This is a genomic window from Streptomyces sp. AM6-12 (genome assembly GCF_044327085.1).
GTDB lineage: Bacteria > Actinomycetota > Actinomycetes > Streptomycetales > Streptomycetaceae > Streptomyces.
In genome coordinates, this window is the sequence record NZ_JBIQWN010000001.1 from 4407446 (window position 1) to 4522788 (window position 115343).

A 115343-nucleotide genomic window follows, 5' to 3' on the forward strand; every position below is an offset into this window, starting at 1 on the left:
CGGCCGGCCGTACCTGATCGAGGGCGTCGGTGAGGACTTCTGGCCGACCGCCTACGACCGCACCGTCGCCGACGAGATCGTGGCCGTGTCCGACAAGGACGCCTTCCAGATGACCCGCCGCCTCGCCAAGGAGGAGGGCCTCCTGGTGGGCGGCTCCTGCGGCATGGCCGTGGTCGCCGCGCTGCGCGTCGCCGAGCGGCTCGGCCCGGACGACGTGGTCGTGGTCCTGCTCCCGGACAGCGGCCGCGGTTACCTCTCGAAGATCTTCAACGACGAGTGGATGGCGGACTACGGCTTCCTGGAGGACGAGGGCCCGAGCGCCCGCGTCGCCGACGTCCTGAACGACAAGTCCGGCGCCACGATCCCGTCCCTCGTGCACATGCACCCGGAGGAGACCGTCGGCCAGGCCATCGAGGTGCTGCGCGAGTACGGCGTCTCGCAGATGCCCGTCGTCAAGCCGGGCGCCGGTCACCCGGACGTGATGGCCGCGGAGGTCGTCGGCTCGGTCGTGGAGCGCGAGCTGCTGGACGCCCTGTTCTCCCAGCGCGCCTCCCTGGAGGACCCGCTGGAGAAGCACATGTCCGCCCCGCTGCCCCAGGTCGGCTCCGGCGAGCCGGTCGGCGACCTGATGCAGGTGCTGGGCGCGGCGGACGCGGCGATCGTCCTCGTCGAGGGCAAGCCGAAGGGCGTCGTCAGCCGCCAGGACCTGCTGGCGTTCCTGGCCAAGGGCGGCAACAAGTAGTACGACCGACACGGGCCCCTTCCCGAACGGGAGGGGGCCCGCTTTTTCGTGCCCGGTGCGTTCAGACGCTCTGGTGAGAGGCGAACCGGACGAACGCGGACCAGGAGTCGGCGCGGAAGGTGAGAGTACCGGCCTCGCGGTCCTTGGTGTCGCGAACGGGAACCGTGCCGGGGATGTTGGTGGCGACTTCCACGCAGTTGCCGCCGTTGTCGCTGTAGGAGGACGTGAACCAGCGGGGGGAGTCGGTCGTCACAAGGCGGCCTTTCGAGAGGCGAACTGGACGAACGCGGACCAGGCGTCGGCGCGGAAGGTGAGAGTACCGGCCTCACGGTCCTTGGTGTCGCGGACGGGAACGGTGCCGGGGATGTTGGTGGCGACCTCGACGCAGTTGCCGCCGTTGCTGCTGTGGGAGGAGGTGAACCAGCGGGGGGAGTCGGTCGTCACGGGGTGCCCTTTCGTACCTCATGGATCATGGCCACCGATGCCGCCTGAGGCAGAGCTTCGGCCTGCAACTGATGGTAGGCCGTCAACAGGGGCAGTACCGCTGCCGTTTCGCGTTCCACGTGTCCCCGCAACTGGGATTCCGCGTACGCGACCACGGACATGTCCGGCAGGGTCAGCAGGTTCATCGGCAGGTTGAATGAGCGCCGCGCTCCTATCCCGAAAGGAGACACGTGGATGACCCAGTTCGGGAGGGAGGCGACTTCGGCAAGCCGCTGAAGCTGCCGATCCATGACATCGGTGCCGCCGACCGCATGGCGAAGGCAGCTCTCGTCCATCACCACGAGGACCATGGGCGACCGGGGGCGCACCAGTGCTGCTTGCCGGTTCGCCAGGAACGCGACGCGTTCATCGGCCTGTTCAGGTGTGATGGCCCCCCGCCGCACATCGCCCTCAGCCACCGCCCTTGCGTACTCCGGGGTCTGCAGCAGTCCAGGGATGATCCCGACCTCAAATAGCCGGATCTCTGCCGCCTGGCCCTCGTACTTGACGTACTCGGGGAACCCCTCCAGTAGCACACTGTGCCGTAACTCGCGCCACTCCCGCTCCAACGTGTCGGTCGAGCTGGCGAGGCCGAACACCTGGTCAAGCTTGCGCGAGAAACGCAGAGTTGGCGGTTTGCGTGCAGTTTCAACGGCCGAAACATGCTGGCTGGAATACCCCAGCTTCTCCGCCAGCTCCTCCTGAGTCCACCCCTGATCCTCGCGCAACCTGCGCATGCGCGCGCCGAACGCGGCTGCCGGGCTGGCATCCGGGTCCAACTCCTTGCGATTGACCATGGCGTTGCAACCCCTCCTTCCGATCTGGCCCATTGAAGGGTTTCCGACTCTAGGTCACGCTGAAGGCGCTCGGTAGCGATTCCGCTACACAGCGCAGTGGTTGAGAAAGGCTGGGCGATGCATCCCCACAGCAGCATGGCCATCGAGGTCGCGGAGATCACCAACTCACTCGCGGCGGCCCTGGACGAGGCCGCCATCAAACTCCCCCAGTTCCACACCAGATTGGCGCCGAACGAGTGCCGTGACTTCGTCATCCGGCTGGGTGACTGCAACGTGAGGCAGGGGCGTGCCCTGCTCGGCCTGCTGCTGGACGGGCTGACGCTGCGGCAGCAGCACGCCGACGCGTCCCCGGCGGACGCTCCGGTGCGACCCGCGCCCAGCGAGCTGGAGCCGCACGACATGCTGGTAAGGCTGAAGGGCGCGTTCAGCGCGGCCGGTTGGCTGGCCGACGTGGACGTCATCCAGACGGCCTCGGGGCCGCGCCTCGCCTTCCGCAACGGCCTGGGGCTGGACCACGTGGACGAACTGATCCTGACGGTCGAGGCCGGTGTCAGGGCGAGGGTGATCAAGCTTTGAGCATGACGCTCGCGGTGTACCGGGTGGACCGCCAGGGGAACCGGCAGGTGGTGCGGAAAGAGCACGAGGTGACTCCCCTGAAGGTGCCGGAATGGTCCAGCGCCTGGCCGCCGTGCCGGTGCCCGAGGCATCGCCGGCACGACCGCCCATGAGGTCCCGGCCCCTGACGCGAGGTTTCTGCCTCCTCTGCCGCCATACCAAGGACGTCTTCTGGATCGGTCCGGTCGAACACGACGGACAGCGCGCGCCGGCCTATGCCTGCGAGGACTGCTGCGCGTTCGTACGGGCCTACATCAACCAGTCCAACCGGCGCTGGGACCAGCGCCCCGCCATGCCGTGAGACGCCGCCGCGGCCTCCTCGGTCGGCCGGGGCCCCTGCCGACGGAAAGTTACGGCTGACGAGTGACGGCAGCTCGGTACCGCTGCTGACCGGTCGCGCGCCCGGAGCCTCGACCACGGGCCCGTGACCTCGGCGAACGCGGAGTGACCGCGGCCGTTCGCGGCATCGCGGAAGTGGTACGAAGGCGTCACGTGTACGCAGCACTCGCTTAACACGCGTCCGGCAGATTGGGGGGTGTCGGCGTCACGGACCTCCGGAGCGGCTCCCGGACCTCCATGGACGCCAAGGGCGCGCGGCCCGGCCCTGACCCGGCCCGCGTCCCCCGCGGGGACCGCCGTCGTCCCGCCCCCCGGCAACGGGGGTGCGGCGGTCCCCGCGCAAGTCCTTCCGCGTGTGGGGAGCCGGGGCTACTCGGCTCCGCCGGACCTGCGGGACCGTCCCGACAGCAGCTCGGGGTGCTGGCGTATCGCCTGGGTCGCGTTGACACCGACGATGCCGATCCAGGTGGCCACTATTCCGGCGAAGCCCGCGAGGGCGCCGGCGATCGCGGACAGCGGGACGGCGAGGATCAGGGTGAGCAGCGCGAAGCCGTACCGCTCGCCCCAGGAGTCCACCGGGTTCCGCTGGCGGGCGGTGCCGCGAACGGCCGCCATCTGCTGCTCGGCGAGCTGCCGCCGCACCCGCCGGTCCACCGCCCCGTCGAGCCGCTGCTCGACCTTCTCCAGGAAGGATTCGACCAGGGCGGAGTCGTATTCGTCCCCCAGGTCCCGGCGGGCCCGGACGGTCGCGTCGAGGTCCTTCCGCAGCTCGGCGTCGCCCTTGAGTCCGACGTCCTGCGGGTCACGTGCGCTCATGCCCTCACCGTAGAGAACGCCGGGCCCCCGCCGCACTGGGGAAAGCCCCCCTCTTCCGGTGGTGCGAACCCCTCGTCGGCTCCGTCAGGGCAGCAGCGACATCAGTCCCGACCCGGCGTCCAGCCGTGCGGCCACCACCTGTGCGGCGGCGAAGGCCGGATCGGCGCGGATCGCGTCCCGCACCCAGGTGGTCTGGGCCCGCAGGGTGTGCTCGGCCCAGTCGCCCGGCCGGTTCCGGGCGCGGCGGGCGGCGGGGGCGATCTCCTCCACCAGCAGCTCCAGATGGCCGGGCACCGGCGCCCCGGTGCGCAGCCGCTCCAGGGTGGCGGCCACTGCGGCGCACCGCTCGTGTCCGAGGACCAGCACGAGCGGTGCGCCGAGTTCCTGGACGCCGTACTGGACGGACCCGAGCACGGCCTCGTCCAGCACCTGCCCGGCGGTGCGGACGCACAGCAGGTCCCCGAGGGCCTGGTCGAGGACCAGCTCCGGCGGGACGGGGGCGTCCACGCAGCCGACGACCACCGCACACGGCCGCCGCCCGGTGGGACGGACGTACGGCTGCCGTAGACGGCCGGAGACGTAGCGGGCGTTGCCGGCGAGGAGTTCACCGAGGACGGCGGCGGCGGTGGGCCGGGGCGCGTCCGCGTCGGGCGGGGGGACGAGCGAGGGACAGGGCGGACGGGGAGCGGGCGCGGTCGGCGTCCGTAAGGCCCGGTGGGGGGTGGCCATGACGCTTCCTCGGTGGTCGTGCCAGTAGGAATCACTCTAGGCACGCACAGCGTCACTCTGGGTGGCTGTTTAACGACACTTGGCCGTATCCGCGCCGGATCATCGCCGCCCGGATACCGCCCCTTGAACGGCGCGACAAGGTCCGGGCGGAGGTCGAGCCCTCCTGGATCGCAGAGAGTCGGCGGAGCCCCTTCCTGTATAACGGCATACAGGAAAGCATTGTCTGAATATCGGTCCGTGTCGGTGCGGCCCCGGGGCTGTACTCTCCCGAGGCGGCGAGGACCTCCGAGGGGGAGTACGTGATGAGCGTGACCGACAGCCCGGCCAACCGGTTGCAGGCGCTTTTCGAGGGTCACCGGCTCACGCCGACCCAGCGCCGCATCGCGCACAGCATGGTGCGGCGCGCCGCCGACGTGCCCTTCCTGTCCAGCGTGGAGCTGGCCGAGCTGGCCGGGGTCAGCCAGCCGTCGGTGACCCGGTTCGCGGTCGCCCTCGGCTTCGACGGGTATCCCGCGCTGCGCCGGCACCTGCGGGAGGTCGTCCCCGCCGAGCCCGCGCCGGAGAACGGCGCGCACAACGAGTACCAGCTCGCCGTCGAGGCCGAGATCGAGAACCTGCGCCACCTCGCGGAGCTGCTCGCCGACCCGCGCCCGGTGCAGCAGGCCGGACGGATCCTCGCCGCCTCCCGCCCGCTGCCGGTGCTCGGCCTGCGCGCGGCCGCCTCCCAGGCGTACGGCTTCGCCTACTTCGCCGCCAAGGTCCACCCGGACGTCCGGCTGCTCGACGAGGGCGGCACGATGATCCAGGACCGCGTCGACGCGGCCGTCCGCGCGGGCGCGAGCGCCTTGCTCTGCTTCGCGCTGCCCCGGCATCCGCGCGAGGTGGTCGACACCCTCGCCTACGCCCAGGAGGCCGGCCTGACCGTCGTCACCGTCGCCGACTCCGCGTTCGCGCCCGTCGCCAAGCACTCCGACCTGCTGCTGCCCGCCGCCGTCGGCACCGGCCTCGCCTTCGACACCGCGTGCGCGCCGATGCTGCTGGGCCGGGTGCTGCTGGAGGCGGTCTGCGACGATCTGCCGGACGCCCAGGCCCGCCTGGAGGAGTTCGACGCGAAGGCCGCCGCGCGGGGCCTGTTCGTGGAGTGAGTCCCGGTCCTCTCAGGTTTGTCTCACGTTCGCCCGCTAAGGTCCCCGCCGGACACAGGCACTGTGCGGACTCGTGACACGGGAGGCCGACGTGGCGCGCGGAGAGCGTGGAGAAGGCAGAGAGCGCGGCGGCCGGGGACTGGCCCGGCTGGCCGTCGTCGTACGGGCGGGAGCCGCCCCGCTGTGGTGGTTCGGGGTGGTCGCCGCAGGCGTCGGCGCCGTGCCCGAGGGGTGGACGGGGCGCCGGACCGGGGCGCTCGCCGGGGCCGCGCTGTTCCTGCTGGCCACGGCCGTGGTGGCGCTGGCGCGGCGCCGCCGGTACGCCGCGCTCGTCCGGGGCGCGAGCCGCGCGGGCAAGTACGACGTGCTCCAGGACCGCGCGGTGACCGCGCGCAACTGGCGCCGCGGTCACCGCTGGTGGCTGCTGCTGGCCTGGGTGCTCGCGATCGGCTCCGCCTTCGCCGTGCCGGTGGCCGGCGGGCTGCTGCTGGCCGGGTGCGGCACCGGGCTGTGGCTGAAAGCCGCCTGGCTTGGGCGTCGCGAACGGGCCCTGGAGAGCCTGCTCTGGGTGCGCGTCGACTGGCTCGACAAACGCGCCGGCCGCCCGTCCGGCAAGGCGGTCAGGGGCCTGCGCGCCACGGGCATCGCGGCCGGCGACGCGGCCCCGGGTGGGGCCCGCCGCCGTACCGCGGCCCTGGTCTGACCGGCCTGAGCCGAGCGAGAGGTCCTCAGACCTCCAGGCTCTCCTCGATCCGCTTCAGCTGGTGGCGGGCCATCGCCAGGTTGGCGCGGGTGGAGTCCAGGACCAGGTAGAGGAACAGGCCGTTGCCGCCGCGCCCCTGGAGCAGGCGGATCAGGTGGTACTGGTCGGAGAGCGTGATGAGGATGTCCTCGATCTCGCTCTTGAGGCCCAGCATCTCCATCGTGCGCATCTTGGCGCGGATCACGTCGGTGTTGCCGGCGGCGGCCACGTTCAGGTCGAAGGTGTTGCCGCCGCCCATCGTGCCCAGCGCCATCCCGCTGGTGTAGTCGACGAGCGCGACGCCGGTGGCGCCCTCGATCGAGGTCAGCGCCTCTTTGAGGGCGGTCTCGGTGTTGGCCATGTCGGGTCCTCTCAACTGTCGGTTGTGGTGCGTGCGGTGGTCGTGCGCGGGGGCCGCGGGGCGCGGGCGCGCGTGGCGGCGGTGGCCTGGCGTGCGGGCGCGTTCCGGGCGGCCGCGGCCTCGGCGGCGTCCAGGAGTTCGCCGATCCGGGCACCGGAGCGGCGGCCCTCCAGATGGAGCCGGCCGACGTTCACCCGGTCCTGCGCGAGCAGGGTCAGTACGGCGCTGCGCCCGGCCGCGTAGGTGGCGACGTAGCCGCGCTCGCCGCGCACCAGCAGTTCCCGCAGGCCGCCGTTGCCGGTGGCGTCGGCGACCCGTACGGAGACGCCGAGCGCGGCCGCGGTGAGCGCCGCGAGCCCGTCGGGATCGACGCCGGGCGTGTCATGGGCGACGACGAGTCCGTCGACGCCGGCCGCGAGCGCGCCGGTGAGCTGCGGCACGCGGGTGCGCAGCCGGTGCAGCTCCTCCAGGACGGTCCGAAGGTCGTCCTCGTACACCATCAGCTCTCTCCTCTCGGCGGGGCGTGGCCGTTCAAAGGGCCTCCAGCGCATCCCTGAGCCTCTTCAGCAGCGCGATGTCGGGGTCGGTGACCGGGAGCAGGGGCGGGGGCAGGTTCCGGGCCTGCTCCGGTGCGGTCGGGGCCGGCGGCGCGGGGGCGGGCGCGGCCGGCGCCAGGGGTCTGAGGTGCCCGGCCGCCGCCAGCCTGCGGACGTCGACCAGCGTGTGGAACGCCTGCCGCCCCAGGTCCAGCGCGATGTCGGCGGCCGTGCGGGTGCCGTCCACGCGGTCCAGGACGGCGCGCTGGCGGGGGGCGACGGGGGTGGGGCGGCCGGGACGCTTCGACGGAGGTCCCGTGCGCCCCTGCCGGGTGGGGGCGGGGTCCGCGCGGATCAGCGGCGCGGTGTCCGCGGCCGGGTCGGGCCACAGGCGGTGCAGTTGCAGCCGGCGGCGCAGGGTCTCGCGTTCCAGGGCGACCACCGGGACCGAGGGCAGCGGGCCGGTGCGGGGCTCGCCCTCGTAGTGGAAGCGGCCCGGCGTGCTGCTCGGTGCCAGGGCGAAGTATCCGGCGTCGTACAGCGCGTCCAGATGACACAGCTCCAGCGCGCCGGCGGGTAACAGGCCGGACTCCAGGAGGAGTTCGGCCGCCCGTAACGGGCCCTCGGCCGCGCCGGCGGCCCGCTGCCAGGCGGCGCCGGCCAGGGTGCCGTGGGCCGTGAGGAGCACGTCGAGCCCCGGCGCGAGCGGGCTCTCGGCGTGCACCACCCGGCCCTCGGCCAGGTACAGGGTGCCGTGCTCGCGGACCAGGACGCCGGTGGCCCGCTCCTCGGCCAGCCGGTTGAGCATCGGGGACAGCGCGCGGGCGGCGGCCTTGTCCCGCACCGGCAGCGGCGGCGGCGTACGGACCATGGTCATCCCAGCACCAGGCGGGCGGCCATCTCGCCGAGCCGGATCCGGGCGAGCGCGAGATTGCCCTCCTCGCGCCCCAGCCACAGGTGCAGGAACACGCTGCTGTCGAAGGAGGTGTCGACGAACCGCAGCAGGTGGTAGCTGTCCGCGTTGCTGACGATCACGTCCTCCACCGGCGGCCGATCCGTCCCCTGCGCCGTGAACGTGCCGTGCTCCGCGGCCAGCCGGGCCAGCTCGGCGGCCTCGGCGGCGGCCGTCTCGTGATCGCCGCCGGGCGCCTCCCCGACCGCCCCGAGCGCGAGGCCGCTCGTCCAGTCCACCAGCACGGCACCGCGGGCACCGGGCAATCGCATCGCTTCCAGCAGGCACTCGTCGATTCCGGGCACCGCGTGGCTCCCCTCCCGCCTGGGACTCCGGCTGAGTGACCCCGACACTACGCAACGTGTGGGGGAGGGGTGAGCTGTTTGGCATTTTCCGATGGAACATGCTTCCGGCGTACTAGTGTTGGGCAACTGACCCCTGTGTCACCGGAGTTGCTTCATTTGTTCGAGTGAAGCGGGGGCGCGTCAACGGCTTCCGGATGCACGCAGGGTGGTGAGCGCCGAAGCGTGCGCGCCCCCGGACTCCGCCACCACCTGAGCGATCGTCTGCGGCTCCCGCACGGTGGCGAAGGCGACACCCCCCGCACCGTCCGGCGCGAAGCCGTAGATGCCGGGCCGGGCGAGGGAGTTGTAGGCGTAGTGGTGCGCGAAGTAGTACGCGCCCGTGTCCAGCGCCGCCGCGTAGTCCCCCTGCGCCAGCTCGGGCAGCGCGCGCCCCTCGGCCAGCAGGTCGCCCGAGAAGCACGCCGGGCCCGCCACGTCCTGCACCACCTCGGGCCCCGACTTCGGCCGGCCCTTGGCGTCGTACGCCGCGATCCGCAGCGGCCACGCCCCCGGCGCGTACACCGTCCGCGTCGCCACCTGCACGCCCGCGTGCGTCACCGCGATCCGCCGGCCGCCCGCGCGCTTGGCGTACTCCACCCGCGCCACCACCGTGCCGTGCTTGGCCAGCAGCGACCGCCCGAACTCGGTCACCAGTCCGTACCGCCCCGCGCACAGCCCCGGCACCCGCTCGGCCAGCAGCCGGGCGTACCGCGCGTACGACGGCTCCGTCGCCTCCCCCGCGAAGTTCACCGGCAGCCCGCCGCCGAGGTCGAGCGTGTCGATCTGCCGCCGCCCCACCCGCGCGTTGATCTCCTCCGCCAGCGCGTACGTCTCCGCCACGCCCCGCGCCAGCAGCTCCAGCGGAATGCCCTGCGAGCCGGTGTGCGCGTGCAGCCGGGTCAGCCACGGCCGCTCCGCGTACGCCCGTACGACCCACTCGCGCGCCCCCTCGTCCCGCAGCGCCACCCCGAACTTCGAGGTCCCGGTCGCCGTCGAGGTCGCCCCGATGCTGCCCCCGCCGATCTGGGGGTTGACCCGGAGGCCGAGCGGGGAGCGGGTCGGCGCGGAGCGCACCCGGGCGTCCAGGCGGTCCAGCTCCTGCGGGTTGTCCGCGTTCACCGCGATGCCCAGCGCCAGCGCCTCGCGCAGCTCCGCCGGGGTCTTGGCGGGCGAGTCCAGCACGGTCCGCCCCGCCGGCACGCCGGCCGCGCGCGCCAGCGCCAGCTCGCCGGGGCTCGCCACCTCGGCGCCGATGCCCTCCTCGTGCAGCAGCCGCAGCACCGGCACGAGCGGGGACGCCTTCACCGCGAACGCGTGCAGCACCGGGGTGCCGGGCGCCAGCACCGCCTCGAACGCCGCCCGCAGCGCCGCCGCCGACTCCCGGATGCCGGTCGCGTCGAGCAGCCCCACCACCGCCGCGTCCGGCCCCAGCAGGCCCTGCTCCACGGCGGCGCGCACCGCCTCGTCCCGCCGCCCGGCCCGCTCCCGTGCCCCGGTCTCGGCCTCGTGGTCCACCGCGCTTCCCTCCTGTCGGCCGTCAGCTGCTTCCAGCCAAACACCCGGAACGCGCGGACGGGGCCGCCCCGATGTATTGACTAGTTCTATTCATGCAGACAGGATGTGAATAGACGTAGCAACAGCAGGAGGCAGACGATGTCGGGACCCCGCCCCGTACGAGCACCGCGCGGCACGGAACTCAGCGCCCTGGGCTGGCAGCAGGAGGCCGCCCTGCGCATGCTCCAGAACAACCTCGACCCCGAGGTGGCCGAGCACCCCGACAAGCTCGTGGTCTACGGCGGCACCGGCAAGGCCGCCCGCGACTGGCGCTCCTTCGACGCCATGGTGCGCACCCTGCGCACCCTCAAGCAGGACGAGACCATGCTGGTCCAGTCCGGCCGCCCGGTCGGCGTCATGCAGACCCACGAGTGGGCGCCGCGCGTCCTCATCGCCAACTCCAACCTGGTCGGCGACTGGGCCAACTGGGAGGAGTTCCGCCGCCTGGAGGCCCTCGGCCTGACCATGTACGGCCAGATGACCGCCGGCTCCTGGATCTACATCGGCACCCAGGGCATCCTCCAGGGCACCTACGAGACCTTCGCCGCCGTCGCCGCGAAGAAGTTCAACGGCACCCTCGCCGGGACCATCACCCTCACCGCGGGCCTCGGCGGCATGGGCGGCGCCCAGCCGCTCGCCGTCACCATGAACGACGGCGTCGCCCTCTGCATCGACTGCGACCCGCGCGCCATCGAGCGCCGCATCGAGCACCGCTACCTGGACGTGAAGGCCGACAGCATCGACCACGCGCTCCAGCTCGCGACCGAGGCCCGCGACGCCCGCCGCCCGCTGTCCATCGGCGTCCTCGGCAACGCGGCCGAGCTGGTCCCGCAGCTGCTCGCGATGAACGCCCCCATCGACATCGTCACCGACCAGACCTCCGCGCACGACCCGCTGGCCTACCTGCCGGTCGGCGTCGCCTTCGAGGACATGGCCGACGCCGCCGCGAAGGACCCGGCCGGGTTCACCACGCGCGCCCGCGAGTCGATGGCGAAGCACGTCGAGGCCATGGTCGGCTTCATGGACGCCGGCGCCGAGGTCTTCGACTACGGCAACTCCATCCGCGGCGAGGCCCAACTGGCCGGTTACGACCGCGCGTTCGCCTTCCCCGGCTTCGTCCCCGCCTACATCCGGCCGCTGTTCTGCGAGGGCAAGGGCCCCTTCCGCTGGGCCGCGCTGTCCGGTGAGGCGGCGGACATCGCCAAGACCGACAAGGCGCTCCTCGAACTCTTCCCCGAGAACGAGTCCCTCGCCCGCTGGATCAAGATGGCCGGCGAGCGGGTCCACTTCCAGGGCCTGCCCGCGCGCATCTGCTGGCTCGGCTACGGCGAGCGGGACAAGGCCGGCGAGCGCTTCAACGACATGGTCGCCTCCGGTGAGCTGGCCGCGCCGCTCGCCATCGGCCGCGACCACCTCGACTGCGGTTCCGTCGCCTCCCCGTACCGCGAGACGGAGGCCATGCTCGACGGCTCCGACGCGATCGCCGACTGGCCGCTGCTGAACGCCATGGTCAACGTGGCCTCCGGAGCGTCCTGGGTGTCCATCCACCACGGCGGCGGCGTCGGCATGGGCCGGTCCATCCACGCCGGGCAGGTCACCGTCGCCGACGGCACCAAGCTCGGCGGCGAGAAGATCCGCCGCGTGCTCACCAACGACCCGGGCATGGGCGTCATCCGGCACGTGGACGCCGGGTACGACATCGCGGAGTCCGTCGCCGGCGAGCGGGGGGTCCGGGTGCCGATGCGTGAGGGTGACGGCGCGTGACGCAGCAGTCGGGCGGGCACGGCAGCGCCCTGACGGCGGCCGGGGGCCCGCAGCCGACCGCGGGTCGGCCCGGCTCGTCGTTCCACGAGATGTGGCGCGAGCTGCTGCCCATCGGGCGGGACGCCGGCTCCGGCGGATACCGGCGGTACGCCTGGACCGGGCCCGACGCCGAGTGCCGGGCCTGGTTCAAGGAGCAGGCCGAGGGCCGGGGGCTCGCGTACGAGGTCGACCGGAACGGGAACCAGTGGGCCTGGCTCGGCGATCCGGCCGCCGGGGACGCCGTGGTCACCGGGTCGCACCTGGACTCGGTGCCGGACGGAGGGGCCTTCGACGGGCCCCTCGGGGTGGTGTCCTCCTTCGCCGCACTCGACGAACTCCTGGGCCGGGGCGCCCGGTTCACCAAGCCCCTCGCCATCGTCAACTTCGGCGACGAGGAGGGCGCCCGGTTCGGCCTCGCCTGCGTCGGCTCGCGGCTGACCTCGGGCGCGCTGACCGCCGGGGACGCGCACCGGCTCACCGACGGGGACGGGATCACCCTGCCCCGCGCCATGGCCGCCGCCGGGTACGACCCCGAGGCCATCGGGCCCGACCCCGAGCGGCTGGCCCGGATCGGTGCCTTCGTGGAGCTGCACGTCGAACAGGGCCGCGCGCTGGACCTGTCCGGCGACCCGGTGGGCATCGCCAGCGCCATCTGGCCGCACGGCCGCTGGCGGTTCGACTTCCGGGGCGAGGCCAACCACGCCGGCACCACCCGGCTGGCCGACCGCCGCGACCCGATGCTGTCGTACGCCGAGACCGTGCTCGCCGCCCGCCGCGAGGCCGAACTCGCCGGCGCCGTAGCCACCTTCGGGAAGATCGCGGTGGACCCCAACGGCGTCAACGCGATCCCCTCGCGGGTGCGCGGCTGGCTCGACTCCCGCGCCGCCGACCAGGAGACGCTGGACACGGTGGTCGGCGCCGTCGAGCAGGCGGCCCGGCAGTACGCCGACGCGCACGGCGTGGACCTCGACGTCGTACGGGAGTCCTTCACGCCCGTCGTGGAGTTCGACCACGCGCTGCGCGACGAACTCGGCCGCATCCTGGGCCGGGACACGGACCTCACGGTGCCCGTCCTCGGCACCGGCGCCGGACACGACGCCGGAATCCTCTCCGGGAGCATTCCCACTGCCATGCTGTTCGTGCGCAACCCCACCGGCGTCTCGCACTCCCCGGCCGAGTCCGCGACCGAGGACGACTGCGTGGCCGGAGTGGGCGCGCTCGCCGACGTACTGGAAGGGCTGGCCTGTTGACCAGGGCGACGTACTGGCTGGAGCACGCCTGGCTCGGCGACCGTGTCGAGCCGGGGGTGCTGGTCGAGACCGAAGGCGGGCGGATCGGTGCCGTGCGCACCGAGGCGCCCGCCCCGCCGCCCGGCGCCGAGGCGCTGCGCGGACTCACCCTGCCGGGGCTGGCGAACGCCCACAGCCACGCCTTCCACCGGGCGCTGCGCGGCACCGTCCAGGTCGGCAGCGGGACTTTCTGGACCTGGCGCGAGGTGATGTACTCCGTCGCCGACCGGCTGACCCCGGACACCTACCACGCCCTCGCCCGCGCGGTGTACGCCGAGATGGCGCTGGCCGGCATCACCTGTGTCGGCGAGTTCCACTACGTGCACCACGCCCGCGGCGGCGCCCCCTACGCCGACCCCAACGCCATGGGCGAGGCGCTGATCGCGGCCGCCGCCGAGGCCGGCATCCGGATCACCCTTCTCGACACCTGCTACCTCGCGGCAGGATTCGGCGAGGAGCCCAACGCCCACCAGCTCCGCTTCTCCGACGGCAGCGCGGAGGCCTGGGCCGAACGCTGTGCAGTTCTCAAGGAACGGGATCACGCACGGATCGGGGCGGCGATCCACTCCGTACGGGCCGTACCCGCCGACCAGTTGGCGACCGTGGCCCGCTGGGCCGGGGAGCGGCGGGCCCCGCTGCACGTCCACCTCTCGGAGCAGACCGCCGAGAACGACGCCTGTCTGGCCGCGCACGGCCGCACACCCACCCGGCTGCTCGCCGACCACGGCGTCCTCGGGCCGCGCACCACCGGCGTGCACAACACCCACCTCACCGAGGAGGACATCGCCCTGCTCGGCGGCTCGCGCACCGGCACCTGCATGTGCCCGACCACCGAACGGGACCTCGCCGACGGCATCGGCCCGGCCGTCGCCCTCCAGCGGGCGGGCTCCCCGCTCTCCCTCGGCTCCGACAGCCACGCCGTCATCGACCTGTTCGAAGAGGCGCGCGCGATGGAGCTGAACGAGCGGCTGCGCACCCGCACACGGGGCCACTGGACGGCCGCCGCCCTGCTGCGGGCCGCCACCGCCGACGGGCACGCCGCCCTCGGCTGGGAGGAGGCCGGCCGCATTGAGCCGGGCGCGCTCGCCGACCTGACGACGATCGCGCTGGACTCGGTCAGGACAGCGGGCCCGACCCCCCGGCTGGGCGCCGAGACGGCCGTATTCGCGGCGGGCGCGGCCGATGTACGGCATACGGTCGTGGGCGGCCGGCAGGTCGTACGCGACGGCGCGCACACGCGCGTACCGGATGTGCCCCGCGCGCTGGCAGCGGCCGTCGAAGCCCTGCGCTGACCGCGCCGGACCCCGCGCCGACCCCCACCGCCCCCCACGAGGACGACACCATGAGCAGCAGCACCGCCATCACCAACATCGCCACGCTGGTCACCAACGACCCCTCCCTCGGTGACGGATCCCCGCTCGGTCTGATCCAGGACGCGGCCGTCGTCATCGAGGGCGACCGCGTCACGTGGACCGGTGAATCAAGCAAAGCACCCGCCACTGACAACCGGGTCGACGCGGGCGGCCGGGCGGTGCTGCCGGGGTTCGTGGACTCCCACTCCCACCTGGTCTTCGCCGGGGACCGCACCCAGGAGTTCAACGCCCGGATGTCCGGCCGCGCCTACTCGGCGGGCGGCATCCGCACCACCGTCGCCGCCACCCGCGCCGCGAGCGACGCGGAGCTGGCGGCGAACCTCACCCGCTACCTGGCCGAGGCGCTGCGCCAGGGCACCACCACCTTCGAGACCAAGTCGGGCTACGGCCTGACCGTCGAGGACGAGGCCCGCGCCCTGCGCATCGCGGCCGAGCACACCGACGAGGTGACGTACCTCGGCGCGCACATCGTCTCCCCCGACTACGCCGACGACCCGGCGGCCTACGTCGCCCTGGTCACCGGCGAGATGCTGGACGCCTGCGCGCCGCACGCCCGCTGGATCGACGTGTTCTGCGAGAAGGGCGCCTTCGACGGCGACCAGGCCCGCGCGATCCTCACCGCGGGCAAGGCGAAGGGCCTGCACCCGCGCATCCACGCCAACCAGCTCACCCACGGCCCCGGCGTGCAGCTGGCCGTGGAGCTGGACGCCGCCAGCGCCGACCACTGCACCCACCTCACGGACGCCGACGTGGACGCGCTGGCGAGCGGGAACACCGTCGCCACGCTGCTGCCCGGCGCCGAGTTCTCCACCCGCGCCCAGTGGCCCGACGCCCGCCGGCTGCTGGACGCGGGGGTCACCGTCGCCCTGTCCACGGACTGCAATCCGGGCTCGTCGTTCACCTCTTCCGTGCCCTTCTGCGTCGCCCTGGCCGTGCGCGACATGGGCATGACCCCCGACGAGGCGGTCTGGTCCGCCACCGCGGGCGGCGCCGCGGCCCTGCGCCGCACCGACATCGGCCGCCTCACCCCCGGCGCCCGCGCCGACCTGACCCTCCTCGACGCCCCCAGCCACGTCCACCTCGCCTACCGGCCGGGCGTGCCCCTGGTCAGCGGGGTGTGGCGCGGCGGCGTACGGGTGGTCTGAGGCCCCCGGCCACGCCGAAGCGGCCCGGACGGGGAGTCCGGGCCGCTTCGGCGTGACCGTGCGGGAGAGGGGACGGCCGCCCCTTGGGGGTTCACTCCTCCACCGTCAGCCCCTTGCGCAGCCGTACCAGCGTGCGGGCCAGCAGACGGGACACGTGCATCTGGGAGATGCCGAGCTCCTCGCCGATCTCCGACTGGGTCATGTTGGCCACGAAGCGCAGCGAGAGGATCTTCCGGTCGCGCTGGGGCAGTCCGGCGATCAGGGGCTTGAGCGACTCGATGTACTCGATGCCCTCGATCCCGTGGTCCTCGTACCCGATGCGGTCCGCGAGCGCGCCCTCGGTCTCGTCCTCCTCGGGCTGGGCGTCCAGCGACGAGGCGGTGTACGCGTTCGAGGCGGCCATGCCCTCGATCACCTCGTCGTTCGAGATGCCCAGGCGCTCGGCCAGCTCGGCGACCGTCGGCGCGCGGTCCAGCTGCTGGGCCAGCTCGTCCCCGGCCTTCGCCAGGTCCAGACGCAGCTCCTGGAGCCTTCGCGGTACGCGCACGGACCACGAGGTGTCGCGGAAGAAGCGCTTGATCTCGCCGATGATGGTCGGCATCGCGAAAGTGGGGAACTCGACACCGCGGGACAGCTCGAAGCGGTCGATCGCCTTGATCAGGCCGATGGTGCCGACCTGGATGATGTCCTCCATCGGCTCGCTGCGGGAGCGGAAGCGGGAGGCGGCGAACTTGACGAGCGCGAGGTTCAGCTCGACGAGGGTGTTGCGGACGTACGCGTGTTCGTGCGTCCCTTCCTCCAGCCCCTCAAGGCGCTCGAAGAGGGTCTTGGACAGGGCCCGTGCGTCGACGGGGCCGACCTCGTCGTACGGGGGGATCTCCGGAAGTCCCTCGAAGGGGGTGTGGAGATCGATGGGATGATCCAGTTGTACCGGTGGGGGTGTCGACGTCGCGGTCGGGGTAGGCGAGGCGTCGAGCCGGGGTGACATGGGTGTCCTCCATCGTTCTCGGCATACGGCTGCCGAAGCCATCAGGTGCACTACGGAGTGCGGCGCCTCCAAAGCCGGCGTGTAGAAGTACGTGTCCTTACTAGCCCTATCGGCTTTGTCCGAGCGATCGCAAGTTCGTTCTGTTCGTCTATGTCCGTTTATGTGAGGTTGTTCGGGTGCCGGACTGCGCCAGGAAGGCGTAATGTTCGAGGGCATCAGCAAGCCACGACCTCGGGAGAGAGACGGCATGGACCACGGGATGGTCGGCAGCGCACAGTCGGGCCGGCTTCTGGTGGAGGTGCGTGAAGAGGGCGCCAGCGCGGTCGTCACACCGGCGGGTGAGCTTGACCACCACACCGCCGATCTGCTGCGCGAACCCCTCGACGACCTCCTTGGCAAGGGATTCTCGCGGCTCGTGGTGGACTGCTCGCGCCTGGAGTTCTGTGACTCCACGGGGCTGAACGTTCTGCTCGGAGCCCGTCTGAAGGCGGAGGCCGCCGGTGGTGGCGTCCATCTGGCGGGCATGCAGCCCGTAGTCGCTCGCGTGTTCGAGATCACCGGAGCCGAGGCGGTCTTCACCGTCCACGACTCCGTGGCGGACGCCCTGAGCGGGGAGGATGACGGCACCGACTGAGCCCGCGACCACGTGCGGCCCGGTGCGCTGTGCCCCCCTCGCCCGCCCCTTCGGGGGTCCCGGAGACTCCAGGGATCCCAGGGGGCCCGTGTATCCCACGGAAGACGGGGGTGTTCCGGCGGCCGGGTCGGGCAGGAGAGATGCTGACGACCATCCTCACCAGGCGGTGTCGCCGCGCTCCGGGTGTGACGCATCCGAGGGTGTGCGACAGACTCGAACGGGCAGGGGCCTGCCCGGACGGGACGACCGAGTCAGGGGTGCGGGTGTTCTTGCGCGACGGGCGGACGGGACTGATGTGCGGATGACGGGACATGCGGCGGACGGTGGCGCCGATGACGGACGGACCAACCGGTACGGGGAAGTACCGGACTTTTCAATCGTGAACTGGTGATTCGGTGAGGTGAAGCGCTGATGAGCACCACCCGGCCCTACCCGCCGGGCGACCGCGGCCATGAGCCCAGCGGCGCTTCCGGGGTGTCCGAGGCCTCCGGGGAGGAGGTGCCGGCCGGCGCCTCCACGGCGTCCGTCACGGGCACGGCCGCCTCGTCCACACTGCCGCCCCCCGTCGACGCCGGTGGCGCCGAGGCGGCGCCGCGTGGCCGGCAGCTCCGCAGACTCGAACTCCAGGGGGCCAGCGGAGTCGTTCCGCTCGCCCGTGATTTCACCCGGCAGGCGCTGTACGACTGGGGGTGGCTGCCCGCCGCGACCGCGGACCAGCGGGCCGCCGCGGAGGATGTGCTGCTCGTCGTCTCCGAGCTCGTCACCAACGCCTGCCTGCACGCCGAGGGGCCCGACGAGCTGGCTCTCGCCTGCGACAACAAGGTGATCCGGCTGGAGGTCACCGACCGCGGCACCGGCCAGCCGGCCCCACGCACCCCCCACCGCGCCGGCCGCCCCGGCGGTCACGGCATGTTCATCGTCCAGCGCCTGTGCCTGGACTGGGGCGTGGTGCGCGCCGAGGGCCGCCCCGGCAAGACGGTCTGGGCGGAACTGGGCGCCCCGGCCTGACGACGCGTGGCGGCCCCGCCTTCTGGGGCCGCGCCGAGGGCAGGTGTGAGACGCCGATCGGCGCCAAGAGCGCGACCCCGCCGAAACCAGGCCCTCCTTGACGCCGACGACACACCGGGCGCCCTCCGGCCGACCCGGCGCGCCCCGCCGTACGCCTTCATGCCACGGCCACGCACCGGGCGCGCCCGCCATCGCACACCCCCACGACTCCTCAGGCGAAAAACCGGGAGGGCCGTCACACCCACCCAGGGTGCGACGGCCCTCCCGGCCGCGTTCCAGCGACTGAGCGACTAGCGCACGTCGCCCATCAGCTTCTTCACCTTGCCGCGGTACATCCACACCGCCACACCGGCGATCACCGCGAGGACGGCCTCCAGCATCACGAAGCCCATCTTGTCGAGGTTCACTCCGCCGACCGCCGGGTTCGACAGCAGCGCGGTGATCGAGTCGCCCGCGGTGACCGCGAGGAACCAGACGCCCATCATCTGCGAGGCGTACTTCTTCGGCGCCATCTTCGTCGTCACCGACAGACCCACCGGCGACAGCGTCAGCTCACCGACGGTCTGCAGGAAGTAGATGCCGACCAGCCACATCGCCGCGGCCTTGTGACCGCCCTGCGCGATGGACAGCGGGGCGAGGAACACGAAGAAGGAAGCGCCGACCAGCACCAGACCGGAGGAGAACTTCACGATCGTGCTCGGCTCCTTGCCGCTCCGGTTCAGCCACAGCCACAGCCAGGCGAAGACCGGCGCGAGGGCCATGATCATGACCGGGTTGACCGACTGGTACCAGGAGACCGGGAAGTTCCAGCCGAAGATCGTGTTCTTCGCCGAGGCGCTCGCGAACAGCGACAGGGTCGAACCACCCTGGTCGTAGATCATCCAGAAGACCGCGGCGGCCACGAAGAACCAGATGTACGCGCGGACCTTCGAGCGCTCCTCGCCGTCGAGGTCCTTGTCGCGCAGGATCCGGCCGATGACCAGGATCGGCACGATGAGCCCGATGACGGTCAGCGGGATCAGCGCCCAGTTGAGGGTGAAGTGACCGGTGCCGCCGACGATGCCGTAGAAGACCGCCGCGACGACCAGCCAGATCAGGCCCTTGCGCAGGGTGGTCGCCTTCTCCTGGGCCGTCATCGGCGTCGGGACGACCTTGCTCTCCTCGCTCAGGTGGCGGCTGCCCAGCAGGTACTGGGCCAGACCGAGGGCCATGCCGAGCGCGGCCAGCGCGAAGCCGAAGTGCCAGTTGACGTTCTCACCGATGGTGCCGATGACCAGCGGAGCGACGAAGGCGCCCAGGTTGATGCCGATGTAGAAGAGGGTGAAGCCACCGTCGCGGCGCGGGTCCTTCGGGCCGTCGTACAGGTGACCGACCATCGTGGAGATGTTGGCCTTCAGCAGGCCGGAACCGATGGCGACCAGCACCAGGCCGACGAAGAAGCTTGCGGCGGCCGGCAGCGCCAGGCACAGATGGCCCAGCATGATGATCAGACCCGCAAACATGACCGTCTTACGGGGACCGAGGAGCCGGTCGGCGACCCAGCCGCCGGGCAGCGCGAGCAGGTACACGAGCGACAGGTACACGGAGTAGATCGCCGTCGCCGTGCCCGCGCTGAGGTGCAGGCCACCCGGAGCCACCAGGTACAGGGGGAGCAGGGCCCGCATGCCGTAGTAGGAGAACCGCTCCCACATCTCGGTCATGAACAGAGTGGCCAGGCCGCGGGGGTGGCCGAAGAAGGTCTTCTCGGTGCCGGGGGTGCCCGGGTGGACCGAGTCCTTCGTCAGGCTGGACGCCATGGTCGTTCCTTGCTGGTCGGGACGCGCGGTGGAGCGTTGCGCGCCCGGTGGGGGTGGCGGCCGGCACCGGCAGGGTCGGTCGTCCGCCCCCAACGCCCGGGGGGTGTCCGCCCCGGATCACGAAGCGGTGGACGGCGACCACCGGGATCCACGCTCCGTGACGCCACAATGCGTCCGGAGCCCGGCCAGAGGTCATTCCTTTCAAGGCCGGTCAGACGTGACCGGCCCGCACACAACAAGGACCTTCAGCGTCGATGCCCGCCAAAGGTCCCCTGGTGTACTACAGGCGTTCACGTCACTGTACGTCAGGACACCGCCCGGTATGGAAGGACTTGAGACGCGGATCACAGGGGTCCGGGGAACCACGCGACGGATTCCGAAGGTCCCTTCTACGATCGCATCCCGCAGGTGATGGTTCGTACCGGGGGAGGCCCCGGGTAAGAATCCCGCGAACCGATCACACCCCAGCAGCGCACGCGGGCGGTCTACCATCACCTCATGACCCGTGTACTGCTCGCCGAGGACGACGCGTCCATCTCGGAGCCGCTGGCCCGCGCCCTGCGCCGGGAAGGTTACGAGGTCGAGGTGCGGGAGGACGGACCCACCGCGCTCGACGCCGGAATGCAGGGGGGCGTCGACCTGGTCGTACTGGACCTGGGCCTGCCCGGCATGGACGGCCTGGAGGTCGCCCGCCGGCTGCGCGCCGACGGCCACACCGTGCCGATCCTCATCCTGACCGCGCGCGCCGACGAGGTGGACACCGTCGTCGGCCTGGACGCGGGCGCCGACGACTACGTCACCAAGCCGTTCCGTCTCGCCGAACTGCTCGCCCGCGTACGGGCCCTGCTGCGCCGCGGCGCGGCCGAGCCGCAGCAGCCCCCGGCCACGCACGGCGTGCGCATCGACGTGGAGTCGCACCGCGCGTGGATGGGCGACGAGGAACTCCAGCTCACCGCCAAGGAGTTCGACCTGCTGCGGGTGCTGGTGCGGGACGCCGGCCGCGTGGTGACCCGCGACCAGTTGATGCGCGAGGTCTGGGACACCACCTGGTGGTCCTCCACCAAGACCCTCGACATGCACATCTCCTGGCTGCGCAAGAAGCTCGGCGACGACGCGGCCAACCCCCGCTACATCGCCACCGTCCGGGGCGTGGGCTTCCGCTTCGAGAAGAGCTGAGCCCCGCACCGGGGGCCGGCGATCACCTCAGGTAACGGAACATGCGTCGACGTCTCATTCAATCCACTCTCGCCGTCGTCCTCGTGGTGATCGCCGTCTTCGGCGTCTCCCTGGTGATCGTCGAGACCCGGACGATCACCAACAGTGCCCAGGAGCGGGTGGAGTCCGAGGCGGTGCGGCTGGCCAGCATCGTGGACAGCCGGATCCTGGCCGCGGAGAACGTCAACACCGACGCGCTGCGCAATCCGGTCAGCAAAGAGCAGTACGCGGTGATCGAGATGCCCGGCCGGACGCCGATCGAGATCGGCACCCGGCCCGTCGGCGACGTCATCCACGCCACCCAGCACGGCGAGGAGGGCGAGACCGTCACCGTTCAGGAGCCGCGCTCCGCGGTCACCCGCGAGGTCGGCCGCACCCTGCTGATCATCGGCCTGGTGGCGCTGCTCGCGGTGGTCGCCGCCGTGCTGCTCGCGGTGCGCCAGGCCAACCGGCTCGCCTCCCCGCTGACCGACCTCGCCTCGACCGCCGAGCGCCTCGGCTCCGGCGACCCGCGCCCGCGGCACAAGCGGTACGGCGTCCCCGAGCTGGACCGGGTCGCCGATGTGCTGGACTCCTCCGCCGAGAAGATCGCGCGGATGCTGACCGCCGAGCGGCGACTGGCCGCCGACGCCTCGCACCAGCTGCGCACCCCGCTCACCGCGCTGTCCATGCGCCTGGAGGAGATCACCCTCACGGATGACCCGGACATCGTGAAGGAGGAGGCGAACGTCGCGCTGACACAGGTCGAGCGGCTCACCGACGTGGTCGAGCGGCTACTGACGAACTCCCGCGACCCGCGCACCGGTTCCGCCGTCACCTTCGACCTGGACGAGGTCATCCAGCAGCAGCTCGCCGAGTGGCGGCCCGCCTACCGCAGCATGGGCCGGGCCATCGTCAGCTCCGGCAAGCGGCACCTCCAGGCGGTGGGCACGCCCGGCGCGGTCGCCCAGGTGCTGGCCGCGCTGATCGAGAACTCGCTGATGCACGGTGGCGGCACCGTCGCCCTGCGCACCCGCGTCACCGGCAACCAGGCCGTGGTCGAGGTCACGGACGAGGGGCCCGGAGTGCCGGCCGACCTCGGGGCGCGGATCTTCGAGCGGACCATCAGCGGCCGCAACTCCACGGGCATCGGCCTCGCCGTGGCACGGGACCTCGCCGAGGCCGACGGCGGCCGTCTGGAACTGCTCCAGGCCCAGCCCCCGGTCTTCGGTCTCTTCCTGTCCCGCACGCCCCCGGCCCGCAAGACGGACGAGGAACAGCCGACCGTCCGCTGAGCGGTACGGCCGGCCGTCGTCTGTCGCTGTCTGCGGTCCGCTGAGCCGGGCAGCGGTCAGGGAACCCGGGTGGTGCTCGGCTCGGGCTCGCTAGGGGAGCGGCGCGACTCCGCCGCCAGGATCGACTCGGCCTCCTGCGCGGGCAGCGCGCGGAACACCCAGGTGCGGTACGACCAGAACCGGAACAGGGTCGCGATGCCGATGCCGAGGAACTTGAAGACGTTGCTCTCCAGCGGGCTGTCCCAGCCGAGGCCGTAGGTGGCCAGGAACAGGACGCCGTTCTCGATCACCAGGCCGATCGCGCTGAAGAACAGGAACAGCGTGAGTTCCTTGGTGCGCCCGCTGCGGTCGCGGTCCCGGTACGTCCAGTAGCGGAAGCCGACGTAGTTGAAGACGATGGCGACCACGGTCGCGATGATGCTGGCGCGCACCACCGGCAGGTCGGAGACGTGCCGGACCAGGTTGAACACGGCCAGATTGACCAGGACTCCGGCCCCGCCGACGGCGCCGAACTTCGCCATCTCGCCCACGAGCCGTTGCAGCCCCGAGGAACGCTGTTCCATGGCGTTGCAGCTCCCGTCGGTAGATTTCCGTCAACCCGGCCATGCTAGCGGCGCGCGGGACCCGCTGCCTGAGGAGCAGGCCAGTGCGGGGAAACAGGTCGGAAAGAGGCCGGAAAGCGGTGGGTAAGAGCCGGGGACGGGCGGGGCACACCCGTCCGAGGGGCCCCCGGCGGAGGGAGGCGATCCGGCGGGCCGCGGCGGCCGATACGCTGTAGGTGTGACGTTCCCGGTAGTCGGCATGGTCGGCGGTGGTCAGCTCGCGCGTATGACGCACGAGGCGGGCATCCCGCTGGGCATCAGGTTCAAGCTCCTCAGTGACACCCCACAGGATTCCGCGGCGCAGGTCGTGAGCGATGTCGTCATCGGCGACTACCGCGATCTGGACACGCTGCGCGAGTTCGCGCGCGGCTGTGACGTGATCACCTTCGATCACGAGCACGTGCCCACCGAGCATCTCAGGGCCCTGGAGGCGGACGGCATCCCCGTGCGTCCGGGGCCCGACGCGCTCGTGCACGCCCAGGACAAGGGCGTGATGCGGGCCCGGCTCGACGCGATCGGCATCCCGTGCCCGCGGCACCGGATCGTCGCGGACCCGGAGGACGTCGTCCGGTTCGCGGGAGAAGGGGAGGGCTTCCCGGTCGTCCTCAAGACCGTCCGCGGCGGCTACGACGGCAAGGGCGTGTGGGTCGTGGAGAGCGCCGAGGAGGCCGCCGAGCCGTTCCGGGCGGGCGTGCCGGTCCTCGCCGAGGAGAAGGTCGACTACGTCCGCGAGCTGGCCGCCAACGTCGTACGCTCCCCGCACGGCCAGGCCGTCGCCTACCCGGTGGTGGAGTCCCGGCAGGTGAACGGCGTGTGCGACACGGTCATCGCGCCGGCCCCCGACCTGTCCGAGGACCTCGCCCTGCACGCCGAGCGGCTGGCCCTGACCATCGCCAAGGAGCTGGACGTCGTCGGGCACCTTGCCGTCGAGCTGTTCCAGACCCGCGACGGCCGCGTCCTCGTCAACGAGCTGGCGATGCGCCCGCACAACTCCGGCCACTGGACCCAGGACGGCGCGATCACCTCGCAGTTCGCCAACCACCTCCGCGCCGTCCTCGACCTGCCCCTCGGCGACCCGCGCCCGCGCGCCAAGTGGACCGTGATGGTCAACGTGCTGGGCGGCGACTACCCGGACATGTACTCCGCGTACCTGCACTGCATGGCCCGCGACCCCAAGCTGAAGATCCACATGTACGGCAAGGACGTGAAGCCCGGCCGCAAGGTGGGACACGTCAACACCTACGGCGACGACCTGGACGACGTGCTGGAGCGCGCCCGTCACGCAGCCGGCTACCTGAGAGGCACGATCACCGAATGAGCCCCGCCCCGCCGTCACCCGACCACCGCCCCTCGACGAGCGCCGAGGCGCGCCCCGTTCCGCTGGTCGGCATCGTCATGGGGTCGGACTCCGACTGGCCCGTCATGGAAGCCGCCGCCAAGGCCCTGGACGAGTTCGAGATCGGCTACGAGGTCGACGTCGTCTCCGCGCACCGGATGCCCCGCGAGATGATCACGTACGGTGAGCAGGCCGCCGACCGCGGGCTCAAGGTGATCATCGCCGGGGCCGGCGGCGCCGCCCATCTGCCGGGCATGCTCGCCTCCGTCACCCCGCTGCCGGTCATCGGCGTGCCGGTGCCGCTGAAGTACCTCGACGGCATGGACTCCCTGCTGTCGATCGTGCAGATGCCGGCCGGGGTCCCGGTCGCCACGGTCTCCGTCGCCGGTGCCCGCAACGCCGGGCTGCTCGCGGCCCGCATCCTCGCCACGCACGACGAGGACCTGCTGCACCGCATGCGCGACTTCCAGCACGACCTGAACGAGCAGGCCACCGAGAAGGGCAGGCGGCTGCGGTCCAAGGTCGGGGGCGCCGGCGGCTTCGGCTTCGGGAAGTGAGCGCCGTGACGCATCTGGACGAGGCCCGCGCCCTGCTGCGGGAGTCCCCCGTGGTCGACGGGCACAACGACCTGCCGTGGGCGCTGCGCGAGAAGGCGGGTTACGACCTGGACCGCCTGGACATCGCCGGCCACCAGCACGGACATCTGCACACCGACATCCCCCGGCTGCGCGCGGGCGGTGTCGGCGCCCAGTACTGGTCGGTGTACGTGCCGGCCGAGCAGCCCGACCCGGTGGCCGCGACGCTGGAGCAGATCGACTGCGTACGGCAGCTCCTCGACCGCTACCAGGCGGACCTGGCACCCGCGCTGACCGCCGCCGACATGGAGGCGGCGCGCGGTGAGGGCCGTATCGCCTCGCTGATGGGCGCCGAGGGCGGCCACTCCATCGCCAACTCGCTGGGCACCCTGCGCGGTCTGTACGCGCTCGGTGTGCGCTACATGACGCTCACCCACAACTCGAACGTGGACTGGGCGGACTCGGCGACCGACACACCGAGGGCGAACGGCCTGACCGCGTTCGGCCGCGAGGTGGTCCGCGAGATGAACCGGCTCGGCATGCTGGTCGACCTCTCGCACGTGGCGCCGTCGACCATGCGCGACGCGCTGGACGCGACCGACGCGCCGGTGATCTTCTCGCACTCCTCGGCCCGCGCGGTCTGCGACCACCCCCGCAACATCCCGGACGACGTGCTGGAGCGGCTGCCCGCCAACGGCGGCGTGGCGATGGTGACGTTCGTGCCGAAGTTCGTGCTCCAGGCGGCCGTGGACTGGACGGCCGCGGCCGACGACAACCTGCGCGCCCACGGCCTGCACCACCTGGACACCACCGCCGAGGCGATGAAGGTGCACCGCGCCTTCGAGGAGCGCACCCCGCGCCCGGTCGCCACGGTGCCGGTGATCGCCGACCACCTGGACCACATGCGCGAGGTCGCCGGCATCGACCACCTCGGCATCGGCGGCGACTACGACGGTACGGCCTTCACCCCGGACGGTCTCAGCGACGTCTCCGGCTACCCGAACCTCCTGGCGGAACTGCTGGACCGCGGCTGGTCCAAGTCCGACCTCGCCAAGCTCACCTGGCAGAACGCGGTACGGGTGCTGGGCGCGGCGGAGGACGTGGCCCGCGACCTCCAGGCGACGCGGGCGCCGTCCCACGCGACGATCGGGTCGCTGGACGGCTGACGCGCGGTGACATGAAGGGGCGGGGCGGCCGATCGGCCACCCCGCCCCTGCGTCGTACCGGCGCGCGCTCCTCACCGGTGCTCGATCCGGCACAGGCAGAACGGATGCCCCGCCGGGTCGGCGTACACCACGAAGTCCTTCTTCTCGCGGTCCTCCTGGTCCAGTGGGCGGGCGCCGAGCGCCAGGACCCGCTCATGTGCGGTGTCCAGCTCCGCCCAGGTGCTGCCCGCGTCGAAGTCCAGGTGGAGCTGCTGGCCGTTGTGATCGGCGCGGGGCCACTCGGGCGGGGTGTGGCCCTCGGCCCGCTGGAAGGCCAGCCGGGGGCCGCCGGGGAGCTGGAGCACGACCCAGCTGTCGTCCTCGGCCACGGGTGTGCCCCCGCCCACCGCGGCGTAGAAGGCGGCCAGGGCGTGCGGGTCGGGGCAGTCGAGCACGACGTTGCGGAAGTGGGCGACGGACGCCATGGTTTTCCTCCTCGGTGTTCGGGCTCAGCAGGCGCACAGGCAGAACGGGTGCCCGGCGGGGTCGGTGTACACGCGCCAGGACCGGCCGGGCTCCCCGGCGTCCAGGAGCGTCGCGCCCAGCTTCAGCACGTCCTCCTGCGCCGCGTCCAGGTCCGGCACGTCCAGGTCCAGGTGGAACTGCTGGCCGTCGCTGCCGGAGCGCGGCCACCGCGGCGGGGTGTATCCCTCGGCCCGCTGGAAGGCCAGCGCCTGCCCGCCGGGCACCTTCAGGTCCACCCAGCGGCCGTCCTGCTCGCGCTCCACCGTGCCGCCCAGCACCTCGGCGTAGAAACCGGCCAGCGCGTCGGGATCCGGGCAGTCCAGGACCACCACACCGAGCTTGGCGAGAGCCATGTCGACCTCCTTCTGTTACCCGTAGAGCCGGGTAACCGGTAACGGTGACCCCATGCTCCCGGACAAGGGGTAACGTCGCAACCATGTATGACAGATCGGCCGCTCCCGGAGGTCTGGCGCTGATCGAGTCCCTGGTCAACACCGTGGACCTGGCGGACGGCACCGACGCGCTGGACACCGGGGAGGGGCGCCGGGTTTTCGGGATCACCGAGGACGGGCTCGCGCGGGCGCGGGAGCTGCGGGAGTCGCTGCGGGCCGCCCTGCTCGCCCACGCCGGGCATCCACCGCACCGGCCGGTCACCCCGCTCGGCGAACTGCTGGCCCGCGCGCCGCTGTACGTCGCCGTGGACGAGGGGGACGGCTCGGCGGCGCTCGCCCCGGCGTCCGCCCCTGCCGCGGACGCGGACCTGCTCTGCCGGGTCGCCGCCGCCGTCGCCGAGGCGCTGCTGGCGGGCACCTGGATGCGGCTGAAGGCATGCGAGGCCGCGACGTGCCACTGGGCGTACTACGACCGCAGCCCCGCCGGACGCGGCCGCTGGTGCTCGATGCGGGTCTGCGGGGCGCGCGAGAAGATGCGGCGGTACCGGGCCAAGGGGGCGTAAAACGCGGGAAGCCGGGGTCCTGGGGCACAGGGGGCTGGGGCAAAATGCGACACGGCGCCGGTTCGGCCGACTGAGCCTCGGCCGAACCCGCGCCGCCTCCCCGGTCCGTCAGACAACCCGACCGTCAGGCAACGGCCCGTCAGGTAACCGTCCTCGGTCAGGCCGTCGGCCGCCCCATCGCCCGGTACGTCCAGCCCGCCCGGCGCCACAGCTCCGGGTCGAGGGTGTTGCGCCCGTCGAGCAGCACCCGTGCCGCCGCGACCGCGCCCAGCCGGGCCGGGTCCAGCTCGCGGAACTCGCGCCACTCGGTCAGGTGCAGCACGACGTCCGCGCCGCGCACCGCGTCGAGCGCCGACTCGGCGTAGCCCAGGGTGGGGAAGACCTTGCGGGCGTTGTCCATGCCCTTCGGGTCGTACACCGTCACCTGGCCGCCCTGGAGGTGTATCTGGCCGGCCACGTTCAGCGCGGGCGAGTCGCGGACGTCGTCCGAGTCGGGCTTGAAGGTGGCGCCGAGCACCGCGACCCGCTTGCCGAGGAAGGAGCCGCCGCCCAGCGCCTCGCGGGCCATCTCCACCATCTGGCCGCGCCGGCGCATGTTGATGGAGTCGATCTCCCGCAGGAAGGTCAGCGCCTGGTCCGCGCCCAGCTCGCCGGCGCGGGCCATGAACGCCCGGATGTCCTTGGGCAGGCAACCGCCGCCGAAACCGATCCCGGCGCGCAGGAACTTGCTCCCGATCCGGTCGTCGTGCCCGATCGCCTCCGCCAGCTTGGCCACGTCGCCGCCGCCGGCCTCGCAGACCTCCGCCATCGCGTTGATGAACGAGATCTTCGTGGCGAGGAAGGAATTGGCGGCGGTTTTCACCAGTTCGGCGGTGGGGAAGTCGGTGACGACGAAGGGAGTGCCCTCGCCGACCGGCGTCGCGTACACCTCGCGCAGCAGTTTCTCGGCCCGCTCGCTGCGCACCCCGACCACGATCCGGTCCGGGTGCAGGGTGTCCTCGACGGCGAAGCCCTCGCGCAGGAACTCCGGGTTCCAGGCCAGCTCGGCGTCGCCGCCCGCGGGCGCGTGCGCGGCGAGATAGGCGGCCAGCCGGTCGGCCGAGCCCACCGGCACCGTGGACTTGCCGACCACCAGGGCGGGGCCGCGCAGATGGGGGGCGAGGGAGGCGATCGCGGAGTCGACGTACGACATGTCGCAGGCGTACTCGCCGTGCTTCTGCGGGGTGTTGACACAAACGAAGTGCACATCGCCGAAGGCGCCGACCTCGGCCCAGTCGGTGGTGAAGCGGAGCCGTCCGGTGGACCCCTCGATGCCGGTCACGTGCCGGCGCAGCAGCTCGTCGAGGCCCGGCTCGTACATCGGGGTCTCGCCGCGCTCCAGCAGGGCGATCTTCTCGGGTACGACATCCAGGCCCAGCACCTCGAACCCCAGCTCGGCCATGGCCGCGGCGTGGGTGGCGCCGAGATACCCGGTGCCGATCACGGTGATCTTCAGGCTCATGGACGCGCTCCAGCTCGGGGATTCTCTCGTGCGGGCCCGAGCATAGCCGGGCCGGTCGGGGGGCAACTTTCCCGCTGTCGCCAACCTCACGTAGGCGAGTCGCGGCCAGGGCCCTAAAATTTGAGTTACTTAACGGTAATTAGCGTTTGTAATGTCCGTGATGCGTCACAATCACTGCGTCTTTGGAGCGTGAGAGACCTTGGCCGGATCGGCTGACTTCGACCTGTACCGCCCGTCCGAGGAGCACGACATGCTCCGCGACGCCGTCCGCTCCCTGGTCGAGGCGAAGATCGCGCCGTACGCCGCCGCGGTGGACGAGGAGGCCCGCTTCCCGCAGGAGGCACTCGACGCGCTGGTGGCCAACGACATGCACGCCGTGCACGTCCCCGAGGAGTACGGCGGCGCCGGCGCCGACGCGCTCGCCACGGTCATCGTGATCGAGGAGGTGGCCCGCGCCTGCGTCTCCTCCTCCCTGATCCCCGCGGTGAACAAGCTGGGCTCGCTCCCGGTGATCCTCTCCGGCTCCGAGGAGCTGAAGAAGAAGTACCTGGGCCCGCTGGCCAAGGGCGACGCGATGTTCTCGTACTGCCTCTCCGAGCCGGACGCGGGTTCGGACGCGGCCGGCATGAAGACCAAGGCGGTCCGCGACGGCGACCACTGGATCCTCAACGGCGTCAAGCGCTGGATCACCAACGCGGGCGTCTCCGAGTACTACACGGTCATGGCCGTCACCGACCCGGCCAAGCGCTCCAAGGGCATCTCGGCCTTCGTGGTGGAGAAGTCGGACGAGGGCGTCTCCTTCGGCGCCCCCGAGAAGAAGCTCGGCATCAAGGGCTCCCCGACCCGCGAGGTCTACTTCGACAACGTCCGCATCCCCGCCGACCGCATGATCGGCGAGGAGGGCACGGGCTTCATGACGGCGATGAAGACCCTGGACCACACCCGCATCACCATCGCCGCCCAGGCGCTCGGGGTCGCGCAGGGCGCCCTGGACTACGCCAAGGGCTACGTCCAGGAGCGCAAGCAGTTCGGCAAGGCGATCGCCGACTTCCAGGGCATCCAGTTCATGCTCGCGGACATGTCCATGAAGATCTCCGCCGCCCGCGCCCTGACCTACCAGGCCGCCGCCGCCTCCGAGCGCGGCGACGCCGACCTGACCTACCTGGGCGCCGCCGCCAAGTGCTTCGCCTCGGACGTCGCCATGGAGGTCACCACCGACGCCGTCCAGCTCCTCGGCGGCTACGGCTACACCCGCGACTACCCGGTCGAGCGCATGATGCGCGACGCCAAGATCACCCAGATTTATGAGGGCACGAACCAAGTTCAGCGGATCGTCATGGCGCGCAATCTGCCGTAACCGCGCGCGGTACCGGAAGGCGTCCCGCGGGGCGCCTTCCGTGTTCTGGGGTGGCCTTACGACCGGTCGGTCACATGCGGGGGCGGTCCTGGCGGCGTAGGACGGAAGCACACGGGACCCGCTCACAGGGTCCCCCTGCTCCGAGGAGGAGCCATGGCCCAGCCCGGAACGACGATGCCCGCCATGACCCAGCAGATGCAGGACTGCATCGAGGCCTGCATGAACTGCCACAGCGTCTGCGAGGAGACCATGAGCTCCTGCATGCAGCAGGGCGGGCAGGCGCAGATGCAGATCATGCGCGCGCTCATGGACTGCTCCGAGACGACCCCGGATGTGCGCCGACATGATGATGCGCCGCTCGCCCATGTCGGGCGAGATGTGCGCGATGTGTGCCAAGGCGTGCGACATGGCTGCCGAGGCGTGTATGTCCATGCCGGACGACCCACAGCTGGTGCGCTGCGTGGAGGCGTGTCGCAAGTGCGCCGAGATGTGCCGCGCGATGGCCATGTGATCAAGGCGAAGGGCGGCCGGTGCCGCCGCACGCGGGTCTTGCCCATCCGCGCGGCGGCCCGGCCGCCCCTGTCGCGCCGGCCCTAGCTGCCGGAGACCGTGACCTTCTGGTCGTTGTTCAGCTCGTCCACCAGCGTCTTCACCTTCACCTTGTCCCAGACGAGGTTGCCGCCGGTGGAGCCGGAGATGGGCATGTTCATGGAGGTGCCGTCTCCGCCGTTGACGCCCTTCATGGCCCAGAACATCGAGGCCAGGTCCCACAGGGACATGTCCTTGTCCACGATCAGCGAGTCCAGGCCCGCGCCCATGGTCGGGTAGAACTTGAACGGGTTCAGCACGGTCGAAGGCGTCGCCACCTCGTGGGCCAGCGCCGACAGGAACTTCTGCTGGTTCTTGGTCCGCTGGAGGTCGGAGGCGGCGAAGGCGTGCCGGGTGCGCACGAAGGCGAGCGCCTGCCGGCCGTTCAGGGTCTGCTTGCCGGCCTTGAAGTCGGCGCCGGACCACTTGTCCTTGAAGCCCTTGTCGATGTCGATCTGGACCCCGCCGACCGCGTCCACGATGTTCGCGAAGCCCTCGAAGCCGATCTCCACGTAGTGGTCGATGTGCAGCCCGGTGTTGTACTCGATCGTGCGCACCAGCAGCGTCGGCCCGTCCTCGGCGTAGGCCGCGTTCAGCTTCTCCTGCCGGCCCGTGGCGGGGTAGACCTTCCCGGACGTCGAGCCCTTGTACGACGGGATCACCACGTTCGAGTCGCGCGGCAGCGAGATCAGCGTGTCGCCGTTGTCGCCGACGTGCAGGATCATCATCGAGTCGGTGCGCTTGCCCTCGGCGGCACCGGTGTGCAGCTCCTTCTCGTCCGCCTTGGACATGCCTTCACGGCTGTCCGAGCCGACGATCAGATAGTTGGTGCCGGACCCCGACTGCGGCCGGTCGATCACCTTGGACAGGTCGACCTCGCGGCGCAGCTTGGAGTCGGCCCAGAAGTAGGTCGCGACCGATGTGACGATCAGCACGGTCGCCAGTGTGATCGCGGTCCACTTGATCCGCCGCCGCCAGTTCGGGGCGGGTCTCTGCCCGGCGCCCGGCGCGCCACCGGGCCCGCGGCCGCCGGGGGTGCCGTAGACCTGGCCGGTGTTGTAACCGCTGTCGTACTCGCTGTCATAGCCGCCGTCCGCGTACGACGGCTGCTGCGGAACGCCGGCCCCGTACTGCGGTGCCGCCGGGCCGCGCCGCACCTGGCGCATCGCGCGGGCGCCTTCGGGCTGCGCGCCGCCACTGCCGCGTCCATAGCGGGGGCCGCGGTTGTCGTCGGACCATGCCTCGGGCCAGTCATTCATGCCGACCAGTGTGCAGGGCCCCGCCGTATGGCTTACAAGGGCTGTCGGAAAATAAGGGCGGCGCTGTTGCGAAGCTGACACAAATTCCGCGAAAGCGGCTTCGGCATAAGGTGGAGGGCATGACAGACCAGGCCACGGAGTCGGAAGCAGTGGAACCGGACATTCCGGGCAAGCCCACGTCCGCCTCGCGCACCACGCTCAGCCACATCATGACCCACAACGACACCAACCTGCTGGGTACGGTGCACGGCGGGGTGATCATGAAGCTGGTGGACGACGCGGCGGGCGCCGTGGCCGGCCGGCACTCCGGCGGTCCCGCCGTCACCGCCTCCATGGACGAGATGGCCTTCCTCGAACCGGTCCGCGTCGGCGACCTGGTCCATGTGAAGGCACAGGTCAACTGGACCGGCCGGACCTCCATGGAGGTCGGCGTACGGGTCCTCGCCGAGCGCTGGAACGAGTCCAACCCGCCCACCCAGGTCGGCTCGGCCTATCTGGTCTTCGCCGCCGTGGACGCCGACGGCAAGCCCCGCCAGGTGCCCCCGGTGATACCCGAGACCGACCGGGACCGCCGCCGCTACCAGGAGGCGCAGATCCGCCGCACCCACCGGCTGGCCCGCCGCCGCGCCATCCTGGAGCTGCGCGAACAGCGGGCGGCGGACGGGTTCCGGGACTAGGCGGTGTCTTCAAATGATCTTGAGTGGTGGATCATGGTCAGGTGATACGTCGCCATGAACTGTCCGATGCAGAATGGGAGTTCGTCCGGCCGTTGCTGCCCGTGACATTGCGTGGGCGCAAGCGGCTGGATGACCGCAGAGTCCTCAACGGGATCGTGTGGAAGTTCCGTACTGGCACGGCCTGGCGGGATGTGCCCGAGCGGTACGGGCCGTGGGCCACGCTGCACACCCGTTTTCGCCGGTGGGCGGCGGACGGCACGTTCGAGCGGATGCTCCGCGCCGCCCAGGCGAAGGCGGACGCCGCCGGCGACATCGACTGGCTGGTGTCGGTCGACTCCACGATCGTCCGCGCTCACCAGCATGCCGCCGGGGCCCGAAAAAGGGGCTCCGCAGCCCGGCCCTCGGACGCTCCCGAGGCGGCCTGACCAGCAAGATTCACCTGGCCTGCGACGGTGTGGGCCGCCCGCTGGCTTTCATCGTCACGGGCGGCAACACCAACGACTGCACCCAGTTCACCGCCGTGATGGAGGCGATCCGGGTGCCCCGCACCGGCCCGGGACGACCCCGGGTGCGGCCCTCGCATGTGCTGGGTGACAAGGGCTACAGCTCCAGAGCGATCCGCACCTGGCTGCGGCGGCGCGGGATCAGCCACACCATCCCCGAGCGAGCCGACCAGGTCCGCAACCGGCTGAACCGCGGCAGCCGCGGCGGACGACCCCCGGCCTTCGACCGCGACACCTACAAGCGGCGCAACGTAGTGGAACGGTGCTTCAACAAACTGAAGCAATGGCGCGGCATCGCCGCCCGGTACGACAAGACCACCGAGTCCTACCAAGCAGCCGTCACCCTCGCAGCCCTGCTGATGTGGGCTGACATTTGACGACAGAACCTAGAGCGCGCCCGCTCAGGTGTCCCCCGCGCAGACCACCTCGTTGCCGCGCACCACACCCCCGGCGCCCTGTGCCGCGCGCCCCGGATCCTCGAAGCGCACCGCCCGCACGCCCTTGAACCCGTCCCCCACGAGCACCTTCAGCACCGGCCCCTGGCCCGGCGCCGCGCGCAGCTCGCTGCCCGGCAGGGCCGCCGCCAGGGTCTGCGCGGAGCGGTCCCAGCGGGGGTCGTACGTGATGACGGTGTCCGGCAGCCGGGCGGGCGCGGTCACCGGCTGGTGGGTGGCGGCGAAGCCGGTCGCCGCCAGCTCGGCGTCGACCCGCTTGGCCAGCCCGCTGGTGGCGGTGCCGTTCGCCACCTCGACCCGGATTCCCCGCGGGTCCGTCTCGACGGTCACCGGGGCGTCGGCGGGGTGCGGGCGGGGCGCGCTGAGCGGCTTGTCGTCGCGCAGTGCCTGGAACAGCCGGGCCGCGCGGGCCGGGTCCCACTTCAGGGTCGAGCCGATGCCCTTGACCGGGTAGTCCATCTGCCCGATGGGCACGGTCGTGAACTCGGAGGACGAGGGCGAGAAGTTCCGCATCGCACGCCCGAGGTCGAGCAGCTCGTCGGTGCCGAAGCCCACATCGGCACGCACCGAACCGAGCACCGCGCGGGTCACGTCCCGGAAGCGCATCGGGTTCAGCAGCACCCCCGAGGACGTCGCCTTGTCGATCAGCGCGGCCAGGAACCGCTGCTGCCGCCTCATCCGGCCCAGGTCGCTGGCCCCGTCGAGGTGCCGCGAGCGCACGTACTGGAGCGCCTCACCGCCCAGCAGGGTGTGCGCGCCCGGCGCGAGGTCGAGCCCGCTGTAGCTGTCCTTCAGCGGCGTCGCCGTACAGATCCGCACCCCGCCGAGGACGTCCACGGTCCTCATGAAGCTGGAGAAGTCGATCTCCAGATAGTGGTCGATCTTCACATGGGTCATGCTCTCGACCGTGCGCACGGTCAGCTGGGGACCGCCCTCGGCGTAGGCCGCGTTCAGCTTGAGCGGGTGCGGGCCGAGCTGCCGGCCGGTGGTCTGGTCCCGGTGCGCGGGGACCTCGGCGAAGGAGTCGCGCGGCAGGCTCACCACCGTGGCCCGCTCCCGGTCCGCCGAGATGTGCACGATCATCATCGTGTCGGTGCAGTGGCAGGGCTGTCCGCCCAGGTGGAAGGCGCGCCGCTGCCGCTCGGTGATCTTGTCCCGGCCGTCGGTGCCGACCAGCAGGATGTTCATCCCGTGGCCCGCCTGCGGCCGGTCCTTCATGTCCTTGAAGGCGTCGACGCGGGCGATCCCCGCGTCCAGGCTGGTGACCACCGCGTGCCCGATGCCCGCGGAGGCGAGCACCACCACCGACAGCGTGGTCATCGCCCGCATGGCCCAGCGCGGCCGTCGTCGTCGGGGCAGGGGCCGCGTCGGCCGCTCGGGCGGGGGCGGCAGCCGGTGGGGCGGCTGCGGGCGGCGCTGGGGTCGCGCCGGGGACCGGGGCGGGCTGGCCAAGGGACACCTCCGGACGAGGCCGTACGTGGGATCCGTGAGCACAGTAGGCCGATACGATCTCCATCCCGCGTCAGAGCCCCGGTGGCGCGCACCGGTGTCCCCCGTTCGCGGTAACGTGAGGGCCCTATGAACGCCAAGCCCGACGTGCGGTTCCCCGCTGTATCCGTGATCATGCCCGTCCTCAACGAGGAACGGCATCTGCGCGGGGCCGTCCAAGCGATCCTCGCGCAGGAGTACGGCGGCGAGATGGAGGTCGTGATCGCCCTGGGTCCGTCCACGGACCGCACGGACGAGATCGCCGCCGCGCTCGTGGCCGAGGACCCCCGCGTCCACACCGTCCCGAACCCGACCGGCCGCACCCCCGCCGCGCTCAACGCGGCGATCAAGGCATCCCGGCACCCGGTCGTGGTCCGCGTCGACGGCCACGGCATGCTCTCGCCGAACTACATCAGCACCGCCGTACGGCTGCTGGAGGAGACCGGCGCGCAGAACGTCGGCGGCATCATGCACGCCGAGGGCGAGAACGACTGGGAGCACGCGGTCGCCGCCGCCATGACCTCCAAGATCGGTGTCGGCAACGCGGCCTTCCACACCGGCGGCGAGGCGGCCCCCGCCGAGACGGTGTACCTCGGCGTGTTCCGCCGCGAGGCGCTGGAGCAACAGGGCGGCTACAACGAGGAGTTCATCCGCGCCCAGGACTGGGAGCTGAACTTCCGCATCCGCGAGGCGGGCGGCCTGATCTGGTTCTCACCGGAGCTGAAGGTCTCGTACCGCCCCCGGCCCTCGGTGCGGGCGCTGGCCAAGCAGTACAAGGACTACGGCCGCTGGCGCCATGTCGTCGCCCGCTACCACTCCGGCTCGATCAACCTGCGCTACCTCGCCCCGCCGACCGCGGTCTGCGCAATCGCCGCGGGCCTGGTGGTCGGCGTGGCCCTGACCCCCTGGGGCCTGGTGGTCCCCGGCGGCTACCTCGCCGCGATCGTCCTCGGCTCCCTGCCCGCCGGCAAGGGCCTGCCCCTCAAGGCCCGCCTCCAGATCCCCGTGGCCCTCGCCACCATGCACATGTCCTGGGGCTGGGGCTTTCTGACCAGCCCGAAGTCCCTGGCGAAGCGGGTCATCGCCTCGCGCCGCCCGGCGGTGCGGAGCGCCGCCTGACGGACGCGAGCGTCCGGCAAGAGGCGCGGGGCCCCTCCGGGAAGGAGGGGCCCCGACTCGTCGGTGCCGGTAGGGCGTTCACCACTGGTACGGCTTGTACACATCCATGCAGCCGCCCTTGTCGGCGCCGTTGATGGCGTCGGCGTTGGACGGGAGGTCGCCGGCCTTGGGCTTGGCCTGCTTCGGGAAGGTCGTACCGGTGCGCCAGTCGGCGCCCAGCAGCAGGGTGACGCCGGAGACCGAGGTGGACTGCTTCACCGCGGTCTCCGGGAGACCCAGCGCTTTGGCCACGCCCTGCGCATCGCCCTGGAGGTCGGCGCTCGGGTACTCGATCACCGTCTTGTCCTGCGGCGCCGGGGGTGCGGTGTCGGCCGTCGCCCTGCTGTAGCCGTCGGCCGCGAGCGCCTCGGCGATGGTGCGGGCGCGGCCGGGGACCGCCGCCTCGGTGGCCGAGCCGGTGCCGTTCTGGACCAGGACGCCGAGCCGGGACGGGTCGGTGGACGGCGACTTCGACGGCTTCGGCTTGTCCGCGGTGTGCTGGGAGCCCGCGGCCCCGCCGTTCTTGTCGAGCGGGACGTCGTCCCGGAGCATCTCCCAGAGCTTGCTCGCGTCGGTCGTGTCCGGGACGACGTGGTTGTCGGGGTCCCGCGGGTCCGGGACGTTGGGCATCGTCACGCTCGTGATGCGGTCCGACGGCACGGACTTCATCTCCATGCCGAGGTCGTAGAGCTTCTTGACCGTGCCGATCTCCTCGGAGACCTTGAGGGACTTGATGGCCGCGTCGGCCAGGTCCATCAGGCGCCCGGTGTCGGTGAACACGTTCTGTGACTTGAGCGTGCGGAGCATGGAGTTGAGGTACATGTGCTGGGCGCGGGCCCGCATCAGGTCGCTGCCCCAGGCATGCCGGGTGCGCAGCCACTGGAGCGCCTGCACGCCCTTGACCTTGTGGGTGCCGGCCGTCAGCTTCAGCCCGGAGCCGCCGCGCTGGGCCGCGGTCGGGCGGTCCCAGACGTTCTGCTTCACACACACGTCGACGCCGCCGATGGCGTCCGCCATCCGCACCACGCCCGCGAAGTCGATCGTCATCCAGTGGTCGATGTAGACCCCGGTGAGGTTCTCCCAGGTGGCCAGTGTGCAGCCGGCGCCGCCCCGGCCGAGGGTGGTGTTGATGATGTCGTTGGTCGCCGGATAGACCTTGCCGGTGTCCGGGTCCGTGCACTTGGGGATGTCGACGCGGGTGTCGCGGGGGATGCTCACCATCGCGGCGTTCTTGCGGTCGGCGGATATGTGGATGAGCATCTGCACGTCCCCGAGCGGGGGATCGCCGACGCTGCTCTTGCTGCCGCCGAGCTTCAGGTTCTCCGCCGAGTTACGGCTGTCCGAGCCGACCAGCAGGATGTTCAGCGGGGTCTGTCCGGCCGCGTTCGGGGCGGTCCTGCGCGCCTTGGCGTCACCGCTGCTGCGCTCGCCCGTGCGTATGCTGTCGTTCAGGTGCTGGTAATAGAGGTAACCGGCGCCCGCCGTGCCGAGTATGACCACCGCGAGGACGGTCGCCGACCAGCGCAGCGCGCGCCGGCGACGCCGCCGGCCGCCCGCGGCACCCTCCGGACCACCCGGCCCCCCCGAGCCCGAGCCCCCTTTGCGCCGCCCACCGCCGTGCCGTCCGGCACTCGCTTCCGGGTCCGCCGTCCGCGGGTTGAGTGCCATCGTGTCGTCCAGTTCGGCAGCGTCACCCCGCACTTCGCTCTGCGCCACTCTCCCTGCCCTCCCCGCCCTTTTGCGCCATGCGACGGGCCCGTCCCGCGCCGAGTAGTTAGACGCACGACGGGCCCGCAGGGTTACCTATGAGGCGCACTTAACCTCGTTGGCCGTTGACTTGTCGACCTTCGGCGCCTTGTCCGGGGCGGCGATCGGCGTGCCCGCGGCCTTGAAGTCCTTGCCCAGGGTCAGGGTCATCGCGGGCAGCCCCTGGGAGTTGACGACGCTCGAACCCGGCTTGAGCGCCGAGCCGGGCAGCCCCATCAGCGCGGCCAACTCCCGTGCCTGCGCGGCCTGGTCGGGCGCGTATTCCAGCGTGGTCTTCGGCAGCCCGGCCGGGGCGTTGCCCGCGTTCTCCGACTTCAGCACGCCCTCGGTGTTCTGGAGCCAGTCGAGCACCGCCTGCGCGCTGCCCGGCGCCGCCTCGCTGTTGAGGATGCGCACGCGTACGTCGCCGGGTGCGGACCTGGTGCCCTTGAGCCGGGCGGCCTGCGCGTCCTTGGCGGCCTTCTCCTTGCGCTTGACGTCGGTGAAGGACACGTCGTTCTGTATGGCCTGGAAGACCGCCGGCGCCTCCGCCTGGTTGAGCACCACCGTCGCGTGGACCTTCTCGGCGGGGTTGTCCACCACCGGCACCGTGGTGAAGGTGATGTTCTTCGGCGGCACCTTCTTGAGTTCGAGCGCCATGTCCTTCAGCGTGTTGATGCTCTTTATGCCGGTGTCCACGGTCAGCGCCTTGGTGGCCGCCTCCGCGAGGTCCATCACCTTCGAGGGGTTGGTGAGGGTGTCGCTGGAGGACATCTTGCGCATCAGCGAGCCCAGGAACTGCTGCTGGACCTTGATGCGGTCCAGGTCGCCCTGGTTGCCGAAGCTGTGCCGGGTGCGCACGAAGGCGAGGGCCTGCTCGCCCTCCACCACCGACTTGCCCGCGGGCAGCTTGAGGTGGGACTCCTTGTCGTCCACCGGGTGCGCGACGCACACCTCGACGCCGCCCACGGCGCTGGTCAGCGTCTTCACCGCGTTGAAGTCGGCCATCATGAAGTGATCGACGTGTATGCCGGTGACCGCTTCGACGGTGCGCATGGTGCAGCCCGGATCGCGGCCGTCCTGGCCGAGGCTGGTGTTGAAGCGCACGTTGTCCGTGCCGGGGATGACCTTCTTGCTGCCGTCGGGCTGGATGGTCTCGCAGTCCGGGACGTTCACGATCAGGTCGCGCGGGATGCTCAGCGCGGTCGCGTTCGTCCGGTCCTTCGAGACGTGCAGCAGGATGTTGGTGTCCGCATGCCCCACGCTGCCCGAGTCGCCGTAGCCCTCGTTGCCCTTGCCGGTGCGCTTGTCGGTACCGATGATCAGCAGGTTGAAGGCCTCGTCCTTGCTGAAGCCCTTGGAGCCCGCGTCCCCGACATCGGTGGCGCTGATGTTGCCCTCGAGATGCTTGAGGTACAGGTACCCGGCGGTGCCGACCGCGAGGAGCACGAAGGCGGTGCCGCCGGCGGTCCACCCCAGCACCTTCTTCGCCTTCGACTTCTTCTTCACCGGCCGCCGCCCGCGCCGCCCCGGTGCGCCCTCGGGCTCGGTGGTACGGCGCCGGGAGGTCCTCGGCGGCGGCACGTTCCCGGCGCGCGCCTTGTCCCCGGCGCGGGAACCCTCTCGGGTACGGCCCCCCTCCTGGGCCCGCGATCCGCCCTGGGCGCGCGCCCCGTCCCGGGTGCGTGTCCCGCCCCCCTCGCGTCCGTCGTCCTGCGCGGGCACCGTGCTCATCTCGCGGGTCTCACCGGGTGCCATGTCGTTGCGCCGGCGGCGCCGGGGGCCGTCCCCGTCCTGGGCGGACGGCTTGCGCGGCCCGGGGACCGACTGCGTTCCGGAAGGAGGCAGTCGCAGTTCGTATTCGCCGGTGTTCGGATTGAGTACCCACTGGTCTGCGGGATCGATGTTCTCCGCCCGCCCACGGCCTTGCGCGTCCACGGTTGTCCGAATCCTCCGTCGGGGCCACGCGGCGCCTTCCCCCGCAAAGGCGCTCGGGTCTCGGTGAAACAGTGCACGACCCCAGGGCGGACCTCGCGGCCACGTGCACCGGATCGCTCACACTATCCGCCCAGTTCAGCGTCTAGGGGCCCCGGTGACAAATCCGTCGCCCCTACAACTGGGCAATCCGCCTCATTTTCCGAGCGGAAGCTTGAGCGGAAGCCGGATGCCTCGGTGCATGCCTCACGCGCAGCCGTGCTCGGCGGCCGTGTTCCCGGTGTAGGTGGGAGCGGGGGAAGAGCCACCCCTTGTGCCCTTTTGCGGCGTCGGCGGCTTATCCGGTGCCTGTCCGGCGACCACCACCGGCTGGTCCGCGCGCAGCCGCCGGAACAGCTTCTCGGCCTCGGGCTCCACGAGTTGGTCGCGGTCGGCGTCGTAGACGTACTGCTCCCTCGGCACCGTCAGGAACTGCACCCGCCCGGTGGGGATGTCGTGCAGTGTCCGCACCAGCCGGTACAGGTCGCCCAGATCGGCGAGGCCCGGATCGGTGGTGAGCGAGGAGGTCGCCGCGTCCAGCACGGAGTACAGCCGCAGCGGGTTCAGCAGCACGTCGTTGCCGCGCACCCGCGTGACCAGCGCGCCGAGGAACCGCTGCTGGCGCCGCATCCGCTCGGTGTCGCTGCCGTCGCCCAGCGACTCGCGGGCCCGTACGTAGCCGAGGGCCTGCTCGCCGTCGAGCGTGACCTCGCCCGCGGGCAGCCTGAGCCGCGCGGCCTTGTCGTCGATGGGCTCCTTCAGACAGATCCGTACCCCGTCGACGGCGTCGACCATGTCCTTGAAGCCGCTGAAGTCCACGACCATGTGGTGGTCGACGCGGATGCCCGTGAGCTTCTCGACGGTGCGGACCGTGCACGCCGAACCGCCCAGCTCGAAGGCGTGGTTGAACATCGCGAACACCGGCCGGCCGCGGGTGCCGTCGTCCTGGAGGCAGCCGGGGATGTCCACCATCAGATCCCGCGGCACGGACACCGCGGTGGCGCTGTGCCGGTCCGCCGCCAGGTGCAGCAGGATCGTCGTGTCCGACCGCTGACTGCCGAGGTCCCGCCCGTAGCGGGAGTTTCCGTCCCCGGCCCGGCTGTCGGACCCGATCAGCAGGATGTTCCGCGCGCCGGGCGCCACGACCGAGGGCCGCTCGCGGGCGTACCGGCCCAGCTCGGCGGCCGCCGCGTCATCGGCCCGGATGTTGGCACTGAGCCGGTCGTACGCCGCCCATCCCGCCCCGACGGCCGCCAGCACCAGCACCGCCGCCCCGAGCCCGGCCCCCTTGGCCCACCGCCGCCGACGCCGCCGCGCCAGTCCTGCCCCGGTCGCGGACGACCCGCCGGCGGAAGAGGGGGAGTGGATCACGGCGTGGCGCCCCTGGAGTGGAAGAGGTGTTTCCTGCGTACTCCTACGACGATGCGGCGCAAGGGCGAGGTGAGGCGCCCTCTGCTACGCCAAGGGGAGGACGCGTCCCGCCCCGGGGGCGCGGGGAACCGTGCGACAAGCCACGACGTACCGGCGCTCGACATCCGACCACCGGCACCCCGCCTCCGCCCGCCGTCACCGCCGTACCGCCGTCACCCTCTCGCTCTCGATCCGCTTCGCCAGCGCCTCCTCGGCCAGGCGCTCCAGATTCCGGCAGAGCACCACGGACCCCCCGCTGGCCAGCGGCGCGAACAGCCCCGCGCTGAGCCCCTCCCAGGTGTCGTACGGCAGCCCCGACAGCAGCCGCGAACCGGGCCCCGTCAGCTCCAGCCCCTCCGCGTCGGCGAGGGCCTTCTGCACGACCTCGGCCCCGCTGAACTCCGCGCCGGCCACGATCAGCGCCGACTCCCCGCCGTCCGCGGAGGCGAACCGGTCGCCCTGGCCCGGCACCTCCACGGCGTAGTCGAGGAACCCCTGCGGCGGCTGCGGGAACCGTCCGCCGAGCGGCCGCAGGGACAGCGCGACCCGTTCGCCCCGGCACGCCCGCGCCGCCTCCAGCGTGTCCGGCCCGCTGACGACCACGTCGGCCGCCGCGGGGTCCCCGGCCACATCCGCGACCGCGCCCACCGAGGCGCAGGCCAGCAGCCACACCGCGGTCTGCCAGTGCGCGGGCAGCAGCAGCGCGACCCGGTCACCCGGTTCCACGGAGAGGTCGCCCTGGAGGAGGTTCGCGGTCTTGGCCACCCAGTTGGCGAAGGTGGCGACCGAGAGTTCGACACGTTCGCCCGTGGCATCGTCGTAGAAGGTCACCAGCGGGCGGCCGGGATCCGCGGCGAGGGCGGAAGTCAGCAGGTCGGCGGGGGTGCGATCGGTGGCGTTCACCCGGCACAGGGTACGCGCGCGAGGGCGCGCGGCGGGGGCGCGTCTCTCACTGATCTCACACCCGTCTCATGGCAAACCGCGTGGCCGTCACGGCCTCCGTCGCTACCGTCTGCATACACTGACCGGCCGATACGAGTAGAACGAGACAGTTCGGCCGGTCCCGGCAGGAAGCAGAGACGACAGGTGACAGAAGCGATCCTCCTGGTCGGCGGCAAAGGCACCCGGCTGCGCCCGCTCACCGTGAACACGCCCAAGCCCATGGTCCGGGCCGCGGGCGTGCCGTTCCTCACCCACCAGCTGGCGAGGGCGAGAGCCGCGGGCGTCGAGCACATCGTCCTTGCCACCAGCTATCTGGCCGAGGTCTTCGAGCCGTACTTCGGCGACGGTTCGTCGCTGGGCCTCCACCTCGAGTACGTCACCGAGGAGGAACCCCTCGGCACCGGCGGGGCCATCCGCAACGTCGCCTCGCGGCTGCGCTCGGGCCCCGACGAGCCGGTGCTGATCTTCAACGGCGACATCCTGACGGGCCTGGACATCCGGGCCCTGGTCGACACTCACGAGTCGACGGGCGCGGACGTCTCGCTGCACCTGACGAAGGTGTCCGACCCGCGGGCCTACGGCCTAGTGCCGACCGACGAGACGGGCCGGGTGCTGGCGTTCCTGGAGAAGCCGCAGACGCCGGAGGAGATCGTCACCGACCAGATCAACGCGGGTGCCTATGTCTTCCGGCGCTCGGTCATCGACACGATCCCGGCGGGCCGGCCGGTGTCGGTGGAGCGTGAGACGTTCCCCCAGCTGCTCGCGGCCGGGGCGCACCTCCAGGGCATGGTCGACTCCACGTACTGGCTGGATCTCGGCACCCCGGCGGCGTTCGTGCGCGGCTCGGCGGACCTGGTGCTCGGGCGGGCGCCGTCGCCCGCCGTGCCGGGGCGCTGCGGTGACCGGCTGGTGCTGCCGACGGCCCAGGTGGCGCCGGACGCGAAGCTGACCGGGGGCACGGTGGTGGGGGAGGGCGCGTTCGTCGCGGAGGGCGCGCGGGTCTTCGGCTCGACGATCCTGCCCGGCGCGGTCATCGAGCCGGGCGCGGTCATCACCGACTCCCTCATCGGCACCCGCGCCCGCGTCGGCACCCGCTCCGTCCTCACCGGCACGGTCATCGGCGACGGCGCGGTCATCGGCCCCGACAATGAGCTCCGCGAGGGGGCGCGGGTGTGGTGCGACGCGCGTATTCCGGCGGGGGCGGTGCGGTTCTCGTCGGACCAGTAGGTGGTGGGGCTGTGGTGCGGCCGGGGTGAGCGGGGGGCTTGTCCCGGTCGCCGGGTGCGGGTGCGTCGTGGATTGCCGCGCGGTTCCCCGCGCCCCTTCGGGGGCGCTTCCCGCGACCCGACCCCCGCCCGCCCCAGCTCACAGCAGCCCGATGTCCACCCGAGGCATCTTCGGTACCCGTCGCGCCGGGGCGAGGCCGCTCAAGAGGATCAGCCGGGCGGCGCGATGCCGCTGACCGGCGTACGGCTCCAGCAGACGCAGCATCTCGGAGTCGTCGGCGTACCGGTCCCCCGCCAGCACCCATCCCACGATCCCCGGCAGGTGCAGGTCCCCGACCGTCACCTCGTCCGCCGCCCCATGACTCCGCTGCACGACCTCCGCCGACGTCCACACCCCCACCCCCGGTACCACCTCCAGCCGCGCTCGGGCCTCCGCCGCCGGCATCCCCGCCGCCTGCTCCAGCCGCGCGGCCACCCGCACCGCCCGCAGGATCGTGGACGCGCGCTTGTCGTCGACCCCGGCCCGGTGCCACTCCCAGGAGGGGATCAGCGCCCACGTCCGCGGCGCGGGCATGACGGACATCGGCCGCTCCCCACGCCCGGCCGGCCCCGGCGCGGGCTCCCCGAACCGCCGTACGAGCAGCCGCCACGCCCGGTACGCCTCGTCCGCCGTGACCTTCTGCTCCAGCACCGACGGGATCAACGACTCCAGCACCAGCCCGGTCCGCGTCAGCCGCAACCCCGGCCGCCGGTGCCGCGCCAGTGCCACCACCCGGTGCCGGGGCACGAACGCCTCCGGATCGTCGGCCGCGCCGAGCAACGCGGGCAGTCCGTCGAGCAGCCACTCCGCGCCGGGCCCCCACGCCTCGCCGAGCACCTCACCGCCGTACGCCCGCACCCGCAGCGTGCCCGGCCCGGCCGGGGTGCGGCACGCCCGCCACACGGACCCGTCCGCCGTGGCCCGGAACGTCGGATCGGCGGGCCCGCGCCTGAGCGGCCCGAGCACCAGCCCGAGATCGAGCGGCCCCTCGGGCACCCACCGCCGCACCCGCGCGGGCGTCACGGCCTGCCGCGGTATCCCGGCCGCACCGCCGCCCGCGGACACGCCGGCCTGCCCGCCGCGCACGGTCGTACGCGTGGGCCGCTGAACGAAACGTCCTGCCACGGAGATCAGATCCTCAAAATGCCGGTACGGCCGCTGCCCGCGGTGCCGCCCTTCGAGACTAGGCCCTCGGGACGAGACCCCCGCCCCGTCTCACCGCACCTCGATGAACGCCTCCGTATCCCGCTCCGCCCGAGGCTTCGGCGCCTCCGCGGGGTGACCGATCGCCACGGCGCCCATCGGGTCCCACCCGGGGGGCAGCCCGAGCGTCTCGCGGACCACGTCCCGGCAGAACATCGTGGACGACACCCAGGCCGAGCCGAGGCTCTCCCCGGCCAGCGCCACCAGGAAGTTCTGCACGCCCGCGCCCATGGCGATGACGAACATCTCCCGCTCGGCACCGTCGCGCCGCTCGTCCCCGTAGTGGTGCGCGCCGTCCATGACCAGGCACGGCACCACCAGATACGGGGCGCTGCGCAGCACCTCGCCGCGCCGGACCCGCTTGGCGATGGACTCCTCGCTCTTGCCGTCCCGGCGCAGGTCGGCGATCCAGGCGTCCCGCATCGCGTCCAGCAGCCGGCCGCGCGACTCGGCGGACTCCAGCAGCACGAACCGCCAGGGCGTGGTGTGGTGCGGCGCGGGCGCGGTCACGGCCGCCGCAACCGCCCGCCGCACCGAGCCCGGATCCACCGGCTTCTCGGTGAACGCCCTCACGGTGCGCCTCAGAGTCACGGCCTCGCGGACCGCCTCGGAGGTGCCGAGCCGGAACATGTCGCCGGCCGCGCCGCGCACCAGCGCCCGCGCGCCGGTGTCCGCCTCGCCGCTCCGGTCCAGCACCCGCGACAGGCCCCGCACCACCGCGACCGGCCGCCCCCCGGCCTTGCCCTTGACCAGGTCGCCGGCGGCGGCCAGCTCGTCCGCGGTGGCCACCACGGTGGCGCTGAGCGGGTTGCCGTACGCGTCCGTGCCCCCGCGCAGATCGTCGAGCACCCGCACCCCGGCGGCGCCGATCGCCACGTCCGTCAGCCCCGAGCGCCAGGGTCGCCCGAAGGTGTCACTGATGATCACCCCGACCTCGACCCCGAGGATGTCGCGCAGTCCGTCGCGGATCGCCCCTGCGGACGCGTCCGGGTCCTCGGGGAGCAACAGCACGGTCCCGGCGGGGGTGTTGGAGGCGTCGACCCCGGCCGCGGCCATGACCAGGCCCTGCCGGTTCTCCACGATCCGCAGGGTGCCGCGGCGGGCCACGACCCGCACGGCCTCCGCGTCGATCGCGGCCTCCCGGTCGTCGGCCCGGACGATCCGGCCCTCCGCCTTGGACACGATCTTGGAGGTGACGATCAGCACGTCCCCGTCGGCCAGGGCAGGCTCGGCGGCGGCGATCAGCTTGGCGAGGTCGTCGCCGGCCTGCACCTCGGGCAGGCCGGCGGGAGCCCACACCTGGAACGCGGGACGCTCCGCGTGGTTTCCGCTCACGCGTCCCGCACCTCCTCGGCCAGCGCCAGCGCCTCCCGCGCCATCTGCGCGGTCGCGGCCACGTCGGTCATCATCAGCGGTACGGCCCGGCAGCGGATGCCGTCGGCCTCCACGCGCTCCACCGACGCCGCGTCCACGGTGTCGACCAGCCAGCCGTCCAGCAGGCCGGAGCCGTAGTGCTCGGCGACCGCGGCGGCAGTGGACTCCACGCCGACCGCGGCGAGCACCTTGTCGGCCATCCCGCGCACCGGCGCGTCGCCGACGATGGGGGACAGGCCGACCACGGGCACGCCCGCGTCCGCGATGGCCTCCCTGATGCCGGGCACCGCGAGGATCGTGCCGATGGACACGACCGGGTTGGACGGCGGGAAGAGGATGACGTCCGCCTCCGCGATGGCCTCCAGGACGCCGGGGGCCGGCTTGGAGTGCTCGGCGCCGACCGGCACCACCGCCTCGGCGGGCACGCCGGCCCGCATCCGCACCCAGTACTCCTGGAAGTGGACCGCCTTGCGGTCGCCGTCGATCTCGACGGCCACATGCGTCTCCACCCGGTCGTCGGTCATCGGGATCAGCTTCACGCCCGGCTTCCACCGGTCGCACAGCGCCTCGGTGACCGCGCTCAGCGGATAGCCTGCGCCGAGCATCTGCGTCCGCACGATGTGCGTGGCGAAGTCCCGGTCGCCGAGCCCGAACCACTCGGGCCCGACCCCGTAGGCCGCCAGTTCCTCCTTGAGATGGAAGGTCTCCCCGGACCGCCCCCAGCCCTGCTCCTCGTTGATGCCGCCGCCCAGCGTGTACATCACCGTGTCGAGGTCCGGGCAGACCTTCAGCCCGAAGAGGTGGATGTCGTCGCCGGTGTTGCCGATGACCGTGACGTCCGCGTCCGGCGCGGCCTGCTTGAGACCGCGCAGGAACCGGGCACCACCGATGCCGCCTGCCAGAACCACAATGCGCATGAGGACCAGTCTTGCAGGAGGGTCCGACAACGCGTCAGGCAGTCACCGCACGCGCCTCACAGAAGGGGGAGGCACCCGCACCGGCGTGCGAGGCGGGGTGCATGGGCATCTCGGTCAGCCCCGGATAGTAGATGTGCAGGCTGACGGCCGGTTCCAGCGCGTCGTTGACGACCTCGTGCGCGTACCCCGGCGCGGACACGTGCTGTGCGCCGGGCGTGAGCGTCCTGGTGCCGCGCCGGGTGTGTTCGGTGAGCGTGCCCTCCAGGACGGTGAGGACGCCGAAGGAGCGGCCGTGGTCGTGCCGCCCGGTGCCCTGCCCCGGCACCCAGGACAGCAGCCAGACCTCGTATCCGGGGCCGGTGCGCAGCCGGTGGTACCAGCGGGTCGTGGCGTCGTAGCGAACGAGGTCCGCCCACCGGGCGCGGTCGGCGGCGATGGCGCGGGCCAGGCCGGCGAACTCCGCGACGGTGGCCGGGTGCTCGCGCGGCGGTTGCAGCAGGTGCGGCACCTCGAGCAGGTCACCGGCGATCTGGAGGTCGTTGTCGCTGTTCATGGGGGTGTGCTGGTCCCTCGGCTGAGAAGAGTGGGAGCCCGGTGGGAGGGGCTGCGAAGGAAGAACGGCCGAGCGCGCGCGGGGGGGCGGGGCGTCGGCGGCGGCCGGAGCGAAGACCCGGAAAGCGGAAGGGTCAGGCTCAACAGCTGGAACAGCGACAACAGCTACAGCGGGCCCGGGCAGCACCGTGGGACCCAGCGGGGCGGGTCGAGGTGGATACCGAGTTCGCGAGCATGCCCCCTAGGACAACGGTTCACACCTGCACTGTCAACTCGATGCCCGCCATGTGGGACACATTTCACCTCATCCGGGTCATTCCCCCGTCGTGAGGTTTGCTGCTCGGGAAGCCGGGACACATGGGGCACATCCGAGCGCTCGGCGAGCGGTGCAACGCGATCGAACGTCGGGACGTCTTTCTCCGTAGGGGAGCCGTGCGGGTGCCGGAACAGGGCCGTGCGGGTGCCGGGCGGAGTGCGGCGTCCGACGGATGTCGGTCGCGCGGTCGGCCGTGTGTCGGGGTTTATGCCGATTTGAACACTTTCCGCATGGCCTTGGTTCCGCAGAGTGAATAACGGGCTCAATAGCAGATCTCGGCTTGACTCGCCCGGAGCAGCACACTTGTAATTTCACTCGTGTCGTTCAGCCGAAATCGGTAACGGCTACGCACGGGGACGTGAAGACAGACGAGGGGCGCACATGACCGAGCTGGTGCAGCAACTGCTGGTCGACGACGCGGACGAGGAACTCGGCTGGCAGGAGCGCGCGCTGTGCGCCCAGACCGACCCCGAGTCCTTCTTCCCCGAGAAGGGCGGCTCCACCAGAGAGGCCAAGAAGGTCTGCCTCGCCTGCGAGGTCCGGTCCGAATGCCTCGAATACGCCCTCGCCAACGACGAGCGCTTCGGCATCTGGGGCGGTCTGTCCGAGCGGGAGCGCCGCCGGCTGAAGAAGGCCGCCGTCTGACCGCGCGCCGGCGGCGCGGGCACCCGGTACATACCCGCGCCATATCTGAGAAAACATCCCGAACGGCCCGCTGCCCGTGGGTTATCCACAGGCGGCGGGCCGTCGTCGTGGGCAGCCGATAGTGTGGTCGCTCGTCCGAGACGCCCCGCTGTCCCCGCGAGCCCATCGAGGCCCTGGGGTCGCGGGTGTCCACCGCAGTCCAGCGAACCGGGGCCCGTACCTCGATGTCCGTGCACAGCCACACGCCGGCCCAAGACCCGGCCGCCGCAGCAGCGTTCGACCCAGCCCGCCAGGCGGCGTTCGACCCGGCCCGCCCACCCGAGTTTCCGCGTCACGTCGTCACCGCCGTCCTCGTCTCCCACGACGGCGCGCGCTGGCTGCCCGACGCGATCGCCGGGCTGCTCGGCCAGGAACGCCCCGTCCAGCACGCGGTGGCCGCCGACACCGGCAGCGCGGACAACTCCGCCCAGCTGCTCGGCGAAGCCCTCGGTGACGCGGGCGTGCTGCACCTCGCCCGCCGCACCGGCTTCGGCCAGGCCGTCGAGGAGGCCAGCCGCACCGCCCCCCTCCTCACCCCGGACGAGCTGCCGTACCTCAAGCGCCCCAGCGGCTGGGACCCGGCCACCCGCACCTGGCGCGACGACGCCTACGACCTCCCCGAACTGCCGTACGGCGAACCGATCCAGTGGCTCTGGCTGCTGCACGACGACTGCGCCCCCGAACCCGACGCCCTCGCCCAGCTGCTGAAGGTCGTCGAGAACGAACTCGAACTCGGCCGCGACGACGTGGCGATCGTCGGCCCCAAACTCCGCGGCTGGTACGACCGCAGGCAACTGCTGGAAGTCGGCGTCTCCATCGCCAACTCCGGCCGCCGCTGGACCGGACTGGACCGCCGCGAACAGGACCAGGGCCAGCACGACCACGTCCGCACCGTGCTGTCCGTCTCCACCGCCGGCATGCTGATCCGCCGCGACGTCTTCGAACAGCTCGGCGGCTTCGACCGCCGGCTGCCTCTGATGCGCGACGACGTGGACCTGTGCTGGCGCGCCCACCTCGCCGGCCACCGCGTCCTGATCGCCCCCGACGCGGTCGTACGACACGCCGAGGCCGCCTCCCGCGAGCGCCGCGCCGTGGACTGCGTGGGCCGCACCGCCGCCTCCCCGCACAAGGTCGACAAGGCCGGCGCCGTCCACACGCTGCTCGCCAACACCCGTACCGCCGCGCTGCCCTGGGTGCTGCTCCGGCTCGTCCTCGGCACCCTCCTGCGGACCGTCGCCTACCTCGTCGGCAAGGTGCCGGGCCAGGCCGTCGACGAGATCCGCGGCCTGCTGGGCACCCTGCTGCGGCCCGAGCGGATCATCGCCGCCCGGCGCCGCCGCGGCACCCCGCGGATCGGCAAGGACGAACTGCGCGCCCTCTTCCCGCCCCCCGGCGCCACCATCCGCGCCACCGTGGAACAGTTCGCGGGCAACTTCACCGGCAGCTCCGACACCGACACCACGGCCGGCCGGCACGGCGGCGCCGTGGAATCCGGACCCGGCGGCGACGACGCCGACTTCCTGGAGGTCGAGCAGTTCGTCCGCCTCAAGCGGATCGCCCGCAGGCCCGGACCGGTCCTCTTCCTCGCCCTGCTGGTCATCTCCCTGGTCGCCTGCCGCGCCCTGCTCACCGGCGGCGCGCTCGGCGGCGGCGCCCTGCTGCCCGCCCCGGCGAGCGCCGGCGACCTGTGGTCCCGCTTCGCGGACGCCTGGCACCCGGTCGGCACCGGCGGCACCCCCGCCGCACCGCCCTACCTCGCCATCGTCGCCACCCTGGCCACCCTGCTGTTCGGCTCCGCCGGAGTCGCGGTCACCGTGCTGCTGGTCTGCTCGGTGCCGCTCGCCGGATTCACCGCCTACTTCGCCTCCCGGCCCCTGGTCACCTCCCGGCTGCTGCGCGCCTGGGCGGCCATCGCCTACGCCTTCCTGCCCGCCACCACCGGCGCCCTGGCAGGCGGCCGCATCGGCACCGCCGTACTCGCCGTACTGCTGCCGCTGATCGCCCGCGCGGGCATCGCCGCGGGCGGCCTCACCAGCCGCACCGGCGCCCGCGGCAGCTGGCGCGCCACCTGGGCGTACGCCCTGCTGCTGACCATCACCACGGCCTTCACCCCGATCGTCTGGCCCATCGCGCTGATCCTCGGCCTCGGCGTGCTGGCGCTGCGCCGCGCCGACCTGGTCGCCCACGGCCTGCGCCTGCTCGTCCAGCTCGGCACCCCGCTGGTGCTCCTCGCCCCCTGGTCGCTGACCCTGCTGCCGACCGGCTTCTTCAAGGAAGCGGGCCTGGACTACGGCGCCTCGTCCGCCTCCGCGCTCGACCTGCTCGGCGTCAGCCCCGGCGGCCCCGGCACCATGAGCGGCCTGCTGCTGCTCGGCATCGTGCTCGCCGCCCTCGCCGCACTGCTGCGCTCGCAGCGGCAGCTGGGCATCCGCGCCGCCTGGGTCGTCGCCCTGACCGGTCTCGTCTTCGCGGTCCTCGCCAACCGGTCCGCCTGGGCCGGTCCCGCCACCCTCGTCTACGGCATCGCCCTGCTGGCCGCCGCCGCCCTCGGCGCCGACGGCGCCCGCGCGCGCGTGGCCGAGCAGAGCTTCGGCTGGCGCCAGCCGCTGGCCGCCCTGATCGCCCTCACCGCGGCCATGGGCCCCCTGGTGCTCGCCGCCGCCTGGATGGTCCGCGGCGCCGACGGGCCCGTGCAGCGCCGCGACCCGGCCCAGGTGCCCGCGTTCGTCGCCGAGGACTCCACCACCGGCGACCGGGCCCGCACCCTCGTCCTGGACAGCGACTCCACCGCGCGAGTCAGCTACACCCTGGTGCGCGGCGCCGGCGCCCGCATGGGAGACGCCGAACTCGCCGCCGCCGACGGCCACAACGCGCGCCTGGACAAGGTCGTCGCCAACCTGGTCGCCGGCTCCGGCGCCGACCAGGCCGACGAACTCGGCGGCTTCGCCGTGCGCTACGTCCTCGTCCACAAGGGCGCGCCCCGCGACATCACCCGCGTCCTCGACGCCACCCCCGGCCTGGCCCGGCTCAGCCAGCAGAACGGCAACGCCCTGTGGCGTGTCGACCAGGAGGTCTCCCGCGCGGTCATCCTGCCCGCGGGCACCTCCGACTCCGTCGGCTCGGGCAGCGCCCAGCCGGTCGAGGCGGGACCGGTGGACATCCACACCACCGTCCCGTCCGGCTCCGACGGCCGCGTCCTGCGCCTCGCGGACAGCGCCGCCCCCGGCTGGACCGCCACCCTCGACGGCAAGCCGCTCACCCGCACCACCGTCGACGGCTGGGCCCAGGGCTTCCGACTCCCCTCCAGCGGCGGGCGGTTGGACGTCACCTACGACGAGCCGATCATCCACACCGCCTGGCTGTGGGCCCAGGGCGCGCTCGCCGTCGTCCTGATCGTCCTCGCCCTGCCGGGCCGCCGGCGCGACGTGGACGACGACCTTCCCGAGGAGGAGCCGCTGCCCGCGCAGGCCGCCACGGGCGAGGGCCGCCGCGCCCGCCGCCTGCGCGCCCAGGCCGAGGACGAGTCCGCCGCGGAACCGCCCGCGGCGCAGGCCCCCGTAGGGGAGACCCCCATGAGGGAGATGCCCGCAGGGGACACCCCGGACATGCCCCCGGCCCCGGCCGAGCCCCAGATCCCGCACCAGCAGCCGTACGACCCCTCCTACGACGAGTCGTACGCCACCCCCTACGCCGACGCCCCGTACCCCGGCTACGGCACCGACCCCTACCAACAGGGCGGCTACGACCAGCAGACGTACCAGGCCGACCCCTACGGAACGGCGGCGTACGACCCGTACGCCTACGGCGGCACCGCCGAACAGCAGCCGTACGACCCGGCGCCGTACCAGCAGCAGGGCTACGACCCGGCGTACGACCCCGCCCAGCAGGGCTACGACCCCGCCCAGCCGCCCCACGGCACCGGCAGCGAGCGCCCCGACGGGAGCCAGCAGTGAACCGCACCACCCTGTCCTTGATCGCCGGCACCACCGCGCTGGCCGCCGTCACCGCGTTCGCCGCGCTGACCACCCCGTCCGCGTCCGGCGCGGCCGCGTCCGGCGCCGCCGCCCAACTGCCCGTGCAGCGCACCGGTCTGCTGTGCCCGGCGCCCAGCGTCTCGGACATCGCGGACACGACGTACACCTCGTTCACACCCGTCACCCAGGGCGCCCCGAGCAGCGGCAAGGCCCAACTCGAGGCCGCCCCCACGCAGTCGGCGGACGGCACGGGCGGCATCCCGCAGGGCAAGAGCAAGGGCAAGAGCGGCAAGAAGACGACCGCCGACCAGCCGGTGCTCACCCCGAAGGCGCCCAGCACCCCGGTCACCGCCGACACCTCAGGCGCCGACACACCCGCGCTGATCGGCACCGCCGACGGGAAGTTCGCGCCCGGCTGGACCGTCCAGGAGACCACCGAGATCGACGCCGGCACCGGCCGCGGCCTCCAGGGCGTCGCCTGCACACCCGCCGACACGGAGTTCTGGTTCCCGGGCGCCAGCACCGTTGCCAGCCGTACCGACTACGTCCATCTGACCAACCCGGACGACTCCGCCGCCGTCGTGGACGTCGAGCTGTACGGCAAGAACGGCGCGATCAAGTCGCCGCTGGGGGAGAACCTCACGGTCAAGCCGCACACCAGCGAGCCGATCCTGCTCTCCACGCTGACCGACGAACGGCAGGACGACCTGACCGTGCACGTCAGCGTGCGCAGCGGCCGGGTCGGCGCCACGGTGCAGGCGCTGGACGACAAGTCGGGCGGCGACTGGCTGGCCGCGGCCGCCGACCCGGCCGGCAGCCTGGTGCTGCCGGGCATCCCCAAGGACGCCACCGACGTGCGCCTGATCGCCTTCACGCCCGGTGGCGACGACGCCGACCTCAAGATCCGGCTCGCCTCGCCCGACGGCCTGATCACCCCGGCGGGCAACGAGGAACTGCACGTCAAGTCCGGCATGACCACCGCAGCCGACCTCGGCCCGCTCACCCGCGGCGAGGCCGGCTCCCTGGTCCTGACCCCCACCGACCAGTCGGTGCCGGTCGTCGCCGCGCTGCGGGTGGTCCGGGGCAAGGGCGCGAACCAGGAGACCGCGTTCATCCCGGCCACCGCCCCCGTCGGCGCGCGCGCCACCGCGGCCGACAACAGCGCCAAGGGCACCACCCTCGCCCTGACCGCGCCCACCGGCACGGCCAGGGTCAAGGTCACCGCCTCGGCGGGCAGCGAGGGCGGTACGGCGGTCAGCAAGACCTACACGATCAAGTCCGGCACCACCCAGGACATCGACGCCCCGGTCCCCTCCGGCGCCAAGGGCACCTACGCCCTGACCGTCGAGCCCCTCACCGCCACCCCCGTCTACGCCTCCCGCACCCTCACCTCGACCGACCCCTCCGGGTTCACCATCCAGACCCTGCCGAGCGACAGGGGACTGGTCTCGGTCCCGAAGACGGACGAGGACCTGTCGATCCTCCAGAAGTAGGGGGCACGCCCCAGGTCACGCCCTACGGGGGTGGGTGAACGGCACCCACCCCCGGCCCGCGACAGCGCGGGTCAACCGGACAGCAGAGGCCGAACGGACAGCGCGGGCCGACCCGACAGCGCGCGGGCAGCGGACGGCGGGCGGCGGGGCCTAATCCTCCCCGTACCGCGGATCCACCGTCTCCGGCGTCAGCCCCAGCAGCTCCGCGACCTGCTCCACGACCACCTCGTGGACGAGCGCCGCCCGCTCGTCCCGCCCCTTCGACCGGATCTCCACCGGCCGCCGGTACACCACGACCCGCGCCCGCCGCCCCTGCCGCGCCGGCACGATCCCCCCGAGCGGCACCGCCTCGTCCCCCCACAGGGCGACCGATTCCTGCTGCCCCTCGAGGCGAGGCACCTCCAGCACCAGGAACTCCACCTCGGCGAGCTGCGGCCACCGCCGCTCCAGCCGCTCCACGGAGTCCTGCACGAGATCGTCGAACACCTCCGCCCGGCTCGCCGCCAACGGCACCTGCGGCGGTGCGATCGGCCCCCGCATGCCCCGCCCGTGACGATCACGGCGACGGGGTCCGGGGCCTGCGGCTCGGGGCGGTACACGGTTGTCCATCACTGATGAAGCGTAGTCCCCGGCCGCCCCGCCCGCCCGGTCGCACGCGCCAACCGGCCACCGGCGACTTTCCGCCGCGTTCTGCCGTTTTCCTGCCGCGTTCCTGTCGCCGGACGACCGTTCCGGCCAAGCCCCGGCCCAGTTCGGCGACCGTCCACGAACCCTTCAAGTCCCCAGAACACAAGGCAATTGACCGTGTTTGTACTGACTCATGACCGGAAACAGTCCCACCCGGGCACCCCGAAGCCCCCCTCTCTGCGGCTCAACAGGGCCTGTTTCCAGGGGTATGTGGGGCGTCTCACAGCACGACACGGGGGAGTGACCTGGTGGAGAGTCGTCGCGGCCCGCTCAAGAGTGCGGTACCGTCCAACGTCGTGAGCCCTGTACGTCGCTGTTCGCGCACCGCCTGCGGCCGACCCGCCGTCGCGACGCTGACGTACGTCTACGCCGACTCGACCGCGGTCCTCGGCCCGCTCGCCACCTACGCCGAACCCCACTGCTACGACCTGTGCGCCGAGCACTCCGAGCGCCTCACCGCCCCGCGCGGCTGGGAGGTCGTCCGTCTCCTCGACGGCTCCGCCCCCGCCCGGCCCAGCGGCGACGACCTGGAGGCGCTCGCCAATGCCGTGCGCGAGGCCGCCCGCCCCCAGGAACGCGCGGCCGGGGCAGGCGGCGGGGCCCGCGCCGCGGACCCCATGGAGGTGGCCCGCCGCGGCCATCTGCGGGTCCTGCGCTCCCCCGACAACTGACCGGCATCCGCGGGGGGATGACGGACGCTCCCCCGTAGGGGTCGTCCCGGAGCGCCATCCGCCCCGCCACTCCTCCCGGTGCTTCCCGGTTCCTCCCGGAGGACGCGCGCCCCAGGTGTCCACACACCTCCCCCTTACCGCGAACGGGTAGTTTGTGGGGGCCAGAGAACTTTCAGGAGGGTTGGCCGTGACTGCTGATCTGTCGCAGATCGTGAAGGCGTACGACGTACGCGGAGTGGTCCCGGACCAGTGGGACGAAACACTGGCCGGACTCTTCGGCGCCGCCTTCGCGCAGGTGACGGGCGCGTCGGCGATCGTCGTCGGCCACGACATGCGGCCCTCGTCCCCCGGCCTGTCCCGCGCCTTCGCGCGCGGCGCGGCGGACCGCGGCGTGGACGTGACCGAGATCGGCCTGTGCTCCACCGACCAGCTCTACTACGCCTCCGGCGCGCTGGACCTGCCCGGCGCGATGTTCACCGCCTCGCACAACCCGGCCCAGTACAACGGCATCAAGATGTGCCGCGCCGGTGCCGCCCCGGTCGGCCAGGACACCGGTCTCGCGCAGATCCGCGAACTGGTGGAGAAATGGTTGGAGTCGGGCGCCCCGGAACCGGCCGCGGAGCCGGGCACCCTCACCTCGCGCGAGACGCTGGAGGACTACGCGGCGCACCTGCGCTCGCTGGTCGACCTGCGCGCGATCCGCCCCCTGAAGGTCGTCGTCGACGCGGGCAACGGCATGGGCGGCCACACGGTGCCCACGGTCTTCGCCGGCCTGCCCCTGACCCTCGTGCCGATGTACTTCGAACTGGACGGCACCTTCCCGAACCACGAGGCCAACCCGCTCGACCCGGCCAACCTCGTGGACCTCCAGAAGCGCGTCCCGGCCGAGGGCGCGGACCTGGGCATCGCCTTCGACGGCGACGCCGACCGCTGCTTCGTCGTGGACGAGAACGGCGACCCGGTCTCCCCGTCCGCGATCACCGCCCTGGTCGCCGCGCGCGAGCTCGCGCGCAACGGCGGCGATGGCATGATCATCCACAACCTGATCACCTCCCGCACGGTCCCTGAGGTCGTCCGCGAGAACGGCGGCACCCCGGTCCGCACCCGCGTCGGCCACTCCTTCATCAAGGCCGAGATGGCCCGCACCGGTGCGATCTTCGGCGGCGAGCACTCCGCGCACTACTACTTCAAGGACTTCTGGAACGCCGACACCGGCATGCTGGCCGCCCTGCACGTCCTCGCCGCCCTCGGGGGCCAGGAGGGCCCGCTGTCCTCGCTCGTCGCCCAGTACGACCGCTACGCGGGCTCCGGCGAGATCAACTCCACCGTCGCCGACCAGTCCGGCCGCCTCGCCGCGATCCGCGCCGCGTACGAGGGCCGGGCCGGCGTCACCCTCGACGACCTCGACGGCCTCACCGTCTCCGCCACCGACTGGTGGTTCAACGTCCGCCCCTCCAACACCGAGCCCCTCCTCCGCCTGAACGCCGAGGCGAAGGACGAGCCCACGATGACCAAGATCCGCGACGAGGCGCTGGCCATCATCAGGGCGTGACATCCCCGGCCCCGCCCGCGCCCGGTCCAGGCCGCGGCGAACGCCTCCTGGAAGCGCTCGCGGCCGTCGTCGCCCGCAGCGCCCGTACCCCCGCCCCGGGCCAGGCGATTCGCGCGGGCGGGTGGGCAAGGCCCCGCCCCACCCGCCCCGCAGCGGTACGCTGACCAGCGGTCCGAGAAACCCCGCCCCCGAAGGGACACACCCCATGCCGCTCGAAGCCGGCCTCCTGGAGATCCTCGCCTGCCCGGCCTGCCACGCCCCCCTCAAGGAGCAGGACGCCGAGCTGATCTGCACCGGCCAGGACTGCGGTCTCGCCTACCCGGTCCGCGACGGCATCCCGGTCCTCCTCGTGGACGAGGCCCGCCGCCCCGAGTGACGCGGCCCCAACCGTCGTACCGTCGAGGACACCGCCGTACCCTCCAAGGCCCCCGCACCCCGTAGGGTCTTAGACGTCGTAGCCACCCCCGGCCATCGGAGGCTGCCGCCCATGCTGGACGAATCGCTGCTCGACAGCCCGGAGGGCCTCGCCGAGGCCGACCGCCGGGGCCTGCTGCGCGGTGCCGCCGAGGCCGGCGCCCGCGTGCGCACCGCCGCCCGGCACGCCGCCGAGGCAGGCGTCGGCAACCTCAAACCCGACGGCCGCCCCCGCGCCGTACTGATCGCCGGACCCGGCGCCGCCGCCACCCACACCGCCGACCTCCTCGGCACCCTGGCGGGCCCCGGCAGCCCCGTGGTCCGCCTCGCCCCCACCGGCGTCGCCCCGGCCGCGGGCGCCCTGCGCTGGGAACTCCCCGGCTGGGCGGGCTCGGTCGACCTGCTCCTGATCACCACCCCGGACGGCACCGAACCCAGCCTCGCCCTCCTCGCCGACCAGGCGTACCGCCGCGGCCTCACCGTCGTCGCCGTCGCCCCGGCCGGCACCCCCCTCGCCGAGTCCGTCGGCGGCACCCACGGGCTGTTCGTCCCGATGGCGACGGCACCGTACGACCAGGACGAACCGCTCGCCGCGTCCTCGCCCGGCGTCTTCTGGGCCCTGCTGACCCCGCTGCTCGCCCTCCTGGACCGGATCGGCCTGCTCTCCGCCCCGCCCGAGGCCCTGGAGAAGGTCGCCGACCGCCTCGACCGGATCGCCGAACGCTGCGGCCCCGTCATCGCCGCCTACAGCAACCCCGCGAAGACCCTCGCCGCCGAACTCGCCGACGCGCTCCCCGTGGTGTGGACCGAGGGGACCTCCGCGGGCCCCGCGGGCCGCCGCTTCGCCGCCGCCCTCGCCGAACTCGCCGGCCGCCCCGCCGTCGTCGCCGAACTGCCCGAGGCGCTCGCCGCGCACGGCGCCCTGCTGGCCGGCCCCCTCGCCGCCAGCGCCGACCCGGACGACTTCTTCCGCGACCGCGTGGAGGAGGCGCCCTCGCTGCACGCGCGCGTGGTGCTGCTGCGTGACCGCCCGAGCGGCGGCCTCACCGCCGCCCCCGCCGCCCGTGACCTGGCCCTCAGCCACGACACGCCGATCAGCGAACTCGAACCCGAGGAAGGCGGCGAACTGGAGACCCTCGCGGAACTGATCGCCGTCACGGATTTCGCCGCCGTTTACCTGGCGCTCGCTTCCGGGGCCTGATCTGGCTACGGGCCGGTCCGCACCGGCCACGGGCCCGCCCTTCCACGGCCCGCACACCGGCACCGCGCCCCGCGCGAGCCCCGCCGGCCGAGCAGCGCACGCACGGAAGACAGAGAAGACACATGGACCGCCTCGACAACACCGTCCGCCCCTACGCCTGGGGTTCCCCCACCGCCATCCCGCACCTCCTCGGCGTCGAGCCGACCGGCGAGCCCCAGGCGGAGATGTGGATGGGCGCCCACCCCGGCGCCCCGTCGCGCACCCCGCGCGGCACCCTCGCCGAGGTGATCGACGCCGACCCGGAGCGCGAAGTGGGCAAGGAGACGGTGGCCAGGTTCGGCCCGCACCTGCCCTTCCTGCTGAAGATCCTCGCCGCCGGCGCGCCCCTGTCCCTCCAGGTGCACCCCGATCTGGAGCAGGCCAGGGAGGGTTACGACGACGAGGAGCGCAGAGGCGTCCCGATCGACGCGCCGCACCGCAACTACAAGGACGCCAACCACAAGCCCGAACTGATCTGTGCCCTCACCGAGTTCGACGGCCTGTGCGGCTTCCGCGACCCGGCCCGCGCCGCCGACCTGCTCGCCGGTCTCGGCGTCGAGTTGCTCAAGCCGTACGTCGATCTCCTGGGAGCCCACCCCGAGGAGGCGGCCCTGCGCGAGGTCCTCACCGCGATCCTCGGCGCGGACCGCGACGACATGGCCCGCACCGTCGCCGAGGCCACCGCCGCCTGCGCCCGCCTGGGCGGCGACTACGCCCCGTACGCCGGCCTCGCCCACCACTTCCCCGGCGACCCCGGCGTCATCGCGGCCATGCTGCTCAACCACGTCCGCCTCCAGCCCGGCGAGGCGCTGTTCCTGGGCGCCGGTGTCCCGCACGCCTATCTCGACGGCCTGGGCGTCGAGATCATGGCCAACTCCGACAACGTCCTTCGCTGCGGTCTGACGCCCAAACACGTCGACGTGCCCGAACTCCTGCGCGTCGTCCGCTTCGAGGCGGGCGACCCCGGCGTGCTGCGACCCGAGGCCGCCCCGGACGGCGAGGAGGTCTACGAGACGCCGATCGACGAGTTCCGGCTCTCCCGGTACGTCCTGGCCGAGGGCGGCACCGCCCAGGACCTCACCCGGAACACCCCGCAGATCCTGCTGTGCACGGCCGGCTCCGTCCACGCGGGCGAGCACGAACTGGGTCCCGGACACTCGGTGTTCGTCCCGGCCGACGAGAAGGCCGAGATCTCGGGCGCGGGTACGGTCTTCCGCGCCACCGTGCGCGTTTGACGGATCGTATGACCGGGACTGGGGACACCTGACGCGCCGGGGCCCGGCCGGGCTGCGACAATGGCCCACCGGCAAAGGCCGGGCAAAGGCGCAGAGTGGGCAAAGACCGAAGGGACAACGCGGACACATGAGCGCGTCAGGCGGTACCAGGGCGATCGTGGCGGCACTCGGCGCCAACCTCGCGATCGCGGCATCGAAGTTCGTGGCGTTCGCCTTCAGCGGCTCCTCCTCGATGCTCGCCGAGGGCGTCCACTCGCTCGCCGACTCCGGCAACCAGTTCCTGCTGCTCGTCGGCGGGAAGAAGGCCCAGCGCGAGGCCACCCCGCAGCACCCCTTCGGCTACGGCCGCGAGCGGTACATCTACGCCTTCCTCGTCTCGATCGTCCTCTTCTCCGTCGGCGGCATGTTCGCCATCTACGAGGGCTACGAGAAGATCTCCCACCCGCACGCCCTGGAGAACTGGTACTGGCCGGTGGCCGTCCTCGTCTTCGCGATCCTCGCCGAGGGCTTCTCCTTCCGCACCGCCATCAAGGAGTCCAAGGAACTGCGCGGCTCGCTGTCCTGGTCGCAGTTCATCCGCCGCGCCAAGGCCCCCGAGCTGCCCGTCGTCCTGCTGGAGGACTTCGGCGCGCTCATCGGTCTCGTCCTCGCCCTCGGCGGCGTCGGCCTCTCCCTGCTCACCGGCGACGGCGTCTGGGACGGCGTCGGCACCGTCTGCATCGGTGTCCTCCTCGTCTGCATCGCCCTGGTCCTGGCCGCCGAGACCAAGTCGCTGCTGCTGGGCGAGGCGGCCGGCCTCGACGTGATCAAGAAGATCGAGGACGTGACCGTCGACGGCGCCTCGGTCACCCGGATCATCCACATGCGCACCCTCCACCTCGGTCCCGAGGAACTGCTGGTCGCCGCCAAGATCGCGGTACGGCACGACGACACCGCCGCCGAGGTCGCCGCCGCCATCGACGCCGCCGAGGACCGCATCCGCACCGCCGTCCCCATCGCCCGTGTGATCTACCTCGAACCCGACATCTACAGCGAGGCCGAGGCCGCCAAGGGACCCGACCCGGCGGCGACCCCCGGCGGCCCGAACCCGCACGCCGACGGCCACTGACCCGGCCCCGCCCACCCCGCCCCCAACCGTGCCGCCGCCTCGGATACGGCTTGAACCATGCGGACGCGGACTGTGGGCGAGCGGGCGGTCCGGTGTAGCTTGGGACGGAGCCAGACGTCGCTGCTGATGGCGGTCGGGCGGTCCCACCACGGACCGTCCGAGGGAGAGAGGGCCTCCGACGGACTGCGCTGCGCGCACGTGGGCATGCCCATGTCCTCTTTCCGGGCATCCGTATGTCCGCCGCCGCGCAGATCAGCCGTACCCACCCTCGCCCCGATTCCGAGGAGCAGCTCGTAATGACGACTGTCGACAACCGACAGGACTTCAAGGTCGCCGATCTCTCGCTGGCCGAGTTCGGCCGCAAGGAGATCACCCTCGCCGAGCACGAGATGCCCGGCCTGATGGCGATCCGCAAGGAGTACGCCGAGAGCCAGCCGCTGGCCGGCGCCCGGATCACCGGCTCCCTGCACATGACCGTGCAGACCGCCGTGCTGATCGAGACCCTGGTCGCCCTCGGCGCCCGCGTCCGCTGGGCCTCCTGCAACATCTTCTCCACCCAGGACCACGCCGCCGCCGCCATCGCCGTCGGCCCGAACGGCACCCCGGACAACCCCCAGGGCGTCCCGGTCTTCGCCTGGAAGGGCGAGACCCTGGATGAGTACTGGTGGTGCACCGAGCAGGCGCTGACCTGGCCGGACAGCCCCACCGGCGGCCCGAACATGATCCTGGACGACGGCGGCGACGCCACCCTCCTCGTCCACAAGGGCGTCGAGTACGAAAAGGACGGCAAGGTCCCCGGCCTGGAGACCGCCGAGTCCGACGAGCACCGCGTCATCCTCGAACTGCTGCACCGCACCATCACGGACGGCTCGCAGAAGTGGACCCAGCTGGCCGCCGAGATCCGCGGGGTGACGGAGGAGACCACGACGGGTGTGCACCGGTTGTACGAGATGCAGCGTGACGGTGTGCTGCTGTTCCCGGCGATCAATGTCAACGACGCGGTGACGAAGTCGAAGTTCGACAACAAGTACGGCTGCCGGCACTCCCTGGTCGACGGCATCAACCGTGCCACGGACGTGCTGATCGGCGGCAAGACCGCCGTCGTGTGCGGTTACGGCGATGTCGGCAAGGGCTGTGCGGAGTCTCTGCGGGGCCAGGGTGCTCGCGTGATCGTCACGGAGATCGACCCGATCTGCGCGCTCCAGGCGGCGATGGACGGTTACCAGGTCACGACGCTGGACGAGGTCGTCGAGACCGCCGACATCTTCATCACCACGACGGGCAACAAGGACATCATCATGGCCTCGGACATGGCCAGGATGAAGCACCAGGCGATCGTGGGGAACATCGGTCACTTCGACAACGAGATCGACATGGCCGGCCTGGCGAGGACTCCGGGCATCGTGAAGGACGAGGTCAAGCCGCAGGTCCACACGTGGACGTTCCCGGACGGCAAGGTGATCATCGTGCTGTCCGAGGGCCGTCTGCTGAACCTGGGCAACGCGACCGGGCACCCGTCGTTCGTGATGTCGAACTCCTTCGCGGACCAGACGCTGGCGCAGATCGAGCTGTTCACCAAGCCCGACCAGTACCCGACCGGCGTGTACACGCTGCCCAAGCACCTGGACGAGAAGGTCGCCCGCCTCCACCTCGACGCCCTCGGCGTCAAGCTGACCACGCTGCGCCCGGAGCAGGCCGCGTACATCGGCGTCGAGGTCGAGGGCCCGTACAAGCCCGACCACTACCGCTACTGACCGCCCCCGAGCCGCGTCACCGCGTCTCGGCCAGGTCCGCAGAGGCAGGCCCCCGCACCCCCGTGCCGGGGGCCTGCCCCTTTGGCCGGTCCGGTCCGGCCTTCACGCACCCGTCCGGCGCTCACGCCCCCGGACGGACGTACCGCGGCGACGCCCCCCGAGCCCGTCACAACCCAGGACCCCCATGCCCCGCGGCCGCTATTCGCTCCACGATCCGCACGATCGCACCCCCCTCGGCGAAGAACACTTCCAGTGCGCCCCCGGCCCGTCCGGCTGGCGCTACGTCTCCCGGCTGACGACCCCCGCCGGCGACCAGAGCGGCTCGGTCGACCTCGCCCTGGACGACCTCGGCCGTCCCATCCGCCTCGAACTCCACGCGGGCGGCTGGCAGGTCCGCGGTGCCGCCCTCGACGGCGTCACCTGGGTCCGCACGGACCCCACCGGAACCCATGCCACCGAAGGCAATGTGCGCGCCCACGCCTTCACCGGCACGTCCCCCGCGTTCCTCGTCGCCACCGCTCGTCTCGTGCGCCTCACCCCCTCCTCCGCGACCCGCGTACGACTCGTCGCCCTCACGGACCCGGTCCTCGCCCCCCGCACCGTGGACCAGTCCTGGGCACTGGTGAACAGCGAAGCACACGCCACTGACAACGGCCCTCTGACCGTGGACGAATACCAGGTCAGCGCCCTGGACACGGGCGAACAGCACACCGTCCACATCGCCGGCGACGTGGTGCTGGCCGCGCCCGGAATCGAGCTGGAGGACCTGGAGTCACCGCCGTCGACGTTCCGCTGAGCAGCGGGGCGGGCGGGGCACAAGGGGCGTCTCGCGCTGACGAGGGAAGGGCGCTGCCCCGACCGCCGGCTCCGCTGTCCACCGGGCGTCGGCGCGGGCGGGGTGGGGGCGGCCGTACTCCGCGGTGAGCGCAGTCGCCCTTACGCGGGCGGCGCGAACCCGGTGGCCGGCCGCTCACCCGGCGGCTCCTGCCCGGAAGGCGCGGCCGACGGCACAATCGGCACGGCGGACGCCTCCGGCTGGGCGGGCGCCGGCGCCCGATACACGGACCAACCACCGGCCTCCGCAGCCCACCCGGCACCCGACACGTCGTCCCCGGCCGCGCGCGGGGCATCTCCCGCCACGGAACCGCCCGCGCCGAACGGCCGCCGCGCCTGCCGGGACTCCCGCGACTGCCGCTCGTGCACCACGGCGGCCAGGAAGACGGCAGGAGGAAGATCGGCGGGCAGCGGAGCCCCCGTGCGCGCCGCGAGATCACCGGCGAGTCGCCGCGCCATGTCCCAGGACACACCGGGATCCAGCTGCTGCATCCGCGTCAGGTACTGCCGCACGGCCATCCACAGCCCGTCCGGCACGGCCGACAGGTCGAGACCGGCGAACCGCTGCGCGAGATGCGGCGGCGGAGGCGGGACGAGACCGGTCCGCCCCACCGGAATCCGTTCCCGCACGACGAGGGTCCCCGCGAACACGTCCCCGAGCCGCCGCCCGCGCGCCGAGACCAGCGACGCGATGGACGCGATCGCGCCGAACGTCATGAGAATCTCGATCACACCGATCGCACCCCGCACCAGCGCGTGCCGGAAGCGGATCGGCCCGCCGTCGTCCCGCACCACCCGAAGCCCCAGCGACATCTTCCCGAGCGAACGGCCGTGGCTCAGCGTCTCCACCGCGATCGGCACGCCGATCGGCACCAGCAGGAACGTCGCGATCGCCAGCGCCGTCCGCGCGGCACTGTCCAGGGAGGACGTCGTCACCACGAGCAGCACGGTGACCGCGACATACGCGGTCATCGCCGCCACCAGGTCGAGCAGTACGGCCAACGCCCTGCTCGGAAATTTCGCCGGCAGCAGTTCGAGGGCCACCGCCTCGCCGGTCACCAGCTCGCTCACGCCCACCCCGTCCTTCCTCCGCCCCGTGGGCGGCAAGTCTGCCAAGCTGTGGGCGCATTGCGCGCCAGTGCGACAAGCTGACAGCAAACACGATCATCGACGACGAGCAGTCGGCTACCGGCCGAGGAGCAGGCAGACCCGATGGACCTGGACGTCTTCGTCTCCGCACACCGAGCCGAATGGGACCGCCTCGACGCCCTGCTCCGCCGCCGGCGCCGCCTGAACGGCGCCGAGGCCGACGAACTCGTCACCCTCTACCAGCGCACCGCGACTCACCTCTCGCTCGTCCAGTCCAGCGCCCCCGACCCCCAGCTCACCGGACGGCTCAGCCAACTCGTCGCCCGCGCGCGCAGTGCCGTCACTGGTGCCCGCACCGCGTCCTGGCGCGATGTGACCCGCTTCCTGACCCGAGGCTTCCCGGCCGCCGTCTATCGCGCGCGCCGCTGGTGGGTCCCCACGGCGCTCGTCTCCACGGCCGTCGCGATCCTGCTGGGCTGGTGGATCGGCGCGCACCCGGAGGTGCAGTCCTCCATCGCGGCCCCCGGTGAGCTGCGCCAGATGACCCGCCCCGGCGGTGAGTACGAGACCTACTACTCCAGCCATCCGGCGGCCTCCTTCGCCGCTCAGGTGTGGACGAACAACGCAGAGGCGGCCGCGATGTGCCTGGTCCTAGGCGTCTTCCTGGGCCTGCCGGTCCTCTGGATCCTCTTCGAGAACATGCTCAACCTCGGTGCCGGTTTCGGTCTGATGTCCTCCGCCGGCCGCCTCGACACATTCCTCGGCCTGGTCCTGCCGCACGGCCTGCTGGAACTGACCGCGGTCTTCGTGGCGGCCGGTACGGGACTTCGCCTGGGCTGGACCGTCATCGACCCCGGCCCCCGCACCCGGCGCGCCGCGCTCGCGGAGGAGGGACGGGCCGCGGTGGGCATGGCGATCGGCCTCGCCCTGGTCCTGTTCGTCTCCGGCGCCATCGAAGGCTTCGTGACGCCGTCCGGCCTGCCCACCTGGGCCCGTATCGGCATCGGCATCGTGGCCGAGGTGGCATTCCTGACGTACGTCTACGTCCTCGGGGGCCGCGCGGTTCGTGAGGGCGAGACGGGTGACCTCGACGCGGCGGACCGCAGTTCCTCCGTGCCCACCGCTGCCTGATGTGCGTCCGGCCCTCCTGAGCTGCTATTCTCCTCTTCGCTCACGGGAGCCGTTGACACGGGTCGCGTGGGGAGGTAGATTCAAACAGTTGCCTAGAACTGGACACGTCCGGTAGGCGATCGCTAGACTCTACTGGCTTCCAAGAAGTCGCTATCGACATTCAAAAGAAGCGTCCTCCCGATTACTCAGAAATGAGCGGCCGGTCAGACCGGCCGAAAACTTCTGATAAAGTCGGAACCGCCGGAAAGGGAAACGCGAGAGCGGGAACCTGGAAAGCGCCGAGGAAATCGGATCGCGAAGATCTGATAGAGTCGGAAACACGAAGGGAAGCCCGGAGGAAAGCCCGAGAGGGTGAGTACAAAGGAAGCGACCGTTCCTTGAGAACTCAACAGCGTGCCAAAAGTCAACGCCAGATATGTTGATACCCCGTCTCCGGTCATCATGATCGGGACGTGGTTCCTTTGAAATAAACACAGCGAGGACGCTGTGAACGGTCGGACTATTCCTCCGATCGTTCCGCTCTCGTGGTGCTCACCGGATTACCGGTAAACATTCACGGAGAGTTTGATCCTGGCTCAGGACGAACGCTGGCGGCGTGCTTAACACATGCAAGTCGAACGATGAAGCCCTTCGGGGTGGATTAGTGGCGAACGGGTGAGTAACACGTGGGCAATCTGCCCTGCACTCTGGGACAAGCCCTGGAAACGGGGTCTAATACCGGATATGACCGTCTTGGGCATCCTTGACGGTGTAAAGCTCCGGCGGTGCAGGATGAGCCCGCGGCCTATCAGCTTGTTGGTGAGGTAACGGCTCACCAAGGCGACGACGGGTAGCCGGCCTGAGAGGGCGACCGGCCACACTGGGACTGAGACACGGCCCAGACTCCTACGGGAGGCAGCAGTGGGGAATATTGCACAATGGGCGAAAGCCTGATGCAGCGACGCCGCGTGAGGGATGACGGCCTTCGGGTTGTAAACCTCTTTCAGCAGGGAAGAAGCGAGAGTGACGGTACCTGCAGAAGAAGCGCCGGCTAACTACGTGCCAGCAGCCGCGGTAATACGTAGGGCGCAAGCGTTGTCCGGAATTATTGGGCGTAAAGAGCTCGTAGGCGGCTTGTCACGTCGGTTGTGAAAGCCCGGGGCTTAACCCCGGGTCTGCAGTCGATACGGGCAGGCTAGAGTTCGGTAGGGGAGATCGGAATTCCTGGTGTAGCGGTGAAATGCGCAGATATCAGGAGGAACACCGGTGGCGAAGGCGGATCTCTGGGCCGATACTGACGCTGAGGAGCGAAAGCGTGGGGAGCGAACAGGATTAGATACCCTGGTAGTCCACGCCGTAAACGGTGGGCACTAGGTGTGGGCAACATTCCACGTTGTCCGTGCCGCAGCTAACGCATTAAGTGCCCCGCCTGGGGAGTACGGCCGCAAGGCTAAAACTCAAAGGAATTGACGGGGGCCCGCACAAGCGGCGGAGCATGTGGCTTAATTCGACGCAACGCGAAGAACCTTACCAAGGCTTGACATACACCGGAAAGCATTAGAGATAGTGCCCCCCTTGTGGTCGGTGTACAGGTGGTGCATGGCTGTCGTCAGCTCGTGTCGTGAGATGTTGGGTTAAGTCCCGCAACGAGCGCAACCCTTGTCCCGTGTTGCCAGCAGGCCCTTGTGGTGCTGGGGACTCACGGGAGACCGCCGGGGTCAACTCGGAGGAAGGTGGGGACGACGTCAAGTCATCATGCCCCTTATGTCTTGGGCTGCACACGTGCTACAATGGCCGGTACAATGAGCTGCGATACCGTGAGGTGGAGCGAATCTCAAAAAGCCGGTCTCAGTTCGGATTGGGGTCTGCAACTCGACCCCATGAAGTCGGAGTCGCTAGTAATCGCAGATCAGCATTGCTGCGGTGAATACGTTCCCGGGCCTTGTACACACCGCCCGTCACGTCACGAAAGTCGGTAACACCCGAAGCCGGTGGCCCAACCCCTTGTGGGAGGGAGCTGTCGAAGGTGGGACCAGCGATTGGGACGAAGTCGTAACAAGGTAGCCGTACCGGAAGGTGCGGCTGGATCACCTCCTTTCTAAGGAGCAATAGCCGACTGCAAGCAAGTGTCTTGCACGGTTGCTCATGGGTGGAACGTTGACTACTCGGCACGGTCCAGGATGGATCAGGCGCTAGTACTGCCCCTCGGGGTGTGGAACGCTGATCTGATCGGCTGGTCGTGTCGGGCACGCTGTTGGGTGTCTGAGGGAATGATCTTTTCCTCAGTCGCCGGCCCCAGTGCACTCACTAGTTTCTGCTGGTGGGGTGATGGGTGGCTGGTCGTTGTTTGAGAACTGCACAGTGGACGCGAGCATCTGTGGCCAAGTTTTTAAGGGCGCACGGTGGATGCCTTGGTACCAGGAACCGATGAAGGACGTGGGAGGCCGCGATAGTCCCCGGGGAGTCGTCAACCAGGCTTTGATCCGGGGGTTTCCGAATGGGGAAACCCGGCAGTCGTCATGGGCTGTCACCCTTGCCTGAACACATAGGGCAAGTGGAGGGAACGAGGGGAAGTGAAACATCTCAGTACCCTCAGGAAGAGAAAACAACCGTGATTCCGGGAGTAGTGGCGAGCGAAACCGGATGAGGCCAAACCGTATGCGTGTGAGACCCGGCAGGGGTTGCGTGTGCGGGGTTGTGGGATCTCTCTTCTACGGTCTGCCGGCCGTGGGGCGAGTTATAAACCGTTGATGTAGACGAAGGACATGCGAAAGGTCCGGCGTAGAGGGTAAGACCCCCGTAGTTGAAATGTCAGCGGCTTGCTTGAGAGACACCCAAGTAGCACGGGGCCCGAGAAATCCCGTGTGAATCTGGCGGGACCACCCGCTAAGCCTAAATATTCCCTGGTGACCGATAGCGGATAGTACCGTGAGGGAATGGTGAAAAGTACCCCGGGAGGGGAGTGAAATAGTACCTGAAACCGTGTGCCTACAAGCCGTGGGAGCGTCGGAAGCACTTCGGTGCTTCTCGTGACTGCGTGCCTTTTGAAGAATGAGCCTGCGAGTTTGCGGTGTGTTGCGAGGTTAACCCGTGTGGGGAAGCCGTAGCGAAAGCGAGTCCGAATAGGGCGGTTGAGTAGCACGCTCAAGACCCGAAGCGGAGTGATCTAGCCATGGGCAGGTTGAAGCGGAGGTAAGACTTCGTGGAGGACCGAACCCACCAGGGTTGAAAACCTGGGGGATGACCTGTGGTTAGGGGTGAAAGGCCAATCAAACTCCGTGATAGCTGGTTCTCCCCGAAATGCATTTAGGTGCAGCGTCGTGTGTTTCTTGCCGGAGGTAGAGCACTGGATAGGCGATGGGCCCTACCGGGTTACTGACCTTAGCCAAACTCCGAATGCCGGTAAGTGAGAGCGCGGCAGTGAGACTGTGGGGGATAAGCTCCATGGTCGAGAGGGAAACAGCCCAGAGCATCGACTAAGGCCCCTAAGCGTACGCTAAGTGGGAAAGGATGTGGAGTCGCACAGACAACCAGGAGGTTGGCTTAGAAGCAGCCACCCTTGAAAGAGTGCGTAATAGCTCACTGGTCTAGTGATTCCGCGCCGACAATGTAGCGGGGCTCAAGCGTACCGCCGAAGTCGTGTCATTCACACAAGAAGCCCCAACGGGTGTGTGGATGGGTAGGGGAGCGTCGTCTGCCGGGTGAAGCAGCACCGGAAGGTAGTTGTGGACGGTTGACGAGTGAGAATGCAGGCATGAGTAGCGATTCACACGTGAGAAACGTGTGCGCCGATTGACTAAGGGTTCCTGGGTCAAGCTGATCTGCCCAGGGTAAGTCGGGACCTAAGGCGAGGCCGACAGGCGTAGTCGATGGATAACCGGTTGATATTCCGGTACCCGCTGTGAAGCGTCAAACATCGAGCATCGTGATGCTAAGGCCGTGAAGCCGCCCCGGAGCCTTCGGGCAAAGGGGAGTGGTGGAGCCGCCGGACCAAGCGGTTAGTAGGTGAGTGATGGGGTGACGCAGGAAGGTAGTCCATCCCGGGCGGTGGTTGTCCCGGGGTAAGGGTGTAGCCCGAGTGGTAGGTAAATCCGCCACTCATCAAGGGTGAGACCTGATGCCGAGCCGATTGTGGTGAAGTGGATGATCCTATGCTGTCGAGAAAAGCCTCTAGCGAGTTTCATGGCGGCCCGTACCCTAAACCGACTCAGGTGGTCAGGTAGAGAATACCGAGGCGTTCGGGTGAACTATGGTTAAGGAACTCGGCAAAATGCCCCCGTAACTTCGGGAGAAGGGGGGCCACACCTGGTGACGATCTTTACGGTCTGAGCTGGGGGTGGCCGCAGAGACCAGCGAGAAGCGACTGTTTACTAAAAACACAGGTCCGTGCGAAGCCGTAAGGCGATGTATACGGACTGACGCCTGCCCGGTGCTGGAACGTTAAGGGGACCGGTTAGCTCCATTTCGGTGGGGCGAAGCTGAGAACTTAAGCGCCAGTAAACGGCGGTGGTAACTATAACCATCCTAAGGTAGCGAAATTCCTTGTCGGGTAAGTTCCGACCTGCACGAATGGCGTAACGACTTCTCGACTGTCTCAACCATAGGCCCGGTGAAATTGCACTACGAGTAAAGATGCTCGTTTCGCGCAGCAGGACGGAAAGACCCCGGGACCTTTACTACAGTTTGATATTGGTGTTCGGTTCGGCTTGTGTAGGATAGCTGGGAGACTGTGAAGCTCATACGCCAGTGTGGGTGGAGTCGTCGTTGAAATACCAGTCTGGTCGTGCTGGATGTCTAACCTGGGTCCGTGATCCGGATCAGGGACAGTGTCTGATGGGTAGTTTAACTGGGGCGGTTGCCTCCTAAAGGGTAACGGAGGCGCCCAAAGGTTCCCTCAGCCTGGTTGGTAATCAGGTGTTGAGTGTAAGTGCACAAGGGAGCTTGACTGTGAGACCGACGGGTCGAGCAGGGACGAAAGTCGGGACTAGTGATCCGGCGGTGGCTTGTGGAAGCGCCGTCGCTCAACGGATAAAAGGTACCCCGGGGATAACAGGCTGATCTTCCCCAAGAGTCCATATCGACGGGATGGTTTGGCACCTCGATGTCGGCTCGTCGCATCCTGGGGCTGGAGTCGGTCCCAAGGGTTGGGCTGTTCGCCCATTAAAGCGGTACGCGAGCTGGGTTTAGAACGTCGTGAGACAGTTCGGTCCCTATCCGCTGTGCGCGTAGGAGTCTTGAGAAGGGCTGTCCCTAGTACGAGAGGACCGGGACGGACGAACCTCTGGTGTGCCAGTTGTTCTGCCAAGGGCATGGCTGGTTGGCTACGTTCGGGAGGGATAACCGCTGAAAGCATCTAAGCGGGAAGCCTGCTTCGAGATGAGGACTCCCACCCACTTGATGGGGTAAGGCTCCCAGTAGACGACTGGGTTGATAGGCCGGATCTGGAAGCCAGGTGACTGGTGGAGGTGACCGGTACTAATAGGCCGAGGGCTTGTCCTCAGTTGCTCGCGTCCACTGTGTTGGTTCTGAAACCACGAACAACCAAAAGTGCCGGTTGTTGATAGTTTCATAGTGTTTCGGTGGTTATAGCGTTAGGGAAACGCCCGGTTACATTCCGAACCCGGAAGCTAAGCCTTTCAGCGCCGATGGTACTGCAGGGGGGACCCTGTGGGAGAGTAGGACGCCGCCGAACAATCATTCCGGGGAACCCCCGCACCGTTGGTGCGGGGGTTTTCTGCATTCTGGGCTAATTTTCCGCAGGTACTGCTGATGCCCCCGAAGGACAGCGAGCCGACGCCCCCCTCAGAGCCGGCCCGCCGCCTTCAGAGCCAGATACGCGTCCGCCAGCGCCGGTGCCAGACTCTCCGGCGTCGCGTCGACCACGGTGACACCGTTCCGGCGCAACGTGTCCGCAGTGCGCTGCCGTTCGTTCTGCGCCTGGGCCGCCGCCGCGGCCTCGTACACCGACTCCACGCTGCCTCGGGCCTTCGCCATCCGGTCGATGTGCGGGTCGGCCACCGCGGCGACCAGGACCGTATGGCGGTGCGTGAGTTGGGGGAGTACCGGGAGCAGTCCCTGCTCCACCGGCGCCGCGTCCAGGGTCGTGAGCAGGACGATCAGGGAACGCCGGGGCGCCGTGCGCAGGACCATGGAGGTCAGGCCCCGGTTGTCCGTCTCCACGAGCTCCGGTTCGAGTGTGGCCATCGCGTTGACGAGAGAGGGCAGCAGCTCGTTCGCGGAGCGGCCCTGGACAAGGGCGCGCGCCCGGCGGTCGTAGGCGAGCAGGTCGACCCGGTCGCCGGCCCGCGAGGCGAGCGCGGCGAGAAGGAGCGCCGCGTCCAGGGCGGCGTCCAGCCGCGGGGCGTCGCCCACCCGGCCGGCCGAGGTGCGGCCGGTGTCCAGGACGAGAAGGATGTGGCGGTCGCGTTCGGGGCGCCAGGTGCGTACGGCGACCGTGGACTGCCGGGCGGTGGCCCGCCAGTCGATCGAACGGGTGTCGTCGCCGGGGACGTACTCGCGGAGGCTGTCGAATTCCGTCCCCTCACCGCGCGTCAAGACGCTTGTACGACCGTCGAGTTCACGCAATCGGGCGAGTTTCGACGGAAGATGCTTTCGGCTCGTGAACGGGGGCAGAACCCGTACAGACCACGGCACCCGATGGGCGCCGTGGCGGGAGTACAGCCCGAGGGGGCCGTAGGAGCGGATCGTCACACGGTCGGCCTCGCGGTCGCCCCGGCGGGTGGGACGCAGTCGGGTGGTCACCCGCCTGCGCTCGCCCGGAGGCACGGTCAGCTGGTGCCGGGACGACTCGACCTCCGTCCCGGGCAGCCAGCTGCTGGGCGGCCAGCCGTCCCGCAGCCTGGCCCGCAGCGTGCGGCGGGACGGGTTGGCGATCGTGAGCGTGACATCGGCGCCCTCGCCGAGCCGGGCGGTGGTGTCCCCGGAACGGCTCAGGACCAGGCGTCGTACGGGCGCGGCCAGCGCGAAGTCGCAGGCGCAGGCCAGGGCCAGCGGGCCGTTGACCGCGAGGATGCCGGTCCAGCCGGGCTCCAGGATGCCGACCGGGATGGAGCCGAGAGCCGCGAGCAGGGCAGCGCGTCCGGTGAGCGCCATCAGCGGGGAACCGGCACATGGGCGAGGACTGCGTTGATGACCGAGTCGGCCGTCACGCCTTCCATCTCCGCCTCGGGACGCAATTGGACGCGGTGGCGCAGGGTCGGCAGGGCGAGGGCCTTGACGTCGTCCGGGATGACGTAATCCCGGCCGGTCAGCCAGGCCCAGGCACGAGCGGTGGACAGCAGGGCCGTGGCCCCACGGGGGGACACGCCCATGGTGAGGGAAGGGGATTCGCGGGTGGCACGGCAGATATCGACGACATAGGCCGTGATCTCGGGGGAGACGGTCGTCGCGGCGACCGCGACGCGGGCCGCCTCGAGGTCGGCGGGGCCGGCGACGGGTCGTATGCCCGCGGCGCGCAGATCACGGGGGTCGAAGCCCGAGGCGTGGCGGGTGAGGACGTCGATCTCGTTCTCACGGGAGGGCAGCGGGATCGTCAGCTTGAGCAGGAACCGGTCCAACTGGGCCTCGGGGAGGGGGTAAGTGCCCTCGTACTCGACCGGGTTCTGCGTGGCCGCGACGAGGAACGGCTCGGGGAGCGGGCGGGGCGTGCCGTCGACCGTGACCTGGCGTTCCTCCATGGCTTCGAGCAGGGAGGACTGGGTCTTGGGCGGGGTGCGGTTGATCTCGTCCGCGAGCAGCAGGTTGGTGAAGACCGGGCCGGGCTGGAAGGAGAACTCGGCGGAGCGGGTGTCGTAGACGAGAGAGCCGGTGACGTCGCTCGGCATCAGATCGGGGGTGAACTGGACGCGCTTGGTGTCGAGTTCGAGGGCGGACGCGAGGGCGCGCACGAGCAGCGTCTTGGCGACTCCGGGGACGCCTTCGAGCAGGACGTGCCCGCGGCACAGGAGGGCGACGACGAGTCCGGTCACGGCGGGGTCCTGGCCGACCACGGCTTTGGCGATCTCGGCACGCAGGGCCTCCAGGGAGGCGCGGGGGTCCCCCGCGGCCTCGGTCAGCCCGGCGTTGTCAGTGGTCGGGTCCATCATGAACGGCGTACCTCTCTTTCGAGGGCGTCGAGTTGGTCGGTGAGAGCGATCAGGGCCGCGTCGTCGCCGGGCGGCGGCCCGAAGACCAGGGAGCGCAGATCCTGTCCGTCGCCGGCGAGATGGGCGGACAGCGCGGGGAGCAGGGCCTCGGGCGTGTGTGCCTGGGCGACCGGCACTCCGACGAGCGGGGCGAGGCGGGTGCGGGCGGCGGAGCGCAGCGCGGCGGCGGCGCGGTCGCGGGCGTCGGCCTTGCGGTAGAGGCGGGCGCGGCCTTCGGCGGTCTCGGAGGCGCGGATCGCGACGGGGAGTCGTTCGGGCACCAGGGGTCCGAAGCGGCGTCCCCGCCAGACGGCGGCGAGTACGGCCGCGATGAACAACTGGAGGGTGGCCCAGAGCCAGCCCGAGGGGATCAGGTGGAAGAAGCTCTTGCGGTCGCTGTCGGCGGCGGGGGCGTCGGAGAGCGAGGGGAGGTACCAGACCAGATGGGGGCGGGAGCCGAGGAGTTGCAGGGCGAGCGAGGCGTTGCCGTGCTTGTCGAGGCGGTCGTTGTAGAGGATGTCGGGCGCGCCGAGCACGACGGTGTCGCCCCCGGAGGCGGCCGGGACGCGCAGCAGGGTGGCGAGCCGTGCGCTGGGGTAGCAGGAGTCGGCGTCGAGCCGGGTGGTGGTGTAGCGGACGCCGCCGGTGTCGGCGTTGCCCGCGCGCCGGGCGTCGGGCAGGGCGCAGTCGGGGGCCAGGGCGGAGCCGAGGCTGTCGGCGGGGTCCGCGTTGACTCCGGGGGCGAGCCGGCCGACGGACCAGCCGCTCGCGGCGACGAGGACGGTGCGTCCGCCGGAGGACGCGGTCGCCTGGTGCAGTTCGCGCTGCTGGCCGCTGCTGAGCCGGTCGGGGACGGCGATCAGGAGGGTGGTGTCGGGGCCGACGGCGGCGCGGGCGGCGCGCAGGGTGGTGACCACGCGCGTGGTGACCCCGCGGTCGGCCAGCAACTGGGCGACGGCGCGGCTGCCGTGGGGGTCGGCGGAGCGCGGGTCCAGCTCGCCGTGCCGCTCGGCGGAGCGCACGGCGGCGATGGCGACGCCCGCCACCAGGAGCAGCACCAGAGCGAGGGTGATGCCCCGCGTCCTGGTCCACACCGTGCGGGCCGTGGGCGCGGTGGAGGTGGCGGCGATCGGCGGCGCGGCCTCGGCGGTCACCCGGCCCCCTGGCTGGTGCTGTGGGCCGTGGCGGCCGTGCTGTCGGTGTGGGCGGGCCGGGTGCGTTCTAGGTCGCGGTCGAGTTCGGCGAGGCGCTGGTACGACTGCTCGCTCGCGGCGCGTCCGCCGTATGTCACGTCGTCGAATTCCCGTGCGGCGGCGCGCAGTCGGCCGGTGTGCGCGGGCAGGGCGCGGCCGGCCTCGGCGGCGGCCTCGTCGGAGGTGCGGCCCGGCCGGATGTCGAGCACGGTGCGCTCTTCCAGGGAGCGGACGACGGCGCGCATGCGCTCCTGGACGGCCTGGCTCCAGTGGGCCTGGGCCGCGTGCGCCTCGGCGGCCGCGCGGTGTTCGGCGGCGCTGCGCGGCCCGTCGTCGAACAGGACGGCGGCGGAGCGGGCCGGGCGCCGGCGGGGGGTGCCCAGGCGCCACCACAGGGCGCCCAGGACAGCGAGGACGAAGAGGATCACGACCAGCAGGCCGACCGCGCCGCCGGGGGCCGGTCCGGCGACGCTGCCGAACAGGTCGTCGAGCCAGTTCCAGAATGCCTTCAGGGCGCGCTCGAACAGGCCCGGATCGTTCTCGTGGTACATCCGTTTGGCCAGTTCGCGCCGGGCCGCCTCGCGTGCGGGGTCGCGCGCAATGGTCACCGGCGGCCCGTCGCCCGGCCCGGCGGCCGTGAGGACGGACGCGCCCGAGGCGCGCAGCAGGCCGTGTACGACTGTGGCCACGGCGCCGGGCGGGCCCGGCGCCGTGCACGATCCCCCCGTCGAGAACACCCGGTCAGCTCCCCGGAACGGGGCCGGGGGCGCCGGTGGGAGCGCCCTGGGCACCGGCGGCGCGGGCCAGTTCGAGGTCGAGGCCCTCGCGCCGGATGCGCTGGTCGATGTAGAGGAACACGGTGACGCAGGCGGAGATCGGCAGGGTGATGGTGGTGCCGATCACCGCGCCGATGCCGACGATCACCAGGAAGGTCCAGCTGAGGTGGCCGCCGTTCTGGCCCAGCATCCCGGACAGGCCGTCGCTGCCGGCGATCAGGGCGATGACGGTGAAGGGGATCGAGATCACCACCCTGACGAGGGCGACGATGAGCCCGGCGAGCAGCTGGATGCCGAGGATGCGCCACCAGGAGCCCTGCACCAGCTTCGTGGAGCGGCGCAGGGCGTGCACGATGCCCTGCTTCTCCAGCATCAGCGCGGGCGCGGCCAGGGAGAAGCGCACCGTCAGCCACACGAGTACGACCATGCCGGCGAGGAAGCCGAGCACCAGGAGCGCGATTCCGGCGCCCCGGCTGCCGCTCAGGAAGCCGATGACGCCGGGGACCGAGGCGGCCAGCATGATTCCGATGCCCATGAGGGCCAGCAGGAGCAGCTGACCGAACAGCTTCCACAGCTGCGGGCGGGCCTCCCGCCAGGCTTCGCCGAGGGTGGCCGGGCGGCCGAGGACCGCGCGGCTGGTGACGCTCGTCAGCATCGCGGTGGCGATGAGGGTGCCGATCACGGTGATCAGGCCCAGGACCATGGAGCTGAGGAAGGACTCGCCCATGACGCGAAACGCCTCGGTGGGCGTGGCGGCCGGGTCGCTGAGGGAGGACTGGGCGCTCATGTCGTTCAGGAAGAAGCCCTGGACGAGGACCGTGGTGATCTGCGTGACCAGTGCGAGCGCCAGGGATATGCCGAGGACCGTGCGCCAGTAGGTGCGCAGGGTGGAGACGGCGCCGTCGAGGATCTCGCCGACGCCGAGCGGGCGCAGCGGGATGACGCCGGGCTTGGCCGCGGGCGGTGGGCCGCCCCAGCCGCCGCCCCAGACTCCGTAACCGCCGGGAGCACCGTAGCCACTGTGGCCAGGGGGGCCTGCGTAGCCGCCGGGCGCGCCGGGACCGGTGCGGCCCCAGCCGGGACCGGGCGGCGGGGTCTGGCCCGGAGCGCCGGCGGGCGCGGACCACTGGCCGGGTGGCGGCTGCTGGCCGGACCACTGCGCGCCTGGGCCCTGCGGCTGCGGGCCCGGCTGCGGCGCGGGTGCGCCGGAGCCGTTTCCGGGCCGGCCGGCGGTGTCGGACGTGCCGGGTTCCCGTCCCTCGGGCGTCGGGTCGGATCCGGGCGAGGCCCAGCCCGGAGTGTCTGTCATCGGAGCTCCTTCTCGGTGCCCTTCCGCGGACGCGGCGGCAGGTTGGTGCACATCGTGCCATGGCGTGGTCAAGCCAGGTCCGGGCGAGGTACGGGCCCGATGTCTTCAGTTGCCCGCCGTGTCCGGGGCAGACTGACCGCATGGCTGATCAGCAGGCACGAAGCGGCGGGGACGAACGGCCGTCCGGAATACCGGCGATCCGATGGGAGGAACCACCCGAAGGTCCCGTACTGGTCCTTCTCGATCAGACGAGGCTTCCTGTGGAGGAGGTCGAGCTGGTGTGCACGGACGCGTCGGCGCTGGTGGAGGCGATCCGTTCGCTCGCCGTACGCGGGGCGCCGGTGCTCGGAATCGCGGGGGCGTACGGCGTCGCGCTCGCCGCCGCGCGGGGCTTCGACGTGTCCGAGGCGGCGCGCTCCATCGAGGAGGCGCGGCCCACCGCGGTGAACCTGTCCGTCGGTGTGCGCCGGGCACGGTCCGCGCACGAGGCCGAGCTGGCCCGCAGCGGCGCCCCGGCCGCGGCGGCCGGGGCGGCGCTGGCCGCGGCGCGGACGCTGCACCGGCAGGACGCCGAGGCCAGCGCCCGGATGGCGGCCCACGGCCTGGCGCTGCTGGACGAGCTGCTGCCCGGTGGCGGGCACCGGATCCTCACCCACTGCAACACCGGGGCGCTGGTCTCGGGCGGTGAGGGCACGGCCTTCGCGGTGGCGCTCGCGGCGCATCGCGTGGGGCGGCTGCGGCGGCTGTGGGTGGACGAGACGCGTCCGCTGCTCCAGGGCGCGCGTCTGACGGCGTACGAGGCGGCCCGCAACGGCATGGCGTACACGCTGCTCACCGACAGCGCGGCGGGCTCGCTGTTCGCGGCGGGCGAGGTGGACGCGGTGCTGATCGGGGCAGACCGGATCGCGGCGGACGGCTCGGTGGCGAACAAGGTGGGCAGCTATCCGCTCGCCGTGCTCGCGCGCCACCACGGGGTGCCGTTCATCGTGGTGGCGCCGCTGACCACGATCGACCCGGACACCCCCGACGGCGCGTCCATCGAGGTCGAGCAGCGTCCCGGCTTCGAGGTGACCGAGGTGATCGCGCCGCAGGCGCAGGTGACCGGGCCCGGCGGCGGGGTCCCGGTGGCGCCGCTGGGGACGCAGGCGTACAACCCGGCGTTCGATGTGACGCCGCCCGAGCTGGTGACGGCGATCGTCACCGAGGAGGGGGTCGTCACGCCCGTGTCGGGCGAGGCGCTCGCGGGGGTGTGCAAGCGGGCCCGCGAGGCGGCGACCGGCTGACCGGAGCGCGGCGCCGGACGCGGGTCCGGCGCCGCGGTACGACCCGTGAGACGGCCGGGGGGCAGACAGTGACGGCTCCGTACGACTATCGTCACAGGCCAGTGAGCTGCCTCACCTGCACCTCTGCCGTCGTTACGAGAATGGGATGATGTCGTTTATGAAGGGACGAGTCCTTGTCGTCGACGACGACACCGCACTGGCCGAGATGCTCGGCATCGTGCTGCGTGGTGAAGGTTTTGAGCCGTCTTTCGTAGCCGACGGCGACAAGGCGCTGGCGGCGTTCCGTGAAAGCAAGCCCGATCTGGTGCTGCTCGACCTGATGCTGCCCGGACGGGACGGCATCGAGGTGTGCCGGCTGATCCGGGCCGAGTCGGGTGTGCCGATCGTGATGCTCACGGCCAAGAGCGACACCGTGGACGTCGTGGTGGGCCTGGAGTCGGGCGCGGACGACTACATCGTCAAGCCGTTCAAGCCGAAGGAACTGGTGGCGCGGATCCGGGCCCGGCTGCGGCGCTCCGAGGAGCCGGCGCCCGAGCAGCTGACCATCGGTGACCTGGTCATCGATGTGGCCGGGCACTCGGTGAAGCGGGACGGGCAGTCGATCGCGCTGACCCCGCTGGAGTTCGATCTGCTGGTCGCGCTCGCCCGCAAGCCCTGGCAGGTCTTCACCCGCGAGGTGCTGCTGGAGCAGGTGTGGGGTTACCGCCACGCCGCCGACACCCGCCTGGTCAACGTGCATGTCCAGCGGCTGCGCTCCAAGGTCGAGAAGGACCCGGAGCGGCCGGAGATCGTGGTGACCGTCCGTGGTGTCGGTTACAAGGCCGGACCGAGCTGACATGTCCGGGGACAGTGTCGTTTCGGGGTCCGGCATGCCCGGGGACCGTCCGAAGCGGCCTGTCGGCCGGGCGGCGGGTACCCGCTGGAGGCGCCTCTTCGAGGGCGGACTGCTCCAGGGCGGGGCACAGGGCAGCCCGGTCCTGCGGCTGTTCCTGCGCTGGGTGCGTCGGCCGCTGCTGCCGGTGATGCGGCTGTGGCGGCGCAATATCCAGCTCAGGGTCGTCGCGACCACCTTGCTGATGTCGCTGGGCGTCGTCCTGCTGCTCGGCTTCGTCGTGATCGGGCAGGTGCGCAACGGCCTGCTGGACGCGAAGGTGCGTGCCTCGCAGAGCCAGGCCACGGGCGGCTTCGCGGTGGCCAAGCAGCGCGCCGACGAGGCGGCGGGCACCAACGGCACCGGTACCACGTCCGGCACCGCCGACGGCAGCACGGACGGCACCGACGGCGCGGACGGCCGGCCCACGCAGAACGTCATCCAATGGATGAGCGACCTCGTCGAGTCGCTGTCCAGCGGCGGCGCGGGCGCCTTCGACGTGGTGACGCTGCCCGTCGACGACGACAGCGGCGGCGGCCGCAGCCCGCGCGGCTCCGGCAACGTCAACCCGACCTCCAGTGTCCCCGCCGACCTGCGCCATCGGGTCAACAGCGGCACCACGGCCGCCCAGAGCTACACCCGGATCGTCTACTCCAACGGCAAGGACCCGCAGCCCGCGCTGGTCATCGGCAAGCAGGTCAACGACCCGAACGGACGACCGTACGAGCTGTACTACCTCTTCCCGCTCACCCAGGAGGAGAAGTCCCTCAGCCTGGTCAAGGGCACCCTGGCGACCGCCGGGCTGTTCGTCGTCGTCCTGCTCGGCGCCATCGCCTGGCTGGTGGTGCGGCAGGTCGTCACGCCGGTGCGGATGGCCGCCGGGATCGCCGAGCGGCTGTCCGCCGGCCCGCTCCAGGAGCGGATGAAGGTCACCGGTGAGGACGACATCGCCCGGCTGGGCGAGGCGTTCAACAAGATGGCGCAGAACCTCCAAGGCAAGATCCAGCAGCTGGAGGACCTCTCGCGGATGCAGCGCCGGTTCGTCTCGGACGTCTCGCACGAACTGCGCACACCGCTGACGACGGTCCGGATGGCCGCCGACGTCATCCATGAGGCGCGCGAGGACTTCGACCCGGTGACCGCGCGCTCCGCCGAGCTGCTCACCGACCAGCTGGACCGGTTCGAGTCGCTGCTCGCCGACCTCCTGGAGATCAGCCGCTTCGACGCGGGCGCCGCGGCCCTGGAGGCCGAGCCGATCGACCTCAGGGAGGTCGTGCGGCGCGTCGTCGGCGGCGCCGAGCCGCTCGCCGAGCGCAAGGGCACCCGTATACGGGTGGTCGGCGACCAACAGCCCGTGGTCGCCGAGGCCGACGCCCGGCGGGTGGAGCGGGTGCTGCGCAATCTCGTCGTCAATGCCGTCGAGCACGGTGAGGGCAAGGACGTCGTCGTCAAGCTGGCCGCCGCGGGCGGCGCGGTCGCCGTCGCGGTGCGCGACTACGGCGTCGGGCTCAAGCCGGGCGAGGCGACCCGTGTGTTCAGCCGCTTCTGGCGGGCTGACCCGGCCCGCGCCCGCACCACCGGGGGCACCGGCCTCGGACTGTCGATCGCCCTGGAGGACGCGCGGCTGCACGGCGGCTGGCTCCAGGCCTGGGGCGAGCCGGGCGGCGGTTCGCAGTTCCGGCTGACGCTGCCCAGGACCGCGGACGAGCCGCTGCGGGGCTCGCCGATACCGCTGGAGCCCAAGGACTCGCGCCGTAAGCGGCGCCCCGACGACTCGGGGACGCCCCGCGCGGAGAAGCGGGCGACCGTTCCGGCGCAGCAGGGCGGCGGTCACGCGTCCGCGCTGCCCCCCCGTGCGCCGGCGCCCACCGCCGACCCGACCGCCCTGCCCGGCAACGGCAACGGCGCACGGGTCGTGCCCCGGCCCACGGGGTCCGTGCGGCGGCCGGAGGAGCGGCCGGCCGCTGATCCGGGACGGGACGCCGGAGCCGTACGACCGGAATCCGACCGGCGGGAGACGGCGCGGCCGGAGCATTCGACCGATGCAGGGGAGGCATGTCGTGGGCGCTGACCGCGAGGGGGGCGCCCGACACAAGCCGTGGCGCGCGGCGGCGTACACCGCCTTGGGGGCCGTTCTGCTGGCCGGGTGTGCCTCGATGCCGGACAGCGGTGACCTGCGGGACGTGGAGTCCACGCCCCGGCAGGACACCGGGGTACGGGTGTTCGCCATGCCGCCCGCCGAGGACGCCCCGCCGGGCGAGATCATGCAGGGCTTCCTGGAGGCGCTGACCAGCGACGACCCGGCGTACGACACGGCCCGCAAGTACCTGTCGAACGACGCGGCGCGCACCTGGCGGCCGGAGAGCTCGACCACGGTCCTCGCGAACGGGCCGAGCATCGAGCCCGGCTGCCACCTGGGCAGCCGGGAGGCGCCCGGCAGCATCACCTGCGTGCTGACCGGCACCCGCGTCGCCACGGTCGACGACGAGCAGGCGTACGAGCCCGCGGCCGGCACCTACCGCAAGAAGGTGCATCTGTCCCGTGACGGCAAGTCCGGGCAGTGGCGCATCGACGAGCTGCCCGACGGTGTGGTCATGGGCAAGTCGGATTTCCAGCGCAACTACACGTCCGTCGACAAGTACTACTTCGCCTCCGGTACGTCGGCCGGGCCGGCCGGGGAGCCGGTGGCGGTCGCCGATCCGGTGTTCGTGCGCAGCAAGGTCGACGCGATGACGCAGATGGTCCGCTCGGTGCTGGGCGAGCCGTCCACATGGCTCCGCCCGGTGGTGCGTTCCAGCTTCCCGACCGGTACGACCCTCCAGAAGGGCGTGTCCGGGCTGGCGCCGGACGACCAGAACCGGCTGACGGTGCCCCTGAATCTCAAGGAGTCGCGCGTCTCGGCGTCCAAGTGCACCGAGATGGCCACCCAGTTGCTGTTCACGCTGCGGAACCTGGCGCCGACCCTGGAGTCCGTCGAGTTGCAGGGCACCGGCGGCCACCGGCTGTGCGATCTGACCGAGGCGCGCGCCGAGTCCGCTGCCTGGCACGGCTCCTTCAAGCGGCCCGAGTACCTGTACTACGTCGACGGCAGGCACCGGCTGGTGCGGATGCCGACCGAGAGCACCGGCACCGGGTCCGTGCAGGTGCCGGGCGCGCTCGGCGAGGGCGACAAGACGCTCCAGTCGGTGGCGGTGTCGCGGGACGAGCGCAGCGTGGCCGCGGTCGACGACTACGGCGCGTCGCTGCGCGTGACCTCGCTGGCCCTCGACAGTTCACTCGGCGACGCGCTGGTCACCAGCAAGGGCCCGACTTCCGCGGACCGGCTGACCACGCCGAGTTGGGACGCCCGCGGCGACCTGTGGGTGGCCGACCGTGACCCGCAGGCCACGGCCCTGTACGTGGTGGAGCACGGCACCACCAGGGCGCGGAAGGTCACCGTCCCGGACCTGCCCGGCCGGATCAAGGACGCCCGCGTGGCCGCCGACGGCGTGCGGATAGCGCTGGTCGTGGAGAAGGCCGGCAAGCAGTCTCTGATGATCGGCCGGATCGAGCGTGAGGAGGGGACCGGTGAGGCGCCCTCGGTGGTTGGACTCCGTTCCGCCGCGCCCGACTTGGAGCAGGTCAGCGCCATGACGTGGGCCGGGGACAGCAGGCTGCTGGTGGTCGGCCAGGAGCAGGGCGGCGTGCAGCAGATGCGCTACGTCCAGATCGACGGCGCCACCCTCGACGGTCCGGCGCCCGGCGCGCTGCCCGGCGTGAAGGCGATCGCCGCGTCCGAGGACGACCGGGTACCGCTGGTGGCCTACTCGGACGACGGGATCGTCCGGCTGCCGACCGGGGCGCAGTGGCAGAAGGTGGACAAGGACGGGACGGCGCCGGTCTATCCGGGCTGACGGCCGGCCCGTTCGGCCCGCCCGGCCCGTCAGGGCCGACCGGTCCGGACGATAGGGCCTCACCGAGGACGAAAGAGCCTGGCCGAGGCCGAAAGAGTCTCGCCGATGCGGAGAGAGCCCGGCCGGGGACGCTGACAACGGCCTTCCCAAGCCCCTGCGAGTTATCCACAGGCCGTTGTCCACAGGGGTGGTGGGCCGGCTCCGGCCTTGGCACAGTGGTGGTCATGCGGGGGTGGTGGCGGGACCTCACCGACCTGGTGCTGCCGACCGACTGCGCGGGCTGCGGAGCACCTCGTACGACGCTCTGCGCGCGCTGCCGGACCGCGCTGGCCGGGAGTGCGCCCCGGCGGGTGCGGCCGCTGCCGGAGCCACCGGGACTGCCGGCGGTGTACGCGTCGGCTCCGTACGCGCAGGCGGTGCGCGCGCTGCTTCTGGCGCACAAGGAGCGGGGCGCGCTGACGCTCACGGGAGCGCTCGGCACGGCCTTGGCGGGGGCCGTGCGGGCGGGCCTCGTCGCATCGGCCGGGGCCGGTGCGCCGGCGACCAGCGTTCGGGAAGCCGGTACTCCGGGGCCCGTCCTGCTCGTGCCCGTGCCCTCCGCGCGGTGGGCCGTGCGGGCGCGGGGGCACGATCCGGTACGGCGGATGGCGCTCGCGGCCGCCGGTGAGCTGCGGCGCACCGGGACACCGGCTCGGGTGGCGGCGGTGCTGCGCCAGCGCAGAGCCGTGGCGGACCAGGCGGGACTGGACGCGCGGCGGCGCCTGGCGAACCTCGCCGGCGCGCTGGAGGTGACGGCGGGCGGGGACCGGCTGCTCGCCGGGGGCCGGGTCGTGCTGGTCGACGATCTCGTCACCACCGGCGCGAGTCTCGCGGAGGCGGCGCGGGCCCTGCGAATCGGCGAGTCAAGGGCTGTGTACAAGAACGCAACTCGGGAAGGAAGGGAAGAACGAACCACTGGGAGGCGGTCGGAGAGGGAGAAGCGAAAGTGGGTGCATGGTGCAGCGAAAATAACGGCGGTGAGCGCCTTCGGGCCGCCGTTGCACGCGGCCGTGATCGCCGCGCCCACGGATTCTTTCGAAATAAACAGGAACTGACCGCCGACCTGCGTCGTTGCAGGTAGTGACAGGGTTAATTCACCTGAACGGAGGTACGCCGCAGTAGAGGGTGACGACATCCGTCCGGGCGAGATATGTTCGGTTGTGAGGAAAGAGGCGCAGGCCACACCTCTCATATCCGAATGCCGTGCTGCGGGTTTTCCGGCAATCACCCGCACCGGTGGGGTGGACAACCCGCCCTTGGGGGAGGAGGAGGTGGACGTCACCGAGTCCGAGGTCCGGTGCTCACCGGACCTGGTGCAAAAGGGAGATGCTCCGCCGAAGCAGCGGAGCGATCCGGGAACGGAGTTCTGCGTGGACATCGTCGTCAAAGGCCGCAAGACCGAGGTGCCCGAGCGGTTCCGCAAGCACGTGGCCGAGAAGCTGAAGCTGGAGAAGATCCAGAAGCTCGATGGCAAGGTGATCAGCCTCGACGTCGAGGTGTCCAAGGAGCCCAACCCTCGACAGGCCGACCGCTGCGACCGGGTGGAGATCACGCTCCGCTCGCGGGGCCCGGTGATCCGGGCGGAGGCAGCGGCCAGCGACCCGTACGCGGCACTCGACATGGCGGCGGAGAAGCTGGACGCGCGCCTGCGCAAGCAGCACGACAAGCGGTTCTCGCGCCGTGGCTCACGGCGGATCTCGGCGGCAGAGGTCCCCGACCACGTGCCGGGCGCGGCGACGCTCGACGGAAACGGCGTCCCGGTGGGGGAGGACGAGACGGACGGAGTGCCGACCACGAAGATCGGCCCGCTCGAGGTCAAGGGCGAAGGCCCCCTCGTGGTCCGCGAGAAGACCCACGTCGCCTCCCCGATGAGCCTGGACCAGGCCCTCTACGAGATGGAACTGGTCGGCCATGACTTCTACTTGTTCGTCGACTCCGAGACGAAGGAGCCGAGCGTCGTCTACCGGCGCCACGCCTACGACTACGGCGTGATCCACCTCAACACGGACCCGATGGTCGCCGAGGCGCAGCCCCCAGCGGCAGGGGGCACGCTGGGCGGCTGACGCCCGGGGCCGGAGCCGAACCGGTGCCCCTGGAGCGCGTGTGCGCCCCCAGGGGCACCCGTGTGCGACCACTTCGCGCCGCGTGCGGCGCCTCGGTGTGGTTCCGGCATGAAATCATGACCGCAAGGGCCCAACCGGTGGGCCGCTGCCTTGGGTTGGCGATGGCACGGGACCACACAGGCCACAGCCTTCAGGGGGAGGAACGATGGCGGACACCTTCGGACCGATGCGGGGCGAGGAGGCCGACGACACCGACGACGGTGTACTCGGCAGGTGCCCCGAAGGGGGCTCCTCGCGCGGGGAACCGATCAGGGTCCTGGTGGTGGACGACCACGCGCTCTTCCGGCGCGGCCTGGAGATCGTGCTGGCGGCCGAGGAGGACATCCAGGTCGTCGGCGAGGCGGGGGACGGCGCCGAGGCCGTCGACAAGGCGGCGGACTTGCTGCCCGACATCGTGCTGATGGACGTCCGGATGCCCCGGCGCGGGGGAATCGAGGCGTGCACCTCCATCAAGGAGGTCGCCCCCAGCGCGAAGATCATCATGCTGACGATCAGCGACGAGGAGGCCGACCTCTACGACGCGATCAAGGCGGGCGCCACCGGATATCTGCTCAAGGAGATCTCCACCGACGAGGTGGCCACCGCCATTCGCGCGGTCGCTGACGGGCAGTCGCAGATCAGCCCGTCCATGGCGTCGAAACTCCTCACCGAGTTCAAGTCGATGATCCAGCGCACCGACGAGCGCCGGCTGGTGCCCGCGCCCCGGCTGACCGACCGTGAACTGGAAGTCCTCAAGCTCGTCGCCACGGGGATGAACAACCGGGATATCGCCAAGGAGTTGTTCATCTCCGAGAACACCGTGAAGAACCACGTCCGCAACATCCTGGAGAAACTCCAGCTGCACTCCCGGATGGAGGCCGTGGTCTACGCGATGCGGGAGAAGATCCTGGAGATCCGCTAGCCGCCCGGCGCCGCCCCTCAGCCGAGGGCGCGGGCGAGTTCCGCGGTGAGCGGTCCGCGCAGAGCGGGGTCGTCCACGCGTTCCACCCGGACGTTCGTGCACTGCACCCATGTGGCAGCCTCCAGCAGGGCCTGGGCGACCGCCGGGACCGCCTTGGGGCCGTCCAGGGTGACCTGCCGGGCCACCAGGGTGTGGCCCTCCCGTGCCGGGTCGACCCGCCCGACGAGGCGGCCGCCCGCGAGCACCGGCATCGCGAAGTAGCCGTACACCCGCTTGGGCTTGGGGGTGTACGCCTCCAGGCGGTGGGTGAAGCCGAAGATCCGCTCCGTGCGCGCCCGTTCCCAGATCAGCGAGTCGAAGGGCGAGAGCAGGGTGGTGCGGTGGCGGCCGCGCGGCGGGGTCGCCAGCGCCGCCGGATCCGCCCAGGCCGGCCTGCCCCAGCCCTCGACCTCGACCGGCACCAGACCCGAGTCCGCGAGCACCGCGTCCACCTGCTCGCCCTTCAGCCGGTGATAGTCGGCGATGTCCGCGCGGGTGCCCACGCCCAGGGACTCGCCGGCCAGCCGGACCAGGCGGCGCAGGCACTCGGCGTCGTCCAGCTCGTCGTGCAGCAACGCGGCGGGGACGGCGCGCTCGGCGAGGTCGTACACCCGCTTCCAGCCGCGGCGTTCGACGCACACCACCTCGCCGTACATCAGCGCCCGCTCGACCGCGACCTTGGTGCCGGACCAGTCCCACCACTCGCTGGTCCGCTTGGCGCCGCCCAGTTCGGTCGCGGTCAGCGGGCCCTCGGTGCGCAGCTGCTTGACGACCTGCTCGTAGACCCCGTCGGGGAGTTCGTGGTTCCAGTGCGGGCGGTCGCGGTAGGCGCGGCGGCGGAAGGCGAAGTGCGGCCACTCCTCGATGGGCAGCAGGCAGGCGGCGTGCGACCAGTACTCGAAGGCGTGCGTGTCCTTCCAGTAGGCGTCCTCCACCGTGGTGCGGCCGACGGCGCCGAGGCGGGCGTACGGCACCAGTTCGTGCGAACGGGCGAGGACGGAGATGGTGTCGAGCTGGACCGCACCGAGGTGGCGCAGCACCCCGCGCACCCCGGCCCGCCGGTCGGGCGCGCCGAGCAGGCCCTGGGCCCGCAGGGCGATACGGCGGGCGTCGTCCGCGGTGAGCGTGGTGGTCGGGCGCGGCAGGGTCGTCATGCCACGGACGATAGACGGCGGCACTGACAACCCGTCCCGAGCTGCGGCTTACCGACCCGGCCCCGGCAGATAGGGGGCGGTGGACGGCAGACCGAGGTCCGAGGGGAGCAGGGAGGCGATCCAGCAGTCCCGGCGCACCCCCTTGTTCTCGACGGCGCAGCGCAGGGTGCCCTCCAGGGTGAAGCCCGCGCGTTCGGCGACCCCGCGCGAGCCGTGGTTGCCGGCCTCGGCACGCCACTCGACCCGGTCGACGCCCAGGTCGGTGAAGATCCAGCGGCAGGCGGCGAGCACGGCCTTGGTGACATGGCCGCGACCGCGGTGCTCCTTGGCGGCCCAGAAGCCGACCTCGGCCGCGGCCGGGCCGCGCATCGATAGGCTGAGCATGCCGGCCAGTTCCCCGCCGGCCAGGAAGATCCCCCAGGTGAACATCGAACCCTGCGCCCAGCCGTCCGGGACCGTCTCGTGCGTGAAGCCGCGCGCGTGCTCGGGCAGGTAGGGGGAGGGGAGCGGGGTCCAGCGCTGGATGTCGGGGTCCTGGGCGGCCTCGTACACGGCCTCGGTGTCGGCCGGTCCGACGGCGCGCAGACGGAGACGGCCGGTGGTGAGCGTGACGGGTTCCATCGGGCGATTCTGCTCGTCCCGCCCCGCGGGGGCCATGGATTTCCGCGATCCGTGAGCGCGCGATCACAATTCGCATAAATCCCCGCGCCGATGCGGCACTATCCGCATGTCCCGTCCGTTGTTCCTGTGAAGCAGCGGCCGGGACACCAGGCACTCCCGGCGCGGCGGGGTCCTCGCATACGATGGCCGTTGCTCAGTACGTCATGGAAAACCGACCGTCCCAGGCCCGACCGGCAAGGAGACCAGCCCCCGTGTCCGTCCTCTCGAAGATCATGCGTGCAGGCGAAGGCAAGATCCTGCGCAAGCTGCACCGCATCGCGGACCAGGTCAACTCCATCGAAGAGGACTTCGTCGACCTCTCCGACGCCGAGCTGCGGGCCCTCACCGAGGAGTACAAGCAGCGGTACGCCGATGGTGAGAGCCTGGACGACCTGCTGCCCGAGGCGTTCGCCACCGTCCGCGAGGCCGCCAAGCGCGTTCTCGGCCAGCGTCACTATGACGTACAGCTGATGGGCGGTGCCGCGCTCCACCTCGGCTATGTGGCCGAGATGAAGACCGGTGAGGGCAAGACCCTCGTCGGCACCCTGCCCGCGTACCTGAACGCGCTGTCCGGCGACGGCGTCCACATCGTCACGGTCAACGACTACCTGGCCGAGCGCGACTCCGAGATGATGGGCCGCGTCCACAAGTTCCTGGGCCTCGACGTCGGCGTCATCCTCGCCAACATGACGCCGGCCCAGCGCCGCGAGCAGTACGCGTGCGACATCACCTACGGCACCAACAACGAGTTCGGCTTCGACTACCTGCGCGACAACATGGCGTGGTCGAAGGACGAACTGGTGCAGCGCGGCCACAACTTCGCCATCGTGGACGAGGTCGACTCCATCCTCGTGGACGAGGCCCGTACGCCGCTGATCATCTCGGGCCCGGCCGACCAGGCCACCAAGTGGTACGGCGACTTCGCCAAGCTCGTCCTGCGCCTGAAGAAGGGCGAGGCGGGCAACCCCCTCAAGGGCATCGAGGAAACCGGCGACTACGACGTGGACGAGAAGAAGCGCACCGTCGCCATCCACGAGTCCGGTGTCAGCAAGGTCGAGGACTGGCTGGGCATCGACAACCTCTACGAGTCGGTGAACACCCCGCTCGTCGGCTACCTGAACAACGCCATCAAGGCGAAGGAACTGTTCAAGAAGGACAAGGACTACGTCGTCATCGACGGCGAGGTCATGATCGTCGACGAGCACACGGGCCGTATCCTCGCCGGCCGCCGTTACAACGAGGGCATGCACCAGGCGATCGAGGCGAAGGAAGGGGTGGACATCAAGGACGAGAACCAGACCCTCGCCACCATCACCCTCCAGAACTTCTTCCGCCTCTACAACAAGCTCTCCGGCATGACCGGTACGGCGATGACCGAGGCCGCCGAGTTCCACCAGATCTACAAGCTCGGCGTGGTCCCGATCCCGACCAACAGGCCGATGGTGCGCAAGGACCAGTCGGACCTGATCTACCGCACCGAGGTGGCGAAGTTCGAGGCGGTCGTCGACGACATCGCCGAGAAGCACGAGAAGGGCCAGCCGATCCTCGTCGGCACCACCTCGGTCGAGAAGTCCGAGTACCTCTCGCAGCAGCTCAGCAAGCGCGGCATCCAGCACGAGGTGCTGAACGCCAAGCACCACGAGCGTGAGGCGTCGATCGTCGCCCAGGCCGGCCGCAAGGGCGCCGTGACGGTCGCCACCAACATGGCCGGCCGCGGTACCGACATCAAGCTCGGCGGCAACCCCGAGGACCTCGCCGAGGCGGAGCTGCGCCAGCGCGGCCTCGACCCGGAGGAGCACATCGAGGAGTGGGCCGCGGCGCTGCCCGCCGCCCTGGAGAAGGCCGAGCAGGCCGTCAAGGCGGAGAAGGAGGAGGTCGAGGCGCTCGGCGGTCTCTACGTCCTCGGCACCGAGCGGCACGAGTCGCGGCGCATCGACAACCAGCTGCGCGGTCGTTCCGGCCGACAGGGCGACCCCGGCGAGTCCCGCTTCTACCTCTCCCTCGGCGACGACCTGATGCGCCTGTTCAAGGCCCAGATGGTCGAGCGCGTGATGTCCATGGCGAACGTGCCGGACGACGTGCCGATCGAGAACAAGATGGTCACCCGCGCCATCGCCTCCGCGCAGTCCCAGGTCGAGCAGCAGAACTTCGAGACGCGTAAGAACGTCCTGAAGTACGACGAGGTGCTCAACCGGCAGCGCGAGGTCATCTACGGCGAGCGCCGGCGCGTGCTGGAGGGCGAGGACCTGCACGAGCAGATCCAGCACTTCATGGACGACACGATCGACGCGTACGTCGCCGCGGAGACCGCCGAGGGCTTCCCCGAGGACTGGGACCTGGAGCGGCTGTGGGGCGCCTTCCGGCAGCTCTACCCGGTGAAGGTCACCGTCGAGGAGCTGGAGGAGGCGGCCGGCGACCGCGCCGGTCTGACCGCCGAGTTCATCTCGGAGTCCGTCAAGGAGGACATCCACCAGCAGTACGAGGCCCGCGAGACGCAGCTCGGCTCCGAGATCATGCGTGAGCTGGAGCGGCGGGTCGTGCTGTCGGTCCTCGACCGCAAGTGGCGCGAGCACCTCTACGAGATGGACTACCTCCAGGAGGGCATCGGCCTGCGCGCGATGGCGCAGAAGGACCCGCTGGTCGAGTACCAGCGTGAGGGCTTCGACATGTTCACCGCGATGATGGAGGGCATCAAGGAGGAGTCCGTCGGCTACCTGTTCAACCTGGAGGTCCAGGTCGAGCAGCAGGTCGAGGAGGTGCCGGTCGAGGAGGCCGAGCCGGTCGGCGAGGGCGCCGAGGACGCGGTGCCGGCGCAGGCCGGTGCGGGCCGTCCGGAGATCCGTGCCAAGGGGCTCGATGTTCCGCAGCGCCGGGACCTGCACTTCTCCGCGCCGACGGTGGACGGTGAGGGCGGCATCGTCGAGCGCGACCTGGAGGACGACGGGCCGGTGCGGTCGGAGTCGGACGGGCTGACGCGGGCGGAGCGGCGGAAGCAGGCGAAGGGCGGGCGGCGCCGCAAGAAGTGACGCGCACTCCCTGAGGGGGCCGGGTTCTTTCGAGCCCGGCCCCCTTTGCGTCGCCGTTCTTTCCGGCGGCCCTGTGTCCAGTTGGGCCCCGCGCCGGCGCCGGCCGGAGGCTGGGCCGCTCACCGGCGCCGGCGGGTGCCGCTGCGCCCACCCGTGCCGCCCCAGCGGCACGACTGCCCGCAGCTACGGCGGCGGCAGCGCCCTGGAGGGGCAGGAGCGAACCCTCGGCTATGGCGTTGGACGCGGGCCCGTTTCCACGGCGGTGCAGCGCCAGCGGAGGTCGGGGCCCAGTTCGAGGCGGAAGGCCAGGGCGCGGAGTTGGCTGCCCGCGGCGACGCGGGCGAAGACCTCCAGGGCGCCCTCGTCGGCGACGTAGTAGCCGAGGTCGCGGACGACCGGGCGGGTGCCGCGGGCGCGCAGGGGGCCGCGGGCGGCGAGGCGGGCCAGGTCGTCGTAGGCGCGGCCCGCGGTGTGGCGGAGCATCCAGTGGACCGGGCGCTGACCGCTGAGAACGGCCAGCAGGCGGTCCGCGAAGACATCGGTGGGGCGAGGGGGCCCGGCGGGCGTCCGAGGGGTTGAGCGGGGCGTGCGGGTGGTCGTACGGCCGTCGGCGGACGCGCGGCGGGGGCCCGCTGCGGGGCGGCGGGTGTCGTGGCGGGTCGGCGGGCGGTGCCGGGGGCGGGAGTCAGGGGTGCGGCTCATGACCTTGTTCATGGGGGTCCCCGTTCGACGGCCCGGCGCATACCGGGCGGTAACTAGGTGGTGGGGATCTTGTACGGGGCCGGGGACCGCGCGGCAAGGACGTGGCCGGTGGTGGCGAGGGGCCGAGGGGATTCACCCTCCGGAGGGATAGACAGAGGGGTGAGCCCCGAGATCATGCGGGTGTGCCGGGTGAAGGACGACGTGCGGGGCTGACGTTTCCGGGGTCTGGGCAGGGACTCGAAAGGGGACAGCCGCACGTATCCTGAAGGCCCTTCGGAACGACCAGGAAAGAGCGGCGAGCATGCGCGTCTACGTCCCCCTGACCCTCCCCGCTCTCGCCGCGGCGCACAGGACGGGTGAGCTGGGGGCCGGCCCCTTCGTCGGCTACGCGGTCACGCCCGCCCTGCGCGCCTGGTACCGCTCCGACGACGTCGAGGAGCTGGAGTACGCCGCGCTCGGCCGGGCCGCGCTGGCCTCCCTGCGGCTGCTCGCGGCCGACGAGGACGCGCCGCGGCGCCGGGTCGTGGTGGCCGTGGACGTGTCCGACGGCGCGGTCGTGGCCGCGTCCGACAGCGGGGCCGAGCCGGGCGAGGTGACCGTGCAGGTCACGGTGCCGCTCGCGAAGGCGGCGGCGGTTCACGCCGACGCCGACGACGCCGAGCCGGACGTGACCGCGGCGGCGTGGGCGCTGGCGGCGGCGGACCGCGGGGACGAGGCCGCGCGGTCCGCCGTGGACGAGGCCGAGGACCACGAGCTGCTGTGGTTCGCCACGCAGGAGATCCCCGGCCTCCTCGGGCGGGGCTGACCAGGCAGGACCGGCCGTCCCGGCGGGATTGTCAGTGGGGGCGGGTACGGTCTTGGTCATGGGGAAGCACGCACACGCGCACATCGTCTGGGACTGGAACGGCACGCTGTTCCATGACAACGAGGCGATCATCGAGGCCACCAACGCGGCCTTCGCGGAGCTGGGTCTGGCGCCGATCACGCTGGAGCAGTACCGGGCGTTGTACTGCGTGCCGGTGCCGAAGTTCTACGAGCGGCTGATGGGGCGGCTGCCGAGCCAGGCCGAGTGGGAGCTGATGGACGGGATATTCCATCAGCGCTACACGGAGCGGCGGGCGCGGTGCACGCTGACCGACGGGGCGGCGGAGCTGCTGCGGGGGTGGCGTACGGCGGGGCACAGCCAGTCGCTGCTGAGCATGTACGGACACGAGGACCTGGTGCCGCTCGTGCGGGGGTTCGGGATCGAGGAGCACTTCGTGCGCGTCGACGGGCGGACGGGGCCGTCCGGTGGGAGCAAGGCGGAGCACATGGTGCGGCATCTGTCGCGGCTCGCGGGGGCGGTGGACCCGGGGCGGACGGTGGTGATCGGGGACGCGGCGGACGACGCGGTCGCGGCGCGGCATGTGGGGGCCGGGGCGGTGCTGTACACCGGGGGGTCGCACAGCAGGGCCAGCCTGGAGGAGGTCGGCGTCCCGGTGGTGGACACGCTGGCGGAGGCGGTGGAGGTGGCGCAGCGAATAGCTGTGTGACGGGGCGTTCACAGGTGCCCTGGCCGGTGTCGGCGCCCGGCGTTCGTGCCGGCCGGGGGCCGGGTCGCTCACCGGCGCCGGCGGGTGCCGCTGCGCCCACCCGTGCCGCCCCAGCGGCACGACTGCCCGCGGCCAAGTGGGTCTCAGTTCACCGGCGCCTTCGCCCGCAGCACCTTGAGGAACTCCCGCATCCAGGCGGGGTGATCCGGCCACGCCCGTGCCGAGACCAGCGTGCCGTCCGTCACCGTCTCCGTGTCCTGGAAGCTCGCGCCGGCGGCCTGCATGTCGGGTTCCAGGGCCGGGTAGGCCGTGACCCGGCGCCCGCGCAGGGTGTCGATCGCCGCGGTGAGCAGCGGACCGTGGCAGATCTGGGCGACCGGCTTGTCCGCGTCGAAGAACGCCTTGAGGATCTTGCGCAGCTCGGGGTCGTTGCGCAGGTACTCCGGGGCCCGGCCGCCGGGGATCACGAGGGCGGCGTACGCGCCGGGCTCCACCTCGGCGAAGGACAGGTCGGCGGGCCAGGTGTATCCGGGCTTCTCGGTGTAGGTGTCGTAGCCGGGCTCGAAGTCGTGCACGACGAAGCGGAGCGTCTTGCGGGAGGGGGCCGCGATGTCGACGTCGTAGCCTTCCTCGCGCAGCCGCTGGTAGGGGTACATGACCTCCAGGGACTCCGCGGCGTCGCCGGTGACGATGAGGATCTTCGCGGGCATGTCGGCGCTCCTCCGGGACGGACGGGGACGGGCTCCCCGGCAACTCCTGGGCCGTACAGCTCTCAGGGTGCGGCGCGGGGCGCCGGGCCGCTACCCCATCCCGCCCCCCATCTGGCCGAATCCGATTACGCCACTCGGGTGGCGTCGGGCGCTGTGCAGAACGTCAAAGTTTGACCCCCTGTTTTGTACACATACGGCTCATGACGGTTCCGGGGTGCGGGGCGATAGCCTTGTGGCGTGATCAGCGCGATAGCTCGCGGGAGCGATCAGGCTCCCGCCCTGCGCCCGGGTTGCACGGAGGACCTCCGTGACCGGGCGGCAGTCGCTGGTCCTCGCGGGCGGGACGGGGGCGCCGCTGCCCCCAGGACGCCAAGGCCGGCCCGGAACGCGACGGTGCCGAGAGCAGCGTCACATCACGTGGTCGTGTCGGAAACGGCCGAATACCCCCCGCTCATCCCGCCTGGCGGCATAGCGTCGGAACGGACCGGAAACTCCGGGCCGTGGCGTCGAGCCGCAGGGGAAGATCCCGTACTTCCTTCTACGTCACGCAACGGCGCGCGACAGGAGCCAGAGGACAATGCAGACCAAGCTGGACGAAGCCAAGGCCGAGCTGCTCGAACGGGCCGCTCGGGTAGCTGAGAACAGCCCGGTCGGGGGGCACCTACCGACCGGGTCGACGGGCGAGGGCTCCCCGGACACCCCGGACAACGAGTCCACCCTCGCGTTCCTCCAGCGCTACTACCTGCACACCGCACCGGAAGACCTCGACGACCGCGACCCGGTGGACGTCTTCGGCGCCGCGGTCTCGCACTACCGGCTCGCCGAGAACCGCCCCCAGGGCACCGCGAACGTCCGGGTGCACACCCCGACGGTCGAGGAGAACGGCTGGACGTCCAGCCACACGGTCGTCGAGGTCGTGACCGACGACATGCCGTTCCTGGTCGACTCCGTCACCAACGAGCTGACCCGCGGCGGGCGCGGCATCCACGCCGTGATCCACCCCCAGTTCGTGGTCCGCCGCGATCTCACCGGCAAGCTGCTGGAGATCCTGCCCACCCCGGCCACCTCCGTCGACCCGGCCGAGCTGCCGCACGACGCGCACATCGAGTCCTGGATCCACGTCGAGATCGACCGTGAGACCGACCGCGCTGACCTGAAGGAGATCACCTCCGACCTGCTGCGCGTGCTCTCCGACGTCCGCGAGGCCGTCGAGGACTGGGACAAGATGCGGGAGGCGGCGGCGCGGATCGCCGGCGAGCTGGAGAGCGAGCCGGTCCCGGCCGACCTGCCGGAGGCGGAGGTCGCGGAGGCCCGCGAGCTGCTGCGCTGGCTGGCCGCCGACCACTTCACCTTCCTGGGCTTCCGCGAGTACGAGCTGCGCGGTGACGACACCCTGGCCGCCGTGCCCGGCACCGGCCTCGGCATCCTGCGCTCCGACCCGCAGCACGACGAGGACGACCAGCACCCGGTCAGCCCCTCCTTCGAGCGGCTGCCGGCCGACGCCCGCGCCAAGGCCCGCGAGCACAAGCTGCTGGTGCTGACCAAGGCGAACAGCCGGGCCACCGTGCACCGGCCGTCGTACCTGGACTACATCGGCGTCAAGAAGTTCGACAAGGACGGCAACGTCGTCGGGGAGCGCCGCTTCCTCGGCCTGTTCTCCTCGGCCGCGTACACCGAGTCGGTGCGCCGGGTCCCGGTCATCCGCCGCAAGGTCGCCGAGGTCCTCGACCGCGCCGGCTTCTCGCCCAACAGCCACGACGGCCGCGACCTGCTCCAGATCCTGGAGACCTACCCGCGTGACGAGCTGTTCCAGACGCCGGCCGCCGAGCTCCAGTCGATCGTCACCAGCGTGCTCTACCTCCAGGAGCGCCGCCGGCTGCGCCTGTACCTGCGCCAGGACGAATACGGCCGCTACTACTCGGCCCTCGTCTATCTGCCGCGCGACCGCTACACCACCGGCGTGCGCCTGCGGATCATCGACATCCTGAAGGAGGAGCTCGGCGGCATCAGCGTCGACTTCACCGCCTGGAACACCGAGTCGATCCTGTCCCGGCTGCACTTCGTCGTCCGCGTCCCGCAGGGCACCGAGCTGCCCGAGCTGTCGGACGCCGACAAGGACCGCATCGAGGCCCGCCTGGTCGAGGCCGCCCGCTCCTGGGTGGACGGGTTCACCGAGGCGCTCAACGCCGAGCTGGGCGAGGAGCGCGCCGCCGAGCTGCTGCGCCGCTACAACAACGCCTTCCCCGAGGGCTACAAGGCCGACCACACCCCGCGCGCGGCCGTGGCCGACCTCGTGCACCTGGAGCGGCTGACCGAGGAGCCGGGCAACGACTTCGCGCTGAGCCTGTACGAGCCGGTCGGCGCCGCCCCCGACGAGCGCCGCTTCAAGATCTACCGCAAGGGCGCCTCCGTCTCGCTGTCCGCCGTGCTGCCGGTGCTCCAGCGCATCGGCGTCGAGGTCGTGGACGAGCGGCCGTACGAGCTGCGCTGCTCGGACCGCACCACCGGCTGGATCTACGACTTCGGGCTGCGGCTGCCGAAGGCGCTCGGCGCCGGCAACGGCGACTACCTGGGCGACGACGGCCGCGAGCGCTTCCAGGAGGCCTTCGCCGCGACCTGGACCGGGCGCGCGGAGAACGACGGCTTCAACGCCCTCGTGCTCAGCGCCGGGCTGACCTGGCGCGAGGCGATGGTTCTGCGCGCCTACGCCAAGTACCTGCGGCAGGCCGGTTCGACCTTCTCGCAGGACTACATGGAGGACACCCTCCGCAACAACGTCCACACCACCCGGCTGCTCGTCTCCCTGTTCGAGGCGCGCATGTCCCCGGAGCGCCAGCAGGCCGGACTGGAGCTGACGGACGCGCTGCTGGAGGAGCTGGATGCGGCCCTGGACCAGGTGGCGAGCCTGGACGAGGACCGCATCCTGCGCTCCTTCCTGACCGTCATCAAGGCGACCCTGCGCACCAACTTCTTCCAGCGCCGCGCCGACGGCCACCCGCACGACTACGTGTCGATGAAGTTCGACCCGCAGGCCATCCCGGACCTGCCCGCGCCGCGCCCGGCGTTCGAGATCTGGGTGTACTCGCCGCGCGTCGAGGGCGTGCACCTGCGCTTCGGCAAGGTCGCGCGCGGCGGTCTGCGCTGGTCCGACCGGCGTGAGGACTTCCGCACCGAGATCCTCGGCCTGGTCAAGGCGCAGATGGTGAAGAACACCGTCATCGTGCCGGTCGGCGCCAAGGGCGGCTTCGTCGCCAAGCAGCTGCCGGACCCGGCACAGGACCGGGACGCGTGGCTCGCGGAGGGCGTCGCCAGCTACAAGACGTTCATCTCGGCGCTGCTGGACATCACCGACAACATGGTCGGCGGCGAGGTCGTCCCGCCCAAGGACGTGGTGCGGCACGACGGCGAGGACACCTACCTGGTCGTCGCGGCCGACAAGGGCACCGCCACCTTCTCCGACATCGCCAACGGGGTCGCCGAGAAGTACAACTTCTGGCTCGGCGACGCCTTCGCCTCCGGTGGTTCGGCGGGCTACGACCACAAGGGCATGGGCATCACCGCGCGCGGCGCCTGGGAGTCCGTCAAGCGGCACTTCCGCGAGCTGGGCGTGGACACCCAGTCCGAGGACTTCACGGTCGTCGGCATCGGCGACATGTCCGGTGACGTGTTCGGCAACGGCATGCTGCTGTCCGAGCACATCCGCCTGGTCGCCGCCTTCGACCACCGGCACATCTTCATCGACCCGAACCCGGACGCGGCCACCTCGTACGCCGAGCGCCGCCGCCTGTTCGAGCTGCCCCGCTCCAGCTGGGCCGACTACAACACCGAGCTGCTCTCGGCGGGCGGCGGGATCTTCCCGCGCAGCGCCAAGTCGATCCAGCTCAACGCGCACATCCGCGAGGCCCTGGGCATCGAGGGCAAGATCGCCAAGGTGACGCCGGCCGACCTGATGAAGGCGATCCTCAAGGCGCCGGTCGACCTGCTGTGGAACGGCGGCATCGGCACCTACGTGAAGTCCTCCGCGGAGTCGAACGCGGACGTGGGCGACAAGGCCAACGACGCCATCCGCGTCGACGGCGCCGACCTGCGCGTCAAGGTCGTCGGCGAGGGCGGCAACCTGGGCCTGACCCAGCTCGGCCGTATCGAGTTCGCCCACCAGGGCGGCAAGATCAACACCGACGCGATCGACAACAGCGCCGGCGTGGACACCTCCGACCACGAGGTGAACATCAAGATCCTGCTGAACGGCCTGGTCGCGGACGGCGACATGACCATCAAGCAGCGCAACAAGCTGCTCGCCGAGATGACCGACGAGGTCGGCGCGCTGGTGCTGCGCAACAACTACGCGCAGAACACCGCGCTCGCCAACGCGCTGTTCCAGGCCAAGGACATGCTCCACGCCCAGCAGCGCTTCCTGCGCCACCTGGTGCGCGAGGGCCACCTGGACCGGGCGCTGGAGTTCCTGCCGACCGACCGCCAGATCCGCGAGCGCCTCAGCCAGGGCCAGGGCCTGACCGGTCCGGAGACGGCCGTCGTCATGGCGTACACGAAGATCACGGTCGCCGAGGAGCTGCTCGCCACCTCGCTGCCCGACGACCCGTACCTGCGCGGACTGCTGCACGCGTACTTCCCGACCGCCCTGCGCGAGCGGTTCGCGGAGGCAGTCGACAACCACCCGCTGCGCCGCGAGATCACCACCACGGTGCTGGTCAACGACACGGTCAACACGGGCGGTACGACGTATCTGCACCGGCTGCGCGAGGAGACCGGCGCCTCCCTGGAGGAGATCGTCCGCGCCCAGACCGCGGCCCGCGCGATCTTCTGCTCGGCCCCGGTGTGGGACGCGGTGGAGGCCCTGGACAACAAGGTCGACGCGGCCGTGCAGACCCGCATCCGGCTGCACTCGCGCCGACTGGTCGAGCGCGGCACCCGCTGGCTGCTCAACAACCGGCCGCAGCCGCTCCAGCTCGCCGAGACGGTGGAGTTCTTCGCCGAGCGCGTCGAGCAGGTCTGGCAGCAGCTGCCCAAGCTGGTGCGGGGCGCGGACCTGGAGTGGTACCAGCACGTGTACGACGAGCTGTCCGCGGCCGGCGTCCCGGACGAACTGGCCACCCGTGTGGCCGGGTTCTCCTCCGCCTTCCCGGCGCTCGACATCGTCTCGGTGGCCGACCGCATGGGCAAGGAGCCGCTGGACGTCGCCGAGGTCTACTACGACCTCGCCGACCGCCTCGGCATCACCCAGCTGATGGACCGCATCATCGAGCTGCCCCGCAACGACCGCTGGCAGTCCATGGCCCGCGCCTCCATCCGCGAGGACCTCTTCGCGGCGCACGCGGCGCTCACCGCGGACGTGCTCACGGCGGGCAACGGCGCCTCGTCGCCGGAGCAGCGCTTCGCGGCCTGGGAGCAGAAGAACGCCCCGATCCTGGGCCGGGCGCGCACCACCCTGGAGGAGATCCGCAGTTCGGACTCCTTCGACCTCGCCAACCTGTCGGTGGCGATGCGGACGATGCGGACGCTGCTGCGCACGCACGCGTAGCGATACCGCGCAGGCGGGTGGGACGCCCCGGTCCGATGGAGAATCGGTCCGGGGCGTTCCCTTTCTTGCCGTCCTTTGTACAAAGGAGATAGGCGGATTTACCGTTTCCTGCTTATCGGTGTGTTTCGGATAGGGTCTGCGCTGTAATTACCTGGGCTTCCGCGATTGGGTGTTCCAGCAGAATGCACGCAGCACAGTCTGACCTCGAAGAACAGCTGAGCCGCCCGGAGCCTGCGGGCGGCGGCGCACGGGCGGCCCGTGTGGTGCCGCAGGTGGCAGCGGTGCTGGCGGTGGCGCTGCTGCTGGCGGTGATCGTCCGGCTGCCCTGGATCGGCGACCTCGGCATGCACGCGGCCACGATCCAGCGGCTCTCCCACAGCCTGCTGCACCCCGGCAACCCACTGGTCGACGCGGACACGCCGAGCCCGTACTACTCGCCGTGGATGCTGCTGCTGGGCGCGCTCGCCAAGGTGACCGGCCTGTCGGTGTTCGTGGTGCTGCGCATCGGGGCGCTGGTGGGGCTCACCCTGCTGGTCACCGGGGTGTGGCGGTACGTCAGGACGCTCAGCGACCACCGCGCGGCGCCGGCGCTGGCGCTGCTGAGCCTGGTGCTGCTGTGGGGGACGGCCGTCCTCAACTGGAGCGGGTTCATCGGGCTGCACTCCCTCGCCCTGACCATCTCCTACCCGAGCGTGTTCGCGCTCGGCCTCAGCTTCCACTTCTGGGCCTGGCTCACCCGTGCGCTGCGGACGGAGGCGTCCTGGGGGCGGTGGCCGGCCCTCGGGGTGCTGTGGGCGCTGATCCTGCTCTGCCACCAGTTCACGGGCGTCGTCGCCACGCTCGGGGCGCTGGCCATGGTCGTCTCCGCCCGTCCGGGGCGGCAGGTGTGGCTCCGGCTCGGGGGCGGTCTGCTGCTCGGGGCGGTGCTGCTGTGGGTGTGGCCGTACTACGACTTCTTCTCGCTGTTCTCCGCCGGGGCGGATCTGGAGGCCATCCACAAGTCGCTGTACCAGCACCTGTTCGCGCGGTTCGGGCTGGTGCTGCTGGGGGTGGCGGCGCTGGTGCCGCGGCTGCGGCGGAACCGTTGGGATCCGCTGGCGCTGTTCTTCGCGCTGGGCGTGCTGGTCGTCGTGGCGGGCGGGCTGACCGGGCACTACTCCTGGGGCCGCGCGATGCCCGCCGCGCTGATCCCGGCGCAGCTCGCGGCGGCGCTGGAGGCGGTGACCGCGGGGCGGCGGGCGGTGCGGGCCGGGTGGGCATGTGTGCTCGGGCTGGCGCTGGCGGTGGGTTTCTGGGGGCAGGCGGGGACGATCGGGTATGCGACGGGGAAGTCCGCGCTGCCGTCCGTGCTCGCCGACAAGTACGAGGCGCCGTGGGTCGGTTACCACTGGATCACGCCGTGGGTGCGGTACGGGGATGTGGTGATGGCGCGGACGGTGCCGGCGCGGCAGATTCCGGCGTACGGCGGGTACACGGTGGCGCCGGGGTATCCGGATGTGTTCCTGCGGGATTCGGCGGAACGCTCCGCCGCGGTGTCCCGGTTCTTCGCGCCGGGGACGCCGGCGGCGGAGCGGCGGGGGATTCTGCGGGAGTACGGGGTGCGCTGGGTCGTCGGCCCGGCGGACCTGGCCGGACCGGACCTGCGGAAGGTGACGACGGGTCCTGCCGACCAGGTTCTGTACCGGGTGGTGCGATGAGCCGCGGCCGGGCGGGGATGGGTGCGCTCACCGGCGCTGGCCGGGTGCCTCCCCCAGAGGGGTACCCCCAGCGCGCCTGCGTCGTTGCGGGGGCGGAAGCGGCTGGACGACCGCAGGGTGCTGAACGAGGGCGGACGCGGCGGGGGACATCGAGTGGCTGGTGTCGGTCGATTCCGCGATCGTGCGCGCTCATCACGACCGTCGTGGAACGGTGCTTCAACCGCTTGAAGCAATGGCGAGGCATCGCGACCCGGTACGACGAGACCGCCCAGTCCTACGAAGCAGCCGTCGCCCTCGCATCACTCCTGATGCGGGCGTGACGTCTGACGACAGAACCTAGGCAAACCGTGGTCGCGGTGATGGCGAGTGAGGCGGGCAGACGTGCCCATGAGGTGCCTGCGACCGGCGCCTGGGCGGCGAGCAGGACCACTGCGGTCGCGGCGACGGCCGCCAGTGCGGGAGTCGCCTGTGGGCGGCCGGGCGGGGCGGTGACACCGACTGTCCAGGCGTCGGTTACGAGCAGGTAGGCAATCAGCAGGGCGGCGATGCAGACGACCAGCCAGACCGCGGGGCCGGTGACCGCGGCGACCGCGATCGCGGCGGCCGGCAGCACCGTCGTCCTGCGGCGGGCCGCGATGGTCCGCCAGCGCATGGAGGTCAGGACGGGGCGGGCGTCGACCATCGGAGCGGCCCACCACGCGGCCGCCGCCACTGTGACCACCAGCACCCTGACCGGCAGCGGTGCGTGCATGACGGCTGGCGGATTGCAGGCGGCGACGGCGAGGGCCGTTCCGAGCAAGCGGTCGGTGATGCGGGAGGTGAGACGTGCGGTGAGCCGGGCGTCCCGGCTGCCGGCCGGGCGCGGGCGTGGCCGGGCGATCCGAGCGGGGGCGGTGGTCATCGGGTCCCCCCGTGGATGCGGGTGCGCAGCAGCGGCGCAAGGGCGAGGTCTAGGGTCTCTCCGGACCGGTGGGCGACGACCGCGATGCCGCGTTCCACCAGGGCGAAGCGCATGGCCTCGCGGTCGGCCCGCCACAGCCGCAGCGCGAGTTCACCTTCGATGTCGCCAGGTTCCACGACTGGGTCGCCGCTGGGGATCTCGACCACGACCATCGGGTTGGCCCGTCCGCGCACTTGGTGCAGGATGTCGAAAATCCGCTGGTCGGTCAGTGGCGTGATGACGTACACCAGCGCGCCTTCGGGCAGCGCGGGCGGTGGGAGCAGGCTGAGTCCCTCCGTGCGGTAAGCGAGGTCCTTGCGGACCTCCAGCACACTCTCGACGATGCGGTAGAAGTACCCCTGGCCGCTGCCCGGTTGCAGCCAGCGTGTCGCTCCACCGACTGATACGACGCCGACCCGGTCGTGGGTGCGCAGGTAGGCGCGGACCAGTCCTGCAGCAGTCCGCAGGGTTTCGTCGAGGGAGGAGGCGCCGGTGACCGGGTCGACCACGTCGGCGAGTACGTCCAGCAGCACCACGGTGTCGGCGGTGCGCTCCGCGGCGAACTGGTGGACCTGCAGGGTGCCGCGGCGGGTGGTGGCCGGCCAGTGGATCCGCCGCTGCCGTTCGCCGCGCACATACGGGTGCACGCCGGTGACCTCGACGCCCTCGCCGCGCTGCACGGCGGTGTGTTCGCCCAGCCGTTGCGGCAGCCGGACCGGGATGGGCGTGAGGCCGGCGTGTCCGGGCAGCGGGAAGACGGCGACCTCTCCGAGTCCGGCCCGGACGGTGCGCCGGGTCAGGCCGCCACGGTCGTAGACGTCAATATCGACGGTGCCGAGCGTCCAGCGGCCCCAACTTTGCACGGTCAGGACGAGATCGACGTGGTGCGGGCCGACCGCGAGGTGATCGAGCCGGGCCCCGTGACCGAGGGCGACGCCGGGGTCCAGACGGCCGGGCTCACCGTCGTAGGACACCGTGATCCGCACCGTCACCTGCTCGCCTTCGAAGCACCGCCGCGGCTCCACCTCGGCTTCGGTCATCACCGCCTCCGGGCGCCCGTTCGGCAGGGCGAGAGCGAGCAGCACCAGGGGCGCGACGGCGAGAGCAAGTATCCAGGGGCGGCCGGTGACCAGCGCGGCGGCCAGCGCGACGACGGCCAACGTGCCTAGCCGCAAAGCGCGTTCGCCGGCGCGCCAGCCGGGCGGAGGGGGCGACGGGGGTTCGGCGGTCACGTCGTGACGGCCGTCCAGGGCCCGTTGAACGACGACAGCCGCTCCGCGGGTTGGCACGGGCTCCGTCATGACGCGACCGGCGTGCGCGGCAAGGTCTGCGGGGCGCGCACAGATTGCACGATTTCGCGCATCACGTCGTCCCCGTCGATCTGCCGGACCCACAGTTCCGGCTTGAGGGTGACGCGGTGCGCGAGGGCCGGCACCGCCACGGACTTGACGTCCTCCGGGGTCACGTAGTCCCGCAGGTCCAGGACGGCACGGGCGCGGGCGAGCTGCACCAGGGCCAGGCCGCCGCGCGGAGAGGCGCCGACCTGGATGTGCGGGTGGGCCCGGGTGGCGCCGACCAGCGCGACGACGTACTCCAGCAGGTCGTCGTCCACCTCGACGCGTTCGACAGCGGCCCGCATGGCCAGCACTTCGCCCGGACCGCTGAGCGTACGCAGGACAGCCTCTGGCGCAGCCCGATCGACACGCGCGCGCAGCATGCCTGTCTCCTCGGACGCCGTCAGGTAGCCCATACGAACCCGCAGCAGGAACCGGTCGAGCTGGGCCTCGGGCAGGGTGTACGTACCCTCGTACTCGATGGGGTTGGCGGTGGCGACGACCACGAAGGGCTTCGGCAGCGACCGGGTACTTCCGTCGACGGACACCTGGGACTCGGCCATCGCCTCCAGCAGCGCGGCCTGGGTCTTGGGCGGGGTGCGGTTGATCTCGTCGGCGAGCAGCAGGTGGGTGAAGACCGGTCCGGGCCTGAAGACCATGTCGGTGGTCCGTTGGTCGTAGAACGGAGCTCCGGTGACGTCGGAGGGCAGCAGATCCGGGGTGAACTGGATGCGGCGGAAGTCCAGGCCGAGAGCGGTGGCGAAGGAGCGCGCCAGCAGTGTCTTCCCGAGTCCCGGCAGGTCCTCGATGAGGACGTGGCCGCCGGCGAGGATGCCGAGCATCACCAGCGCCAGCGGTTCCGCCTTGCCGACCACGGCCGTGCGGATCTCGTCGAGCACGACCGCGGCCCTTTCGCCCGCCTGCCGGGGAGTCAGGATGTCGTGGTCCGCAGTAGTTTGTGGGCTGGTCACCGTCGGTTCCTCACGGGGCAGGGGTCGGGATGCGCGGGCTGCGGGGTCGGCCGCAGCGCCACCGGTCACAGGGCTTCCAGGCGGTCGAGCAGAGAGCGTAGGACGGGCTCGGGGAGAGTGGGCTGCGGAGCTGTCGCCTCGGGATCGATCCATGGCCACAGGTCGACTCCGACCAGCGCCCGGGCCCGTCGCGGGTTCCGGTACATCGGCACGCCGTGCCGTTCGGCCAGCCGGGCGGCGAACAGCCGCTGCAACTGCGGCCGCATGACGGTGTCGAAGTGCGGGTCACCGTCGTCCGCGAGGGCCTTGGCCACGATGCGATGCCACCCGCCGAGCGCCGGGGCCCGGCTGTCCAGCAGGCGCACCGGCCTGCGATAGCCGCTGTCCTGGGCGGCGCCGCCCGCGGCATAGCGCCCCAGGGCCAGTGCGACTGTGGTGATGAGGGCGAGGCCGGTGGCGGCCGCGGCGGCACCGTCGGCCAGGGCGAGCAGCACTTCGGCAGCGACTGCGACGGTGCCCAGAACGGCCAGCGAGTGGCGTACCGAACCAGGCCTGCGGGGAACGGAGTTGACGATGACCCGGGTACAGGTGGGCGCCTTCACGAGGTACCCGTCACGGCTTCGGGTCCAGACGTGCGCGAGCGCAGGCCGTCGGCCACCTCGGCGAGCGCGGCCGCGGCCCGGTCGCGGTGGCTGCCGTCCATCGGGTGCGTGGAGTAACGGGCCTCGCGGAACAGGGCGGTGAGCGCGGCGGCCGCCCCCGTGGGCAGGCCGCCGGCGACGGCCCGCTCCAGCAGGTCCTGCGGGCTGTCCGAGGTGCGCCGGGTTACGCCTGAGTCGGCGAGCGACTCCTCCATGGCGGCATAGCAGGCGATGACGGCTGCGCGGGCGTCGTTTCCGTCCAGCAGGGCACGCCGCCCGGCGTTCACGGCCTGGGCCAGGCGTTCCTGCTCGCCGTCGAGCGTCGCGTACGTCGCCGGGGCCTCGGGCACCGGCGGTCGGGTCAGACGCCGCCACAGATGCAGCCCGGCGATCACGACGACCACGACAAGCAGGGCGATGCCGAGAGCGAGCGGGATGCGCGTCAGCCCGAAGTGCATGCTGTGCCCAGCGTGCCCGGCATGCTGTGCGGGTGGCGGGGTGGGTGCCAGGTCTTGTCGCGGGCTGGGAAGCGGTGACGATCCGCGGCCGTCCCTCTGGCCGGCCTGGTGGCTGCCGCCGGACGAACCGAACCGGTGCAGGGCCAGGACGAGCAGCGGCACGACCAGCGACGCGACCAGCAGGACGCGACTCACGCCGTCAACCAACCGCCGTTCCACCGGGTTGAGTTCCCGGGCGGCGCCGACCTGCTCCTGGTACTTCTCGCGCAGGCCCAAGCCGCCGAGGAGTGACAGCAGGGCGAGGCCGACCACGAAGACGGGGTTGCCGCCGAGAGGCCCGCGGCCCTTGGCCAACAGGCCCCTGTCGGGGTGCAGCAGCAGTGCTCCCAGAGCCGCTCCGCCCACCACCAGCACCGCCGACGCGGCCTGTACAGCGCCGATCGCGCGGTGCCACCGTCGCCCGCCCGCTGTGTGCTGTAGCCCCACCGCCACCCCCTCCCTGGTGATCGGCTAGGCCATGCGCGCCGTCCCCGGTCTTTGTCGCCGATCTCCGACTTGACGGAATCCTGACACGGCGAGTCGCGCCACTTCATTGCCGGCTTACGGCAATCCTTACGGACCTTTTCCTGCCGTCTCTCGGTTGGGCACGAGCCGCTGTGCCGCGGCATCGACGCCCTGAACAGGTGCCCGCCGAGCCGGTCTGTTCAGGCGCTGGCGTTGTCAGTGGTCTGGGCCACCGTTCAAGCTGTTGCTCTCGCCTGGGAACGGCTTGGCACCCGCTCCAGGCGAGCCCCGCGGTGCCCGGATGATTCGGCGACACGCATGTGACGCCGAATCAGCCCTGCTGACCGGATCGGCCACGTCATTCCCGCTGTTCATCGACCCGCAGACGCACGCCCACAAGGGGGCAGCGCCCCGAAGCGGCGCGGGGAACTGTGTGACAAGCAACTGCGGGCCCGTGGATGTCCACGGGCCCGCAGCGCTACGGCGCTGTCCTGGCGCGGTTACTTCAGCAGGCTCGCCACCAGCTTCGCCGCCTTGCGTACCCTCGGCCGTGCGATCTTGTGCAGGACCGGTCGGATCACCGCCGTCGCCCCCACCGGCTCCCAGCGGAGCTGCAGGCGACCGGGGTTGCGGCCCTCCGGCTCCACCGTGACCAGGTGCGGCGTCGCGCCGGAGCGGTAGTCGACACGGACCGCGGCCGCGGGGAAGTCCAGCGGGGCCAGCAGGACGCCCGAGTTCCACAGGCCCTGCTGGTTGAGCCGGACCAGCGGGTGGCGGAAGCCCTGGAAACCCTGGAGGGGGAGGCGCGCGGCGCCGAGGTCCAGCCGCACCGCGCCCTCGAAGACACCGGGGCTGACCGGGTCGAGCCGGAACGGCACCGTCATCCGGCGCCCGCCGGGGGAGACGATCAGACCGGCGCGCTGGGGCCCGACCGGGAGCCGCAGACCGGGGTCGTACGTGCGGATGGCCAGCGTGAGGGTCGCCCCGCTGCCCCGGCTCAGCTCCGTGATCTCGTGCCGGAACTGCGCCGTCGGGAACGGCCGCGTCTCCAGCTCCAGGTCGGCGATGGACAGCTCCCGCCGGCCACGCTCGGTGTCCGGGACGCTCCCGCCCCAGTACGGCACGCCCGCCGCGTCCATCGTGACCTGGCGCGGCGCCACCTCCTGGCCCAGCCCCCGCGCCGCGAGCCGCGCGTCCGCGAGGCGGCCGGAGCGCAGCAGTTCGAGGACGACCCGCTCGGGCCGGGGCAGCCGGGCGAACGCGCCCGGCGCCAGGGTGTCGAGGTACGGGTTCATGATGTCCGCGAACGCGGTCAGCCACTCCTCGTCCCGGTACGGCAGATCGCCCGCGTACATCCGGAAGTCGTGCTTGAGGAACTTGAAGTCCTTGTCCTCGCGCAGCCCCGCGTGCCCGCTCTCCACCAGGAAGTCGTCGATGAGCCGCTGGACATGGACGCGGTCGCGGACGTTGCTGACCTTGTGCCGCTGGTTGGAGATGGACGCCGACGCGGCCGCCGCGTACGGGTCGATGTACCAGACGTAGACCGGGTCCGGGATGATCGTGAACGCCTTGGCCAGGCAGTACGCCTGGGCCGAGAACAGCTGGTCCTCGTAGTGGATGCCCTCGGGGAAGCGCAGTTCGTGCCGGTCCAGGAAGGACCGCGCGTACATCTTGCTGGTCGACAGGTGCTCGAACAGCAGCCGCGGGTCGTCCTCGATGCCCTCGACCGTGCGCCGCTCGGCGACCAGGTGCGGCATCCACGTCGTACGCCGGCCGTTGTCCACCCGTACCCGGCGCACCGCGCCCATGGTGAAGTCGACCTCGCGCTCGCGGTGCGCGGCCAGCAGCAACTCCACGGCCTGCGGCGGGAGTTCGTCGTCGCTGTCCAGGAACATCAGGTACGGCGCGCGGGCGATCTCGATGGCCCGGTTGCGCGGGGCGCTGCACCCGCCGCTGTTCTCGGGCAGCCGGAGGTAGCGCACCCGCGGGTCCTCCGCCTCCAGGCGGCGCGCCACCGTGGGCGTGTCGTCGGTGGAGTGGTCGTCGCTGATGACGATCTCGATGTTGGCGTGCGTCTGCGCGCGCAGCGAGGCGACCGCCCGCGGGAGGCGGGCCGCGTCGTTGTACACGATGACGGTGACCGTGACGTCGGGGGTCGTGGCCGCTCGCGTCATGCCGTGGCCTCCTCGGGGGTCGGAGCGGGGGTGCGGTCCTCGATCGGCAGCACCGGTGGCAGTGCCTCCTCCGGCTCGCCCAGGAACACCCGGCGTACCACCCGCTCGGCGGCGCGACCGTCGTCGTACTCGCAGAACCGGCGCCGGAAGGCGGCGCGGGCCTTGGCAGCGGTCTCGTCGCGCCAGGCGCCGGAGCAGAAGATCTCCGTCAGCTCCTCCTGGGTGCGGGCGACCTGACCCGGATGGTCGGTCATCAGGTCGAAGTAGACGCCGCGGGTGGTGCGGTAGGTCTCCCAGTCGTCGGCGTAGACGACGATCGGGCGGTCCAGGTTGGCGTAGTCGAACATGATCGACGAGTAGTCCGTGACCAGCGCGTCGGCGGCCAGGCACAGCTCCTCGACCGGGTCGTAGGAGGAGACGTCGATGAGCCGCCCGGAGCGGCGCAGGCCGGTCAGCGGGGAGGTGGCGCCGCCGTAGAAGTAGTGGGCGCGCACCAGCAGGACCGTGTCCTCGCCGAGCCGGTCGGCGAGTTCGGCGAGGTCGAGGCGGGGGGTGAAGCCGGCCTCGTAGTCGCGGTGGGTGGGGGCGTAGAGGATCGCGGTCTTGCCGGGGGCGATGCCGAGCCGGGCGCGGGCCGCGCGGACCGCGTCGGCACCGCTGGTGTAGAAGACGTCGTTGCGCGGGTAGCCGTGGTCCAGCGAGGTGTAGCGGGCCGGGTAGGCGCGCTCCCACATCCGGGTGGAGTGGCTGTTGGCGCTGACGCTGTAGTCCCAGCGGTCGATGCGGGCCAGCAGCGCGTCGAAGTCCAGCCCCTTGGCGGCGGCCGGGTGTTCGATCTGGTCCAGGCCCATGCGCTTGAGCGGGGTGCCGTGATGGGTCTGGAGGTGGATCGCGTCGGGCCGCTTGACCACCGCGTTGGGGAAGTTGACGTTGTTGACGAGGTACTTGGCGGTGGCCAGCACCTCCCAGTAGCGGCGGGTGCCGGGCACCACATGGTCGGTGCCGGGCGGCAGCAGGGCCGTGTTCTCCTTGGCCACCACCCACACCGGGTGGATGTGCGGGGCGAGTTCGGCCAGCTTGGCGGCGATCGCGGCCGGGTTGCAGGCCACGCCGCGCTCCCAGTAGGCCGCGAACACCGCGAGGTCCGGGTCGATCGGGCGGCTCAGGGCGCGCCGGTACTGCTGCTCGCGCAGCTTGGCGCCGACCTGGCGCTTACGGGTGCGGACCGCCTTGCGGGCGGCGCGGCGGGTGCGGTTGGCGGCCTGGAACGCGCGGTACTTCGTGTACGCGCCCTCCTCCAGCAGCGCGTGCCGTACGCCCTCCACGCCCGCCGGGTGCTCGTAGCGCTCGGGACGCCAGCGCACCGCCGCGAGGGAGGCACGGCGGAAGAACTCGCGGGCCACCGCGTCGGGCAGGCTCTCGCCGGCGAAGGTGCGCACCAGGTCGCGCATCATCAGGTCGTAGAGCACCACGCGCGGGGCGCGGCGGTCGCGGGCGAGCGGCATCAGCGCCTCGTAGCGCTCCACCAGCTCGAAGCGGTCCTCGGGGGCGAGCGGCGGCAGGCTCTCCGGGCGCAGCTCCCGGTTCTCGTACGCCACCTGGTTGAGGCAGGCGACGCGGTCCGCGCACAGCAGGGCGGCGCCGGCGGCACGCGGTTCGTCGTCGGTGTTCAGCCGCTCCTCGTGGGCCGCCCAGAACTCCCGGCGCAGGGCGCGGTTGCCGAGCAGCGGGGTGAGCCGCAGCAGGTCGGCGGCCTCGTCCAGGGGGAGGGCGGAGCGGCCGACGGCGGCGAGGAAGCGGCCGTCGCGGGAGGGGCGGGCTGCGGCCTGCCAGGTGGTGGTGAGGTGGTCGAGGAGGAGGACGTCCACGGAGTCGTCCAGCTCGGCGGTGCGCTCGGCGATCAGGCGGGGGGCGCCGGCCGGCAGCCCGTCCTTGGCGTGCACGAAGTGCAGCCAGCGGCCGGTGGCGCGGGCGGCGCCCGCGGCTCGGGCGGCCGCGTCGGTGGTGCCGTCGGGCAGCGGGACCACGACGGTGCCGGGGGCGTGGCCCTCGGCCGTCTCGCGGGCCCAGTCACCGACCGCGGCGACCACGATCTCGGCGTCGGACAGGGGGTGCGCTTCGAGGGAGTCGAGCAGTTCCGTCAGATGCCCCTGCGCGTTGGGTCCGTAGACGATGACGCTGAGTTGGGGCATCGCGATGGACTCCTTCGGATCGTCGGTGGAGGATCACCCTTCATAACATACTGTCATCAAGCGGATGAAAGGGATGACCACGTTCGGGGTAAGAGGAAGGGGACCCGGCAGTTAGACAGACGTTCCGGGTCCCTGGTTGCCCTCACGGCCACCTTCATGCGGTGAGGGGTTTGTGAGCGCGTTACGCGGCCTTCTTCGGGGCGGGATTCTTCGTCTTGTCCGACTTGTCGCCGGTGAAGGCCTCGTACTCCTTGAGGACCTCCTCGGTGGGGCCGTCCATGCGCAGCTCGCCGCGCTCCAGCCACAGCGTCCGCTCGCAGGTGTCGCGGATCGAGTTGTTGTTGTGGCTGACCAGGAAGACGGTGCCGGCCGTCTCGCGCAGCTCGCGGATCCGCTCCTCCGAGCGCACCTGGAACCTGCGGTCGCCGGTGGCCAGCGCCTCGTCGATGAGGAGGACGTCGTGGTCCTTGGCGGCGGCGATGGAGAAGCGCAGCCGGGCGGCCATGCCGGAGGAGTAGGTGCGCATCGGCAGGGTGATGAAGTCGCCCTTCTCGTTGATCCCGGAGAAGTCGACGATGTCCTGGTAGCGCTCCTTGATCTGCTCGCGGGTCATGCCCATGGCGAGGCCGCCGAGGTAGACGTTGCGCTCGCCGGTCAGGTCGTTCATCAGCGCCGCGTTGACGCCGAGGAGGGAGGGCTGGCCGTGGGTGTAGATGTGGCCGCTCTCCACCGGCAGCAGGCCGGCGACGGCCTTGAGCAGGGTGGACTTGCCGGAGCCGTTGGTGCCGATGAGGCCGATCGCCTCGCCCTTGTAGGCGACGAACGACACCTTCTTCACCGCGTGCACCCGACGCACGCCGGCGGCCTTCTCGGCCTGCTTGCGGCGCATGATGCGGTTGAGGGCGGCGGTGGCGGAGCCGCGGCCCGAGCCGGTGCCGTTGATCCGGTAGACGATGTCGACGCTGTCGGCGACGACGGTGGGGATCCGCTCGCTCTGCATGGCCTGCCCGGTCTGCTGGGTCCGATGGGTGGTCTGCTGGGTCCGCTCGGTCTGCTCAGCCACGGCCGTACTTCTCCTCGGACTTCCAGAAGTAGACGAAGCCGCCGACGCCGGCGAGCAGGGCCCAGCCGAGGGCGATCGGCCAGACGTGCGCGGGCAGCTGCTTGGCGTGGAAGCTGTCGATCAGCGCGTAGCGCATGAGGTCGATGTAGACGGCGGCCGGGTTGGTCTGGAGCAGGACCGTGACGATGTGCGGCAGGTGGTCCTTCTTGGTGAGCTTGTCGATGCTCCACATCACGCCGGACACGTACATCCAGGTGCGCAGGACGAACGGCATCAGCTGGGCGATGTCCGGGGTCTTGGCACCCCAGCGCGCCATGATCATCGCCACGCCGGCGTTGAAGGTGAACTGGAGGATCAGCGCGGGGATCACCAGCAGCCAGGAGGCGCTGACCGGCACGCCGAAGCAGAGCAGGATGACGACCAGGGCGGCCATCGAGAACAGCAGCTGCTGGAGCTGCTGGATGCAGAAGGAGATCGGCAGGGCGGCGCGCGGGAAGTGCAGGGCGCGCACCAGGCCGAGGTTGCCGGAGATCGCGCGGGTGCCGACCTGGATCGAGCTCTGCGTGAACGTCCACACGAACACGCCGGTGACCAGGAAGGGGATGTAGTCCGGGACGCCCTTCTTGGTGCCGAGCAGGACGCCGAAGATGAAGTAGTAGACCGCCGCGTTCAGCAGCGGCGTCATGACCTGCCAGACCTGGCCCAGCTTCGCCTCGCTGTACTGCGCGGTGAGCTTGGCGGTCGCGAAGGCGGTGATGAAGTGGCGCCGGGCCCACAGCTGGCGGACGTACTCCGGCAGGGAGGGACGGGCGCCGCTGACCGACAGGCCGTGCCGGGCGGCCAGCGCCTTGAGGTCGTCGGCCGGGGCCTGGATCGGGGGCGGTGTGTCGAGGACCTGGCTCACATCCGCTGCTTTCGCTCGGGGGGAGGGGGGTGCCACGGCTCCGACTGTGGCCGGAACCGGGGCGGGCCGGTCCCGTCGTCCGGCGTTTCCTTACGTTTCTCTTCACGTACTCTTACGACGGGACGGGACCGTATCGTCGCAACGTGAGCGTAGAACGTCGTGACGCCGCAACGCAACCGTTTCGTCGTAACGCCCTATGCTGGTTGCCATGACCACGAACGCCGCCGGGCCCGTAGAAGAACCGGCCAAGCGCGCGCGCCGCCGTACCCCTGCCGGGGCCGCGGTGCTGCGCCCGGATGTGACCGAAGCCATCCGGGCGGCCGTCTTCGAGGAACTGGCCGCGGTCGGCTACGCGCGCATGAGCATCGAGGGGATCGCGCGGCGGGCGGGGGTCGGCAAGACGGCGGTGTACCGCCGCTGGCGCTCCAAGCTGCACCTGGTGCTCGACGTGGTCTCCGCGATGGCGGTCCTCGGCCTGCCGGTGCCGCACACGGGCTCCCTGGAGGGCGATCTGCGGCTGCTCTACGAGGTGACCTCGCGGGCGCTGCGCCACCCCGTCGCCTCCCAGATCATCCCCGACCTCCAGGCGGAGGCGGCCCGCAACCCCGATATCGCGGAGGCGTTCCAGAAGGCCCTGCGCGACGGTCAGGAGGGCGTGGCCAGCAAGGTCATCGCGGCGGCGACGGCGCGCGGCGAGCTGAGCCCCGGCCTGGACCCCGACCTCGCCCTCGACCTCATCTCCGGACCGCTGTACTGGCGCTCGGTGGTCATCCGCTCCCCGAAGCCACCGAAGGGCTACCTGGAAAAGCTGGCACGGGCCACGGCCGGGGCGCTCAAGGCGCTGTGACGGCGCGCCGGTACTGAGGCGGGGCGGGGGTGGGGACGCTTGCCCGCGCTGGCGGGGTGCCTTCCCCAGAGGGGGTACCCCCAGCGCCCACCCTTTCCCCCGCTCGGCTTCGCTCGCGCGGGGGGGACCCCATCGCCCCGAGCGGCACGACTGCCCGCAGCTGGGGCTGCGGCGAACCGAGCCGTGCCCCCGCGGCGGAATCCGGTCAGTCCTTCAGCAGCTTGTCCCGGACCGGGATCCACTCCAGGGCCGAGCGGATGCCCTCCTCCAGGGAGAGTTCCGGGGTCCAGCCCAGCAGGCGTGCCGCGCGGTCGCTCGTGGTGTAGCCGCCGGCCACGTCACCCGGCCGGGGATCCGCGTCGACCGTGGCCAGCGGCGTGCTCACGACGTTGTTGAAGGCCGCGCACAGCTCGCGGACCGTGGTGCCGGACCCCGTGCCCAGGTTGATCGCGATCGACGGCGCGGACGCGGTGAGGATGGAGTCGAACCGCTCGATCGCCGCGATGTGGGCCGCGGCCAGGTCCCAGACGTGCACGTAGTCACGGATGCCCGTGCCGTCGCGGGTCGGGTAGTTCACCCCGGTCACCGGGAACGGCGTACCCGCCTGGTGCGCCCGGATCAGCATCCCCAGCGCATGGCTGGGCCGCTTGAGCTGGAGGCCGGTACGCAGCAGCGGGTCGGCGCCGATGGGATTGAAGTACCGCAGGGACAGCACCCGCATCTCCCCGGCCGCCGCGATGTCCGCGAACATCTCCTCGCACACCGCCTTGGTCCGCGCGTACGGACTCTGCGGCGCCAGCGGCGAGTCCTCGGTGACCGGCGAGCCGTCCTCCGCCCGGTAGATGGAGGCCGAACTGCTGAAGACGAGCCGGTCGCACCCGTTGCGGCGCAGATGCTTCACGAAGGCCAGGCTCTTGGTGACGTTCGCCTCGTAGTACCCGATCGGGTCCGCCACCGACTCCGGCACCACGATCAGCGCCGCGCAGTGCACCACCGCGGAGATGTCCGGGTGCTCGGCGAAGATCCGGTCCACCAGGGCGCCGTCCGCGATGTCACCCTCGTAGAAGACCCGCCCCCCGGTGAACTCGGCGCGCCCGCGGACCAGGCTGTCGAGGATCACCGGGGTGATCCCCGCGTCCAGACAGGCCGACGCGACGGTGCTTCCGATGTAACCCGCTCCACCGGCGATGAGGACAGACACGTTGATTCTCTTCCCGGTCTCGTTCCAGACCCAGTAGTTCCAGACGGCCCAGCGGCTCCCGGCAGAGCGGGGAGCCCCCGACACAGTACGAGCAAGCGGCCCGCGGCGTCAGCGCAGCCGCCGCCGCAGGCGTCCGCGCAGTATCCGCACCAGCCCGGACACCCCCGTCGCCAC

General features: G+C 71.4%; 94 protein-coding genes, 3 rRNA genes and 2 pseudogenes (2 of these 99 running past the window's edge). 51 read left to right on the top strand and 48 right to left on the bottom strand.

Annotated elements, in window-relative coordinates; all coding sequences use genetic code 11:
• Positions 1-742, top strand: partial view of a cystathionine beta-synthase gene (locus tag ACE4Q9_RS20035; RefSeq protein ID WP_397985602.1) — the 3' portion only. The gene continues 650 nt to the left of window position 1, outside the view; only the last 742 of its 1392 coding nucleotides appear in the window; the start codon falls outside the window, past its left edge; it ends in the stop codon at positions 740-742.
• A 61-nt stretch (positions 743-803) separates the two neighbouring features.
• Here ACE4Q9_RS20035 and ACE4Q9_RS20040 read toward each other — a convergent pair whose 3' ends face one another.
• Genes ACE4Q9_RS20040 through ACE4Q9_RS20050 form a run of 3 tightly spaced genes read right to left on the bottom strand, consistent with a single transcriptional unit; the run spans position 804 to position 2022 of the window.
• Positions 804-995 carry a DUF397 domain-containing protein gene (locus ACE4Q9_RS20040; protein ID WP_397985603.1) on the bottom strand — a complete coding sequence of 64 codons (192 nt, stop codon included), beginning with the start codon at positions 993-995 and terminating at the stop codon, positions 804-806.
• Positions 992-1186, bottom strand: coding sequence for a DUF397 domain-containing protein (locus ACE4Q9_RS20045; protein WP_397985604.1), 195 nt, complete (start codon positions 1184-1186; stop codon positions 992-994). Before ACE4Q9_RS20045 ends, ACE4Q9_RS20040 begins: the two co-directional genes overlap by 4 nt.
• Positions 1183-2022, bottom strand: a complete 840-nt coding sequence (locus ACE4Q9_RS20050; protein WP_397985605.1) for a Scr1 family TA system antitoxin-like transcriptional regulator — start codon at positions 2020-2022, stop codon at positions 1183-1185. Before ACE4Q9_RS20050 ends, ACE4Q9_RS20045 begins: the two co-directional genes overlap by 4 nt.
• 117 nt (positions 2023-2139) lie before the next feature.
• Here ACE4Q9_RS20050 and ACE4Q9_RS20055 point away from each other — a divergent pair, with 117 nt between their 5' ends.
• Both ACE4Q9_RS20055 and ACE4Q9_RS20060 read left to right on the top strand, forming a co-directional pair.
• Complete coding sequence (locus tag ACE4Q9_RS20055; RefSeq protein ID WP_397985606.1) at positions 2140-2598, top strand: hypothetical protein; 459 nt, start codon at positions 2140-2142, stop codon at positions 2596-2598.
• Between the two features lie 91 nt (positions 2599-2689).
• Positions 2690-2938, top strand: coding sequence for a hypothetical protein (locus ACE4Q9_RS20060; RefSeq protein ID WP_397985607.1), 249 nt, complete (start codon positions 2690-2692; stop codon positions 2936-2938).
• A 407-nt stretch (positions 2939-3345) separates the two neighbouring features.
• Here ACE4Q9_RS20060 and ACE4Q9_RS20065 read toward each other — a convergent pair whose 3' ends face one another.
• Both ACE4Q9_RS20065 and ACE4Q9_RS20070 read right to left on the bottom strand, forming a co-directional pair.
• Positions 3346-3792: a hypothetical protein gene (locus tag ACE4Q9_RS20065; protein ID WP_397985608.1), complete on the bottom strand. Its 447-nt coding sequence runs from the start codon at positions 3790-3792 to the stop codon at positions 3346-3348.
• 84 nt (positions 3793-3876) lie between these two features.
• A complete protein-coding gene (locus ACE4Q9_RS20070; RefSeq protein ID WP_397985609.1) occupies positions 3877-4521 on the bottom strand; it encodes a carbonic anhydrase in 645 nt (214 codons plus the stop codon).
• Between the two features lie 302 nt (positions 4522-4823).
• Between ACE4Q9_RS20070 and ACE4Q9_RS20075 the strand changes: the two genes are divergently transcribed.
• Both ACE4Q9_RS20075 and ACE4Q9_RS20080 read left to right on the top strand, forming a co-directional pair.
• Complete coding sequence (locus tag ACE4Q9_RS20075) at positions 4824-5666, top strand: MurR/RpiR family transcriptional regulator (RefSeq protein WP_397985610.1); 843 nt, start codon at positions 4824-4826, stop codon at positions 5664-5666.
• A gap of 91 nt (positions 5667-5757) precedes the next feature.
• A complete protein-coding gene (locus tag ACE4Q9_RS20080; protein WP_397985611.1) occupies positions 5758-6369 on the top strand; it encodes a hypothetical protein in 612 nt (203 codons plus the stop codon).
• A 25-nt stretch (positions 6370-6394) separates the two neighbouring features.
• Here ACE4Q9_RS20080 and ACE4Q9_RS20085 read toward each other — a convergent pair whose 3' ends face one another.
• From ACE4Q9_RS20085 to ACE4Q9_RS20105, 5 genes are all read right to left on the bottom strand, one after another.
• Complete coding sequence (locus ACE4Q9_RS20085; RefSeq protein ID WP_397985612.1) at positions 6395-6769, bottom strand: hypothetical protein; 375 nt, start codon at positions 6767-6769, stop codon at positions 6395-6397.
• A gap of 11 nt (positions 6770-6780) precedes the next feature.
• Positions 6781-7269, bottom strand: coding sequence for a roadblock/LC7 domain-containing protein (locus ACE4Q9_RS20090; RefSeq protein WP_397985613.1), 489 nt, complete (start codon positions 7267-7269; stop codon positions 6781-6783).
• 31 nt (positions 7270-7300) lie between these two features.
• Complete coding sequence (locus ACE4Q9_RS20095) at positions 7301-8182, bottom strand: transcriptional regulator (RefSeq protein ID WP_397985614.1); 882 nt, start codon at positions 8180-8182, stop codon at positions 7301-7303.
• A complete protein-coding gene (locus tag ACE4Q9_RS20100) occupies positions 8179-8562 on the bottom strand; it encodes a hypothetical protein (protein ID WP_397985615.1) in 384 nt (127 codons plus the stop codon). Before ACE4Q9_RS20100 ends, ACE4Q9_RS20095 begins: the two co-directional genes overlap by 4 nt.
• Positions 8563-8742: 180 nt before the next feature.
• A complete protein-coding gene (locus tag ACE4Q9_RS20105; RefSeq protein WP_397985616.1) occupies positions 8743-10116 on the bottom strand; it encodes a diaminopimelate decarboxylase in 1374 nt (457 codons plus the stop codon).
• A 138-nt stretch (positions 10117-10254) separates the two neighbouring features.
• Between ACE4Q9_RS20105 and hutU the strand changes: the two genes are divergently transcribed.
• The 4 genes from hutU to hutI are packed head-to-tail and all read left to right on the top strand — an operon-like array spanning position 10255 to position 15765.
• Positions 10255-11919, top strand: coding sequence for a urocanate hydratase (gene hutU / locus ACE4Q9_RS20110; RefSeq protein WP_397985617.1), 1665 nt, complete (start codon positions 10255-10257; stop codon positions 11917-11919).
• Complete coding sequence (locus ACE4Q9_RS20115; RefSeq protein WP_397985618.1) at positions 11916-13208, top strand: allantoate amidohydrolase; 1293 nt, start codon at positions 11916-11918, stop codon at positions 13206-13208. Before hutU ends, ACE4Q9_RS20115 begins: the two co-directional genes overlap by 4 nt.
• The gene (locus ACE4Q9_RS20120; protein WP_397985619.1) at positions 13205-14539 is read left to right on the top strand and encodes a formimidoylglutamate deiminase; all 1335 of its coding nucleotides are present in this window, start codon (positions 13205-13207) and stop codon (positions 14537-14539) included. The genes ACE4Q9_RS20115 and ACE4Q9_RS20120 overlap by 4 nt, the downstream gene beginning before the upstream one ends.
• A 50-nt stretch (positions 14540-14589) precedes the next feature.
• A complete protein-coding gene (gene hutI, locus ACE4Q9_RS20125) occupies positions 14590-15765 on the top strand; it encodes an imidazolonepropionase (protein WP_397985620.1) in 1176 nt (391 codons plus the stop codon).
• Between the two features lie 91 nt (positions 15766-15856).
• On the opposite strand, the gene ACE4Q9_RS20130 is transcribed toward hutI, so the two are convergent.
• Positions 15857-16753: an RNA polymerase sigma factor SigF gene (locus tag ACE4Q9_RS20130; protein WP_397985621.1), complete on the bottom strand. Its 897-nt coding sequence runs from the start codon at positions 16751-16753 to the stop codon at positions 15857-15859.
• Between the two features lie 247 nt (positions 16754-17000).
• Here ACE4Q9_RS20130 and ACE4Q9_RS20135 point away from each other — a divergent pair, with 247 nt between their 5' ends.
• Together ACE4Q9_RS20135 and ACE4Q9_RS20140 are read left to right on the top strand one after the other, a co-directional pair.
• A complete protein-coding gene (locus ACE4Q9_RS20135; RefSeq protein ID WP_397985622.1) occupies positions 17001-17387 on the top strand; it encodes an STAS domain-containing protein in 387 nt (128 codons plus the stop codon).
• Positions 17388-17798: 411 nt separating this feature from the next.
• On the top strand, positions 17799-18395 hold the full coding sequence (locus ACE4Q9_RS20140; RefSeq protein ID WP_397985623.1) for an ATP-binding protein: 597 nt from the start codon (positions 17799-17801) through the stop codon (positions 18393-18395).
• 290 nt (positions 18396-18685) lie between these two features.
• Here ACE4Q9_RS20140 and ACE4Q9_RS20145 read toward each other — a convergent pair whose 3' ends face one another.
• Positions 18686-20191 (bottom strand): peptide MFS transporter, encoded by a 1506-nt coding sequence (locus tag ACE4Q9_RS20145; RefSeq protein WP_397985624.1) that lies wholly within the window; start codon positions 20189-20191, stop codon positions 18686-18688.
• A gap of 498 nt (positions 20192-20689) precedes the next feature.
• Here ACE4Q9_RS20145 and ACE4Q9_RS20150 point away from each other — a divergent pair, with 498 nt between their 5' ends.
• On the top strand, positions 20690-21367 hold the full coding sequence (locus tag ACE4Q9_RS20150) for a response regulator transcription factor (protein WP_020940464.1): 678 nt from the start codon (positions 20690-20692) through the stop codon (positions 21365-21367).
• Between the two features lie 41 nt (positions 21368-21408).
• Positions 21409-22680, top strand: a complete 1272-nt coding sequence (locus ACE4Q9_RS20155) for an ATP-binding protein (protein WP_397985625.1) — start codon at positions 21409-21411, stop codon at positions 22678-22680.
• 56 nt (positions 22681-22736) lie between these two features.
• Here the strand turns inward: ACE4Q9_RS20155 and ACE4Q9_RS20160 are convergent, their stop codons facing one another.
• Positions 22737-23243 (bottom strand): GtrA family protein, encoded by a 507-nt coding sequence (locus tag ACE4Q9_RS20160; protein ID WP_397985626.1) that lies wholly within the window; start codon positions 23241-23243, stop codon positions 22737-22739.
• Between the two features lie 217 nt (positions 23244-23460).
• Between ACE4Q9_RS20160 and ACE4Q9_RS20165 the strand changes: the two genes are divergently transcribed.
• From ACE4Q9_RS20165 to ACE4Q9_RS20175, 3 genes are all read left to right on the top strand, one after another.
• On the top strand, positions 23461-24600 hold the full coding sequence (locus ACE4Q9_RS20165) for a 5-(carboxyamino)imidazole ribonucleotide synthase (RefSeq protein WP_397985627.1): 1140 nt from the start codon (positions 23461-23463) through the stop codon (positions 24598-24600).
• Positions 24601-24677: 77 nt separating this feature from the next.
• Positions 24678-25175: a 5-(carboxyamino)imidazole ribonucleotide mutase gene (gene purE, locus ACE4Q9_RS20170; RefSeq protein ID WP_397987270.1), complete on the top strand. Its 498-nt coding sequence runs from the start codon at positions 24678-24680 to the stop codon at positions 25173-25175.
• Between the two features lie 5 nt (positions 25176-25180).
• The gene (locus ACE4Q9_RS20175) at positions 25181-26359 is read left to right on the top strand and encodes a dipeptidase (protein ID WP_397987271.1); all 1179 of its coding nucleotides are present in this window, start codon (positions 25181-25183) and stop codon (positions 26357-26359) included.
• A gap of 71 nt (positions 26360-26430) precedes the next feature.
• Here the strand turns inward: ACE4Q9_RS20175 and ACE4Q9_RS20180 are convergent, their stop codons facing one another.
• Both ACE4Q9_RS20180 and ACE4Q9_RS20185 read right to left on the bottom strand, forming a co-directional pair.
• A complete protein-coding gene (locus tag ACE4Q9_RS20180; protein WP_397985628.1) occupies positions 26431-26823 on the bottom strand; it encodes a VOC family protein in 393 nt (130 codons plus the stop codon).
• A 24-nt stretch (positions 26824-26847) separates the two neighbouring features.
• Complete coding sequence (locus ACE4Q9_RS20185; RefSeq protein WP_397985629.1) at positions 26848-27216, bottom strand: VOC family protein; 369 nt, start codon at positions 27214-27216, stop codon at positions 26848-26850.
• 83 nt (positions 27217-27299) lie between these two features.
• Here ACE4Q9_RS20185 and ACE4Q9_RS20190 point away from each other — a divergent pair, with 83 nt between their 5' ends.
• On the top strand, positions 27300-27818 hold the full coding sequence (locus ACE4Q9_RS20190) for a CGNR zinc finger domain-containing protein (RefSeq protein WP_397985630.1): 519 nt from the start codon (positions 27300-27302) through the stop codon (positions 27816-27818).
• 157 nt (positions 27819-27975) lie between these two features.
• Here the strand turns inward: ACE4Q9_RS20190 and ACE4Q9_RS20195 are convergent, their stop codons facing one another.
• On the bottom strand, positions 27976-29319 hold the full coding sequence (locus ACE4Q9_RS20195; RefSeq protein ID WP_397985631.1) for a UDP-glucose dehydrogenase family protein: 1344 nt from the start codon (positions 29317-29319) through the stop codon (positions 27976-27978).
• 199 nt (positions 29320-29518) lie between these two features.
• Between ACE4Q9_RS20195 and ACE4Q9_RS20200 the strand changes: the two genes are divergently transcribed.
• Both ACE4Q9_RS20200 and ACE4Q9_RS20205 read left to right on the top strand, forming a co-directional pair.
• Positions 29519-30676, top strand: a complete 1158-nt coding sequence (locus tag ACE4Q9_RS20200) for an acyl-CoA dehydrogenase family protein (protein ID WP_037660888.1) — start codon at positions 29519-29521, stop codon at positions 30674-30676.
• A gap of 153 nt (positions 30677-30829) precedes the next feature.
• A pseudogene (locus ACE4Q9_RS20205) lies at positions 30830-31187 on the top strand (four-helix bundle copper-binding protein).
• An 82-nt stretch (positions 31188-31269) separates the two neighbouring features.
• Here ACE4Q9_RS20205 and ACE4Q9_RS20210 read toward each other — a convergent pair.
• A complete protein-coding gene (locus ACE4Q9_RS20210) occupies positions 31270-32523 on the bottom strand; it encodes an LCP family protein (protein WP_397985632.1) in 1254 nt (417 codons plus the stop codon).
• 119 nt (positions 32524-32642) lie between these two features.
• Here ACE4Q9_RS20210 and ACE4Q9_RS20215 point away from each other — a divergent pair, with 119 nt between their 5' ends.
• Both ACE4Q9_RS20215 and ACE4Q9_RS20220 read left to right on the top strand, forming a co-directional pair.
• Positions 32643-33200 (top strand): acyl-CoA thioesterase, encoded by a 558-nt coding sequence (locus ACE4Q9_RS20215; RefSeq protein WP_397985633.1) that lies wholly within the window; start codon positions 32643-32645, stop codon positions 33198-33200.
• A gap of 41 nt (positions 33201-33241) precedes the next feature.
• Positions 33242-34080, top strand: a pseudogene (locus tag ACE4Q9_RS20220) (IS5 family transposase).
• 24 nt (positions 34081-34104) lie between these two features.
• On the opposite strand, the gene ACE4Q9_RS20225 reads toward ACE4Q9_RS20220, so the two are convergent.
• Positions 34105-35487 carry an LCP family protein gene (locus tag ACE4Q9_RS20225; RefSeq protein WP_397987272.1) on the bottom strand — a complete coding sequence of 461 codons (1383 nt, stop codon included), beginning with the start codon at positions 35485-35487 and terminating at the stop codon, positions 34105-34107.
• 249 nt (positions 35488-35736) lie between these two features.
• On the opposite strand from ACE4Q9_RS20225, the gene ACE4Q9_RS20230 reads away from it, so the two are divergent.
• On the top strand, positions 35737-36765 hold the full coding sequence (locus tag ACE4Q9_RS20230) for a glycosyltransferase family 2 protein (RefSeq protein ID WP_397985634.1): 1029 nt from the start codon (positions 35737-35739) through the stop codon (positions 36763-36765).
• A gap of 78 nt (positions 36766-36843) precedes the next feature.
• On the opposite strand, the gene ACE4Q9_RS20235 is transcribed toward ACE4Q9_RS20230, so the two are convergent.
• From ACE4Q9_RS20235 to ACE4Q9_RS20250, 4 genes are all read right to left on the bottom strand, one after another.
• Positions 36844-38472: an LCP family protein gene (locus tag ACE4Q9_RS20235; RefSeq protein ID WP_397987273.1), complete on the bottom strand. Its 1629-nt coding sequence runs from the start codon at positions 38470-38472 to the stop codon at positions 36844-36846.
• 135 nt (positions 38473-38607) lie between these two features.
• Positions 38608-40488, bottom strand: a complete 1881-nt coding sequence (locus tag ACE4Q9_RS20240) for an LCP family protein (RefSeq protein ID WP_397985635.1) — start codon at positions 40486-40488, stop codon at positions 38608-38610.
• A 243-nt stretch (positions 40489-40731) separates the two neighbouring features.
• On the bottom strand, positions 40732-41895 hold the full coding sequence (locus ACE4Q9_RS20245) for an LCP family protein (RefSeq protein ID WP_397985636.1): 1164 nt from the start codon (positions 41893-41895) through the stop codon (positions 40732-40734).
• Positions 41896-42090: 195 nt separating this feature from the next.
• The gene (locus ACE4Q9_RS20250) at positions 42091-42837 is read right to left on the bottom strand and encodes a TIGR03089 family protein (RefSeq protein ID WP_397985637.1); all 747 of its coding nucleotides are present in this window, start codon (positions 42835-42837) and stop codon (positions 42091-42093) included.
• Positions 42838-43020: 183 nt separating this feature from the next.
• Here ACE4Q9_RS20250 and ACE4Q9_RS20255 point away from each other — a divergent pair, with 183 nt between their 5' ends.
• Complete coding sequence (locus ACE4Q9_RS20255; RefSeq protein WP_397985638.1) at positions 43021-44103, top strand: sugar phosphate nucleotidyltransferase; 1083 nt, start codon at positions 43021-43023, stop codon at positions 44101-44103.
• Between the two features lie 138 nt (positions 44104-44241).
• Here ACE4Q9_RS20255 and ACE4Q9_RS20260 read toward each other — a convergent pair whose 3' ends face one another.
• From ACE4Q9_RS20260 to ACE4Q9_RS20275, 4 genes are all read right to left on the bottom strand, one after another.
• Positions 44242-45267 carry a DNA-3-methyladenine glycosylase family protein gene (locus ACE4Q9_RS20260; RefSeq protein WP_397985639.1) on the bottom strand — a complete coding sequence of 342 codons (1026 nt, stop codon included), beginning with the start codon at positions 45265-45267 and terminating at the stop codon, positions 44242-44244.
• Between the two features lie 90 nt (positions 45268-45357).
• Complete coding sequence (locus ACE4Q9_RS20265) at positions 45358-46680, bottom strand: coenzyme F420-0:L-glutamate ligase (RefSeq protein ID WP_397985640.1); 1323 nt, start codon at positions 46678-46680, stop codon at positions 45358-45360.
• A complete protein-coding gene (gene cofD / locus ACE4Q9_RS20270; RefSeq protein WP_397985641.1) occupies positions 46677-47636 on the bottom strand; it encodes a 2-phospho-L-lactate transferase in 960 nt (319 codons plus the stop codon). The genes ACE4Q9_RS20265 and cofD overlap by 4 nt, the downstream gene beginning before the upstream one ends.
• Positions 47637-47670: 34 nt before the next feature.
• A complete protein-coding gene (locus ACE4Q9_RS20275) occupies positions 47671-48189 on the bottom strand; it encodes a cysteine dioxygenase (RefSeq protein WP_397985642.1) in 519 nt (172 codons plus the stop codon).
• Between the two features lie 696 nt (positions 48190-48885).
• Here ACE4Q9_RS20275 and ACE4Q9_RS20280 point away from each other — a divergent pair.
• From ACE4Q9_RS20280 to ACE4Q9_RS20290, 3 genes are all read left to right on the top strand, one after another.
• Positions 48886-49149: a WhiB family transcriptional regulator gene (locus tag ACE4Q9_RS20280; protein WP_003975777.1), complete on the top strand. Its 264-nt coding sequence runs from the start codon at positions 48886-48888 to the stop codon at positions 49147-49149.
• Positions 49150-49373: 224 nt separating this feature from the next.
• Positions 49374-53141, top strand: coding sequence for a glycosyltransferase (locus tag ACE4Q9_RS20285; protein ID WP_397985643.1), 3768 nt, complete (start codon positions 49374-49376; stop codon positions 53139-53141).
• A complete protein-coding gene (locus ACE4Q9_RS20290) occupies positions 53138-54655 on the top strand; it encodes a DUF5719 family protein (RefSeq protein WP_397985644.1) in 1518 nt (505 codons plus the stop codon). The genes ACE4Q9_RS20285 and ACE4Q9_RS20290 overlap by 4 nt, the downstream gene beginning before the upstream one ends.
• Positions 54656-54805: 150 nt before the next feature.
• On the opposite strand, the gene ACE4Q9_RS20295 is transcribed toward ACE4Q9_RS20290, so the two are convergent.
• The gene (locus ACE4Q9_RS20295; RefSeq protein ID WP_397987274.1) at positions 54806-55264 is read right to left on the bottom strand and encodes a metallopeptidase family protein; all 459 of its coding nucleotides are present in this window, start codon (positions 55262-55264) and stop codon (positions 54806-54808) included.
• A 326-nt stretch (positions 55265-55590) separates the two neighbouring features.
• Here ACE4Q9_RS20295 and ACE4Q9_RS20300 point away from each other — a divergent pair, with 326 nt between their 5' ends.
• From ACE4Q9_RS20300 to ACE4Q9_RS20335, 8 genes are all read left to right on the top strand, one after another.
• Positions 55591-56013: a DUF3499 domain-containing protein gene (locus ACE4Q9_RS20300; protein WP_186287702.1), complete on the top strand. Its 423-nt coding sequence runs from the start codon at positions 55591-55593 to the stop codon at positions 56011-56013.
• Positions 56014-56200: 187 nt separating this feature from the next.
• The gene (locus ACE4Q9_RS20305) at positions 56201-57565 is read left to right on the top strand and encodes a phosphomannomutase/phosphoglucomutase (protein WP_397985645.1); all 1365 of its coding nucleotides are present in this window, start codon (positions 56201-56203) and stop codon (positions 57563-57565) included.
• 205 nt (positions 57566-57770) lie between these two features.
• Positions 57771-57941, top strand: a complete 171-nt coding sequence (locus ACE4Q9_RS20310; RefSeq protein ID WP_007450268.1) for a Trm112 family protein — start codon at positions 57771-57773, stop codon at positions 57939-57941.
• Positions 57942-58052: 111 nt separating this feature from the next.
• The gene (locus ACE4Q9_RS20315) at positions 58053-59180 is read left to right on the top strand and encodes an SIS domain-containing protein (protein ID WP_397985646.1); all 1128 of its coding nucleotides are present in this window, start codon (positions 58053-58055) and stop codon (positions 59178-59180) included.
• 122 nt (positions 59181-59302) lie between these two features.
• On the top strand, positions 59303-60454 hold the full coding sequence (gene manA, locus ACE4Q9_RS20320; RefSeq protein ID WP_397985647.1) for a mannose-6-phosphate isomerase, class I: 1152 nt from the start codon (positions 59303-59305) through the stop codon (positions 60452-60454).
• Positions 60455-60581: 127 nt separating this feature from the next.
• Entirely contained in the window at positions 60582-61562 is a 981-nt protein-coding gene (locus ACE4Q9_RS20325) for a cation diffusion facilitator family transporter (protein WP_397985648.1), read from the top strand.
• A gap of 296 nt (positions 61563-61858) precedes the next feature.
• A complete protein-coding gene (gene ahcY / locus ACE4Q9_RS20330; protein ID WP_397985649.1) occupies positions 61859-63316 on the top strand; it encodes an adenosylhomocysteinase in 1458 nt (485 codons plus the stop codon).
• A 184-nt stretch (positions 63317-63500) separates the two neighbouring features.
• On the top strand, positions 63501-64112 hold the full coding sequence (locus ACE4Q9_RS20335; protein WP_397985650.1) for a hypothetical protein: 612 nt from the start codon (positions 63501-63503) through the stop codon (positions 64110-64112).
• Between the two features lie 140 nt (positions 64113-64252).
• Here the strand turns inward: ACE4Q9_RS20335 and ACE4Q9_RS20340 are convergent, their stop codons facing one another.
• Positions 64253-65221 carry an RDD family protein gene (locus ACE4Q9_RS20340; RefSeq protein ID WP_397985651.1) on the bottom strand — a complete coding sequence of 323 codons (969 nt, stop codon included), beginning with the start codon at positions 65219-65221 and terminating at the stop codon, positions 64253-64255.
• A gap of 141 nt (positions 65222-65362) precedes the next feature.
• On the opposite strand from ACE4Q9_RS20340, the gene ACE4Q9_RS20345 reads away from it, so the two are divergent.
• From ACE4Q9_RS20345 to rrf, 4 genes are all read left to right on the top strand, one after another.
• A complete protein-coding gene (locus ACE4Q9_RS20345) occupies positions 65363-66370 on the top strand; it encodes a stage II sporulation protein M (protein WP_397985652.1) in 1008 nt (335 codons plus the stop codon).
• A gap of 552 nt (positions 66371-66922) precedes the next feature.
• Positions 66923-68447 (top strand): 16S ribosomal RNA (locus ACE4Q9_RS20350).
• A gap of 281 nt (positions 68448-68728) precedes the next feature.
• Positions 68729-71848: ribosomal RNA gene (locus ACE4Q9_RS20355) — 23S ribosomal RNA — on the top strand.
• Between the two features lie 76 nt (positions 71849-71924).
• Positions 71925-72041 (top strand): 5S ribosomal RNA (gene rrf / locus ACE4Q9_RS20360).
• The 16S, 23S and 5S rRNA genes sit together here, the layout of an rRNA operon.
• Before the next feature lie 110 nt (positions 72042-72151).
• On the opposite strand, the gene ACE4Q9_RS20365 is transcribed toward rrf, so the two are convergent.
• The 5 genes from ACE4Q9_RS20365 to ACE4Q9_RS20385 are packed head-to-tail and all read right to left on the bottom strand — an operon-like array spanning position 72152 to position 77771.
• Entirely contained in the window at positions 72152-73462 is a 1311-nt protein-coding gene (locus ACE4Q9_RS20365; protein WP_397985653.1) for a DUF58 domain-containing protein, read from the bottom strand.
• Positions 73462-74454, bottom strand: a complete 993-nt coding sequence (locus ACE4Q9_RS20370) for an AAA family ATPase (RefSeq protein WP_397985654.1) — start codon at positions 74452-74454, stop codon at positions 73462-73464. Before ACE4Q9_RS20370 ends, ACE4Q9_RS20365 begins: the two co-directional genes overlap by 1 nt.
• Positions 74451-75647 (bottom strand): DUF4350 domain-containing protein, encoded by a 1197-nt coding sequence (locus ACE4Q9_RS20375; protein ID WP_397985655.1) that lies wholly within the window; start codon positions 75645-75647, stop codon positions 74451-74453. The genes ACE4Q9_RS20370 and ACE4Q9_RS20375 overlap by 4 nt, the downstream gene beginning before the upstream one ends.
• Positions 75644-76375 (bottom strand): DUF4129 domain-containing protein, encoded by a 732-nt coding sequence (locus ACE4Q9_RS20380; protein WP_397985656.1) that lies wholly within the window; start codon positions 76373-76375, stop codon positions 75644-75646. The genes ACE4Q9_RS20375 and ACE4Q9_RS20380 overlap by 4 nt, the downstream gene beginning before the upstream one ends.
• Positions 76376-76427: 52 nt before the next feature.
• Complete coding sequence (locus tag ACE4Q9_RS20385; protein WP_397985657.1) at positions 76428-77771, bottom strand: glycerophosphoryl diester phosphodiesterase membrane domain-containing protein; 1344 nt, start codon at positions 77769-77771, stop codon at positions 76428-76430.
• A gap of 140 nt (positions 77772-77911) precedes the next feature.
• On the opposite strand from ACE4Q9_RS20385, the gene mtnA reads away from it, so the two are divergent.
• The 7 genes from mtnA (at position 77912) to ACE4Q9_RS20420 (ending at position 86881) form a co-directional block, all read left to right on the top strand.
• Complete coding sequence (gene mtnA / locus ACE4Q9_RS20390) at positions 77912-79054, top strand: S-methyl-5-thioribose-1-phosphate isomerase (RefSeq protein ID WP_397985658.1); 1143 nt, start codon at positions 77912-77914, stop codon at positions 79052-79054.
• A 145-nt stretch (positions 79055-79199) separates the two neighbouring features.
• Positions 79200-79889, top strand: a complete 690-nt coding sequence (gene mtrA, locus ACE4Q9_RS20395) for a two-component system response regulator MtrA (RefSeq protein WP_187279108.1) — start codon at positions 79200-79202, stop codon at positions 79887-79889.
• A 1-nt stretch (position 79890) separates the two neighbouring features.
• Complete coding sequence (mtrB, locus tag ACE4Q9_RS20400) at positions 79891-81996, top strand: MtrAB system histidine kinase MtrB (RefSeq protein WP_397985659.1); 2106 nt, start codon at positions 79891-79893, stop codon at positions 81994-81996.
• Entirely contained in the window at positions 81986-83818 is a 1833-nt protein-coding gene (locus ACE4Q9_RS20405) for an LpqB family beta-propeller domain-containing protein (RefSeq protein WP_397985660.1), read from the top strand. Before mtrB ends, ACE4Q9_RS20405 begins: the two co-directional genes overlap by 11 nt.
• 224 nt (positions 83819-84042) lie before the next feature.
• Complete coding sequence (locus ACE4Q9_RS20410) at positions 84043-84912, top strand: ComF family protein (RefSeq protein WP_397985661.1); 870 nt, start codon at positions 84043-84045, stop codon at positions 84910-84912.
• Between the two features lie 315 nt (positions 84913-85227).
• Positions 85228-85920 (top strand): ribosome hibernation-promoting factor, HPF/YfiA family, encoded by a 693-nt coding sequence (hpf, locus tag ACE4Q9_RS20415; RefSeq protein WP_397985662.1) that lies wholly within the window; start codon positions 85228-85230, stop codon positions 85918-85920.
• 205 nt (positions 85921-86125) lie between these two features.
• A complete protein-coding gene (locus ACE4Q9_RS20420; RefSeq protein ID WP_397985663.1) occupies positions 86126-86881 on the top strand; it encodes a response regulator in 756 nt (251 codons plus the stop codon).
• Between the two features lie 17 nt (positions 86882-86898).
• Here ACE4Q9_RS20420 and ACE4Q9_RS20425 read toward each other — a convergent pair whose 3' ends face one another.
• Complete coding sequence (locus tag ACE4Q9_RS20425) at positions 86899-88074, bottom strand: winged helix-turn-helix domain-containing protein (protein ID WP_397985664.1); 1176 nt, start codon at positions 88072-88074, stop codon at positions 86899-86901.
• Between the two features lie 48 nt (positions 88075-88122).
• Positions 88123-88695 carry a GNAT family N-acetyltransferase gene (locus tag ACE4Q9_RS20430; protein ID WP_397985665.1) on the bottom strand — a complete coding sequence of 191 codons (573 nt, stop codon included), beginning with the start codon at positions 88693-88695 and terminating at the stop codon, positions 88123-88125.
• A 251-nt stretch (positions 88696-88946) separates the two neighbouring features.
• Here ACE4Q9_RS20430 and secA point away from each other — a divergent pair, with 251 nt between their 5' ends.
• On the top strand, positions 88947-91760 hold the full coding sequence (gene secA, locus ACE4Q9_RS20435) for a preprotein translocase subunit SecA (RefSeq protein ID WP_397985666.1): 2814 nt from the start codon (positions 88947-88949) through the stop codon (positions 91758-91760).
• 228 nt (positions 91761-91988) lie between these two features.
• Here the strand turns inward: secA and ACE4Q9_RS20440 are convergent, their stop codons facing one another.
• Positions 91989-92474: an Rv3235 family protein gene (locus ACE4Q9_RS20440; RefSeq protein WP_397985667.1), complete on the bottom strand. Its 486-nt coding sequence runs from the start codon at positions 92472-92474 to the stop codon at positions 91989-91991.
• Positions 92475-92763: 289 nt separating this feature from the next.
• Between ACE4Q9_RS20440 and ACE4Q9_RS20445 the strand changes: the two genes are divergently transcribed.
• Positions 92764-93267, top strand: a complete 504-nt coding sequence (locus ACE4Q9_RS20445; protein WP_397985668.1) for a DUF6912 family protein — start codon at positions 92764-92766, stop codon at positions 93265-93267.
• A 58-nt stretch (positions 93268-93325) separates the two neighbouring features.
• Positions 93326-93994 carry an HAD family hydrolase gene (locus ACE4Q9_RS20450; protein ID WP_397985669.1) on the top strand — a complete coding sequence of 223 codons (669 nt, stop codon included), beginning with the start codon at positions 93326-93328 and terminating at the stop codon, positions 93992-93994.
• Positions 93995-94137: 143 nt separating this feature from the next.
• On the opposite strand, the gene ACE4Q9_RS20455 is transcribed toward ACE4Q9_RS20450, so the two are convergent.
• Positions 94138-94704, bottom strand: a complete 567-nt coding sequence (locus tag ACE4Q9_RS20455) for a DJ-1/PfpI family protein (RefSeq protein ID WP_397985670.1) — start codon at positions 94702-94704, stop codon at positions 94138-94140.
• 577 nt (positions 94705-95281) lie between these two features.
• Here ACE4Q9_RS20455 and ACE4Q9_RS20460 point away from each other — a divergent pair.
• Together ACE4Q9_RS20460 and ACE4Q9_RS20465 are read left to right on the top strand one after the other, a co-directional pair.
• Positions 95282-100243: an NAD-glutamate dehydrogenase gene (locus ACE4Q9_RS20460; protein WP_397985671.1), complete on the top strand. Its 4962-nt coding sequence runs from the start codon at positions 95282-95284 to the stop codon at positions 100241-100243.
• A 182-nt stretch (positions 100244-100425) separates the two neighbouring features.
• Positions 100426-101940 (top strand): hypothetical protein, encoded by a 1515-nt coding sequence (locus tag ACE4Q9_RS20465; protein WP_397985672.1) that lies wholly within the window; start codon positions 100426-100428, stop codon positions 101938-101940.
• Positions 101941-102214: 274 nt separating this feature from the next.
• Here the strand turns inward: ACE4Q9_RS20465 and ACE4Q9_RS20470 are convergent, their stop codons facing one another.
• From ACE4Q9_RS20470 to ACE4Q9_RS20510, 9 genes are all read right to left on the bottom strand, one after another.
• A complete protein-coding gene (locus ACE4Q9_RS20470) occupies positions 102215-102841 on the bottom strand; it encodes a hypothetical protein (RefSeq protein ID WP_397985673.1) in 627 nt (208 codons plus the stop codon).
• Complete coding sequence (locus ACE4Q9_RS20475) at positions 102838-104181, bottom strand: DUF58 domain-containing protein (RefSeq protein ID WP_397985674.1); 1344 nt, start codon at positions 104179-104181, stop codon at positions 102838-102840. The genes ACE4Q9_RS20470 and ACE4Q9_RS20475 overlap by 4 nt, the downstream gene beginning before the upstream one ends.
• Entirely contained in the window at positions 104178-105185 is a 1008-nt protein-coding gene (locus ACE4Q9_RS20480; RefSeq protein ID WP_397985675.1) for an AAA family ATPase, read from the bottom strand. The genes ACE4Q9_RS20475 and ACE4Q9_RS20480 overlap by 4 nt, the downstream gene beginning before the upstream one ends.
• Positions 105186-105250: 65 nt before the next feature.
• Positions 105251-105787: a hypothetical protein gene (locus ACE4Q9_RS20485; protein WP_397985676.1), complete on the bottom strand. Its 537-nt coding sequence runs from the start codon at positions 105785-105787 to the stop codon at positions 105251-105253.
• Complete coding sequence (locus tag ACE4Q9_RS20490; RefSeq protein ID WP_397985677.1) at positions 105784-106770, bottom strand: DUF4129 domain-containing protein; 987 nt, start codon at positions 106768-106770, stop codon at positions 105784-105786. The genes ACE4Q9_RS20485 and ACE4Q9_RS20490 overlap by 4 nt, the downstream gene beginning before the upstream one ends.
• A gap of 518 nt (positions 106771-107288) precedes the next feature.
• Entirely contained in the window at positions 107289-108962 is a 1674-nt protein-coding gene (locus ACE4Q9_RS20495) for a glycosyltransferase family 2 protein (RefSeq protein WP_397985678.1), read from the bottom strand.
• On the bottom strand, positions 108959-111154 hold the full coding sequence (locus tag ACE4Q9_RS20500) for a CDP-glycerol glycerophosphotransferase family protein (protein ID WP_397985679.1): 2196 nt from the start codon (positions 111152-111154) through the stop codon (positions 108959-108961). The genes ACE4Q9_RS20495 and ACE4Q9_RS20500 overlap by 4 nt, the downstream gene beginning before the upstream one ends.
• A gap of 181 nt (positions 111155-111335) precedes the next feature.
• Positions 111336-112217 (bottom strand): ABC transporter ATP-binding protein, encoded by an 882-nt coding sequence (locus tag ACE4Q9_RS20505; protein ID WP_397985680.1) that lies wholly within the window; start codon positions 112215-112217, stop codon positions 111336-111338.
• Positions 112210-113121 (bottom strand): ABC transporter permease, encoded by a 912-nt coding sequence (locus ACE4Q9_RS20510; RefSeq protein WP_397985681.1) that lies wholly within the window; start codon positions 113119-113121, stop codon positions 112210-112212. The genes ACE4Q9_RS20505 and ACE4Q9_RS20510 overlap by 8 nt, the downstream gene beginning before the upstream one ends.
• Positions 113122-113329: 208 nt before the next feature.
• Here ACE4Q9_RS20510 and ACE4Q9_RS20515 point away from each other — a divergent pair, with 208 nt between their 5' ends.
• The gene (locus ACE4Q9_RS20515) at positions 113330-113968 is read left to right on the top strand and encodes a TetR/AcrR family transcriptional regulator (RefSeq protein ID WP_397985682.1); all 639 of its coding nucleotides are present in this window, start codon (positions 113330-113332) and stop codon (positions 113966-113968) included.
• A 205-nt stretch (positions 113969-114173) separates the two neighbouring features.
• On the opposite strand, the gene galE is transcribed toward ACE4Q9_RS20515, so the two are convergent.
• Both galE and ACE4Q9_RS20525 read right to left on the bottom strand, forming a co-directional pair.
• Positions 114174-115169, bottom strand: a complete 996-nt coding sequence (gene galE, locus ACE4Q9_RS20520; protein WP_397985683.1) for a UDP-glucose 4-epimerase GalE — start codon at positions 115167-115169, stop codon at positions 114174-114176.
• A 108-nt stretch (positions 115170-115277) separates the two neighbouring features.
• On the bottom strand, positions 115278-115343 hold the 3' end of the coding sequence (locus ACE4Q9_RS20525) for a glycosyltransferase family 2 protein (protein ID WP_397987275.1). It continues 1575 nt past the right edge of the window; 66 of the gene's 1641 nt are visible here — the last part of the coding sequence; the start codon falls outside the window, past its right edge — the gene reads right to left on this strand; its stop codon occupies positions 115278-115280.

Bases quoted from the DNA above. Each gene is read 5' to 3' on its own strand.
- ACE4Q9_RS20050 (WP_397985605.1), bottom strand. From the start codon at position 2,022: ATGGTCAATCGCAAGGAGTTGGACCCGGATGCCAGCCCGGCAGCCGCG.
- ACE4Q9_RS20055 (WP_397985606.1), top strand. From the start codon at position 2,140: ATGCATCCCCACAGCAGCATGGCCATCGAGGTCGCGGAGATCACCAAC.
- ACE4Q9_RS20060 (WP_397985607.1), top strand. From the start codon at position 2,690: ATGGTCCAGCGCCTGGCCGCCGTGCCGGTGCCCGAGGCATCGCCGGCA.
- ACE4Q9_RS20065 (WP_397985608.1), bottom strand. From the start codon at position 3,792: ATGAGCGCACGTGACCCGCAGGACGTCGGACTCAAGGGCGACGCCGAG.
- ACE4Q9_RS20070 (WP_397985609.1), bottom strand. From the start codon at position 4,521: ATGGCCACCCCCCACCGGGCCTTACGGACGCCGACCGCGCCCGCTCCC.
- ACE4Q9_RS20075 (WP_397985610.1), top strand. From the start codon at position 4,824: ATGAGCGTGACCGACAGCCCGGCCAACCGGTTGCAGGCGCTTTTCGAG.
- ACE4Q9_RS20085 (WP_397985612.1), bottom strand. From the start codon at position 6,769: ATGGCCAACACCGAGACCGCCCTCAAAGAGGCGCTGACCTCGATCGAG.
- ACE4Q9_RS20090 (WP_397985613.1), bottom strand. From the start codon at position 7,269: ATGGTGTACGAGGACGACCTTCGGACCGTCCTGGAGGAGCTGCACCGG.
- ACE4Q9_RS20095 (WP_397985614.1), bottom strand. From the start codon at position 8,182: ATGACCATGGTCCGTACGCCGCCGCCGCTGCCGGTGCGGGACAAGGCC.
- hutU (WP_397985617.1), top strand. From the start codon at position 10,255: ATGTCGGGACCCCGCCCCGTACGAGCACCGCGCGGCACGGAACTCAGC.
- hutI (WP_397985620.1), top strand. From the start codon at position 14,590: ATGAGCAGCAGCACCGCCATCACCAACATCGCCACGCTGGTCACCAAC.
- ACE4Q9_RS20130 (WP_397985621.1), bottom strand. From the start codon at position 16,753: ATGTCACCCCGGCTCGACGCCTCGCCTACCCCGACCGCGACGTCGACA.
- ACE4Q9_RS20135 (WP_397985622.1), top strand. From the start codon at position 17,001: ATGGACCACGGGATGGTCGGCAGCGCACAGTCGGGCCGGCTTCTGGTG.
- ACE4Q9_RS20140 (WP_397985623.1), top strand. From the start codon at position 17,799: ATGAGCACCACCCGGCCCTACCCGCCGGGCGACCGCGGCCATGAGCCC.
- ACE4Q9_RS20145 (WP_397985624.1), bottom strand. From the start codon at position 20,191: ATGGCGTCCAGCCTGACGAAGGACTCGGTCCACCCGGGCACCCCCGGC.
- ACE4Q9_RS20150 (WP_020940464.1), top strand. From the start codon at position 20,690: ATGACCCGTGTACTGCTCGCCGAGGACGACGCGTCCATCTCGGAGCCG.
- ACE4Q9_RS20155 (WP_397985625.1), top strand. From the start codon at position 21,409: ATGCGTCGACGTCTCATTCAATCCACTCTCGCCGTCGTCCTCGTGGTG.
- ACE4Q9_RS20160 (WP_397985626.1), bottom strand. From the start codon at position 23,243: ATGGAACAGCGTTCCTCGGGGCTGCAACGGCTCGTGGGCGAGATGGCG.
- purE (WP_397987270.1), top strand. From the start codon at position 24,678: ATGGGGTCGGACTCCGACTGGCCCGTCATGGAAGCCGCCGCCAAGGCC.
- ACE4Q9_RS20180 (WP_397985628.1), bottom strand. From the start codon at position 26,823: ATGGCGTCCGTCGCCCACTTCCGCAACGTCGTGCTCGACTGCCCCGAC.
- ACE4Q9_RS20185 (WP_397985629.1), bottom strand. From the start codon at position 27,216: ATGGCTCTCGCCAAGCTCGGTGTGGTGGTCCTGGACTGCCCGGATCCC.
- ACE4Q9_RS20190 (WP_397985630.1), top strand. From the start codon at position 27,300: ATGTATGACAGATCGGCCGCTCCCGGAGGTCTGGCGCTGATCGAGTCC.
- ACE4Q9_RS20195 (WP_397985631.1), bottom strand. From the start codon at position 29,319: ATGAGCCTGAAGATCACCGTGATCGGCACCGGGTATCTCGGCGCCACC.
- ACE4Q9_RS20210 (WP_397985632.1), bottom strand. From the start codon at position 32,523: ATGAATGACTGGCCCGAGGCATGGTCCGACGACAACCGCGGCCCCCGC.
- ACE4Q9_RS20215 (WP_397985633.1), top strand. From the start codon at position 32,643: ATGACAGACCAGGCCACGGAGTCGGAAGCAGTGGAACCGGACATTCCG.
- ACE4Q9_RS20225 (WP_397987272.1), bottom strand. From the start codon at position 35,487: ATGCGGGCGATGACCACGCTGTCGGTGGTGGTGCTCGCCTCCGCGGGC.
- ACE4Q9_RS20230 (WP_397985634.1), top strand. From the start codon at position 35,737: ATGAACGCCAAGCCCGACGTGCGGTTCCCCGCTGTATCCGTGATCATG.
- ACE4Q9_RS20235 (WP_397987273.1), bottom strand. From the start codon at position 38,472: ATGGCACTCAACCCGCGGACGGCGGACCCGGAAGCGAGTGCCGGACGG.
- cofD (WP_397985641.1), bottom strand. From the start codon at position 47,636: ATGCGCATTGTGGTTCTGGCAGGCGGCATCGGTGGTGCCCGGTTCCTG.
- ACE4Q9_RS20275 (WP_397985642.1), bottom strand. From the start codon at position 48,189: ATGAACAGCGACAACGACCTCCAGATCGCCGGTGACCTGCTCGAGGTG.
- ACE4Q9_RS20280 (WP_003975777.1), top strand. From the start codon at position 48,886: ATGACCGAGCTGGTGCAGCAACTGCTGGTCGACGACGCGGACGAGGAA.
- ACE4Q9_RS20285 (WP_397985643.1), top strand. From the start codon at position 49,374: ATGTCCGTGCACAGCCACACGCCGGCCCAAGACCCGGCCGCCGCAGCA.
- ACE4Q9_RS20295 (WP_397987274.1), bottom strand. From the start codon at position 55,264: ATGGACAACCGTGTACCGCCCCGAGCCGCAGGCCCCGGACCCCGTCGC.
- ACE4Q9_RS20310 (WP_007450268.1), top strand. From the start codon at position 57,771: ATGCCGCTCGAAGCCGGCCTCCTGGAGATCCTCGCCTGCCCGGCCTGC.
- ACE4Q9_RS20315 (WP_397985646.1), top strand. From the start codon at position 58,053: ATGCTGGACGAATCGCTGCTCGACAGCCCGGAGGGCCTCGCCGAGGCC.
- manA (WP_397985647.1), top strand. From the start codon at position 59,303: ATGGACCGCCTCGACAACACCGTCCGCCCCTACGCCTGGGGTTCCCCC.
- ACE4Q9_RS20325 (WP_397985648.1), top strand. From the start codon at position 60,582: ATGAGCGCGTCAGGCGGTACCAGGGCGATCGTGGCGGCACTCGGCGCC.
- ahcY (WP_397985649.1), top strand. From the start codon at position 61,859: ATGACGACTGTCGACAACCGACAGGACTTCAAGGTCGCCGATCTCTCG.
- ACE4Q9_RS20335 (WP_397985650.1), top strand. From the start codon at position 63,501: ATGCCCCGCGGCCGCTATTCGCTCCACGATCCGCACGATCGCACCCCC.
- ACE4Q9_RS20345 (WP_397985652.1), top strand. From the start codon at position 65,363: ATGGACCTGGACGTCTTCGTCTCCGCACACCGAGCCGAATGGGACCGC.
- ACE4Q9_RS20365 (WP_397985653.1), bottom strand. From the start codon at position 73,462: ATGGCGCTCACCGGACGCGCTGCCCTGCTCGCGGCTCTCGGCTCCATC.
- ACE4Q9_RS20370 (WP_397985654.1), bottom strand. From the start codon at position 74,454: ATGATGGACCCGACCACTGACAACGCCGGGCTGACCGAGGCCGCGGGG.
- ACE4Q9_RS20385 (WP_397985657.1), bottom strand. From the start codon at position 77,771: ATGACAGACACTCCGGGCTGGGCCTCGCCCGGATCCGACCCGACGCCC.
- mtnA (WP_397985658.1), top strand. From the start codon at position 77,912: ATGGCTGATCAGCAGGCACGAAGCGGCGGGGACGAACGGCCGTCCGGA.
- mtrA (WP_187279108.1), top strand. From the start codon at position 79,200: ATGATGTCGTTTATGAAGGGACGAGTCCTTGTCGTCGACGACGACACC.
- mtrB (WP_397985659.1), top strand. From the start codon at position 79,891: ATGTCCGGGGACAGTGTCGTTTCGGGGTCCGGCATGCCCGGGGACCGT.
- ACE4Q9_RS20410 (WP_397985661.1), top strand. From the start codon at position 84,043: ATGCGGGGGTGGTGGCGGGACCTCACCGACCTGGTGCTGCCGACCGAC.
- ACE4Q9_RS20420 (WP_397985663.1), top strand. From the start codon at position 86,126: ATGGCGGACACCTTCGGACCGATGCGGGGCGAGGAGGCCGACGACACC.
- ACE4Q9_RS20425 (WP_397985664.1), bottom strand. From the start codon at position 88,074: ATGACGACCCTGCCGCGCCCGACCACCACGCTCACCGCGGACGACGCC.
- ACE4Q9_RS20430 (WP_397985665.1), bottom strand. From the start codon at position 88,695: ATGGAACCCGTCACGCTCACCACCGGCCGTCTCCGTCTGCGCGCCGTC.
- ACE4Q9_RS20440 (WP_397985667.1), bottom strand. From the start codon at position 92,474: ATGAACAAGGTCATGAGCCGCACCCCTGACTCCCGCCCCCGGCACCGC.
- ACE4Q9_RS20445 (WP_397985668.1), top strand. From the start codon at position 92,764: ATGCGCGTCTACGTCCCCCTGACCCTCCCCGCTCTCGCCGCGGCGCAC.
- ACE4Q9_RS20450 (WP_397985669.1), top strand. From the start codon at position 93,326: ATGGGGAAGCACGCACACGCGCACATCGTCTGGGACTGGAACGGCACG.
- ACE4Q9_RS20455 (WP_397985670.1), bottom strand. From the start codon at position 94,704: ATGCCCGCGAAGATCCTCATCGTCACCGGCGACGCCGCGGAGTCCCTG.
- ACE4Q9_RS20460 (WP_397985671.1), top strand. From the start codon at position 95,282: ATGCAGACCAAGCTGGACGAAGCCAAGGCCGAGCTGCTCGAACGGGCC.
- ACE4Q9_RS20465 (WP_397985672.1), top strand. From the start codon at position 100,426: ATGCACGCAGCACAGTCTGACCTCGAAGAACAGCTGAGCCGCCCGGAG.
- ACE4Q9_RS20470 (WP_397985673.1), bottom strand. From the start codon at position 102,841: ATGACCACCGCCCCCGCTCGGATCGCCCGGCCACGCCCGCGCCCGGCC.
- ACE4Q9_RS20475 (WP_397985674.1), bottom strand. From the start codon at position 104,181: ATGACGGAGCCCGTGCCAACCCGCGGAGCGGCTGTCGTCGTTCAACGG.
- ACE4Q9_RS20495 (WP_397985678.1), bottom strand. From the start codon at position 108,962: ATGACGCGAGCGGCCACGACCCCCGACGTCACGGTCACCGTCATCGTG.
- ACE4Q9_RS20500 (WP_397985679.1), bottom strand. From the start codon at position 111,154: ATGCCCCAACTCAGCGTCATCGTCTACGGACCCAACGCGCAGGGGCAT.
- ACE4Q9_RS20515 (WP_397985682.1), top strand. From the start codon at position 113,330: ATGACCACGAACGCCGCCGGGCCCGTAGAAGAACCGGCCAAGCGCGCG.